Genomic DNA, 115,343 nt, shown 5'->3' on the forward strand with positions numbered 1-115,343 from the left:
GGCAAGGTGAAGGTCAACCCGCTCGCGCGCTGGACACAGACGCAGCTGGAGGGCTACATCGAGGAGCACGGCATCCTGGTGAACCCGCTGCAGTACGACGGGTATCCCTCGATCGGCTGCGAGCCCTGCACCAAGCAGGTCGCACCCGGAGAGGACCCGCGCAGCGGACGCTGGGCCGGCACCGGAAAGACCGAATGCGGTATCAACATCTGAGCACCTGGGCGGTCCCCCTGGTCGCGGTGGCCCACGGAAGCCGGGATCCGCGTGCGGCGGCGACGGTCGAGGAACTTCTCGATCTTGTACGTCGTTCATCGGGGGTGCGTGTCGTGACCTCGTATCTCGACCACGCTCCCCCGGCACCGGGGCAGGCGCTCGGTGGTCTCGTCGGCGAGGGGGCCGACGAGGCCGTCGTGCTCCCTCTCCTACTCACCGCGGCATACCACAGCAAGACCGACATCCCCGGCGCGCTGCGGGAGGCCCGAGCGGCCCATCCGCTGCTGACCCTGCACTACGGCGCCACGCTGGGCCCCCACCCGCTGATGACGAGCGCCCTGGAGGGACGGCTCGCCGAGGTGGGCGTGCGGCCCGACCCGGACACGGCCGTGGTGCTGGCCGCCGCCGGTTCCAGCGATCCGGCCGCGAACGCCACGATCGGCCGGATGGCGCGCAGCTGGCGCGGCTGGCGCACCGTCGTCCCCGCGTACGCCTCCGCGGCGCGCCCCACGCCCGCCGAGGCCGTGCGCACGCTGTACGAGGCGGGCGCACCACGGGTCGTGGTGGCGTCCTACTTCCTGGCCCCGGGCTTCTTCGCGGACAAGGTCCGGGAGGAGTCCCTGGCGGCCGGGGCGGTGGCCGTCTCACCGGCTCTGGGCGCCGTCCCCGAGCTGGCGGCGATCGTCTCGGAGCGCTATCGCGAGGCCCTCGTTCGCGCTGACCGCGTCGCGGCGGCGGGCTGATCGACCTTCTCCGGATCCGCCGGAACGTCCTGTCCCGTAAGGCTTTTCGGTAGATCCTCACGATGCGATCTCTTTCTGCCGTTCATGATTGGTCGATCACGAGCGCTGAAATTGATCACGCGATGCGCTAATTCGATCTTTATTGGCGATCTTTATGGCGATCTTTGTTGCACCCCCCATGTAACCCATGTCCAAACCCTATATTTGGCATGTCGCTAATTGTCTGCTATGTTCCTCTAAGTCCGGCGACGCCCCCCATGCGCCGCTCCGACACCCGCCGGCAACGGCCGGCCCACCAGCGCAAACAGCGCAGCGCGAAGACTCGTGCGAGGGCCTCCGTACAGAGCCGAGACGGTTCATATCTCACATCGCGCCACTCCCGCGGAAACCCGTTGATCCATATGAAGCGGGAGCGGCAACGTCGAGTCCGTGAAGATCACGGAGCCGGGGACCCATCAGAAGTCCCGGGGTGAATCGGCACATCCCCTCGTGCCGTAGGGCGACTTCCACGCCCGAACCCGTCAGCTAACCCGGTAGGCGCCTGGAAGTAAGGAGCAGAACTTGTCCGCGAGTCTTCCCTGATCTGAATACCGGCCGTCATCCCCACCCCTAGGCGACGACGGCCAGACCCTGTCTTTTGTTCGAGCCGCCCGCATGAGCGGGCGACCCGCTGAATCCGCACCTCGCGGAACCGGGGACCCACCGCATCACTGGGGTGAATCGGCACATCGTGCCGTAGGGCAGCTTCCACGCCCGAACCCGTCAGCTAACCCGGTAAGCGGCATGGAAGCCGAAGGAGTACCCCCCAGTGTCCCCTCGTCACGCCAAACCCCGCCGTACCCCGAAGAGCAAGTACCTCGCCGGCCTCATCGCCGGCACCGCCACCGCGGGCGCGGCCGCGATCACCATGGTGTCCGCAGGGCCCGCCGTGTCCGCGCAGGTTCCCAGTACGTCCCGTCCGGCCGTTCAGCACGTGGGCCAGATACCTGCTCCCGGTACGGGTACGGCGATGAGCGCCGACGCCCTGAGGGACTACGCGCACGTCGACCTGCGCCCCCTCGCCGCGCCGAAGCAGGCTGTGAAGAAGCTTCCCGCCGCTGTGAAGAAGCTGCCCTCCGCCGGGGACGTTCTCAAGCTCGCCCAGTCCCAGGTCGGCACCACCGAGAACGCGGCCGGCGGCAGCAAGTTCAACCAGTGGTTCATGTCGACCCCGTACGCCAAGCACGGCGTCCAGGAGAACGGCGGGTCCATCAGCGACTACGCCAACGCCTCCTGGTGCGACATGTTCGTCTCCTGGGTCGGCGACCAGCTCGGCGTCAAGGGAATGGGCGCCGACGCGTTCACTCCCACCCACGCCAAGTGGTTCATCTCCCAGGGCCGCTGGGGCAACGTCCCCAAGCCCGGAGCCGTCGTGTTCTTCTCCTGGAGCGGCGGCGGCGTCGACGGCATCGATCACGTCGGCCTGGTCATCAAGGACAACCACGACGGCACCATCCAGACCGTCGAGGGCAACACGGACGACGCCGTGAGGGTCCGGACGCGGACCACCTCCAGCGTCGTGGGCTACGGCTACCCGCAGTACGCCCAGTAATCGCCTGTCCCGGCGCGTGCCCTGCCGCCGCCCAGACGACACGGCACGCGCCGGATCCTTCCCGGGCCCTCCCCTTCCCGGGCTCTCCCCTTCCCGGACTCTCCCTCGAGTCCCCCGTGCCCCCATCCCCCATGCCCCCGAGAGGAATGCCATGATCAAGTTCTCGACGAAGGCCATCACGACCGCCGCCGCCGGACTGACCCTGGCGGGCGTCGGCGTGACCACCGCTCTCGCCCACACGAGCACCCCCGAGGCGGCGTCGCAGAGCCAGAGTGCGCCCGCGCAGGCCGAGAAGCGCGCCGAGAGCACGAGCAAGGACCGGCTGTTCATAGCGGTCAAGAAGGACAAAGACCCCAAGGCGGAAAAGAAGGCCGCCCTTCCGGGCGGCGTCTCCACCGCGACCTCCTTCTGGGACGCGTCGACGGCGTCCGGCAAGCCGATGTCGTACCACACGCTCGCCAGCCCGTACTGGCCGCTCGGCACGAAGGTGAAGATCACCTACAACGGCAAGAGCGAGATCGGCATCGTGGAGGACTTCGGCCCGGCGGAGTGGGCGGTCGCCCAGCACAACCCGCCGGCGCTGGTCGACCTGTCCGAGAAGATGATGCAGCACCTCACCGGCACCGCGTCGAACTCGGTGACGATCAGCTTCCAGGTGCTCCAGCTGGGCACCGGTGGCGTGTACCGCCACTCGGGCACCGGCTACGGGACGGCCACCGGCAAGGCGTAACCCGCTCCCCCCCTCGCCTGCCGGCCCGGGACGGCGCGGGATCCCCATGGGATCCCGCGCCGTTTTTTCGTTGCCCGCGTTCCGTCCGCCCCGTCACGGGCTTGCCGGGAAGAAGTGAACTACGGTTCAATCCTTGTGTGCCCTACCGCCGTACACCCGGGGTGGAGGCTCGGCTGAGCGCCTCACGGGACCGCATCCGCGCCGCCGCGCTGGCGGTCGTGGCCGAGCGGGGCTACGCCGGTTGCTCGATCACGGCCGTCGCCCAGCGGGCGGGCGTGGCGACCGGCAGTGTCTACCGCCACTTCCCGGCAAAGGCCGATCTGGTCGCCGAGGTGTTCCGGGCGGCCTCGCAGCGCGAGGTCGACGCGTTCGCGCGGGCGGCAGCGCTCGAGCGCTCGGCGGCCGAGGGCGTCGCGGCGGTGATCGAGACGTTCGCGGGCCGGGCCCTGCGAGCCCCGCGCATGGCGTACGCGCTGCTCGCCGAGCCGGCGGACCCCGCCGTCGACGCCGAGCGCCTGGTGTTCCGCCGGGCGTACGCCGCGGTCCTCGCCGAACTCATCCGCCGCGGCATCGCCGCCGGCGAGCTGCCCGACCAGGATGTCGAGGTCGGCGCCGCCGCACTCGTCGGGGCCATCGGCGAGGCCCTCGTCGGCCCGCTCGCGGTGGGCGCGGCGGGCTCGGACAATATCCGGGATGACTTGATCACCAATCTCATCTCCTTCGCCCAGCGCAGCATCGGAGCGGTCAGTGACGACGCATGAGGTCTTCAACCAGGTCCCCCCGCTCGTCGGCCATGACGTGGCCGACGACCCGGCCCTCCTGGACGGGCTCTTCCGCGAAGGCGGCGGCTGGGCGGCCGAGGCCGTCCATGAGCTCGGCCGGCTCGCGGGCACGGAGCAGGCCCGCGAATGGGGCCGCCTCGCCAACGAGCACCCACCCGCGCTGCGGACCCACGACCGGTACGGCCATCGCGTCGACGAGGTGGAGTTCCATCCCGCCTGGCACGAGCTCATGCGCGTCGCGGTGGGCCACGGGCTGCACGCGCGCGCCTGGACCGAACGATCCGGGGCGCACGTCGCCCGTGCCGCGAAGTTCTACGTCTGGCGGGTCGACGCCGGGCACAGCTGTCCCATCTCGATGACCTATGCCGCCGTGCCGGCGCTGCGTCACGCGCCCGACCTCGCCCGGCGGTACGAGCCCCTGCTGACGTCCGATACTTACGACTTCGGCCTGCGCGTTCCCACGGAGAAGCGCGGCATCCTCGCCGGCATGTCGATGACGGAGAAGCAGGGCGGATCGGACGTCCGGGCCAACACGACGCGTGCGGTGCCCCAGTCCGACGGCACGTACCTGCTGACCGGCCACAAGTGGTTCACGAGCGCGCCGATGTGCGACGTGTTCCTCGTCCTCGCGCAGGCGCCGGAGGGCCTGACCTGCTTCCTGCTGCCCCGCGTGCTGCCGGACGGCACGCGCAACGCCGTCCGCCTGCAACGGCTGAAGGACAAGCTGGGCAACCGGTCGAACGCGTCCGCCGAGGTGGAGTACGAGGACGCGGTCGCCTGGCGTGTCGGTGACGAGGGGCGTGGCGTCCGTACGATCATCGAGATGGTCAACATGACCCGGCTCGACTGCGTCATCGGCGCCGCCTCCGGGATGCGCGAGGGCCTGGTGCAGGCGACCCACCACGCCGCACACCGGCAGGCGTTCGGCCGGTACCTCATCGACCAGCCGCTGATGCGGAACGTCCTCGCCGACCTGGCCGTCGAGTCGGAGGCGGCGACCGTGCTGATGCTCCGCCTGGCCGGGGCGACCGACCGCGGCGAGACCGCTTTCAAGCGGCTCGGGCTCGCCGCCGGCAAGTACTGGGTCTGCAAGCGCTGGCCCGCCCACGCGGCGGAGGCACTGGAGTGCCTCGGCGGGAACGGCTATGTCGAGGACTCCGGCATGCCGCGGCTGTTCCGCGAGTCGCCGCTCAACTCGATCTGGGAGGGCTCGGGCAACGTCTCGGCGCTCGACGTGCTGCGGGCCATGGTGAAGGAGCCGGAGACCGTCGAGGCGTTCTTCGACGAGGTGGCCCTGGCCGCGGGCGCGGACGCCCGGTTGGACACCGCCGTCCAGGAGGTCAAGGACTCGCTCGCCGAGGTGGCGACGATCGAGCTGCGCGCCCGGCGGGTCGTGGAGCGTCTCGCCCTGGTGCTGCAGGGATCGCTGCTGGTCAAGCACGGTCACCCGGCCGTCGCCGACGCCTTCTGCGCCTCCCGCCTGAGCGGTGACGGGGGGCGGGCGTTCGGCACGCTCCCGGCCGGCGTCGACTTCGCCGCCATCGTCGAGCGGGCCCGGTCGAAGACCGGCTGAGAGCCGGCGCCGGGCCCGTCAGATCTTGACCCTCCTGCGGCATCTGGGTGGAATGCTGCGACAAGTGGCAGAGCGTCTCTGAGCGGCTGGAGCAGCGCGGACCACGCCGTCGCGAAGGCGTCGATGGCCGCCGAGGCCACGCGGCTCCGCGACCACCCGAGCGTCATCTCCTTCCTCATCGGCAGCGATGAGGCGCCGACCAAGCAGGTCGAGCAGGAGTACGTCGACGCGCTCAAGGCCGCGGACTGGCCGAACCCGATCGTCCCGGCCGCGTCGGACGCCTCCGCGCCGATCACGGGCTCGTCCGGCATGAAGATGACCGGGCCGTACGACTGGGTTCCGCCGAACTACTGGTACACCAAGCGGGAGGGCGGCGCGTACGGCTTCAGCTCCGAGACCAGCGCCGGCCCGGACGTGCCGACGCTCGACACGCTCCGCCGGATGATGAGCTCCAGTGAGCTCGCCACGCTGTGGCAGGACCCCTCCGCCAAGCAGTACCACCGCTCGCCGTCCAGCACGTTCGGCACCCTGAAGATCTTCGACAACGCGCTCATCGGCCGCTACGGCAAGCCGACGAGCCTCGAGGACTACGTACGAAAGGCGCAGCTCGCCCAGTACGAGGCGGTGCGCGCGCAGTTCGAGGCGTACGGCCGGAACTTCACCAACTCCTCCAAGCCGTCCACCGGCGTCGTCTACTGGATGCTGAACAGCGGGTGGACCTCGCTGCACTGGCAGCTGTTCGACTACTACCTCGACCAGGGCGGCTCCTACTTCGGCGCCAAGGAGGCGAACCGGCCGCTGCACGCGCAGTACTCCTATGACGACAAGTCGGTCGTCGTGGTGAACTCCGGTCACGGCACGGCATCGGACCTCACGGTGAAGGCCGACGTGTACAACCTCGACGGCACCGCCAAGTACTCCAAGACGGCGACCGTGAGCGTTCCCGGCGACGGTGGCCGGAAGACGGCGGTGAACCTGCCGTCGATCAGCGGGTTGTCCACGACCTACCTGGTGCGCCTGACGCTCGCCGACAAGGACGGCCGCGAGATCGACCGCAACGTGTACTGGCTGTCCACCAAGAACGACGTCATCGACTGGTCCAAGAACGACTGGTACTACGTGCCGACGTCGAGCTACGCCGACCTCAGCGGGCTGTCGGGCATGGCGGCGGCGACGGTGAGCGCGACGGCCTCCTCGAAGGCGGCCGCGGACGGCACCACCACGACCACGGTGACGCTGAAGAACACGGGCACCGGCAAGACGCCGGCGTTCTTCCTGGACGCCCACGTCGTCGACGCGTCCGGGCGGCCCGTGCTCCCGGTCCGGTGGTCGGACAACGTGGTCAGCGTCTCTGATTAGCTAAGCGATCCTTGGTCCGGTTGTGGTTTCGGGTTGGGGATCTGCCCACCGGGGTGGGGTGGCGTGGGCGTGCAGGTGGAAGCCTGCGCCCAGTGCCGTTCCCCTGGGCCGGTGTGGTGGCCGGTCCGGTCGGGTGGTGGGTGTGCTTGAGCTGATCGTATGCACAGGTGTGCGCACGCCCTGGTACCGGCAGGCCGCACGGGGCGGTCTGTGGTCCGTGTGAGCGTGTCCCTCCGGACGCTGACCCGCCGGCCTTTGGGGGCCGGGGGTGGAGGGTGCCCCGCGTCGCCTGGGCGCGGGGCGTGGAGATCGGCGCGGGGTGGGACCGGTCTTGGACCGGTCCCCCCGGCTGGCCTGAGGAGCTGGAGTCGGGATGATGACCGCGCCGGTCTCGAGCTTGTCGATGACGCGGGGGATGGTCATCTGGCCGGTGCCGCGGTCGAGGATGGTGTTGTTTTGGTGGGTCAGGCCGCGGGCGGCGATACGCCGCCACGCGCCGTGGTCACGGTCGCCCTGCCAGCCACAGCCAGGGTCGGGGCAGTACGCCCATTTCCACCCGGGGATGGTGGGCAGGTCGGGTGCCTTGCAGTGCCGCAACGGGACCAGGCAGTGCGGGCAGTGCTTGGAGGTGTTGCGTGCGGGGACGGTGACGACGGCGATGCCGACCTCGGCGGCCAGATGCCGCATATTGCCGACGATCCGTCCACGCACCGCTTGGGACAGGCGGGTGCCCAGGGTGCGGCCCATGCCCTTGGCCTCCAGCGACCGCAGATCCTCCACATAAATCACGCTCGCGCCCGCGGCGATCGCCTGATCCACCGCCCACCGCGCCGCCGACCAAGCCAATGCGTCGTTCAGGCCCGACCGGCGATCAGCCACATGCTGCCGTTCGGCCGTCAGCACGGCGTGCTTGGTGACCAGCGGGTGGTCTTCGTCGGCGCCGATGAGGCGGGTCTAGGTGTCGGTCTTGGCGTGCAGGTGTTCGCCGTGGCGGCGCAGCCGATGCTGACGGGCCATCACCCCAGCCGCCCTGAACATCGCCCCAGCCCCCAGCGCCCTGATCGTGCCGTCGGCATGCAACCGGCAGGGCCCCGCACTGAGCAAGGTGTTCAAGCCCCAATCGACCCCCAGCGCCGTCGTGTGACCCTTCCGTTCGACTTTGGGGACGGCATGGGAGAACGCCAGGTCGGCGTGCACCCTGCCACCACCCGGCCCGGTCGCGGGGCGCAGAGTGGGCAGATGCAGCACCGCGTCGGCCGGCACGGTGGGCGGCAGGGTGAGCGGGCAGGCCACCCAGGTCCAGTCGGCATACGAACGCGGATCCGGGCGGGTCGGCAGCTGCAGCCGCAGCAGCACCCTGGCCGACTCGTCGTCGGCGCGTTCCAGGGTGGCCTGCTGCCGGTCCACTGCGGCCAGCACCAGCATCCGCGCCACGCGCGGCGCCTCCTCCAGCTCGAACACATCAACTGGAAGCCGTCCGCGCTCATCGCAGAACGCGGCGATCTGCCGTGTGCGCGCCTTGATCACGCTGCCGGGCAGACACCGACCATCAGGCACCGCCTCACGGACGGCATCCCACTCGGCCTCCGTCCGCTCGGCCGGGTCGGCAGGCCAGGTCGCCAGGATCCCTGCGGCCATCTCGGCGCGGTGCCGGGCACCGCGCAGGGTCCGCCCGGCCTGCTCTTGAGCCATCCGCACGATCCGGTCATTGACCTTGATCCCGTCGCCGGCGGTCACGTCCCAGCCCAAGCGGCGCAACGCCATCCACGCGTTCGACGGTAAGACACGGCCCGCCTCGTCCACCCCGGCGGCCAGCCGAGCCACATCACCGGCGTTCCAATGCTCGGCCAGCAGATCGGCGGCCATCCCCGCGACCAGATCAGCGGCCCAGCCCACCCGCTCAGCCACCGTCCGAGCCGTGAGAGCCTCACCGGTCTTCTCATCCACCCCGCCACGCAAAAGCACACGGGCGGTCGCGGTCCGGGCGGCCTGCCCCTCGGCCAACGGAAGCTTGCGGCTCATGCAACACGACCCGGCGGGCACTGCCCAGTCCGGGCCGGCAACCGCCTGCGCGCCTGGCCCGACCGCATCCCGTACAGCCGCCCCGCGAACATCGCCGCCACGGACGCGAAATCCACCAGCGCACCCCAGCCACAGGACCTGCCGGGGCGCAGCACCTCCAGCTCAACACCATCCGCCGCGAACAGGCACTTGAGCCAGCCCACCCCGAACCGGGCCAAACGGTCCTCACACCTCACCCGCACCACCCTCACGATCGCGCCGGCATCGGCCAGCACGTCGGCGACGGTGTCCGCCAACCGATCCTCCGCGAGCAGCGCCGCGGTGATCTCACACTTGATGTCGGCGAGCACGCCCAGAGAACCGTCCGGGCGGGAGCCGCTCACCCCTCTTGCCGATACGTGACGGGACACGAACGCACAGTAGCGACCCGCATCGACGTTCCGCTCGATGATTCGAAAACTCGAGCGAGATCAACCCGCCAGGACGTCGACCACCCACCGGCGAAGCGTCATCGGATGCACCCCGAACGCTCCACCGCCTTCGACAAACACAGCAACTCCACGCCCCCGAGAGCACCGAAGTAACATAGGGATCCCTAAGCAAACCTGTGGGCCTCTGGCCGGGCGAGTCGACGACGCTGACCGCCACCTTCCGCACGGCCGACCTGCACGGCGGGGCGGCCGGCGTCCGTGTCGCCGGCTGGAACGTGGCGACCCGGACGGTGACCGGATGACGGGCGCCACACCGGGAACCCGCCGTCCGCTCGCGCGTCGCCGGTCGCCGCTGATCCCGAACCGTTCCCGCGTGCCCGGGAAGCACCCCCGGTAACGGCGGCCGCCGGTCGGTTCAGTCGGTGACTCCCGGTGTTAGAACGTGCGCGATTCCACGGCGAGCCCCGCAACGGTCAGAAGGACCCGGATCGACGCTCACGTTGCTTCGGCGCTGAGGGTTTGTGCGACGGATTTGCGGGCTGCGATGCGGGCGGGTACGGCGGTGAGTGCGGCTGTTGCCGGTAGGGCGGCGAGTGCGGCGGTGAACAGCAACCACGCGGGGGGCCAGGTCACATCTCCGGCGCTGAAGATCAGGCACAGGGTGATGCCCATGGGGATGCCGGCGAGGGCACCGGGCAGCGTCGGAAGTAGTTGCGCGACGGATAGTCCGGCGGTGATCTGTCCGGGGGTGGCGCCGAGGGTGCGTGCGATGGCCATGGTGGGTCGGGCTTCTTGTGCTGTGGTCCAGGTGATGGTGATGGTGTTGATGACGGCGAGGATGATCAGCGCGGCCGTGACGGCCAGCATCATGTGTCGTCCTTGGTCGACCTTCAGATTGGTCAGGCTGGAAGAGCCTCCCAGGCCGTAGCCCCTGGCGGGCTGGGCGTTGAGCATCAGCAGGGCGATGATCGCGGTCAGCGTGGCCGTCATGTTGCATGCGTGCAGGATGGCGCGGCCGGGTCGCCGGGCGATCAGTCGTAGCCCGAGCAGGAGTGGGGCCGGCAGCATCGCGGAGATTCTGGTCAGGTGGGCCCGGTGCTGGGGCTGGTGGGCGGTGTCGGCGAGTGCGGCGACGGTTTCGGTGCGCAGGGCCCGTACGGTCGGGCCGAGGGTGGTGAGGGCCGCCACGGCCAGGGCGATGATGGTCGTGACGGCGATGGTGGTGCCGGTCGGTCCGGCGGCAGCGGTGATCAAGCTGGCAGTGGGATTGATGAGGGCGGGCTCGGCCAGCCGAGCGGCCGTCAGCCCCAGGGCGTCGGCGAGTAGCGCGAGGGTCAGGTATTCGGCGAGCAGGACGGCGGCGATGAAGCCGGGTGTGGCGCCGACGGCCTTGAGCAAGCCGACCCGGCGGGTTTGCTTGGCGGCACGTCCCGCGGCCAGCGTGGCCACGCCGGCGATGGCCAGGAAGCAGAGCAGCCAGCTGCCGATGACCAGGATCGGCTGGCTGTCCTTGAGCATGACCGAGTCCTGGACGACCATGAACTGCCAGGTGACGAAATGCGTGGTGGTCTGGTTGGGATCCACGGACGCCCTGTGTGAGTCCAAGAACGCTTGGGTTGCGGCGGGGTCGCGCAGCTTCAGGTAGATGGCGGAGGTCACCGACAGGTTCGCGGAGACCAGCGCCCGAGTGTCCGGCTCGTTCAGCCAGACCAGACCGCTGTTGTCACCCGGCCCTTCGGCCCCCATCTCCGCCCACGGGTAGACGGTGTAAGCCGCGGTCACGGCGATTCCGACGATCGGAAGCGAGCGGCCGGCGACGGTGACGTGGTCGCCGACGTGGACACCCAGAGCGTTGGCGAAGCCGCGTTCGACCACGACGCCTCCGGGGCGTACCCAGCTGCCCGAGGTCACCAACGGGCGGTCGACCGGGCCCGGTGTCGCACCGGCGCCTTGCACCACCACGTTCGCCGTGGCGCCGCGCGCCGTGAGGGTCGTAGAGAACTGGCGGTACGGTCCGCTGTGGGCGACGACTTCGGGAGCGTGTTCCAACGAGGTCAGGGCCGAGGTCGCGGTCCGGTCGCTGCCGGGGGAAAACGCCACGAAGTCCGGACCGGCGGTGGCTGCACGGGTCTGCCGGTACAGCGTTTCGGTCGCGCCGTGCAGTGACATGCCCAGGCTCAGCATGGCGGTGGCGGCGGTTATCGAGACCAGGAGCATCACCGCCTGGGCGGGATGGCGGCGTACGTCGGCCAGAACGAGGCGGAAGATGAGCAGGGTGCGGCCCACGGCGTTCAGTCCTCCAGTCCGATCAGGCCGTCGAGCCGCCCGGTGCGGCCTGCCAGTTGGGTGTCGTCGACGAACATTCCGTCGCGCATCGTGACCAGCCGGTCCGCGGTGGCCGCGACCCGCTCGTCATGCGTGACGACCACGAGGGTCTGCCCTGCGGCACGCAGGTCCGCGAAGATCCGCAGCACATCGAGCGTCGCCGCGGTGTCCAGGTTCCCGGTCGGCTCATCGGCCAGCAGGACCAGTGGCTCGTTGGCCATGGCCCGGGCGATGGCCACCCGCTGACGCTGCCCTCCCGACAGTTGCCAGGGCAGATGCCGGGTGCGGTCGGCGAGCCCGAACCGCTCCAGCAGGAAGGCCGCGCGACGCCTGGCCGCGCGCGCCGAGCGCCCGGCCAAGAGCACGGGCAGCTCCACGTTCTCCGCCGCCGACAGCTCCTCGATCAGATGGAAGGCCTGGAAGACGAATCCCACCGACCGGCGCCGCAGCCGGGCCAAACCCCGTTCGTTCACGGTGTCGATGCGCTGGCCGGCCAGCCACACCTGCCCATCGGAGGGCCGCTCCAGGCCACCCAACAGGTGCAGCAGTGTCGACTTCCCACAACCGCTGGGCCCCATCACCGCCAACATCTGTCCCGCCGGCACCTCCAGGTCGACCCCATCGACCGCACGAACCAGACCCTGCCCCTGACCATGCTCCTTGAACAGGCCACGGACCCGCACCACACCACCGAACTCGTTCATCCACCCTCAGATTCGTATCCGGCCCTCGACCAGACTCGCTCGCAGGCTTCCAACCAGCGCAGGTCCGCCTGCAGCCGCAACGCGACCCCTTCCAGCAGCAAGCCGGCGGTCGAGCCATCCGGCTCGGCCAGCAGCGCGCGCTGCGCTTCACCCAAGCGCCGCAGCAACTCACGGCGCTGCGCGTCCACCAGCTCCACCGGATCGGCGAGCCGGGCCGCGGCCGCCGCGGCGAGTTTGAGGTGGAACTCCGCCAGATCCGGTTTCGGCCAGCCCACCTCGGTCAGCCAGGCGGCCACCCGCTGCTGTCCAGCCGACGTGAGCGCATACACCTTGCGGTCCGGCCGATCCGGCAGCCCGTCCACCCGTTCGCAGACGACCAGTCCCGCTCTTTCCAGCCGGGCCAGCGTCACATAGACCTGACCCGCGTTCATCGACTCCCCCAGCGGGCCGAGAACCCGCCGCAGCCGCGCGCGCAGCTGGTAGCCGTGCGACGGTTCCTTCGCGAGCATCGCCAGCACCGCGTCTTGCATGCATCCCCCTAACAGCTAACCAATAGATAGCGGTTAGCTGATATGGGCGTCAAACGGGGTCGCGTGCCCGAGGAGCACCCCCGGTAGCGGAAGGCCGCCGGTCGGCCGATCTTTACCTGGGCCGAACCAGGACCGTGATCTCCTCGTGTCCGACAGGGTGTCGCGCGGCCTGGCTCAGGAGTGATCGGGTGGCTGACCGGTACGTGTCGCCGAAGCTCGTGTCGGTGGTGGTGCTCGTGCTCGCCGCGGTGGCGGCCGGCTGCGGATCGCGCGCGCCGTCGAAGGCCGCGACGCCACCCACGTTCACGCCGAGCACGGCGGGCACGGTCCCGGGGACACCGGGGCGCGCGTCCGCGCTCGCGATGCCGACCGGTCCCCGGGCGCACTTCACCGTCGCGCGCCGCACCTCGGCCGGCCCGATCCTGCTGACGCGGCTGACGGGGGCCAGGTCCGGGGTGACCGGGAAGGTCTGGGTCTGGCTGCCGCCGCAGTACGACGAGCCAGGGTACGCCCGGACCGGTTTTCCCGTGATCATTCTCCACACGGGCGGCACCGGCGCCGGGTACAACTACTGGGCCGACCCGAGCGTGCTGCCGACCCAGGCGGACGACGTGAACCTGGCCAGGGCGGGCAGGGCCCATCCGTTCATCATGGTGATGCCCGTCCTGCAACTGTGGGCACGCCAGGACACCGAGTGCAGCGACATCCCCGGCCGGGCGAAGATGGGCACCTGGCTCGGCCAGGACGTGCCCGCGTTCGTCCGGGCCAACTTCCGCACGCTGAGAAGCCGCGACGGCTGGGGAGCGGCCGGGGCGTCCTCCGGGGCGTTCTGCGCCGTGAAGCTGGCCGTCGAGCACCCGGACGAGTTCAAGGCCGCCGTCTCGTGGGGCGGCTACTTCTCCCCCGAGACCGACCTGCGCTGGTCGGTGAAGGGCCGGCGGGCCAACAGCCCGGACCTGATCCTCAAGAGGACCCGGCCGGACATCCGGCTGTTGCTCCTCGCGGGCGGCGCTCCCCGCTTCCGCGCGGACGTCGACCGGATGACCGCGCTCACGAGACTGATCAGGCGACCCACCCTGGCCACGACCTACGTCCAGCCGGGCGGCGGGCACTACACCGAGGACCTGAAGAAACTCGTCCCGCGGATCCTGGAGTTCCTGACCGCGAACCTGCGGGGTCCCGTGACCGGCTGACACCGTGCCCGTTCTCCCGGTGGCTTCAACGAAGGTTTGAAGGTCGCCCTCCGGCACCCAGGGAATAGATCGCCGATCGCGGTGAAAAGTCTCAAAGGGGACTTCAATGGAACACTTGAAGGGAGGTCAGACCGAGATCCGACACCGAGAAGGGCCATCGTGACCGAGGACGAGATCATCCAGCTCGTGGCAGCCATGTCCGGAACCGTCGTCTTCACCGCCGGGGAGGGCGACGGGTCTCCGGAGGTGGCCTGGGGGGACACCTTCTTCCACTACGACCCCCACGGGAAGGCGCTCGCCGATCGCGGCCTCCCCTTCGCGACGATCGTCATCAAGGACTACCCCGGCTACGACACCGCCTCCGCCCTCGACCGCGACGGTGTGTTCCGGTTGAACGTCGCCGTCGGCCGCAGGAGGTTCGAGGAGTTGCTCGGCTTCCCGCCGGCGGCGCACGCCGACCACGACGCCGGCATCGACTACACGGTGACCGACCGGGTCCTCCCGCATCCGGTGTACGCCGCCCAGGGGTGGATCTGCGTCCTCAACCCCGGTGACGCGACCGGCGACCTCGCGCGTTCTCTCCTGGAGGAGAGTCACGCCCGGACGGCCGAACGGCTCGACCGCACCCGGCCGAACGCCGGCTGAGCCCGCGGCATGCTCGGCCGCCTCCGCGATCAGCTTGAGGGCGGCCGGCGCCAGACCGCGCGGGCTCGCTCCTCGAACGAGGGGTGGGCCGGCGCGAGCCGGTCAGACTTTGTCCGGGACCGCCTCCGCGGCGCGGCCGAACTCCACGCTGTGCGCCTCACGGCCGAATGCGGTCAGCAGGATCATCACCAGGAGAGTCGGCGCGACCACGACGGCGAACGCGAACGAGTAACTGCGCCCCTCCGCCAAGTGCTCCTGCAACGGCAGGTTGATCGCGGCGAGCAGATTGCCGAGCTGGTAGGTCACGCCGGGATAGAAGCCGCGGATGGCGTCGGGTGACATCTCGGTGAGGTGCGCGGGGATGACGCCCCAGGCGCCCTGGACGAAGAACTGCATCAGGAACGCGCTGATCGCCAGCAACGCCGTGCTCTTGGAGTAGGCGAAGAGCGGCACGACAAGGAGCGCGAGCAGGCCGGCGCCGACGATGGCCCGGCGGCGCCCGAAGCGCTGGGACAGCGTGCCCACCGTGATTCCGCCGAGGATGGCACCGATGTTGTAGATGACCGCGATGCCGACCGCGTAGTGCGGCGAGTGGTGCAGGCCCTTCTTCAGGAACGTCGGGTAGACGTCCTGCGTGCCGTGGGACATCAGGTTGAAGGTGGTCATCAGCAGCACAAGGTAGATGAACCGGATCAGCACCTTCCGGTCGAAGAAGACCTTGCGCAGCGGCGTGCGCGTGAGCTTAAGGCGTTCATTGGTGCGCTCCCAGGCCTCGGATTCGCCCACGCGGTAGCGGACGTACAGCGCGACGAGCGCCGGCGCCGCGCCGAAGACGAACAGGCCGCGCCAGCCGAACAGCGGCGTGATCGCGAAGTATGCGAGCGCCGCCACCAGGTAGCCCACGGGGTAGCCGACCTGGAGAAGTCCGGAGTAGAAGCCGCGCTTGCTGACCGGGATCTTTTCCATGGCCAGCGAGGCGCCCAGTCCCCATTCGCCTCCCATGCCGATGCCGTACAGGAACCGAAGGACGAGCAGCATCGTCAGCGAGGTCGAGAAGCCGGAGATCAGCTCGATGATCGAGTAGAACAGCACGTCGACCATGAGGGGCAGCCGCCGGCCGACCTTGTCCGCCCAGACGCCGAACAGGTACGCGCCGAGCGGCCGGGCGATCAGCGTCAGCGTCGTCGCGACGGTGACCTTCTCCGCCGACGTACCGAAGTCCTTGGCCACCTCCGTGATGACGAACACGAGCAGGAAGTAGTCGAACGCATCCATCGCCCAGCCGAGAAACGCGGCGAGGAAGGCGTTGCGCTGGTCGCGGGTGAGCCCGCCAGCCTGGTCACGGATATCGCCGAGCAAAGACATGCCCATCTGCGGTCCTTCGTCCGATCCGACGCTTCCAGCCGCTCTTTACCCTCCCTTGGGCCGGCTGACTCGCCGCAAGGTCCGCCTGTGGCGATCACTGTTTCTCCGATTCGATGACTCAGCGGCGTCGTCAGTCGTGCAGGGTCGTGGTCCGCAGGTACGGGTCGGCCTTGATCTCGGCGTCGGCGAACCGTTCGATGACCCACCGTTTGTGGGAGAACAGGACCGTCTGTTCGGTGTGATGGGGTGAGCCGGGGTCGGCGGACTCGGAGTAGGTGAGGACGGTGCGGCTGCGAGGGCCGCGCCGTGTCAGCTCGACGGCCATGATGAAGGTCGAGCCGTGGTCGTTGTCGGGGTACCCGTTCGTGGTCGGCGGGCCGACCGGATCGACGATGTTGAAGCAGCCCTCGTCGTCCGGGCAGCCGTGCAGCGGGATCGATTGGTAGTGCTGGGCGCTGCCCAGCGCGATGCTCAGCGGGATACGCCCGTTCTGGAAGGTCTGGACCGCATCGGCCAGGGCGCGCCGGACACCTGGGGCGTCTCCATTGATCTCGCGTGGGGTGGTCAGCGGGTGGGCGGGGTCGAAGGGCACCCGCCATCTGTCCGCCGTGTCCTCCGCCCGTACCCAGAACTCCCGCCACAGGACGGCGCCGCGGCTGTCGAGGTTCGTGTGGGCGTCCCAGGCGGCGAGGGTGGTGCAGGCCTGCCGCACGTCGACCCGCCTGCCGTCGGTGGCGGTCAGGGTGGGATGCGCGCGGCACATCTTCACCACGTCGGTACGGCCGAGTTCGGCGCTGTAGTCGCGGTCGCCGAGCATCGTGGCCTGCAGTGTGGGCAGCGTGAAGCCGCGTGGGCCGAGGCCATCGGTACCCTCCAGCCGCTGACTGATCATCTTGAGGCTGAGCCGGGTGCGCAGCTCCCGCGTGGTACCGCTGTCGCCGAAGACGGCCGGGTAGCCGTTGATCGGCGCCTTCGGATTGGTCAACCAGGGACTCATGTTCGAGTTGGTCACGTAGTCGGTGCGGCTCAGCGTCGGGTCGTGTCCGGGTCCGAAGATCCCGGGCTCGATCGCGTCCGGGTCGCTGCCCCAGCCGCACGTCGACGTCGAACCATCGAGGACGAAGGTGCCGGGATAGGCCGTCCTGCCCTGAGGGGTGTCGATGCAGCGCTTGGCTTCTTCGTCCGTGACGTGCGGGACGACCGAGGCGTCGGCGAAGTAGGTCTTACCGCTGGTGTCCGTGGCCATCGTGTAGAGGAACGGCAGGCCCTGGTGGGTGCGCTGGGCGGTGCGGAGCTGGGCGATGTCCTGCGAGGAGTCCATCGCGAGCCATTCATTCAACGACCGCAGGTTTTCGGCGTTGGCGTCGCGGACGGCGAACGCGGTGGTGGCCGTCCAGCCGGTGGCGATCACCGGCCCGTAGCGCGAGCTGTAGAGGGTCCGGGTGACGGTCGATGGTCTGCCGTCGGAACCGCGAACGGTGACCTTCACGGTTCGTCGGCTCATCGATTCGGTCCGGCCGTTCACTCGATAACTGGTCGGCCTACCGGGCACGAGAGCCAGCTGGTACAGCGTGAATCGCTGGGCGTGAGAGACGGTGTGCGTCCAGGCCAGCCGGTCGGTGTGGCCGAGCATGACCGCCGGAACGCCGTACCAGCTGACGCCCGACACGTTCAGTGTTCCGGGAATGGTGAGCTGGACCTGGTAGAGGCGGGCGTCGCCGTTCCAAGGGAGATGCGGGTTGGCCAGCAGCATCCCGTCGTGATCGCGTGTCGCGTCGCGGCCCAGCGCCCAGCCGTTGCTGCCGAGAGTGTCGGCGCGCGCGGCCGATGCCGGCCTGAGCGGCGTGGCCGACGGGGACGTCGTGGCGGCGCCCTTGGCCGTCGGCGGGGTCGCGGTGGCGATGGCCTGCCTGAGATGCGTGGCGCCGTTGAGCTGGTCGATGTCGTAAATGCCGCTCCAGACGTCCAGCGCGGTGATCGGAGTGACCCAGGCCTTGCCCCGGCAGGTCGGATCCGGCAGCCGCGCCGCCGTGGTGCCACGCAAATAGCGGTTGTAGCCGGCGACGTATCCGTCGACCATCCGGCGCGCCTGCGTGGTCGGCCCGAGAGGCGCCGGGCGTGCGAGCAGCCGCCGCACGACGTCTGATCTTCGGATGCCCTGGTAGTAGACGTCGCTCGCCAGGTTGGTGGTCGGAGGCACCAGAGTGTCGCTGGTCTCCGCCGTCGGGCCGAAGTACTGCGAGCGCTCGCCTCGCAGCGTGAGCACCCGGTCGGCCATGACGCACAGGTCGTCTTGGGCGAACGCGTACCCATACCCGTAGCCGAGACCTCCGTAGTCGGCCGCCTGGATGTGCGGGATGCCGTACTCGGTCCGCCGGATCGTCACGGCATACCGGCCGGTTGTCGTCGTCCCTCCGGCCAGCCGCGCCTCCGGCGAGGGCGGCTGGGACGTCAGCGCCCACGTGGTGGCCGCCGCAGCGGCCATGCCCAGCGCGATCAGGGCGGACGTCATCCGGCGCTGTGCTGCCTTGCCGGTCGTCTTGCCCGGGAGTCCAGCGAAACGCTGGCGTGCGGGGGTGTTTTCCGGATTCATGAAATCCGCCTTTTTGAATCGCTTATCCGGTGAATTACTCGGTGCGGAGCGCCGTGACCGTCCGGGCACGCGCGGCCCAGCCGGCGGGCATGAGCGCTCCGAGGACGGAGATGACCAGGCCGCCGAGACCGAGCGCGACAAGTTCTGGCGCGTGATACACGTCGATGGCCGCGGCGGGGAAGTTGAGCCGGGCGCTGTGGCCCATTGCCGGCACGGTCACCGCATGGATCGCCAGGCCGGCCGATGCCGAGCGCGTCGAGCAGCTCCGCCGCGCGCCTGCGCGCCTTGGCGCGCGCCATCCCGGCCAGTTCCGCCGGGAGCACCACGTTGTCGGTGACCGTCAGGTCGTCGAGCAGATTGAAGAACTGGAAGACCATGCCGATCTTGGCGCGCCGGTAGCGTGCCGAACGCGCCTCGCCCAACCTGTCCACCCGCACGCCGTCCACCGTGACGGTCCCGGCGCTCGGCCGGTCCAGGCCGGCGATGAGGTTGAGCATGGTGGACTTACCGCTACCGGACCGTCCGAGGATCGCAACGGACTCGCCACCCCTGACGGTCAGCGACACGTCGTTCAGCGCTGCCGGCCCTTCGTCGTATCGGCGGCTGACAGCCGCTCAGCTCGATCACAGGCGTTGTCATCATCGTTTCCCTCCATCGCCCGACTGGCCGGTGCGACGCTAGGGGCGCACGCCGGGCCGCCACGTCGCTCGGCAGAGGCATTTCGGGTACCGCATCGGGCTGAGGCCGCCCGGCGTCATCCTTGCGATGTAGGCGTGAGATGTACGGGGGATGGTCGCGCCGAGGGATGTACCGTGCCGGGCCGGCGGGCAGAATGATCCAGTGCCGAACGTGCTGATAGCGGACCAAATGCGCGGTCTGACCGGCCAGATGACGCGTCAGACCGGGCGTCTTCCGCGCCTCACGCGGCGCAGCCGGGCATTCGACGCGACGCTGGCACTGGCCCTGGCTCTCATCGGCGCCCGCTATGTCACCATCATCAACGGGGTGGACTGGACCGGCTCGGTGCTCCTCGTACCGCTCGCCTCGGCGCCCCTGGCGCTCCGCCGCCGGGTCCCGTTGACGGTGCTGTGGACGGTGATGGTCGTGACGCCGTTGATCAGGCACAGCTCCCAGGACATCGCCTTGTACGGCGGCGTGGTCTGCGTCGTCGCCGCCTACAGCGCCGTCGCCCACTGCCGTCGCCCGGTGCCGACGCTGCTGAGCCTGCCGGTGACCGCCGCGGTCCTGGTGATCCTGTTCACGAACGCGAAAATGCCCCACTTCCCCAACGGCGTGATCGCAGTCCTGATCCTGGTGCCGGTCTTGGCGGCGGCCTACGAGATCCGCATGTGGAGACGCCGGGTCGACGAGGGCCGCGCACGGCTGTCCACCATGGAACGCCAGCAGGTCGAGGCATTGAACCGTGCGATCGAGCACGAACGCGCCCGCATCGCCCGCGAACTTCACGACGTGGTGACGCACAACGTCGGAGTGATGGTCATCCAGGCCGGTGCCGCCCGAAAGATCATGGACACCGCCCCCGACCAGGCCCGCGAAGCGCTCCTCGCGGTCGAGGCCGGCGGCCGGGACGCGATGACCGAGCTGGGCCACGTCATGGGACTCTTGACGATGGACGAAGCACCGGCGGACCTCACGCCGCAGCCCGGCCTGAACCGGCTGGACGCCCTGATCGGAGGCGTACGACATGCCGGGATGACCGTCGAGTTGACGGTGACCGGCCACCAGCGCCCCGTACCGCCCGGCGTCGAACTCGCCGCCTACCGGGTGGTCCAGGAGGCCTTGACGAACACGGTGAAACACGCGAGCGGCGCGACCGCGGGCGTGGTCGTCGACTACGCGGCCGATCACCTGCGGGTGGAGGTCACCGACACCGGCGGCCGTCCGAGCACCGCCCTGTCCCCCGGCAGAGGACGCGGATTGATCGGCCTGCGTGAGCGCCTCGCGCTCTACGGCGGGACAATCGACGCCGGACCGCGCCCCAGCGGCGGATACCGTGTCAAAGCACTGATGCCCCTGGAGACGCCGTGACCGAGCCACTGCGTGTCGTGGTCGCCGACGACCAGGCGCTGGTACGCACCGGCTTCAGAATGATCTTGACGTCGGAGGGCATCGAGGTGGTCGCCGAGGCCACCAACGGCGCCGAGGCCATCGACGCGGTCCGCCGCACCCGCCCCGACGTGGTCCTGATGGACATCCGCATGCCGGAGATGGACGGCCTGGAAGCCACGCGACGCATACTCGCCGGCGACGCGGACGGTCCACGCGTGATCATCCTGACCACCTTCGACCTCGACCAGTACGTCTACGCCGCGCTGTCCGCCGGGGCCAGCGGCTTCCTCCTCAAGAACGTCAGCCCCGAACACCTCGCCGCCGCCATCCGCATGGTACGCACGGGCGACGCGCTGCTCGCCCCGACCATCACCCGCCGCCTCGTCGAACGATTCGCCCGCCGCGACTCCACGACCGCCGCGCTCCACCGCGACCTCGCCGCCCTGACCCCACGCGAACTGGAGGTCATGGGCCTGCTCGCCCGCGGACTGAGCAACGCCGAACTCGCCGACCGGCTTCATCTGTCCGAGGCGACCGTCAAGACACACGTCGCCCGCATCCTCGCCAAGCTCAGACTCCGCGACCGCGCCCAAGCGGTCATCGTCGCGTACGAGACCGGACTGGTCACCGCCGGCGGAAGCACAGCACAGTCCTCGTAAGCAGAGACCGTCTTCGTAAGCAGAGACCGTCGCGTTCGAGGGCGCGAAGCGTGCGCCCCGTGGCACGTCGGCGGGCGCTTCACCGCCGCCGCCGTCTGATCACGCCCCGCGCGGCCGGCCCGGAAACGCGCCGCCGCCTGCCGTGCGGCACGGTTTCGGCGTCCTGGCACTGAGCGTTCACATCTGCACATAGAGTGCATGCTCGGCATCGATTCCCCGTTGCTCCCGGCCGCGCCGTTCGCGTATCCGCCCGGGTACCGCGACAATCGATGGGTCTTGCCCATGGACACCGAGGAGAGCGATGCAGGAGGTCTGGCCCGGCACCCCTTACCCCCTGGGTGCCACCTGGGACGGCACCGGCACGAACTTCGCCCTGTTCTCGGAGGTGGCACGGCGGGTCGAGCTGTGCCTGTTCGACGAGGACGGCACCGAGACGCGCCACGCCCTGCCCGAGGTGGACGGCTTCGTCTGGCACGGCTATCTCCCCGGAGTCGGCCCCGGCCAGAGGTACGGCTACCGCGTCCATGGACCGTACGACCCGGCGCAGGGTGACCGGTGCAACCCCGCCAAGCTGCTGCTGGATCCGTACGGCAAGGCCGTCGACGGCGACGTGCGATGGCATGAGTCACTGTTCTCCTACCGGTTCGCGGCTCCCGCGGAGCTCAACACCGAGGACAGCGCCCCGTACATGCCGAAGAACGTGGTGATCAACCCGTTCTTCGACTGGGGCGACGACCGCCCGCCGCGGACGCCGTACCACGAGACGGTGATCTACGAAGCGCACGTGAAGGGCCTCACGCGGCTGCATCCGGCGATCCCGGAGGGTCAGCGCGGCACCTACGCCGGGCTGGCCCACCCGGCGATGATCGATCACCTCATCGAGCTCGGCGTCACGGCGATCGAGCTGATGCCGGTGCACCAGTTCGTCTCCGAGCACGGCCTGGTGGCGCGCGGCCTGACGAACTACTGGGGCTACAACACGATCGGGTTCCTCGCTCCGCACAACACCTATTCCTCGGCCGGCCAGCTCGGCGAGCAGGTCCTGGAGTTCAAGGCGATGGTGCGGGCCCTGCACGAGGCGGGCATCGAGGTGATCCTCGACGTGGTCTACAACCACACCGCCGAGGGCGACCATCTGGGTCCGACGCTCAGCTTCCGCGGGATCGACAACGCGGCCTACTACCGGCTCCGGGACACCGACAAGCGGTACAACCTCGACTACACCGGCTGCGGGAACAGCCTCAACGCCCGGCACCCGCACGCGCTTCAGCTGATGATGGACTCGCTGCGGTACTGGGTGACCGAGATGCACGTCGACGGGTTCCGGTTCGACCTCGCCTCGGCGCTGGCTCGGGAGTTCCACGACGTCGACCGGCTGTCGGCCTTCTTCGACCTGGTCCAGCAGGACCCGATCGTGTCCCAGGTCAAGCTCATCGCCGAGCCCTGGGACGTCGGCGAGGGCGGCTACCAGGTCGGCAACTTCCCGCCGCTGTGGACGGAGTGGAACGGCAAGTACCGCGACTCGGTGCGTGACTTCTGGCGCGGTGAGCCGGCGCTGCAGGAGTTCGCCTCGCGCCTGACCGGATCGAGCGACCTGTACGCCGACGACGGCCGCCGCCCGCTCGCCTCGATCAACTTCGTCACCTGTCACGACGGGTTCACGCTGCACGACCTCGTCTCATGCGACCGCAAGCACAACGAGGCCAACGGCGAGAACAACCGCGACGGCACCGACGACAACCGCTCCTGGAACCACGGCGTGGAGGGTGAGACGGACGACCCGGCGATCCGGTCGTTGCGCGCCCGCCAGCAGCGCAACCTCATCGCCACGCTGTTCCTGTCCCAGGGCGTGCCCATGCTGTCGCACGGTGACGAGCTGAACCGCACGCAGCACGGCAACAACAACGCCTACTGCCAGGACGACGAGCTCGCCTGGGTGTCCTGGGACACGGACGAGGACCTCGTCGACTTCGTCCGTACGGTCTCGGCGCTGCGCCGGGAGCACCCGGTCTTCCGGCGGCGGCGGTTCTTCCAGGGGCGTACGCACGGCGGCGAGCTGGACGGCCAGCGCGACATCGGCTGGCTGACGCCGTCGGGGACGGAGATGACCGAGGCGGACTGGAACATCGGTTACGCGAAGGCGGTCGCGGTGTACCTCAACGGGGACGCGATCACCGAGCCGGATCCGCGAGGACAGCGGGTCCGCGACGATACGTTCCTGCTGCTGCTCAACGCGCACTCCGACAGCATCGTGTTCCGCGTTCCCGACGAGCGCTTCGGCGAGCGATGGGACGTCGTCCTCGACACGGCGACCGCGAAACCCGCCGAACGCGAACCGGTCAAGGCGAACGACCGGCTGGAGGTCGCCGACCGGGCCCTGGTGCTGCTGCGCCGGGTCGTCCCGGCCTGACCGCGGGCGGCCGGGCCCGGGCGGCCGGGCGGGACCGGCTCGGCCATCAGGGTCAGCCGCGGCTGACCCTGATGGCGGTGAACAGGACCAGGACGAACGTCAGGATGGCGACCGTTCCGTGGGCGAGCACGCCGATCAGCGGGAACTCCTGCTCGGCGCCGCGCGCGTGCTTGCCGCCGCGGCCGGTGAGCCACCGCGTGAGCAGGATGAAGCCCAGCAGTGCCACGACCGCGAGCACGCCGAACGAGCTCCACGCGTAGGCGGTCTGCGCGGTCAGCAGGAACTCCACCCACGTCGCCAGCGCCACCAGGGCGAGGGCGGGATGGCCGAGGACGACGGTCACGGGGAACCGGGTGATCTTCGTGCCCTGCCGCCGCAACCCTCCATTGACGATGAAGAGGTAGGAGCCTGCGACGGCGGCCAGTATCCACATCACCAATGCGGCGATTCCCACGCCCTTCACCCCTCTTAACCGTCGTCTCACGATAAATGTCGCTCAACAACGATGCGAGAAGAACGCGATCCCATCACGAACCGACCGCTGTGCCACCCTGGGTGTCATGCGACGACTAGAACCATCCGGCCTCGCGGAGCTGGCGGAGGCGTACGCCTATCCGGAGACCACGCCCTGGCTGCGGGGGAACATGGTCGCCAGCGCGGACGGCGCCGCGACCTTCGAGGGCAAGGCCGGGGGCCTGGGCAGTGAGGCCGACCGGCGGCTGCTCTCCCTGCTCCGCGGGCTGGCCGACGTGGTCGTCGTGGGCGCGGCGACCGTCCGCGTCGAGGGATACGGCCCCGTCCACCCTCGCGAATGGTGGGGAGAGATCCGTACGGGCCGTGCGCCGGCGCCGCCGCTGGCCATCGTGTCGCGTTCGCTGGAGCTCGACTTCGACGCCCCGGTCTTCACCGAGGCGATCAGCCCCACGATCGTCATCACCTGCTCGTCGGTTCCGGACGATCGCCGCAGCGGCTGCGAGAAGCATGCCGACGTGATCGTCGCCGGCGAGGAGGCGGTCGACGTGGCCGCCGCGCTCGACGCGCTGGCCGAGCGCGGGTTCACCCGCCAGCTGACCGAGGGCGGCCCGCGGCTGCTCGCCCAGTTCGTCGCCGCCGGCCGGCTCGACGAGCTGTGCCTCACCGTGAGCCCGCAGATCATCGCGGGTGACGCGGCGCGTGTCGTCAACGGCCCGGGGCCGGCCTCGACCCCGTTGCGTCTCGGGCATGTCCTGGAAGAGGAGGACTTCCTGTTCCTCCGCTACACACGGAGACGCGAGGAGTGACAGGTCACGGCCACGGCGGAAGACCGTCGTAGCCGTGGTCTATAACGGGGGGATCGTCATCCGTCACCTGAGGGGGTGCAGGTCATGGAACTGCCCGTGAGCCCGCCGCTGGCGCCCATGCTGGCCAAGGCCGTCAAGGAGCTGCCGCGGGGAGATGTGCTCTACGAGCCGAAGTGGGACGGGTTCCGGGCGGTCGTGTTCCGGGACCGCGACGAGGTCGCGGTCCACGGCCGCAACGGCAAGCCGCTGGATCGCTACTTCCCCGAGCTGGTCGAGGGCTTCGGCCGCGAGCTGCCGGAGCGCTGCGTCATCGACGGGGAGATCGTCCTGCGGAAGGGGCACGTCCTCGACTTCGACGCGCTGCAGCAGCGCATCCACCCGGCCGCCTCGCGGATCAAGCTGCTGGCCGCCGAGACACCGGCGAGCTTCGTCGCCTTCGACCTGCTCGCGCTCGGCGACGAGTCCCTGATGGAGACGCCCTTCGGCGACCGGCGTGCCCGCCTCACCGAGGCGCTCGCCGGCGCGAAGGCACCCGTTCACGTGACGCCCGCCACCGACGCGTACGACGTGGCCCTGCGGTGGTTCGAGGAGTTCGAGGGCGCCGGCCTGGACGGTGTCGTCGTCAAGCCCCTGGCCGGCCCGTACGAACCGGACCGGCGGGCGATGTTCAAGGTCAAGCACGACCGCACCGCCGACTGCGTCGTCGCCGGGTTCCGCTGGCACAAGTCCGGCCCGATCGTGGGTTCCCTGCTGCTCGGGCTGTACGACGGAGACCGGCTCCAGCACGTGGGCGTCGCCGCGTCGTTCCCGATGACGCGCCGCAAGGAGCTGGTGGAGGAGCTGGAGCCCTACCGGGTCGCGGATCTCACCGGTCACCCGTGGGCCGGGTGGGCCGAGCAGACCGAGGCCACGGTGGACCGCATGCCCGGCGCGATCAGCCGGTGGACCGGCAAGAAGGACCTGTCGTGGGTGGCCCTGCGGCCGGAGCTGGTGTGCGAGGTGGCCTACGACCAGATGGAGGGCCGCCGGTTCCGGCATACCGCGCGGTTCCGGCGCTGGCGGACGGACCGCACGCCGGAGTCCTGCGGGTACGACCAGCTCGAGGTTCCGGTCGCGTACGACCTCGACGACATCCTCGGCGGCTGATCGGGTCCGGCGGGCGACGCACTTCTCTCCGCACCCCAACCAAGCGTACGCTTGGCGGGACGCAGGGTCGGTGGCCACGCGCGGAGGAGCACCTACCGCGCGCGGGGAGAAGGGATCACGATGCGGGAATTCTCGAACCTGATCGGCGGCGAACTGCGCGGGACCGATCGCATGCTCGACTCGGTCGACCCCGCGACCGGGAAGGTGTGGGCGAGGATTCCGCGCAGCACGGCCGATGACGCGGACGCGGCGGTCGCCGCCGCCCGCGCGGCGTTCCCCGCCTGGTCGGCGATGCCGGCGGCCGGCCGGGCGCACCTGCTCCGCAAGGTGGCCGGCGTCTTCGCCGCCAACGCGCGGGAGCTGGCCGAGATCGAGACCCGCGACAACGGCCGCATCATCACCGAGACCGCCAAGCGCGACGTGCCCGGCATGACGTACCTGTGGCACATGGCCGCCGCCGAGTGCGGCGCCGCCGTCGAGGGCAAGACCGTGATCCTCGGGCCGGGCAGCATGGGATTCACCCGGCGCGTCCCCTACGGCGTGGTCCTCGGGATCATCCCGTGGAACTCCCCCATCTCCACCTTCTCGGCGAAGGCGGCGTTCGCACTGGCCGCCGGCAACACCGTCGTCATCAAGCCCGCCGAACAGGCGACCGCGTCGACGCTGCGCCTGGGCGAGCTGCTGCGCGAGGTGCTCCCGCCCGGCGTGCTGAACATCGTCTCCGGGCTGGGCGAGGAGGCCGGCGACGCCCTGGTCCGCCATCCCGGCGTGAACCGGATCAGCCTCACCGGCTCCACCGAGACGGCCAGGATCATCACCCGGGCCAGCACGGACGCGCTCAAACCGCTGGCGTTCGAGCTCGGCGGCAAGTCCCCGAACATCGTGTTCGCCGACGCCGACCCGGACCGCGCCGCCCTCGGCGTGTCGACGCAGAGCGTCTTCACCGCCAACGCGGGCCAGGTGTGCGTGGCCGGCTCACGGATCCTCATCGAGCGACCGATCTTCGCCGAGATGATCGACCGGATCACCGCCATCGCCCGGGGCATCCGGCTCGGCGACCCGCTGTCCGAAGAGACGACGATGGGGCCGATCGTCTCCCAGGAGCAGTTCCAGCGCGTCACGGGCTACCTGGAGATCGGCGCCAAGGAGGGCGCGGAGCTGGTGTTCGGCGGGCGCTCCGGCGGCGAGATCGTGGATGAGGCGTACGCCGGCGGCTACTGGGTCGAGCCGACGCTGTTCACGGCCGAGGACAACGCGCTGCGCGTCTGCCAGGAGGAGATCTTCGGCCCGGTCGCCGTGGCGATTCCCTTCGACACCGAGGAGGAGGCGGTCGCGATCGCCAACGACTCGGCGTACGGCCTGGCGGCGGGCGTGTGGACGCGGGACCTGGGCCGCGCGCACCGCATGTGCCGAGACGTCGAGGCGGGCACGGTCTGGGTGAACACCTACCGGAAGATGCCGCCGGGCCTGCCGTTCGAGGGCCTCAAGGACAGCGGCTACGGCCACGACTCCGTGCTGGCCAACACCCGCGAAAAATCCTGCCTGATCGAGACCTGAGCCGACCGGCGTCCGGCCCCATGGCATATCGCCGCATTCGGGCTCACCGTCGACCTCAGGATGGCTGCGGCCGCTGTAGTCCCTGAAGGAGCAGTTCGACCAATCGGCGGGGGTCATAGCGGGGGTCGCTGTCACGTCCGACGCAGAGGTTGCCGATGCCGCGCATCAGTTCGTAGGCGTGCGTACCGGGCCTGATTTCGCCGGCGTTGACCGCGGCGTCGAGCAACTGCGCGCAGACGGGCACCAAGCGGTCGAGGAAGTAGGTGTGCAGCGCGTCGAAGCCGCTGCTGTCCGATTGCAGTGCGTTGGCGAGTCCGTGCTTCGTGACCAGGAAATCGACGAAGAGGTCGACCCACTGACGGAGCGCTGCCAGCGGAGAGTCGGCGCCGGCCAGCAAAGTCGGGCCCGCCTCGGCGCACGCCTCGACCTGGTGGCGGTAGACGGCGACGACGAGATCCGCCCGAGTCGGGAAGTGGCGGTAGATCGTTCCCATCCCGACGCCCGCTCTGGCCGCGATCTCACGGATCGGCGCATCGACGCCGGAGGTGACGAACACCGCAGCGGCGGCGGCGAGCAGCGTCTGCTGGTTGCGCAGCGCGTCGGCCCGCTTTCTTCGGGCCGGCACCTCCCCGGAGTGGCTTGTAGTGGGCACCACGCTCTCCTTCCGACGGCCGTTGACAAAGCGGAACGCTGCTCCGTACAGTAAGCGGAACAACGCTCCGCTCTGCCCTCAGCGTAGCCGCTACCCCGGGGATTCCGCTTGGCAGGCGGCGCGTGACGCGCTGACGGCCGGACCCGACCCGCTCGGACGGGTCGAATCCAAGTAGGCCCGAAGAGGCACCGCCTCTGTGGCGGACCAACAGCACGAGGTGGTCGCCCTCGTCGATGAGATCGTCGCCGCACGCAGCAGCCGCCGGGGACCACGGTCAGTCGTGGCGGGCCTTGCTGGGCTGGACGCGCTTGGGCTCGCCCTCCATTTTCGGGTAGTTGGGCGGGTAGGGCATGTCGCCGAGACCCCGCTCCCGCTCGTCGCGGTCGGCCCACTCCAGCAGCGTCTCCAGGGAGAACGCCCGCTCGTCGATCGACGCGTGGAGGTCGCCGACCTTGGCGAAGCGCTCCGGCATCGTCGCGATCGTGAAGTCCTCCGGCTCCACGTCGGGCATCTCCTCCCAGGTCAGCGGCGCCGACACCGGGGCGTGCGGCTTCGGGCGGACGCTGTAGGCGGAGGCGATGGTGCGGTCGCGGGCGTTCTGGTTGAAGTCGATGAAGACCTTCTCGCCGCGCTCCTCCTTCCACCAGTTGGTCGTCACGAGGTCGGGCATCCGGCGCTCGACCTCACGGCCGAAGGCCAGGGCGCAGCGGCGGACCTCGGTGAAGGTCCAGCGAGGCTCGATCCGCACGTAGACGTGGACGCCGCGGCCGCCGGAGGTCTTCGGGAAGCCGACGAAGCCCAGCTCGTCGAGGATCTCCCGGACGCCCTCCAGCGCGATCTTCTTCGCGTCGGTGAAGTCGGTGCCAGGCTGCGGGTCGATGTCGATGCGCAGCTCGTCGGGATGGTCGACGTCGTGGCGGCGGACCGGCCACGGATGGAACGTGACGGTGCCGAGGTTGGCGCACCAGGCCACGGTCGCGAGCTCGGTGGGGCAGATCTCGTCGGCGTAACGCCCGCTCGGGAAGGCGATCCGCGCCGTCTCGATCCACTCCGGAGCGTTCTTCGGAACGCGCTTCTGGTAGAAGGCGTCGCCCCGGTTGTCGGCGCGAGTGGCGATCTTCGCTCCCTCGAACACTCCGCCCGGCCAGCGCTCCAGCGTCGTCGGCCGGTCGCGCAGCGCGCGCAGGATGCCGTCGCCGACGGACAGGTAGTAGTTGACCAGGTCAAGCTTGGTCTCCCCGCGGGCCGGGAAGTAGACCTTGTCCGGGTTGGTGACCTTGACGACGCGATCCCCGACCTGGATCTCCACGAAAGGCGATGCCATAATCGCACCGTACAACCGCCCGGTGACAGATCACCGGTGACGTGCCACGCGCCCGTCCCCGTACGAACCGGGCGACGGCGGAGGTCGCGGTCGGCTCCAGGGCGCCCTCCCCGGCCGTCTGGAATGGTCATCTCCCCTCCCCGGTTATGCAGGACATGACGGTCATTCGCAAGAGCGACGAAGAGTGGAAGATTCAGCTGTCGCCCGAGGAGTTCCACGTCCTGCGGGAGGCGGGCACCGAGGCACCGTGGTCCGGGGAGTACGTCTCGACCAAGACGGAGGGCGTGTACCGCTGCCGCGCCTGCGGCACGGAGCTGTTCCGCTCGGACACGAAGTTCGACTCGCACTGCGGCTGGCCGAGCTTCTACCAGCCGACGGAGTCGGACGCGGTCACGCTGCTGCGCGACACCTCCCTCGGCATGGTGCGCATCGAGGTCCGCTGCGCCCGGTGCGACTCCCACCTCGGCCACGTGTTCGAGGGCGAGGGCTACCCCACCCCGACCGACCAGAGATTCTGTATCAACAGCGTCTCACTGAGCCTCGAACCGGCCGAGTGACCCAGGGGCCGGCCGGGCATCCGGGCTCCGTCGCACGCTACGGAACCCTGCCCAGGCGGCAGTCGTCCGCGGAGTCCATCTTGTTGGCGAGAACGGGATATCCGTCGCGCTCGCGGGCGTGCACGAAGACGACCGGGGCCCGGCTGCGGCTCTCCAGGTAGGCGGCACCGGTCCGGCACAGGGCGATGGCGGCCGGCGCGTTCGCGTCGGAGCCGGGCAGGTCCGTATAGACGCGGAGGATCGGCGCCGTCCAGATCGCCTCCCGGACGTGCGCGGCGGCCGGCCGCCCCCTGCTCCGGTAGTACGCCACGGCTGCCTCGTCACGGGCGTCGTTCCCGAGGTCCGGTACTCCGGGCGCCACGCTCGGGGCCGGGCTCGGGGCGACCGTGGCGGGCCGCACGACCTGGACCACCGCCCGGCCCGGCCGCCGGGGCGGGGAGTCAGGCGTGAGCGCCACCACGGCGACCAGGGCGATACCGCCCACCCCGCCGAGGACGATGCACACCGGGCGCGCGGCCGAGCCCGGCAGCAGCCGGACGATCGTGCCGGGCCCATGGGCGGACGGCCGCGCATGCCGGCCCCTCCGACGCCGCGATCGACTCACGCGTCGAATACTCCGCCGCGGCAAGGCACCGCACCCACCCGATGGGCAAGTCTTCGACCCCGCTTGACCCAGGGATGAGGGAGACCTCGAGCGGGGGGATCCCGCCGCTCACGCGGCGGCCGGCCCGGCCGACGGCGGAGGCACGCCCCCGCGCGTGGCCTCCATCGGCGCGGGCCTCACGGCACGCGGATCAGGGCAGGGCGGCGACGAGCTCGGAGACCGGCTTGCGGGCGCCGGTGTAGAACGGCACCTCCTCGCGAACGTGGCGCCGGGCCTCCGACCCGCGCAGGTGGCGCATGAGGTCGACGATGCGGTGCAGTTCGTCCCCCTCGAAGGCCAGAATCCACTCGTAGTCGCCGAGCGCGAACGAGGAGACCGTGTTGGCCCGTACGTCGGGGAAGCCGCGCGCCATCTTCCCGTGCTCGGCGAGCATCGCCCGCCGCTCCTCGTCGGGCAGCAGATACCAGTCGTACGACCGGACGAACGGATAGACGCAGACGTAGCCGCGTGCCTCCTCCTCGGCGAGGAAGGCCGGGACGTGGCTCTTGTTGAACTCCGCCGGCCGGTGCAGGGCCATCACCGACCACACCGGCTCGGAGGCGCGGCCGAGCGCCGTGCGGCGGAAGCGGTGGTAGATCTCCTGCAGGTCGTCGGAGGTCGGCGCGTGCCACCAGAACATGTAGTCGGCGTCGGCGCGCAGGCCGGCGACGTCGTACAGGCCGCGCGTCGTGACGTCCTTGGCCGCCGCCTGTTCGAGCAGGTCCTCGACCTCACGGGCGACCGCCGCGCGGTCGGCCTCGGCCAGGTCACGGGCCCGGAAGACCGACCACATGGTGTACCGGATCACCTCGTTGAGCTCGCGTGCCTTCGGTCGGCCCGTCTCTGCGCCACTCACGGTCGCACTCCTCTTCGCTGTTCCGGAGACGCTTGGGTTCACCCGGCCCGGCCACCCCGCTCGCCGACCGGCTCGTCGCTCCGATCCGATTCTCCCCGACCGTTCAGGTGTTCGAGCACCCGGGCCGCCGCCGTGCGGGCGGACAGGACGCACGCCGGAATGCCGACGCCGTCGTAGGCCGCACCGCACACCGCCACCCCGGGCAGCCCGGCGACCGCCGCGCGGATCCGCGCCACCCGCTCGAGGTGCCCGACGGTGTACTGCGGCAGACCGCCGCCCCACCGGCTGATCCGCGCGTCGATCGGAAGCTCGGTGACGCCGCTGGTGCGGGCCAGCTCCGTCATGGCCGCCGCCTTCAGCTCCTCGTCGGAACGCTGGAGCGCGTGCTCGTCGCCGTACCGGCCGATGGAACAGCGGGCGACCACCAGGCCGGGTGAGCCGTCGGTGAGGTGCGGCCACTTGGTGCTGCTGAACGTGACGGCCTTGACGTCCCGGGTCTCGACGGCGGGGACCAGGTATCCGCTGCGGCGCGGCCGTTCGGGGAACGCCGTGACCGCGTAGGCGAGCGTGACGATCGCCATGCTCGCGTACTCGACGCGGCCGAGCTCGGCGGCGGCCGCCGGTGACTCCTCCCTGAGGAGGCGTGCCGTGGGCCGGGCGGGCACCGCGATGACGACGGCGTCGACCTCGAGGGACTCCGGGTCGCGGGCGGGGCCGATGGTGAGCCGCCAGCCGCCGGGTGTACGGCTCAGCTCGCGGACCATCGCCTCGGTGCGGACGATGCCGCCGAGTTCGGTGACCTTCGCGGCCAGCGCGCCGGGCAGCGCGCCCATCCCGTCGGCGAGCGTGGTGAACACCGGTCCGGGGTTCGCGGGCGCCGCCTCGATCACGGAGCGGGCCGCGGCGATCAGGGACCGGTGGCTCCGGGAGGCGACGGCCAGCCCGCCCATCGTGGCCTCGAAGGACAGCTCTTCGACACGACCGGCGTACACCCCGCCGAGCAGCGGCTCCACCAGGCGGTCCACCACCTCCCGGCCGACGCGCGCACCGACGAAGTCGGCCACCGAGAGGTCCTCACCCCGCGGCGTCTCGGGGCGGACCAGGTCGAGCGGCACCCTGGCCAGGCCGCCGGGCGAGAGCACCTGGGAGCGGGCGAGGGCGACCAGGTCGGCGGGGACGCCCATGACCTGGCCGGCGGGCATCGGGTGAAGGGCTCCGCGGCTCCAGATGGCCGCCGACGTGGTGCCGGGGAACGCCAGCCGGTCGCCCAGCCCGAGCTCGCGCACGAGCTCCAGGCCCTCCGGGCGCCGGGCCAGCATCGCCTCGGCCCCCTCGTCCACGGAGACACCGGCGATCTCGCTCACCCTGAGCTTGCCCCCGACGTCCGCGGTGCCCTCCAGGAGGGTGACGCGGGCTCCGTTCTTCGCCAGCTCATGCGCCGCGGTCAGCCCGGCGACACCGCCACCGATGACGGCGACGTGCCCGCGATGTGACTGATCGGTCATGCCTCAACGATGGCAGACGTTCCGGGCGACCCGCGTTCGGGGTGACGGCACGTTTCGTGATCGCGGCGCGTCGGCATCGTGACGGGATCGCGACGACGCGCGGCGAACGGTTACGTGGGTCACAACATCCCTCTTACATGAGGGCTGGGCGTCGCCGCGCTGATCGGCCTGCCTACGGCCTGTGGCGGCGCCGGCGCCCGCGAGGGCCGGGACCGAGCGCCCAGGGTCGGTCTGGCCCCGGGCCGGAGGTCAGCGGGCCGAGGACTCCTCGTGCACGAGTTCGGTGAGACGGGCCAGGTTGTCGGGATCGGTGGTGGGCAGCACGCCGTGGCCGAGGTTGAAGACGTGCCCTTCGGCGGTACGGCCGCGAGCGAGTACGTCGCGGGTGCGCGCGGCGACGACGTCCCAAGGGGCGAACAGGATCGCCGGGTCGAGGTTGCCCTGCAGCGCCTTGCCGGGCCCGACGCGCAGGGCCGCCTCGTCGAGCGGCACGCGCCAGTCGACGCCGACGACGTCGGCACCGGCCTCGCCCATGAGTCCGAGGAGCTCGCCGGTCCCGACGCCGAAGTGGATGCGCGGCACGTCGTACGGCTCCAGCGCGGTGAAGATCTTGCGGCTGTGCGGCAGCACCGACGTCTGATAGTCCTCCGGGCCGACGCCACCCACCCACGAGTCGAACAGCTGGATGGCGCGCGCGCCCGCCTCGACCTGGATCTTCAGGTAGGTCGCGGCGATGTCGGCCAGCCGGTCGAGCAGCCGGGCCCACAGCTCGGGCTCGCCGTACATCATCGCCTTGGTCTTGTCGTGGGTCTTGGACGGGCCGCCCTCGATGAGGTACGACGCGAGCGTGAACGGGCCACCGGCGAACCCGATCAGCGGCGTGCCGCCGAGCTCGCCTGTGAGCGCGCCGACGGCCTCGGTCACGAAGGGAACGTCGCCGGGCTCCAGCGGACGCAGCCGGTCGACGTCGGCGGCGTCGCGGATCGGGTCGGCGATGACCGGGCCCACTCCGGGCTTGATGTCGAGGTCGATCCCGATCGCCTTGAGCGGCACGACGATGTCGCTGAAGAAGATCGCCGCGTCGACCGCGTAGCGGCGCACGGGCTGCATCGTGATCTCGACGATGAGGTCGGGCCGGGCGCACGCCTCGAGCATCGGGATGCCCGCCCGCGCCTCGCGGTACTCCGGCAGCGAGCGGCCCGCCTGGCGCATGAACCACACCGGGGTGTGCGGCACCGGCCGGCGGCGGCAGGCGAGCAGGAAGGCGCTCTCCTCGCGCGGCTCCGGCTCGGCCGTCGGCGGCACGCTGTCTTGCGGCATGACAGTGCTCTCCTGTCTGGCTTCCCGCGAAGCGTTCTGGGCTTGAGGCACGCTCTGGATCGTCCCACGAAACCACGCGACGCCACGCACCACCCCGCAGAGCCGCGCCCCGCCCCGTTGGAACGGTCCCGGAGCGGGTCTCCGGTCCCGTACCATGAGGTCCCGACGCGGTCTGGCGACACAGACCGCGCGGGGGCCGGGCCCTACGTCCGTTATGAGAATCTTCGGGACACGCCGAGCGATGTCCCGCGATGGCGCCGGGGCGCATGCGAACGTGTGAACGCTCCCCTTGCCGAATCGAGGGAGGTCACCGAGATGGCCCTCACACGTCATTGTTCCGCCTGTGGCGGCGAACGCCGCTTCGAGCAGCCGCCGTGCGCGGACGGCCACGGCGCGGACTGCCCCGAGTGGGCGTGCGTGGAATGCGGCATGGCGATCGTGATCGGCGACGCGCCCGAGACCCCTGTCACCGTCCGGTCCGAGGCAGCCTGAGGCTCTCTGTGCATATGCTTCCGTCAATTCCTTCCGAGGCGTGCCCGGTGAATCGGCCGTACGTCCGATGACCGCCCCGAGCGACCCCGCGCCCGGACCGTTCCAACGTGCGCTCGAGACGTTGCGCGCCGTGGTCGACGCCGAGCCCGCGCGGCCGGAGCTCCTGATCGAGGACATGCCCGCCCCGCAACGGCTGGCGCCGTACGCCGCGGCGATCATGGCGACGGTGTACCGGGAGGACGACACGGAGCTCGCCGTCGGCCGCCTGATCGTCCTGTACGACCCCGACGGGCAGCGCGGATGGGAGGGGGACTTCCGGCTGGTCGCCTACGTACGGGCCGAGCTGGAGCCGGAGATCGCGGCGGACCCGCTGATCGGCCCGGTCGGATGGAGCTGGCTGACCGAGGCGCTGGACGGGCACCGGGCGGGTTACAAGGCCGCGTCGGGCACGATCACCCGCGCGGTGTCGGAGAGCTTCGGCGACAAGGACGCCGATCCGGCGACGACCGAGCTGGAGCTTCGCGCCTCATGGTCACCGACAAGTGATGATATTGCTGGGCATATCACTGCATGGTGCGATGTTCTATGTCAGGCGGCCGGCTTGCCGCCCGCGGGAGTGACCTCACTGCCGAGTCCAGGAGCTTGAACACATACGGTAGGCGCGTGGAAGTGTCGGAAGCAGAAGTCGTACCCCTCCTCGAACCACGGGAGGGCATCCCTCCGGTCCTCGAGACGCCGGCGGCGCTCCAGGACGCCGTCGAACGCCTGGCCGCCGGGGAGGGCCCCGTGGCGGTGGACGCCGAGCGCGCGTCCGGTTACCGCTATGGCCAGCGGGCCTACCTGGTGCAGCTGCGCCGCCGGGGCGCCGGCACGTTCCTGATCGACCCGGTGCCGTGCTCCGACCTGTCCGCGCTGGACGCCGCCCTGGCCGACACCGAGATGGTGCTGCACGCCGCCAGCCAGGACCTGCCGTGCCTGGCCGAGCTCGGGCTGGTGCCGCGACGCCTGTTCGACACCGAGCTGGCCGGCCGGCTGCTCGGCTACCCCCGCGTCGGCCTGGGCACCATGGTCGAGACCGTTCTCGGCTTCACGCTGGAGAAGGGCCATTCCGCGGCCGACTGGTCCAGCCGGCCGCTGCCCGCCGACTGGCTCCGCTACGCCGCGCTCGACGTCGAGCTCCTGGTGGAGCTGCGCGACGCGCTGCACCGCGAGCTCGAGGAGGCGGGCAAGCTCGGGTGGGCGGACGAGGAGTTCGCCGCGATCCTCGCCACGCCCCCGAAGGAGCCCCGCCAGGACCCCTGGCGCCGCACCTCCGGCATCCACCGCCTGCGCAGCCGCCGCAGTCTCGCCGTCGTCCGCGAGCTGTGGACCGCCCGCGACCGGATCGCCCGTGACCGCGACCTGTCGCCCGGCCGCGTTCTGCCGGACGCCGCGATCGTCGAGGCGGCGCTCGAGCTCCCCCGCACTCCGGACGACCTGGCCGCGCTGTCGACGTTCCGCGGGCGCAACACCCGACGGCACGCTCCGGCCTGGTTCCGGGCCGTGCAGCGGGGCCGCACCCTCCCGGACACCTCCCTGCCTGAGCACAGCGTCCCCGGGGACGGGCCTCCGCCGGCCCACCGCTGGGCCGAACGCGACCCGGCGGCCGCCGAACGACTCAGCGCCCTGCGGGCCGTGGTCGCCGCCCTCGCCGACGAGCACACCCTGCCCACGGAGAACCTCCTTCAGCCCGACACCGTCCGGCGGCTCGCCTGGGACCCGCCGGAGCAGGTGACGCCCGAGTCGATCGGTGTCGTGATCACCGCCCTCGGCGCGCGGTCCTGGCAGGTCGAACTGACGGCCACGCCCATCGCCAAGGCGCTGTGCCGGCTGGCCGCCAAGCGCGAGGTCTGATCGGCGGGCCTTGAACTCCGATCAGATCGTCACCCGCCGTCTCGTCCTGCGGCGGCTGGAGCGCGGCCCCGCAGACGCCCTCGCCCGGGGCGACTTCTCCGGAATGGTCCTCGCCAATGGGTGGCCGACGGACGAGACCGCGATGTTCGCCCACCGGGCGGCCGCCGACCCCGAGGCCCTCACCTGGCTGGTCGAGCATCAGGGCTCGGTGATCGGGGAATGCGGGATCAAGTACGGGCCGGGTGCCGACGGGGCGGTCGAGATCGGCTATGGACTCGGTGGTCCCTGGCGGTCGCGGGGGTACGGCACGGAGGCGATCCGCGGGCTCCTCGAATGGCTCGGAGGGCCGGCGGCCTACCGGCGGGTGATCGCCGAGGTCCACGAGGGCAACGTCCCGTCCCGGCGGCTCCTGGAGCGGCTCGGGTTCTCCGTCGACGTTCTCGCGCCGCCTTACGTCTGGTACGCCCGCGTTCTTCGATAGACGCGCCCGCCGACCCGGACGAGCGGCGCACGGCGGCCTGAGTTCCCCTGGGGGTCGGAGCCGGCCGCCATGCCCGTCCGACATGCCCGTCCGACATGCCCGGCCTGTGCCGTCCGCGCGGCGACGGCGCGTCCGGCGGAACCGTTCGGCGCCGGTCAGAGCAGGACGAACGACAGCCCGCGGGCCTTGAGCTTCGGGAGGACCTGTCCCAGGGCCTTGATGGTCTCGGAGCGGTCGCCTCCGCCGTCATGGCACAGGAGGATGTCCCCGCCTTTGGCGGCCAGCATGCTTTTCTTGATGTGGCGGGTGCCCGGCCGGGACCAGTCACGCGGGTCGATGTCCCAGTCGATCGGCAGCATGCCGTGCCGGGCCGCCGAGCCGAACACCGCGCGCGACCACGCCCCGCCGGGCGAGCGGAAGAACTTCGGCACGACCCCGGTGGCGTCGCAGATGCGGTCGTGCGCCTCGGTGATCTCCCTGTCGACCTGCCGGGACGACATCGAGGCGATTCCCAGCGGGTGGTTCATCGTGTGGTTGCAGAGCTGGTGGCCCTCCGCGACGATCCGCTGCGCCAGCTTGGGGTACTGCTTCACCTGGATCCCGATGAGCGAGAACGTCGCCTTCACGTCGTGCTCGGCCAGCAGGTCGAGCATCTTCGGCGTCCACTCCGGCTGCGGCCCGTCGTCGATGGTCAGCGAGATCGCGTTGGGCGGCGCGTCCGGAAGGACGTCGTGGACCCTGTGGACGGCCTCCTTGCGGCGCGGCAGTGGCGTCGGCGACGGAGGAGCGGGCGTAGGGGTGGGTGTGGGCGACGGGGAGGTGTTCTGGGTCGGGATGACGGCACGGCCCCGCGCGAGAGGGTGCGGGGCCCCGGCCGACGCCCCCTTCACCCTGTCTCCGGCGAGGAGGAGGGCGGCGCTCGCGGCACCGAGGGCGAGCATCCGACGGCGAGTCATCACGTCCCGAAACTCCACGTGTCAAACGGTATGCCCTTACCGCGCTTCCGACGGACGTACGTGATCGGATCGAAACAGAGGAGCCGGTACCGGAAACGTGACTCATCCGACACGGTAAACGGGCTTTGAGTGACATTCCGGTCTTGCGTTCCCAGCCTCCCTCCCCCACACTCGGGTTAGGTTAGGTTAGGTTAGGTTGCCCTAACACCCCCGTTCGTTCGAAGGAGCGCGTCCCCTTGTTGCTCGGCAACTTCCTCATCGGCCTGCGCGAAGGGCTGGAAGCATCGCTGGTAGTCAGCATCCTTATCGCGTACCTGGTGAAGTCGGGCAACCGGCGGGCGCTCACTCCGGTCTGGGCCGGCATCGGCACGGCGATCGGAATCAGCGTGACGTTCTGCGTCCTGCTGAGCGTCGCCTCGGGCGAGATGCAGTTCAAGACCCAGGAGACCTTCGGCGGAACACTGTCGATCGTCGCGGTCGGCCTGGTGACGTGGATGGTCTTCTGGATGCGCCGGGCCGCACGGTTCATGAAGGCCGAGCTCGAGGGCAAGATCGAGGGGGCGCTGTCCCTGGGCACCGGCGCGCTGTTCGCCGTGGCGCTGCTGGCGGTCGGCCGGGAGGGCCTGGAGACGGCCCTCTTCCTGTGGACCAACATCAACGCCGCCCAGAGCAGCACCGAGCCGATCATCGGCGCGGTGCTCGGCCTGATCACCGCCGCCCTGCTGGGCTATCTCCTCTACCGCGGCGGACTGAAGCTCAACCTGAAGCGCTTCTTCACGATCACCGGCGTCGCGCTCATCGTCGTGGCCGCCGGCGTCTTCGGTTACGGCTTCCACGACCTGCAGGAGGCGGGAATCCTGCCCGGGCTGAAGTCGTACGCGTTCCAGCCGCACTCCTGGTTCCAGGGCATGGGCACCCCTGGTCAGTGGCTGCAGACCGCGCTTCAGGGCGTCTTCAACCTGACACCTCAGGTGACCACGGTCCAGGCGGTCATGTGGGTGCTCTACCTCGTGCCGGTCATGATCCTCTTCCTGCGCCCGGCCAAGCCGGCCGCTCCCAAGCCGCAGCGGCAGCCGGCGCCCGCCCGCGGCTGACCGCCCTCCGTCGATGGTCGCGCTTCTCTGACTCGGCCCCCTCTCCTGCACGCCCCCGGCCGTCCGGCCGGGGGCTTTCGCGCATCCGGGCGAAGATATCTCTTGACGCGAGAGATGCTCTAGGATCAAGATGCTCTCAAAGAGAGATAATGGTCTCGAACGGACGGGGGTCTCGTGATGCGTGTACTGATCGTGGGCGGTGGCGTGGCGGGCGCGGTGGCCGGAATCGCCGCGAAGAAGGCGGGCCTGGACCCGGTGATCTACGAGGCCTACGAGCACAGCTCCGGCCTGGCGCACGGCGTCTACCTGACCGTGGCGGTGAACGGCCTGGACGCGCTCCGGGCGGTCGACGCCGACAAGGTCGTCACCTCGGCCGGATTCCCGTCCAGCCACATGTGCTTCCTCAGCGGCACGGGCAAGCGGCTCGGCGCGATGCCCATCGGACCCGCCCTGGCCGACGGCACGGTCACCCACACCATCCGGCGCGCAGATCTGTACGACGGCCTGTACGAGGAGGCCGCACGCCGGGGAGTGCCGATCGAGCACGGCAAGCGCCTGGTCGGGGCCGAGACGGTCGGCGGGCGCGTGGTGGCGCACTTCGCCGACGGCGGCACCGCCGAGGGGGACCTCCTGGTCGGCGCCGACGGCGTGCACTCGGCCACCCGCTCCATCATCGATCCGGCCAACCCGGCCCCCCGCTACACCGGCCTGGGCAACACCGGCGCCTTCACCCGCGGCGCCGGCATCGACGCCGGCATCGACGCCGACCCGGGCGACTACATGATGATCTGGGGAAGGAACTGCTTCTTCGGCTACACCGTGAGCCCCGACGGCGAGATCTGGTGGTTCGCCAATCCGCCCCGGGCGACCGAGCGGTCGCGCGAGGAGCTGCGCGATCTGACGACCGAACGCCTCCGCGAGGAGCTCGTCGGCCTCCTGTCGGCGGACCGGACGCCGGGGGCGCGCATCGTCCGCGCCACGTCCGGGGACTTCCCGCTGACCAACCAGTACGACCTGCCGAACGTGCCCACGTGGCACGGCGACCGGATGGTCGTCATCGGCGACGCCGCCCACGCCGTCTCCCCCGCCTCGGGACAGGGCGCCTCCCTGGCGGCCGAGGACGCCGTCACGCTCGCCCGGTGCCTGCGCGACGTCCCGGACGTCCCCCGCGCGCTGGCGGCCTATGAGGCACTGCGACGCGAGCGCGTGGAGCGGGTGGTGGCCTGGGGATCCGGGATGAACAACACCAAGAAGCAGGGTCTGACCGGCCGCGTCCTCCGGGACGTGGCCCTCCCGCTCATCCTCCGGAACGCCGGCGGCCCCAAGGCGATGGCGAAGATGGCCTGGCTGTTCGAGCACCACATCGACTGGGAGGGACCGGTCTCGTTCTGACCTTCCCAAGGCCGGGGCGACCCCGGGTTACCCGCCAGTCGTTACTGACGAGTAACCTAAGGGTAGGAGTACCCAGGAGTGCTCCGCAGGCTCTGTCAGAAGGAGAACCGACCGTGCCCCGTACCGCACGTGACGTGGTCTTCGTCGACGGCGTTCGCACGCCGTTCGGCAAGGCGGGCCCCAAGGGGCTCTACGCCGAGACCCGCGCCGATGATCTCATCGTCAGGGTGATCCGCGAGTTGCGGAGGCGCAACCCCTCCCTACCTGCCGACCGCGTCGACGAGGTCGCGATCGCCGCGACCACCCAGACCGGCGACCAGGGCCTCACCATCGGCCGCTCGGCCGCCGTGCTCGCCGGGCTGCCCAAGAGCGTCCCCGGATACGCCATCGACCGGATGTGCGCCGGCGCGATGACCGCCGTCACGACCGTGGCCGGCGGCATCGCGTTCGGCGCGTACGACGTCGCCATCGCCGGTGGCGTCGAGCACATGGGCCGCCACCCGATGGGCGAGGGCGTCGACCCGAACCCGCGGTTCCTCGCCGAGAAGCTCGTCGACCCCTCGGCCCTGGTCATGGGGTCGACCGCGGAGAACCTGCACGACCGGTTCCCGCACATCACCCGCGAGCGCGCCGACGCGTACGCCCTGCGCAGCCAGCAGAAGGTCGCCGCCGCCTACGAGGCCGGCAGGATCCAGCCCGACCTCGTGCCGATGGCGATCCGCTCGCAGGAGAAGGGCTACGGCCTGGCGACCCGTGACGAGCCGCCGCGCCCCGAGACGACCCTGGAGGGGCTGGCCGGCCTGAAAACGCCGTTCCGGCCGCACGGCCACGTGACCGCGGGCAACGCCGCGGGCCTCAACGACGGCGCCACCGGCTGCATCGTCGCGGCCGAGGACGTCGCCGCCGAGTTGGGCCTGCCGGTCCGGATGCGGCTGGTCGACTACGCCTTCGCGGGCGTCGAGCCGGAGGTCATGGGCGTCGGCCCGGTGCCGGCCACCGAGAAGCTCCTGGCCCGCAACTCCCTGACGATGGACGGCATCGGCCTGATCGAGATCAACGAGGCGTTCGCCGTGCAGGTGATCGCCTTCCTCGACCACTTCAAGATCGCCGATGACGACGCGCGGGTGAACCCCTGGGGCGGCGCCATCGCGCTGGGCCACCCCCTCGCCTCGTCCGGCGTCCGGCTGATGATGCAGCTGGCCCGCCAGTTCGCCGAGCGGCCCGACGTCCGCTTCGGCCTGACGACCATGTGCGTCGGCATGGGCATGGGCGGGACGGTCCTGTGGGAGAACCCGAGCTTCGAGGGGGGCAAGTGAGCACTGTCGAGACCTGGCGTTCGCTGCTGGACGGCGACGGCCCGAGCCACGACGAGGTCGTGACGCACGCGCACGTACGCGACGTCGAGCTGCCGTACGGCGCGGGCACCATGGCGCTGATCACGCTCAACAACGGCTTCGACCACACCAAGCCGAACACCTTCGGCCCGCGCGGCCTGCTGGAGCTGAACGACGCCCTCGACCAGGTGGCGGCGCGCGACGACGTCGCGGCGGTCGGCGTCACCGGCAAGCCGTTCATCTTCGCGGTCGGCGCGGACCTGAAGGGCGTGTCGGCGCTGGCCGGCTCCGAGCAGGCCGCGCTCGTCGCGCGGCTGGGACACGACGTGTTCCGGCGGCTCGGCGAGCTGCCGGTGCCGTCGTTCGGGTTCGTCAACGGCGCCGCGATGGGGGGCGGCGTCGAGGTGGCGCTGCACTGCGCGTACCGGACGATCTCCTCCGGCGTGCCCGCGCTGGCCCTTCCCGAGTGCTTCCTGGGCCTGGTGCCCGGCTGGGGCGGGACATACCTGCTGCCCCGCCTGATCGGCGCGGAGAAGGCCCTCAAGGTCATCATCGAGAACCCCCTCAACCAGAACAAGATGCTGCGCGGGCCGCAGGCGTTCGAGCTGGGCATCGCGGACGCGATGTTCGAGCCGGCGGACTTCCTGGAAGAGTCGCTGCGCTGGGCCGCCCGCGTGCTGACCGGCGAGGTGACGGTCGAGCGCGCCGAGGTCGACACCGGCAAGGCCTGGGACGACGCCGTCGCGCAGGCCCGGTGGTTCGCCGAGGGCAAGCTGCACGGCGCCGCCCCGGCGCCGCTGCGGGCGCTGGACCTCGTGGCGGCGGCCAAGGACCGCACCCGCGACGAGGGCTTCGCCGCCGAGGACGACGCCCTCGCCGACCTGATCATGAGCCCGGAGCTGCAGGCCGGCCTGTACTCCTTCGACCTGGTGCAGAAGCGCGCCAAGCGGCCCGCCGGCGCGCCCGACAAGGCCCTCGCACGGCCGGTGACGAAGGTCGGCGTGGTCGGCGCCGGGCTGATGGCCGCACAGCTCGCCCTGCTGTTCGCGCGGCGGCTGAACGTCCCGGTCGTCCTGACCGACCTCGACCAGGAGCGCCTCGACAAGGGCGTGGGCCACGTCCACGGTGAGATCGACAAGCTGCTCGGCAAGGGCCGCGTCTCGGCTGACGAGGCGTCGCGGCTCAAGGGCCTGGTCTCGGGCTCGCTGACCAAGGACGCCTTCGCCGACGCCGACTTCGTGATCGAGGCCGTCTTCGAGGAGATGGGCGTCAAGCAGAAGGTCTTCGCCGAGGTCGAGGCGGTCGTCTCCCCCGAGTGCGTGCTGGCCACCAACACCTCGTCGCTGTCGGTGACCGAGATGGCGGCGAAGCTGAAGCACCCCGAGCGGGTCGTCGGCTTCCACTTCTTCAACCCGGTCGCGGTGCTGCCCCTCCTGGAGATCGTCCGGGGCGAGCGGACCGACGACGCCTCGCTGGCCACGGCGTTCGCCACCGGCAAGGCGCTGAAGAAGTCGTGCGTGCTGGTCAAGGACGCGCCGGCGTTCGTGGTCAACCGCATCCTGCTCCGGCTGCAGGCGGAGATCCTCAAGGCGGTGGAGGAGGGCACACCCATCGAGGCCGTCGAACGGTCGACCGGGCCGCTCGGCCTGCCGATGCCGCCGTTCGTGCTGATGGGCCTGGTCGGTCCGGCCATCGCGCTGCACGTCGGAGAGACGCTGCACGCGGCGTTCCCCGACCGGTTCCCGCTCTCGGAGGGCCTGGCCAAGCTCGTCGCGGCGGGCAAGCCCGGCGTCTACCGGCCCGACTTCACCCTCGACCCCGAGGCGGTCGCGCTGTTCGAGGGCGGCACGTCGCCGTCCAGCGAGGAACAGGTCCTGGCCCGGGCGCTCGACGCGCTCGCCCAGGAGATCAGGATCATGCTGGACGAGGGCGTCGTCGCGGCGCCCGAGGACATCGACCTGTGCCTGATCCTCGGTGCCGGCTGGCCGTTCCATCTCGGCGGGATCACGCCGTACCTCGACCGCACCGGCATCGCCGAGAAGGTCGGCGGAGCGCGCTTCCACTCCTGAGGTCCGATCGGCACAAGGGCGCCCCGGCACACCGTGCCAGGGCGCCCTTGGTTCTGCTCAGGCCTTGTACATCTTGATCCAGTCGACCTGCATGGTGGCGCCGGTGTGGGCCTTGCTGTCACCGGGGAACCAGTCGAGCTGGATCGTCGGCGCGAGCGTCCCGCGCGGGATCGCGGTGCTCTTGGTGCTGTGGAACCACCGCTTGCCGTCGAGGTACCCGTTCACCTGCGTGGACGTGACCTCCACCGCGAAGGTGTGCCACTTGGTCAGGTCGACCCTGACGTTCGACTGCAGCTGCTGGTTGTTCCCGTAGTGCAGGAAGAAGTTGGCGTTGTTGCGCGCGGGGGCCTTGATGACCTCCATGTAGTCGACCTCCGCGGGCTTGCTCTCCCCCCACAGCAGCAGGACGGGGTGGTAGCAGCCGCAGCCGCGGGTCGAGCGGACGCGGGTCTCCCAGCGGCCGTACTTCCGGATGCCCTTGTGCCAGGCGATGCCCTCGGACCAGCCGTTGGCCAGGCCGGTGATCGTGAGGACGCCGTTCTTGACCTTGGCCTGCTGCGGGCGCCGCTTGGTCTTCTCGCCGCCCGGCTTGTTCTTACCCGGGTCCTCGTACAGCTCCCAGTCCTTCTTGTTGACGGCCTTGCCGGAGAAGTTCTCCGTGCGGAGCGGCTTGCCCCACTTGTAGCCGGCGGCGGCGGTGCCGGCCTGCCCGGTGACGGTCGCGTCCGCGGCGGCTCCCGGTGCGCCGGCGGTGCTCGCATTACCGACCCGGGCGGCATTCGGGGACGAACCGCCGGTGACCGCGATACCGGTGACGACCGCTCCGACGGCGACGGCGGTCCCGGCCGCGCAGACGGCGAGACGACGAGAATGGCGCATGGGCAGACTCCTTCGGGGGGCGTACAGGACACGGCGAGGGCCGTACAGCCGCTCCCCCCGAAGCCGACGCAGATCTTACGGGCGGCCCCGGCGCGTGTCGGGGGTTTCGTGGAGAGTCGAACCCCTCGCGGACCAGGTTGGGGCCCCGGTCCCCATGCGGGGAGGGCCCGGAGTCCCGGTGCGCGGTGGAGTCAGGAGGGGCGGGAGCGGCAGGCCCGGCGGAGGGCGTCCCAGTCGGCGAGCTTGACCCGCTCGCCGCGGGCGAGCGTACGGGCCAGCGTGATCTCCTCGGCGTCGATACCGAGCCAGTCGTCGTACGTCACCGCGCGGACGTTCCGCGCCTCCAGCAGCGTCTCGATCGACGGATGATCGCGGACCCTGCCGTCCAGGTCGGCGAGCAGCGCGCGTACGGTCTCGGCGGCGTCGGCCTTGTTGGTGCCGATCACCCCGGTGGGACCCCGCTTGAGCCAGCCGGCGACGTACTCCCCCGGCCGCGGCCGGCCGTCCTCGCCGAGCACCCGCCCCGCGTCGTTCGGCACGACGGAGGCCCGCCGGTCGAACGGCACGCCCGGCAGGGGCACGCTCTGGTAGCCGACCGAACGCAGCACCATTCCGACCGGCAGGGTCACGTACGCGCCGGTGCCGACGACCCGGCCCTCGGCGTTCAGCGTCGTGTGCTCCAGGCGCAGGCCCTCGACGCGCTCGGTGCCGAGGATCTCCACAGGCCGCAGCCAGAACCGCAGGTCCAGCCGGCGCGGGCGGCCCTCGACCGGGCGCCCGGTCCACTCGCGCATCACCGCGACGTTGCCGCGCACGTGCCGGTCGGACTCCGCGAGCGCGGCGCTCGCCGGGTCGAGGTCCATGTCCGCGGGCAGGACGTGCACCTCGGTGTGCGGCAGCGCGCCCAGCTCGCGCAGCTCCTTGGTGGTGAACTTGGCCTGGGCGGGCCCCCGCCTGCCGATCATGTGGATGTGGCGCACCCCGCTGCCGCCGAGCAGGTCGAGCACCGCCTCGGGCACGTCCGTGGCGCGCAGCTCGTCGGCGGTCTTGGCGAGGATCCGGGCGACGTCCACGGCGACGTTGCCGACCCCGATCACCGCGACCTCCTCGGCGGACAGGTCGACGTCGAGCCCGGAGGCGTCGGGGTGGCCGCAGTACCAGTTGACGAAGTCGGTGGCGGCGACGCTGCCGGGCAGCTCCTCCCCCGGCACGCCGAGGTGCCGGTCGACCATGGCACCGGTGGCGTAGATCACCGCGTCGTAGCAGGCGAGCAGGTCGTCCCGCGTGACGTCGCCGCCGAACTCCACGCCACCGAGGAAGCGCACTCCGGGGTGCTCCAGCACCCGCTGGAGGTAGCGGCCGATGGATTTGATCGACGTGTGGTCCGGGGCGACGCCGTACCGTACGAGGCCGTACGGCGTCGGCAGCCGGTCGAAGACGTCGACCAGTACGTTCCCGTCCGCCTGCTTCATCAGGGCCTCGGCGGCGTAGATGCCCGCCGGCCCGGACCCGATGACCGCGACGCGGAGGGGATGTGTGTCCGCCACACCGTCATTGTGCGCACAAAGGGCGCGGGGACGTCAGGATCGGCGGGGCCACATCACCGGGATTCGACCGACGATTTACCCGCCCGGCTGTGGCGGTGGCCGTACGTGAAGTAGATGACGAAGCCGATGAGCATCCAGACCACGAACCGGATCCACGTCTCGGCCGGCAGGTTCAGCATGAGGTACACGCAGGCCAGGACGGAGAGGACCGGCACCACGGGCGACCACGGGACGCGGAACGTCCGCGGCAGGTCCGGCCGGGTCCGGCGCAGGATCACCACGCCGATCGAGACGACCACGAACGCGAAGAGGGTGCCGATGTTGACCAGGTCGGCCAGGGCCGACAGCGGGATGAGACCGGCGATGACCGCGACGATGACGCCGATGATGATCGTCATCCGGGCGGGCGTGCCGAACCGCGGGTGGACCTCGGCCAGCCACTGCGGCAGGAGCCCGTCGCGGCTCATCGCGAAGAACACCCGGCTCTGGCCGAGCAGGAGGATCAGCACGACGGTGGTCAGCCCGGCGAGCGCGCCGATGCTGATGAGCGTCGCGTATCCGGAGTGGCCGACCGCCTCGAACGCGTCGGCCAGCGGGGCGTCGATGCTCAGCTGCCGGTAGTTCTGCATTCCGACGACGACGAGGGAGACGGCGACGTACAGCGTGGTGCAGATGGCGAGCGAGGCGATGATCCCGACGGGCAGGTCGCGCTGCGGCTTTTTGGTCTCCTCGGCGGCGGTGGCGACGATGTCGAAGCCGATGAAGGCGAAGAAGACGATCGCGGCGCCCGCGAAGATGCCGGCCCAGCCGTACGTGGACGGGAGGTAGCCGAACAGGACCTGGACGAGCGGCTGCTTCGCGCCGTGCAACTCCGGCGTGGAGACGGCCTTCGGGACGAACGGGTGGTAGTTCGCGCCCTTGATGAAGAACAGTCCGGCGACGATCACGAACAGCACCACCACGAGCTTGATCGACACGATGACGGCGTTCACCCGGGAGGAGATCTTCACGCCGAGGATCAGGATCCCGGTCACGATGAGCACGATCAGCGCCGCCGGGATGTTGAAGGTCGCGTGCTCACCCGCGACGGACGAGGGCAGATCCCAGCCGAGGTCGCCGAGCAGCGTCCTGCCATAGCCGGACCAGCCCACCGCCACGGTCGCCGCCGCGAGGGCCAGCTCCAGGACGAGGTCCCAGCCGATGATCCAGGCGGGCAGCTCGCCGAGCGTCGCGAACGAGAAGGTGTACGCGGAGCCCGCCACCGGCACGGTGGAGGCGAACTCCGCGTAGCACAGCGCGGCGAGCGCGCAGGCGATGCCCGCGGCGACGAAGGACAGCGCGACCGCGGGTCCGGCCTTCTCCTTGGCGACCTCGCCGGTGAGCACGAAGATGCCCGTGCCGATGATCACGCCGACGCCGAAGACGGTCAGATCGAGTGCGCTGAGCTCCCGCCGTAGTCGGTGACCGGGCTCGTCCGTGTCCTGAATGGACTGCTCGACCGATTTAGTGCGGAAGACACTCATCCGACTCCCCCTACAACGTATGGGCCTCCTCTACCCAGCGCTCACAAAAATAACGGGCTCTGAAATCTCAGGACTCAGTGGGTTCGAGCACTTCGTCCCTGGCGGTGGCCGCCGTGATGTCCCGGGCCAGCCCCTGCGGGGTCAGCCCGATGTCGGTGAGGATCTGCGCGCGCTTGGCGTGGTCCAGGAAGCGGTCCGGGATGCCGAACGTACGGACCGGCACGTCGACGTCGGCGTCGCGCAGCGCCCGCGCCACCGCGTCGCCCACGCCGCCGACCCGGCTGTTGTCCTCGACCACCGCGACGAGCCGGTGACCGGCCGCCAGCTTGGGCAGCTCCGGGTCCAGCGGCCTGACCCAGCGGGGGTCCACGACCGTGACGCCGATCCCGTGCGCGTCGATGATCCGGGCCGCCTCGACGGCCACGCCCGCCATCGGGCCCGCCGCGACGATCAGCACGTCACGCTCGCCCGACCGAACGAGGACGTCCATCCCGCCGACCCGGTCGATCGCCGCGACGTCCTCGGCGACCGGTCCCTTCGGGTACCGGACGGCCGTCGGCCCGTCGCCGACGTCGACGGCCTCGCGCAGCAGCTCCGCCAGCCGGGTCTCGTCGCGGGGCGCGGCGACCCGCAGCCCCGGCACCACCTGCAGGATCGACATGTCCCACATGCCGTTGTGGCTCGGCCCGTCGTCGCCCGTGACGCCGGCCCGGTCGAGGACCACGGTGACCGGCAGCCGGTGCAGCGCGACGTCCATGAGCAGCTGGTCGAACGCGCGGTTCAGGAACGTGGCGTACACCGCGACCACCGGGTGCATCCCGCCCAGGGCCAGGCCCGCCGCCGACGTCACCGCGTGCTGCTCGGCGATCCCGACGTCGTACGTGCGGTCCGGGTACGCCTCGGCGAACGCGGCCAGGCCGGTGGGGTGCAGCATCGCCGCCGTGATGGCCACCACGTCGGGGCGCTCGGCGCCCACGGCCACCAGCTCCTCGCTGAACACCTTGGTCCAGGTACGCGAGCTCTTGGCCAGCTTCCGCCCGGTGGCCGCGTCGAAAAGGCCGGGGGCGTGGAAGGCCTCCTCCTCGTCGTTCTCGGCGGGCGCGTAGCCGAAGCCCTTGCGGGTCATGCAGTGCACGATCACCGGCTCGCCGAAGTCCTTGGCCTTGCGCAGCGCGTGCTCCACGGCCTCCTCGTCGTGGCCGTCGATCGGCCCGAGGTACTTCAGGCCCAGATCCTCGAACATGGCCTGCGGCTGCAGGATGTCCTTGATCCCCTTCTTGATGCCGTGCAGCGCCTCGTACGCCATCGGCCCCACCACCGGGGTGCGGGGCACGGTGCGCTTGATGAGGTCCAGGGCGTGCTCGTACCCCCGCGTCATCCGCAGGTCCGCGAGGTGGCTGGCCAGCCCGCCGATCGTCGGGGAGTACGACCGGCCGTTGTCGTTGACCACGATCACGACCTTGCGGTCCCGCCCGGCCGCGATGTTGTTCAGCGCCTCCCAGGCCATGCCGCCGGTCAGCGCGCCGTCGCCGATGAAGGCCACCACGAACCGGTCGCCCTCGCCGCGCAGCTGGTACGCCTTGGCCAGCCCGTCGGCGTACGACAGGGCGGTGGAGGCATGGGAGTTCTCGATCACGTCGTGCTCGGACTCGGCCTGGCTCGGATAGCCGGACAGGCCGCCCGCCTGCCGCAGCGTGCCGAAGTCCTGCCGCCCGGTCAGCAGCTTGTGCACGTACGCCTGGTGGCCCGTGTCGAACAGGACGCGGTCGTGCGGCGAGTCGAAGACGCGGTGCAGGGCGATGGTGAGCTCGACCACTCCGAGGTTGGGGCCGAGGTGACCGCCGTTCTTCGACGTCGACACCGCGGTGACGAGGAAATCTCGTATCTCGCCGGCGAGCTGCGGAAGCTGCTCCGGAGCCAGGCGCTTGAGGTCCTCGGGCCCTCGGATCGACTCAAGAAGGGTCACGCGGGTCATCTCCTCATTTTTTCTGCGGATGCTGATTTTAGTGGCCGCTCGACCATGAGACGCCGAGCCCCTGTGCCGAGTTCACGTGGCGCAGCGTAGCGATCGGATATAAAGGCAGTGATGGATGATGAACGAATCGTGCTGCTGGGCGCCGACGGCCATGCCATCGGCACAGCCCCGAAGGCGTCGAGCCACCACCGCGCCACGCCCCTGCATCTGGCGTTCTCGTGTTACCTCGCGGATTCGGCGGGGCGCATCCTGATCACTCAACGAGCGCACGCGAAGCGAACGTTCCCGTCGGTGTGGACCAACAGCTGCTGCGGCCACCCCGCCCCCGGCGAGGGCCTGCGCGACGCCGTCCGCCGCCGGGTCCGCCTGGAGCTCGGCCTGGAGATCGAGAGCATGACGCTCATCCTCCCGGAGTTCCGCTACCGCGCGACCGCCGCCGACGGCATCGTGGAGAACGAACTGTGCCCGGTGGTCCGCGCCGTCGCCGTCGGCGACGTGCACCCCCACCCGGACGAGACCGCCGCGGCCGGCTGGCGGGACTGGGACACCTGCGTCGCCCTGGTGGACGACCCGTCCGCCTCTCCCTGGTACCGCGAGCAGATGGCCCAGCTCACGCCGCTGGGCAAGCCGGCCGACTGGCCCGCCGCACCCACCTCCCTCCTGCCACCCGCCATCGCCTGGTAGCCGCATCTCGCCATCCCCCGGTGGCCCTGGGAGCGGTGGGCCCGCGAGATCCTCCACAGCGCGTGATCGCCGAGGCTCTTCGTTGTCAGAGCACCGGAAACTCTCGATGGAAGCGCTCGCCCTCATGCCTCCCGCACCCTCCGGAACTCCTCCGCCAGGGCGGCCGGGGTGTAGTGCGCGTTGAGGCCCGACGGGTTCGGCAGGATCCACAGCGCCGCACCGGCGAACCTCTCCTCCTGCGGGCCGATCGCGACCTTCGGCCGTCCGAACGCCGTACGGAACGCGGTCACGCCGAGCACCGCGACGACCAGCGGGCGGTGCTCCGCCACGAACTTCTCCAGCAGCGCACCACCTTCCCGCAGTTCCTCGGCGGTCAGCTCGGCCGCCTGGGCGGTCGCGCGGGCGGCGAGGTTCGTGATCCCGGCGCCGAACGACGGCAGGAGGTGCTGCTCGCTCGGGTGCAGGAGCCGGTCGGTGAAGCCGGAGCGGTGCAGCGCGGGCCAGAACCGGTTGCCCGGCCGCGCGAAGTGCCATCCGGTCGCGGCGGAGTAGAGCCCTGGGTTGATCCCGCAGAACAGCACCCCGCCCGGCGGTGGCACGACGTCCGGGATCGTCCGATCCCGCGCGGCCTCCATATCGGCGGCGGTCGGTCGGCTCGTCACGATGGGACGATATCGCCCCCGCCGGCCCGGTCAGCGGACGACCTCGGCGAGGAACGAGCCGACCTGGTCGGCGAGCTCTTCCGGTGCCTCCTCCGCCATGTGGTGACCGCAGTCGAGGCCGCCGCCGCGCAGGTCGGTCGTCCACGGACGCCAGACGGCCAGCGGGTCGCCGTACAGCTCCTCCATGTCGTCCTTCGTCCCCCACAGCACCAGCGTCGGGCACGAGACCCGGCGGCCCCGGCCCGATCGGCGTCATCGTGGGCCCGGTCGACGCCCAGCCCGGCGCGGTAGTCCTCCATCACCGCGTGCACGGTCGCCGGGTCGTGGATGGCGTTCTGGTAGTCCGCCCACGCCTCGGGCTCCATGTGCTCATCGGTCGACGGCACCCTGCGTCCCCAGGCCCGCCGCTCGTCAAGTCCCGCCGACGGCACGACAGCACGACAGCACGACAGCACGACGGGACGTGACCCGTGGCCGCCGCAGAGGGACAAATGCCGTGTCTCGGCGGCGATTCTGTCGGCTGGGCGGGCGGAATGCTCGGTAAAGGACGTCAGCGGGACCTACGAAAAACGCCGGCGCCCCGCTCCCTAGCTCTGCTCATGGCCGAGGTCGGACAGGATCTCGGGGACGGCGCGAGGTGCCGACCCCCAGAAGGCGCTCGACGTCGGCCCTCTGCCTCCTCGACGCGGTCGGTGTTGTCGACTGCGGCGGACATCCGTTTCTCCCGATGAAATACAGGACGGGCCGCCCCGTGCACGCAAGACGGCCGACGGCGACGGCGACGGCGATCAGAAGTAGCGAGCGCTTGAGCGATATCAACTGTCGGTTGCCGCACGTTTACCCTCTGTATAGCATCACCACTGTGTCGTCGAGTGTCTACAGCGTCCGTCGACACATCCGTACACTACGAGCATGGGGACGGTGACCGTGAGAGTCAGCACAGACACGCGTGACCGCATCGCCGAGCTGGCGCGAGAGGCCGGCAGGCCTATGTCCGCCGTCATCGACGAAGCGATTCGCGACTACGAGCACAAAAAGTTCTTCGAAGACTTCAACCGGCAGGTTGCGGCGACCAGAGCGGACCCCCAGGCGTGGGCTGACTACCAAGCGGAGACGGCCGTCTTCGAGAAGGCCGCTGGCGACGGACTGGAAGCTCAGCAGGATGAACCCGCCGCCCAATGCGACTGAAGTGATCCGTTCAAAGAGCATGATCCGCACCTGAACACAGGGCGACTGCGCCATGCCGATCAGGTGATCGATCTGATCTACCATCACCTTGGCGCTCCCGACCGATCGCCGAAGCACGGACTCGTCGAGGACGAACATCGACATCGGCGGCTTCTCACGGGTGAGGATCGCTTGGCGTTCCATCCGTCCCGCGACACGGGCCTCTTGGATCTCCAGCAGCTCGTTGGGATCCATGACTGCCCGCGCATAGTCCTCAGTCTGCAAGAGACCTGGCACGACTTGAGTCGCGAAGCACCGGATACTGATGGCCTTCGCCTCCTATTGGACGAAACTCTCAAAACTCGGTCGCACAACACGGTGCTGCCCCGCACGGCGTATGGCACCGTAGATGCGATGGAAGAGGCCGTCGTCGCTCTCCCAGCCTTCGGTCTTGAAGTAGGTGTCCAGGTCGAAGGCCATCTGCTCGGGGACGGTCTTGTCGGTCTTCTCCAGCTTGTAGAGCCACTGAGGGGTGCAGCCGAGCGCCGCCGCGAGCTGATTCCTGGAGAGGCCCGCTCGCTGGCGCAGGCGGCACATCTCCCGGCCGAAGTGGTCGCGAAGAGCATCGAGGTCGGTTCCGTCCTGGCTGCTCGACATTTCCTACCCTCCGGCACCGGCCATCTGAGATGGACCGGATTGGTGAACAAGACCTATTTCAGAGGGTAATCGCAAAGTAACAATCTGTCAGGAACTTCGAGGTGATGGCCAGTGCGTTTCGACCGCGCATGTGGCATACCAGGCCGGGGCCAGCGACGCCCCCGGGACGCGAAAAGGGCCGCCCCGCTCCCTAGCTCTGCTCATGGCCGAGGTCGGACAGGACCTCGGGGACGGGGCGGAGGCGCCAGTCCCCTAGAAGGCGTCCGATATCGGCTCGTTCGAGCCGCTGGTCCCCAGCGAGATCGTCGGTGAATCCGTCCCTGCCGGTGGACAGGGCGATTCGAGTGAACGTTTCGGGGCCGGCTGGGTCGTGGTAGCTGAAGTCGCCGAAGTGGGCGATCCAGACGATGCGCTGGAGGTCGGCCGGAAAGATCTCTCGAAGAACGGGCAGGATCGCGTCGGCGACCTTGCCGAAGTCGGCGGTGATGCCCCTGTCGTCGGGATTGCTTTCGAGCTCCGACACCAGGACGGTCGCCTGCCGCACCTCAGAGAGGTACGCCGCGCGCACCAGGCAGTGGGCCGGGCCTAGACGGTGCCGCCAATGGACGATGCCGGTGAATCTCGGGGTGCTGTCGGGGGCGGTGGACATTCGTTCCTTCCGGGCGGCTCATGCAAACGGGCTGCCTCCCCTGGCGGGAGACGGCCCGTCGTCTCGTCGGACTTTGGCGCGTCCCCAACCTCACCGAGACACAACAGCTACCCGAGGGCCATTCAGCCCGAAGACTTCAGCTTCTCTGCGACGACATCGAGATCGGCGGCCATCTTCTTCCACCCGGAAAGTTCACTGACCGGACCGTGACGGTCCAGCCGCTGGAGCAACTGTCGTCGATGCTCGGTGAACCGCTTGGCAACACGTTCGCGACGCCGTCCGGTCGCCCCGGTGGCATTCAGGAGACTCAGCAAGAGCACCTGCTTAGGATCGGGACAGGTCTCTACCTTGCCTCGGGCAGGTAGGCCGAGACCTTCCCGACCTCGCGGATTGCCAGCGACCTGCCGGATCGCCATCTCATCGAGGAGTAGCCAAGCCTCCGTCATCCGTATCGGAATGACCAGGACGGCATGCGCCTGGACACCAGCGGCGTGCATCGCACCGAAGACCTCGGCTCTTCGAGCGTCATAGCCGTCCCTGTCAGCATCGCGATGAACGACGATCACGTCGACAGGGCTACCGAGCAACTCCATACCCGCCCGAAGCCGTGACTCCACGTCCTTGGGAACTTTCCGCAGGAGCGTAAAGTCCGGCTTGCTGAGCCGCACCGGTACACCGCGATCTACAAAGAGCGTTTCGACGATGTCCGCCAGCGGCAGATCAGACGTGCCCTCGGAGACGAAGAGACCGGTGTACAGACGGTTACTCATCCCGCGATCCCCAGAGGTAGCTGAAGCTGGGCTCCTGAAGGAGCCACCAAGTACGCGACCACATCCGCTTCAGAGAATGTCGGCCCTTCCGATGTCGCACGCCAGGAGCCTCTGAAGGGGACCAATGACAGGGCGGCGGTCACCGTTCCGTCCGACGCGCGGTAGGGCCGCGTTTCGGCCAGCAGTAGGTCAGCGGGAGAGCAGAGCTGGACCACACCAGGCGCGTGAGTGTTCACGAGAACCTGCCGAAACGGGTTCTCCGGCCCGGGAGCGTCGGAGGGGTCCACGGCCAGATCTTGTACGAGTTGGACCATGGCCCCCAGGTTGGCGGGATGTATACCATTTTCCGGTTCTTCCATACATATAAGGCCGGTGAACGTCGGATCTTCCAACAATACACAAAGAGCCAGGAAGCGCAGCGTTCCTTCCGACAAAGCCCGAGCAGGCAGGCGCAACCCGCTTCGCTCTTGCAAGAAAACCGTGAAAACCTCTCGAACCTGATCAGGTTCGACATTTAGGCTATCCACCCCGAGTCCGATCAGATCCGACAGCCGATCGGCCACCTGCGCATAGACCGCTTCGGGATCGGTAGGCCGCTCCCCGAACTCGCTTTCGTTCGCGATGCGATAAAGAGTCGAAGCAAGGTGTCGCCCATTCGTAGCCAACGACCGGGGGTCTCCAAAATTGTCCGGCGCCCGCAACGCGGACGGCTCCAGAGCCAGGCGCCGCCAACTTTGCATCTCCCGGCGGGCCGCCAAAATCGTCGGATAGTCATTCGTGGTCACCGTGCTGAGGACCGTACGACCGGCACGCGCCGCCGCCCGGGGTTGCGGGCGACCGAAACTCCCCCCGTCACCATGGACATTGATGACAGTCCCACTGTCCCGCAGCTCGGTCGAGAGGAACGCCCCACCTCGTCGTTGCCCCTGAACAACCGACGTACGGAATTTCTTGGCGCTGTGCGGGAATCTGAGATGCTTGGGCGCGTCACCACGAATGATATGACGTAGTTCTTCACGCTCCAGAGTCAGCCTGCCAACACTGTTCTCGCTTTCTGGCGCGGCATATCCAAGTTCTAGTTCATAGCGCAGGAACGTAGTCGTCGGATTAGCTGGAGCACCCAAATCGTCTTCGACCTCGGCGGGAACGATCATCTCAGCAGCAAGAGATATCTGCCGTTGATGATCCCTATATCCATCCCAGAACAGATCGCGCGGATCACCGCCGCGAAGACCGGATGCCCCACGCACTCGCTGGGATGCCTCGACCAGGGTGTCACTCGCCAGGTAGGAGAGAAACTCGATCGCGTCGAATACGTTCGATTTACCGACGCCGTTGGCGCCAGCTATGCACGTGAACGGCCCAAAATCAACCCGAACATCCAGCAGGTTCTTGAACCCGCTGATCTCCAACCTGGTCAACATGATGCCAGGTTACCGGCCGCGCACCTCTCAAGGCCGGATGGATTGCTCCAACACGGAAATGAACCCCCGGCCCCTCGACAGGTCCCACAATGCGTCCGGCACACCGATCCACCGTGGCGATGTTCGAGGGCCAGGTAGGAGATCGGCTCAATGTCGACGGGCCGCCTCCCCTGTCGGGAAGCGGCCCGTCGTCTCGCCGGGACCTATTTCTTCAGGAGGGAGCGCAGGACGTACTGCATGATGCCGCCGTGGCGGTAGTAGTCCGCCTCGCCCGGCGTGTCGATGCGGACGACCGCCTGGAACTCCTTGTCGCCGGCCTTGACCGTGACCTCGCGCGGCGTGTCGCCGCCGTTCAGCGCCTCGACACCGACGATGTCGAAGGTCTCCTGGCCGGTCAGACCGAGTGACCCGACCGACTCGCCGTCCCTGAACTGCAGCGGCAGGACGCCCATGCCGATCAGGTTGGAGCGGTGGATCCGCTCGAACGACTCGGCGATCACGGCGCGGACGCCGAGGAGGCTGGTCCCCTTGGCCGCCCAGTCACGTGAGGAGCCGGAGCCGTACTCCTTGCCGCCCAGCACGATCAGCGGGGTGTCCTCGGCGGCGTACGCCTGCGCGGCGTCGTAGATGGACAGCTGCTCGCCGTCCTTGACGGTGACGCCGCCCTCGGTGCCGGGGGCCAGGAGGTTGCGCAGCCGGATGTTGGCGAACGTGCCGCGGATCATCACCTCGTGGTTGCCGCGGCGGGAGCCGTACGAGTTGAAGTCCCGTCGCTCGACGCCGTGCTCGGTGAGGTACCTGCCCGCCGGGCTGTCCGGCTTGATGGCGCCGGCCGGGGAGATGTGGTCGGTGGTGACCGAGTCGCCGAGCAGCGCGAGCACCTTGGCGCCGCGGATGTCCGTCACCGGCTCCGGCTTGTCCGCCATGCCGTCGAAGTACGGGGCCTTGCGGGCATAAGTGGAGTCGGGGTCCCACTCGAAGGTGTTGCCGGTCGGGACCGGCAGGGCCTGCCAGCGCTGCTCGCCGGCGAACACGTCGGCGTAGTCGCGGCTGAACATCTCCTGCGCGATGGCCGATTCGACGACCTCCTCGACCTCCTGCGGCGACGGCCAGATGTCCCGGAGGTACACCGGCTGCCCGTCGGAGCCCGTGCCGATCGGGCCGTTCGCGATGTCCACGTCCATGGAGCCGGCGAGGGCGTACGCGACGACGAGCGGCGGCGAGGCCAGGTAGTTCATCTTGACGTCGGGGTTGATCCGGCCCTCGAAGTTACGGTTGCCGGACAGCACCGAGGTGACGGCCAGGTCGTTGTCGTTGACCGCCTTGCTGATCTCCTCCGGCAGCGGGCCGGAGTTGCCGATGCAGGTCGTGCAGCCGTAGCCGACGAGGTTGAAGCCGAGCTTCTCGAGGTACGGGGTGAGGCCCGCGCGGTCGTAGTAGTCCATGACGACCTTGGAACCGGGGGCGAGGGAGGTCTTCACCCACGGCTTGCGGGACAGGCCCTTCTCGACGGCCTTCTTGGCGAGCAGCGCCGCGCCGATCATGACCGACGGGTTCGAGGTGTTGGTGCAGGAGGTGATCGCGGCGATCACGACCGCGCCGTGGTCGAGCTCGAACTCGGCGCCGTCCAGGCTGACGGTGACCGGGTTGCTCGGGCGGCCGGCGGCCGGGTCCGCGGTGCCCTCGTGGGGCTTGTCACCGTTGGAGCCGTGGGAGATCGCCGGCGAGTCCGAGGCCGGGAACGACTCGGCGGACGCCTCGTCGGTCGGGCCCTCCAAGCCGTCCGGCACGTAGTCGCGGACCGCGGTGCGCCAGCTCTGCTTGGCGTCCGACAGCGCGATGCGGTCCTGAGGGCGCTTCGGGCCGGCGATGGACGGGACGACGGTGGACAGGTCCAGCTCGAGGTACTCGGAGTACTCCGCCTCGCGGGACGGGTCGTGCCAGAGGCCCTGCTCCTTGGCGTACGCCTCGACCAGCGCGACCTGCTCGGCCGGGCGGCCGGTGAGCCGCAGGTACTTCACGGTCTCGTCGTCGATCGGGAAGATGGCGCAGGTGGAGCCGAACTCCGGGCTCATGTTGCCGATGGTGGCGCGGTTGGCCAGCGGCACCGCCGGGACGCCCTCGCCGTAGAACTCGACGAACTTGCCGACCACGCCGTGCTTGCGCAGCATCTCGGTGATCGTGAGCACGAGGTCGGTGGCGGTGGTGCCCGCCGGGAGCTCGCCGGTCAGCCTGAACCCGACGACGCGCGGGATGAGCATCGAGATCGGCTGGCCGAGCATGGCGGCCTCGGCCTCGATGCCGCCGACGCCCCAGCCCAGGACGCCCAGGCCGTTCTGCATCGTGGTGTGGGAGTCGGTGCCGACGCAGGTGTCGGGGTAGGCGACGCCCTGGCTGCCGAAGACGACCCTGGCCAGGTGCTCGATGTTCACCTGGTGCACGATGCCGGTGCCCGGCGGGACGACCTTGAAGTTGTCGAAGGCGTTCTGGCCCCACTTGAGGAACTGGTAGCGCTCCTTGTTGCGGCCGTACTCGAACTCGACGTTGCGCTCGAAGGCGTCCTCGCGGCCGAAGACGTCCACCTGGACCGAGTGGTCGATGACCATCTCGGCCGGGTTCAGCGGGTTGATCTTCGCCGCGTCGCCGCCGAGGTCGCGGACGGCCTCCCGCATCGTCGCCAGGTCCACCACGCAGGGAACGCCGGTGAAGTCCTGCATGATCACCCGGGCCGGCGTGAACTGGATCTCCTGGTTGGGCTGGGCGTTCGGGTCCCAGGCCGCAAGCGCGCGGATGTGCTCGCCGGTGACGTTGGCGCCGTCCTCAGTGCGCAGCAGGTTCTCCAGCAGGACCTTCAGGCTGTACGGGAGGCGCGCCGAACCCTCGACGGCATCCAGCCGGAAAATCTCATAGGACGCCTCGCCGACGCGCAGCGTCTGGCGGCTGCCGAAGCTGTTCAAGTCCTCTCCTCCTCTACGCGCTCCCCGAGCGCGGCTACCGCTCGTATGGCGTGCGCGGGGGTTCGTTGGTGGATACGTCAGGATCCTCCCCCAGCCGCCCACGTCCGTGCGCACTGAGGGTCGCCTAACTTCTCCAAAATTTCTCTCGACATCAAGGTATCACGTTTATCTCGACATCAAGGTATCGGCCGGCGCCTTGACAACGAACGCTTCCGATATATCGTTTGAGTATCGCGAACGATCTGAGAGAGATCTCAGAAGGGAGTACCGAACATGCACAACGCGACATTCGACGCCCCGTGGCAGGCATGGGCATCCGACCGGCTTGGTGGCCGGGGCCGGGGCCGTGGCAGGCGCGGAGGCCCCTGGGGTCCCCCCTTCGGTCCGTGGGGCGGCCCGCCGCCCTGGACCGAGGGCCGGTCGAAGGCCCGGCGCGGCGACGTCCGGGCGGCACTGCTGGCGCTGCTCGCCGAGGAGCCGCGCAACGGCTACCAGCTCATCCAGACGATCGAGGAGCGCAGCGGCGGCGAGTGGCGGCCGAGCCCCGGCGCGGTCTACCCGGCGCTGCAGCAGCTCACCGACGAGGGGCTGATCGAGGGCACCGAGGACGACGGCCGGAAGGCCTTCCACCTCACCGAGGCCGGCCGCACCTACGTCGAGCAGCACCCGGACGAGGTCAACGCGCCCTGGGAGGCCATGACCTCCGACGTCCGGGACGACGTGCGGGATCTGTTCAAGACCGCCGCCGGAACCGGCGGGGCCATGATGCAGATCGTCCGAACGGGGTCGGAGGAGCAGGTCGCCCAGGCCAAGGAGATCCTGGCCGAGACCCGGCGCCGCCTCTACCACCTCCTCGCCGAGGACGAGTGACCCGACCGCGGAGCGAGTGAGGAGGGTGAGCGAGTGATGAGCACAGATCAGCTGCGGGTGGGGGACGCGGAGCGGGACGAGGTGGCGTCGGCCCTGCACGAGCACTTCGCGCGGGGCCGGCTGGACCGCGAGGAGCTCGACGGACGGCTGTCGGCGGCACTGTCGGCGAAGACCGTCGGTGACCTCCGGGAGATCACCCGGGACCTGCCGGCCGTACCGGATGCGCCCCTGCCCTCGCTCGCCGTGACGCGAGGTGGGCACCCGTCCGCCGCGCATCGCCCGCACTGGGCCGGGCCGCACGGGACGGGACCGTACGGGGGAGGACCGCCCTGGGCCCGTCATCCGGGGGCGCGGCGGATGGCGTTCCGGGGCCGGCATCCGCGGTTCGGCCCGCCCGCCGGGGTCTTCCTCCTCCTGCTCTTCCTGATCGCGGCCTTCGGCGGCGGATGGCCCGTCTTCCCCCTGTTCGCCGTCGTGTGGGGCGCGATGGCGTTCACCGGGATCCGGCACGCACGCCGGTGGCACCGTTCCACCGGATGAGCCCGCGGCCCGCCGACGGCCGGGGAGCGCTCAAGGGTGGCAGGGCCCGGTCCGGGGCCCTGCCACCCTCGTCTCAGCGGGCCGTGACGGCGAAGTCGTCGAACTGGGCGTTCACGTAGGAGTCGAGCGCCAGGCCGGACAGACCGTGGTCGAAGGTCGCGTCGGTGACGGCGGCGACCTGCCGTCCGTCGATGAACGCGCCGACGGCCGTCCCCTCGAACCGCAGCGCCAGGCGATGCCATCGCCCGGTGCCGAGGGCGTCGGCCGTACCGGTGGCCAGGGTCCGCGTGGTCCCGTCGTTCTGAATGACGTACAGCGACCACACGCCGGTGTCGGCGACCTTCAGGTGGTACCCCTTCCACAGGGTGAGGTTGGGCTTCTTCCGCGGGTCGAGCTGGCCGACCACGCGGCCGAGCAGTTCGGCCGAGCCCGCATGCTCGAGCAGAACGTCGGTCCGCGCCTCATAGTCGGTCCAGGTCGCGTCGCCGACCAGGGTGAGCGGCGCGGGCACCTTCGTCCACTTGATGGGCTGGGTGGTGATGACCTGGCGCAGGCACTTGCCCCGGTGGGAGCCGCGCGAGCACTTCGCCACCTCGAAGGCGCCCTCCATGTCCGAGAAGTACCGGGCGGTGGTCCCCCGCCGGTACCCGTCGAACGACTCCTTGAAGGGCAGCGGCAGGTTCGCCGCCGCCGGGGAGGCGGCGGATCCCTTGGTGCCCCCGCGGAGAGTCGTCAGCGTGTAGACGCGGCCGGGCTCGAGGGTGATCTGGTAGGAGCCGTCCGTGTCCGCCCTCAGGTCGTCGCCGCGGACGAACCACCGGGCCGGATCGGCCGACGAGAGCTCGGTGGACCAGACATGCAGCCGTCCCCGCGAGAGCCCGCCGGTCGGGCTGACCGTGATCGTCTGCGGTGCGGTGGCGGAGGTGGTCTCGACCACCGTCGTGTAGTCGGGCCGCGCGGCCGGCGAACGCAGTGTCACGTACGTGCCGCCGCCGCCGAGGTAGCCGCTGGCGGAGTCGATGTAGCGCCAGCCGGGACGCGCGAACTGCCCGGTCTGGGCGACGGTCCACAGCGTCGGGCCGAGCTCGTAGTGGCCCGACCAGGGCTCGTTGGCGCGCAGGAACCCGCTGCCCGCGTACTGCACCGTCGGATACCAGCCGTACGCGGCCGGCCAGTTGATGAACGCCGTCATGCGCCCGTCGACGTACTCGTGGTTGATCTCGGCCGCGAGCCGTGGGGCGCCGGTCAGGTAGTCGTTCCAGCCCGACTCGCTGGCGAAGATCGGTTTGCCCAGGCCGAGGGCGTCGGCGGAGCTGGAACAGTGGATGGCGGTGCACGGGTAGTGGACGCCGACGACGTCGACGGCCGCGTTGAAGGCCGCGTCGTTCTTCAGGTCGGTGGCGACCTGCCAGCCCGCGTTATCCGCGGCGACCAGCTTGACCCCGCCGTACCCCTCGCGCCCGAGCGCGGCCTTCAGGTCGACGTACCACTGCTTGTCCCAGCCCTTCTCGTTCCAGCCGCCCAGGTAGTCGACGGCCAGGTGGTGCCGCCGGGCGCAGCCGAGCCAGTCGGTCAGATAGGCGATGTTGTCCTGGGACCAGAAGCCGCCCTGGAACCATCCCGGCGCTCCCCATTCGAGGCCGTACAGCTTGATGGCGGGGTTGCGCTTCTTCGCCTCGGTCATCAGCCACCACTCGTACCCGCGGTCGCAGTTCACGTCGCCGGGGGCGCGTGAGTGGCTGGGCTCGGCCCCGTTGCTGGAGTTGGTGTCACTGCCGATCTCGACCTTGAGGATGTCGAGTGAGGCGCCGTACCCGGGTTTGAACAGGTAGTCGAGGATCTGGCGGCGCTGTGGTTCGGGATAGTCGACGATCAGGCGCGACGTCCCGCCGCCACCACTGATGGCGCCGACCCCCTCGTAGACGCGGCCCGGTCCGGCGGCGTCCACGGTGATCTTCTGCGGTTCCGCCTCGGCGGTCGCGGGGACGGTCAGGCCGGTGACCAGCGCCGCCGCGAGGGCGAGCGCCGCCGACGGCCCTCGCCACCTTTTCCAGCGTCTCATCGGACTCCTCTCACTGTCGGCCCCCGAGACTCTGCGTATGGCGACGGCCGGACGCGCCGGCCAAGCGTTCGAGATTTCGAACCGCGTCCGAACAGTGCCGGGACAATGGAAGCCGCACTACGGCGATCACGTCAAGATCGCGACAGTGGGAAGTCCAGGCGGCGAGACGGGAGAGCCCGGGCGGCGAGGCGCGTGAAGACGTAGACGCTCAGGCCGCGAAGCGAGAGGACGCAGAGACTCAGGCGGCGAGGCGGGTGAGGACGCCGATCGGGTCCTCCAGGAGAGGCGCGAAGGCGAGTTCGGCGGCGCCGATGACCTGGGCGTCCGGGCCCAGGGCGGAGACCGCCAGACGTACCTGCTCACGCGGGGCGACCAGGGACGACCGCCTGACGGTGTCCCGTACGACGTCCTCGGTGACGGTGAACAGCTCGCCGAGCGGCCCGCCGAGCACGACCATGTCCGGGTTGAAGGTGTTGACGAGCATGCCGGCGCCGATCCCGAGCCATCGGGCGACCCGTGCGGCCGCCGTCACGGCCTTCGGCTCCCCTGCGGTGACCTGGGCGAGCACCGCGCGGTAGGCCTCCATCCCGCCGTCCTCCGGCCGTCCGGCGGCGCTCAGTAGTGCCTCGACGCCGGCCTCGGTCTCCAGGCAGCCGACGGACCCGCACCGGCACGGCCGTCCCTCCGGGTTCACGCGCAGGTGCCCGATCTCTCCCGCGTACCCGCCGCGACCGCGCAGCGGCCGGCCGCCGACGAGAATGCCGCCGCCGATGCCGATCTCACCGGAGATCACCACGACGTGGTCGTACCCGGCGGCGGCGCCGCGGGAGTGCTCGGCGAGCGCGCCCAGGTCGGCGTCGTTCGCGAGGAAGGCGGGCAGGTCGAGCCGCTCCCCCAGCCGCGCCCCCAGCGGCAGGTCGATCCAGCCGAGGTTCGGGGCGAACCGCAGGAGTCCGTCCTCCTGACGGACCACGCCGGGCACGGACAGGCCGACGCCCACACAGCGGGCGTCGGCCGGTGCTTCGTCACGCAGGCGGCGGCAGGTGTCGACGATGGCGTCGACCGTCGCGTCCAGCTCGCTCCAGTCCCGCCCGGAGTCGGCCTCGACCCGGTCGAGTACGCGGCCGCCGAGTCCGACCCGCGCCACCACCAGGTGCTTCACACCGAGGTCGACGGCGAGGACGTAGGCCGCGTCGGGACACGGCATGACCTCCAGCGAGGGACGGCCGGCCCGCCCCCGAGCGCTCGCGGAGCGCTCGAGGACGAGACCGGCCTCGGCCAGCTCGGCGACCAGGTCGCCGATGGTGCTGCGGTTGAGTCCCATCTCCGCCGTCAGCTCGGCCCGGGACCGGCAGCCGTGCCGGTGCACCTCGGCGAGGATCGTGCCCAGGTTGTGACGGCGTACGTCGTCCTGGGTCGACCCGCGGATGCGCCGGCGCGTCACCGGACCGCCCCGGCGTTCAGCGGCCGGTGGCGGAGCGCCGGCGCCTGGCCAGAGCGTCGATGCTCGCGGCGAGGAGCAGGAATCCACCGGTGATGAGGTAGTTCGCGTACGCCTTGGCACCCAGCAGCCCGAGCCCGTTGTCGATGATCGAGATGACGAGCCCGCCGAGGATGGCGTCGCGCGCCTTGCCCTTGCCGCCGAAGAGGCTGGTGCCGCCGATCACGGCGGCGCCCACCGCGTACAGCAGGGTGTTCCCGGCACCGGCGTCCGGGGTCACCGAGTTCAGTCGGGAGGCGGCCACGATGCCGCTGATCGCCGCCAGCACCGAACCGATCATGAAGACCGACATCCGGATGCTGGTGACGTTGATGCCCGCCCGGCGCGCCGCCTCGGCGTTGCCGCCGACCGCGTACACGTGCCGTCCGTACGGCGTACGGCTGAGGACGAAGGTGCAGATGATCAGCAGGACCGCGACCAGGGGAACACCCCACGGCACGCCGCCGAAGAACGGGGCGAGCGGGGTACGGGCCCGGTTCAGGTTGAGCACGTAGGCGCCGCCGAGCAACGCGATGGCGACGAGGGCGACCTGGACGAGGATGAGGGCGAGAGGCCGTCGCGACAGACCCTTGGCGTTCTGCCGCTGCCAGCGCAGCAGCTGGATCGCGGCGTACCCGAGGGCGCAGACGAGCGCGAGCGTCCAGCCCAGCCAGACCGGCATGTACTTGTTGGCCAGGGCGTAGATGACCTTGTCGTGGACGGGAACGGTCCCGCCCTCGCCGATCAGTTTCAGCGCGATGCCCTGCAGTCCCAGGAACAGCGCGAGGGTCACGACGAACGACGGAATGCGCACGATGGCGACCAGCGCGCCGATGACCGCGCCGATGACCACTCCGGTCACGGCGGCGGCGAGCACGGCCACGACCCAGTTCTGGCCCGCGTCGACGAGGAGCTTGGCCATGACCGCGGCGCACGCGCCGCTGGCCACACCCGCGGACAGGTCGATCTCGCCCAGGAGCAGGATGAACACGAGGCCCATCGCGAGGATCGTCACCGGGAGGGCCTGCACCATGAGGTTGGCGATGTTCCCCTTGCTGAGGAACGTCTCCGGGCGCAGTGCCCAGAACAGGGCGATCAGGACGACCAGGCCGAGGATCGCGGGCAGCGCGCCGAGATCGCCGGACCGCAGCTTGACGACGTAGTTGTTGATCGACGTCGACACCGTCTGCTCGCGGGTGTCGGCGGAGAAGTCCGCGTCGGCGAGGGTCGGTCCCGCCGACTTCGCCGCGTCCCGCGCGGGCTCGACCACGTTGGGTTCGGGGGTTTCGGTGGACATCGTGAACCTCAGATGCTTTCTGCGGCGGTCGAGGGCGCCAGGCCGAGGTCGCCGGACCGCCCGGTGGTGATGAGCTCGACCACCTGGCTGTGCGTGACGTCGGACCGTTTGACGTCGGCGGCGACGCGGCCCAGGTACAGGGCGGTGATCCGGTCGGCCACCTCGAACACGTCGTTCATGTTGTGCGAGATCAGCACGACGCCGTGGCCGGTCTCCGCGAGACGCCGGACGAGGTCGAGGACCTGCCGGGTCTGCGCGACGCCGAGCGCGGCGGTCGGCTCGTCCAGGATCACGACCTTGGACTCCCACAGCACGGCCTTGGCGATCGCCACGGTCTGGCGCTGGCCGCCGGACAGGCTGGCGACCTGCTGGCGGACCGACTTGACGGTGCGCACGGACAGTTTCGCCAGCGTCTCGCGGGCGGCCTGCTCCATGGACGCCTCGTCCAGGACGATGCCCTTCTTGCGCTCGCGGCCGAGGAACATGTTCTGGGCGATGTCCAGGTTGTCGGCCAGCGCGAGGTCCTGGTAAACGATCTCGATGCCGAGCGCGGCGGCGTCACGCGGGCTGCCGATGTTCACCGGCCGGCCATCGAACAGCACCCGGCCGGAATCGGTCGGATGGATGCCGGCGATGCACTTGATCAGCGTGGACTTGCCGGCGCCGTTGTCGCCGACGAGCGCGGACACCTGTCCGGGGTAGACCGCGAAGTCGATGTCGTGGAGCACATGGACGGCCCCGAAGCTCTTGTTGATCCCCACGAGCTCCAGCGTGGGGGTTCCGTTCTCAGACAACGCTCGTACTCCCTCGAAGAGCGAGACGGGGCGCCCGGTGTCCCGGGCGCCCCTCCGCCTTACTGGATTCCAGCCGCCTTGCACTTGGCGGCGTAGCCGCCCTTGCAGACGTCCGCGGCCGTGATCCCGCTGCCGCCGTCGGTGATGACCTGCTTGACGTTGTCCTTGGTGATGCCGATCGGGTTGAGCAGGATCGACGCCACCTGCCGGTGCCCCTGGGGGTCGTTGGCGGTCGCGGTGGTCTTGGGCTTCTGTCCCTGGGCCAGCGCGGTGACGACCTGGACGAGGCTGTCGGCCTCAAGCTTGTTCGGCTTGTAGACCGTCATGCACTGCGTGCCGTCCAGGACGTTCTGCAGACCCTGCACGGTCGCGTCCTGGCCGGTCACGGGCACCTTGCCCGCGACGCTGTTCTTCTTCAGGATCGACACGGCGGCGTTGCCGAGGCCGTCGTTGGCGGCCAGCACGCCGTCGATCTTCCCCTTCTGCTGGGTGTACATCTGCTCGAAGATCGTGGCGGCCTTCTGGTTGTCCCAGTCGGGCACGTCCTGCTCGGCGACCTTCTTGTAGTTGGACACCTTGTCGAGGACCTCGTGCGCGCCCTGCTTGAAGAGGGTCGCGTTGTTGTCCGTGGGCGAGCCGTTGAGGTAGACGATGTTCGAGGCCTTGTCACCGAGGCACTTCTGCAGGCCCTCGCCCTGGACGCGGCCGACCTGGACGCCGTCGAACGACACGTAGTAGTCGGCGGAGCCGCCGAGCGTGAGGCGGTCGTAGTCGACCGTCTGGACGCCCTGCGCCTTCGCCTTGCTCTCGATCGCCGCGCCCGAGTTGGAGTCCAGGTTGACGATCGCCAGGATGGTGACGCCACTGGTGATCATCTGGTCGGCGATGGTCTGCATCCGCTGCTTGTCGCCCTCGGCGTTCTGAATGTCGGCGGGGATTCCGGCCGCCTGGAACGCCTTCTTGAGCACGGGGAGGTCGAAGTTCTCCCATCGGACGGAGGACTTCGTGTCGGGCAGGATGATCCCGACCTTCGCCTTGGCCTTGGCGCCGGACTTGCCGCCGCTCTTGTCGTCGCTGCTGCCGCAGCCGACGAGTCCGGCCGTGGCCATGGCCGCGATGGCAGCGATGGCTGCCGTGCGCTTAATGATCACGTAGACACCTTCTTCGGGGGTCCCCAGGAACGGTTTGTTTGGGCGCACAACGTATTCCGCGCCAACCAGTTCGTATAGAGGGAGAAAGCCGGAGAAACCCGACGGTTACGGCATCGAAATCTGCCCGTCACATAACACTAAGCAGCCATAAAGCTACCCATTGACACCAACGACGTTGGAAGTGCCTGTAGGCGCACCAAAATACACGAAAATGATCATGGCGGGCGGGCAAGCCCGCCAAAGCCCGGCCCTCGCGCGGATCGGTCGCGGCCCGACGGTTAGTGTCGGATCCATGGGTAGCCAGATCGGTGTCACCGGGCTCGCCGTCATGGGCCAGAACCTCGCGCGCAACATCGCGCGCCACGGCTTCCCGGTGGCCGTGCACAATCGGACCGAGAGCCGCACCAAGCAGCTCATCGAGCATCACGGAGACGAGGGCGACTTCACTCCCGCGTACTCCCTGGAGGAGTTCGTCGCCGCGCTGGACCGGCCGCGCCGGATCATCATCATGGTCAAGGCGGGCGCGCCCGTCGACGCCGTGATCAAGGACCTCATCCCGCTGCTCGACGCCGGCGACATCATCATCGACGGCGGCAACTCCCACTACGAGGACACCCGGCGGCGCGTCGCCGAGCTCACCGAGCACGACCTCCACTTCGTCGGCGCCGGGATCTCCGGCGGCGAGGAGGGCGCCCTGAACGGGCCGAGCATCATGCCGGGCGGGCCCCGCGAGGCGTACGACCCCGTCGAGCCGATCCTCACCGCGATCGCGGCGCAGGTGGACGACACGCCGTGCTGCGCCTACATCGGCCCGGACGGCGCCGGACACTACGTCAAGATGGCGCACAACGGCATCGAATACGCCGACATGCAGCTGATCGCAGAGGCGTACGACCTGCTCACGCACGCCGCGGGGCTGAGCGCGCCGGAGATCGCGCGGGTCTTCGAGCAGTGGAACGAGGGCGACCTGGAGTCGTTCCTCATCGAGATCACCGCCAAGGTGCTCGCGCACACCGACGCGGCGACCGGCAAGCCGCTCGTGGACGTGATCCTCGACCAGGCGGAGCAGAAGGGCACCGGCCGCTGGACCGCACAGTCCGCGCTGGAGCTCGGCGTTCCCGTCACCGCGATCACCGAGGCGGTGTTCGCGCGTGCGCTGTCCGCCCGCAAGGACGAGCGGACCAAGGCGTCGAAGATCCTGCCGGGCCCGGCGGCCGGGGAGGCCGAGGCCGGCTTCGTCGACGCGGTGCGCGACGCGCTGTACGCCTCGAAGGTCGTCGCCTACGCCCAGGGGTTCGAGCAGATCCGCGCCGCGTCCAACGAGTACGGCTGGAACGTCGAGCCGGGCACGCTCGCGACCATCTGGCGCGGCGGCTGCATCATCCGCGCCCGGTTCCTCAACCGGATCAAGGACGCCTACGACCGGGACCCGGAGCTGTCCAATCTCCTGTTGGACGACTACTTCCGGGACGCCGTCGCGGGCGCCCAGGACGCCTGGCGCAAGGTCGTGCGCACGGCGGTCGAGCTGGGCGTTCCCACGCCCGCGTTCTCCTCGGCGCTGGCCTACTACGACGGCTTCCGCCGGGAGCAGGGCCCGGCCTCGCTGATCCAGGGTCTGCGCGACTACTTCGGCGCGCACACCTACCGCCGCCTCGACCGGGAGGGCGTCTTCCACACCCTCTGGTCCGAGGACGGGCGCGAGGTGTCGGCGGACTGAGTCGCCGTCGGCCGGCCGCCGCCACCGGGGCCCGGGCGGGCCGGTGGTGCGCCGGCACTCGGCGCCCGCACGGCCTGGGCCGGTGGTGCGCCATGGCTCGGCCTGCCCGAGCGAGCGATCGCGCGTCAGGGCTCGGCGGTGCCCGCGCGGCCGGGCCGGTGGTTCGCCGGGTCTCGACGTGCCCCAGCGAGCGATCGCGCGTCTGGGCGCGGCGTTGCCCGCGCGGGCGGTCGTGGGTCGGGGCTCGGGCGGTGCCTGCGCGGGCGGTCGTGCGTCAGCGGGTGAACGGGCCGCCGTCGGCGAAGGCGAACGCGGCGAAACGCTCCCCCATCCGCCGGTAGCCGGCGGCGTTGGGGTGCAGGGCGTCGGGCAGGTCGGAGAGGTCCGACTCACCGAACAGCTCGCGTCCGTCCAGGTAGTGCAGGTTCGGGTCCGTGGCCGCGCGCTCGGCCACGATCCGCGCAAGGACGTCCCGGATCACCGAGAGGCTCAGGGCGCCCTCGGCCAGCTGCGCCGGGTCGCCGACCGAGAAGAAGCGCAGGACCCCGTCGTCGGCCGCGAAGGTCGGGCCCGGCCGGTCCTCGACGATCGGGCACAGGATCGGCGAGATCACCAGCAGCGGGGTGGCGGGGTGACCCTCCCGTACGGTGTCGAGGAAGCCGTGGACCGCCGGTTCGAAGGCCCGCAGCCGCATCACGTCGCCGTTGACCACGTTGATGCCGAGCTTGAGGCTGATCCAGTCGGCGGGCAGGTCACGGATCGTCCGGGCGGTGAACGGGTCGAGCATGGCGTTCCCGCTGAACCCGAGATTCAGGACGTTCACGTCGGCGGTGCGCGCGGCCACGACGGGCCACGTGCCCAGCGGACTGTCCGCCTCCCCGCAGTGGCTGATCGAGCTTCCGTGGTGGACCCAGCGCGGCCGGGCGTCCGGCTCCGGCGGACGCACCGGCCCGTCCGCGCGCAACGCGATCAGCTCCACCTGGGCGCTCTGCGGAAGCCAGATCTCCACCTGCTTGCGCCCCGGCGGCAGCGGCCCGAACCGTACGGTGGCCGGCTCGCCGGGAGTGATCTCCGGCGGCTTCACCCCGGCCGGGTCCAGCGCCAGCACGTTGCCGTCCGGCGTGGCGACCCGCTCGGTCGGCGCCCCGTCCACCACGAGCTCGAACACGCCGCCGGGATTCACGTCCCCGGTGGGGGCGTACAGGGTCTTGGTGGTCAGCACGTCGAGCTCCAGCACCGTCGCCTCGGTGCCGAAGGCCATGCGTACGCCGGACGGCTGGGCCACCACCATCGCGCAGAACGGGCTCGGGATCTGTGGCCTCGTCCAGCTCGGCAGCCGCCAGGGCCGCAGCCCGGCGTTGGTACGTTCCAGATCCAGCGCGCCCCGGATGTCCACGGGGCCGTCGAGCAGGGGGACATCGGCAGGTGGCATCGATCGACCTTTCGTCTCCTGGGTCGCGGGCAGCGACCGTTCCGAACGTACGGCCACCGGGGCACCGCGCGGAAGATCACAGGTCTGTCTTCCACACGGCACGTCGGAAGGGTCGCTGCCACGCGACGCGTCGCCGGCACGGCCGCGTGACGCGGGATCACAGGCGCGGGTCGACCGGCTCGGACTCCAGGGCGAGCACGCCGAACACCGCCTGGTGCACCCGCCACAGCGGCTCTCCGGTCGCCAGCCGGTCGAGGGCCTCCAGCCCGAGGGCGTGCTCCCGCATGGCGAGGGACCGCTTGCGCCCCAGCGACCGCTGCCGCAGCCGCTCCAGGTGCTCCGGCTCGGTGTAGTCCGGCCCGTAGATGATCCGCAGGTACTCCCTGCCCCGGCACTTCAGGCCGGGCTGTACGAGGCGGCGCTCCCCGTCCGGTCCGTCGGGCACCGGGCCGCCGTCGCCGTCCGGCGGCAACGGCTTGACGACCATGCCCTCGCCACCGGCCGCGGTGAGGTCCGTCCACCAGGCGATCGCGGCGGACGCGTCACCGTTCAGGTCGACGACGTGCGACCGTGTCGGGGCGAAGAGCTCCCCATCGGCGGCGGCCAGCCGATCGGCGACGGTCAGGTGCCACAGGTGGTCCCGCTCGGCGTACGAGCGGCCCTCCCCGGCCAGCACCTGGAACGGCGCCAGGCGCAGTCCCTTCAGCCCCTCCGTCGGCCAGCAGTAGCGCGCGTACGCGTCCCGGAACAGGTCCGCGTTGGCGGAGCGGCGCGCGACGCGGTCGCGCAGCGCCTCCACGTCCAGGCCGCGCGCTGCGGCGCGGTCCAGGACGTCGGCGGCCATCGGCAGGGCGGCGCGGGCGGCCGCACCGGTCGCGGCGTACTGCGTGCGCAGCAGCTCGACCGCCTTGGCCGACCACGGCATGAGCTCGCAGTCGAGCACGAGCCACCCGGTTCCCAGGTCCTCGAACAGGCCGGCGGCGGCCGTCCGGACCCGCGCCAGGAACTCCTCCGTCGTCGCCGGGTCGGGGAAGAACGCCCGGCCGGTCCGGGTGTAGACCGCCCCGGTGGTGCCGTCCTCGACGCCGAAGCGGCCGGCGGCGGTCGCGGCGTCACGCGCGACGACCACGACGGCCCGCGAGCCCATGTGCTTCTCCTCGCACACGACCCGTGCGACGTCCTGCCGCCGGTACGCGTCGAACGCCTCGGCCGGGTGCTCCAGGTATCCCTCGAGCGCGGACGTCGGCGCGGGCGCCATCGTCGGTGGAAGGTAGACCAGCCAGCGGGGGTCGACTCCGAACCGGCTCATGACCTCCAGGGCCGGCCAGACGTTCTCGTCGCGGACGTTGACGCGCCCCATCAGCCGCGTCTCGACCGCCTCCCGTACGTCGGTGAGACGCAGCACGCCCGACTCCCGGTGCGCCCCGGGCACCGTGGCGGTGTCGGGGACGAGCGGGCGGACCGGCTCGTACCAGACCTGGCGGGCGGGGACCGAGACGAGCTCCCTCTGCGGGTAGCGCAGCGCGGTCAGCCTGCCGCCGAAGACGCAGCCGGTGTCGACGCAGAGGGTGTTGTTGATCCATTCCGGCTCGGGCACCGGGGTGTGCCCGTACACGACCATGGCCTCGCCCCGGTAGTCGTTCGCCCACGGGTACCGGACCGGCAGGCCGTACTCGTCGGTCTCCCCCGTGGTCTCCCCGTACAGCGCGAAGGAGCGCACCCGGCCGGACGCCCGCCCGTGGTAGTCCTCCTTCAGGCCCGCGTGCGCGACGACGAGGCGCCCTCCGTCGAGGACCAGGTGGCTGACCAGGCCGTCCATGAACGCCAGCGCGGCCGCGCGGAACTCCTCCGGCTCGTTCGCGAGCTGGTCGAGCGACTGCGCGAGGCCGTGGCCGATCGTGACCCGCCGCCCCTTCAGCGCGCGCACGAGCTTGTTCTCGTGGTTTCCGGGGACGCACAGCGCGGTCCCGGCCTCGACCATGCCCATGGCGAGACGGAGCACCCCGGGAGAGTCCGGCCCCCGGTCGACGAGGTCGCCGAGGAACACCGCCGTACGGCCCTCGGGGTGCGCGGCGCCGACCGGACGGCCGAGCGGGTCGCGTTCGATGATGTAGCCGAGCGCGGTGAGGAGGTCCTCCAGCTCGGCCCGGCAGCCGTGCACGTCACCGATCAGGTCGAACGGGCCGGTCAGGTGCCGTTTGTCCGGCCAGGGCTTCTCGTAGGCGATGACCGCCTGGTCGATCTCCTCGTCTCCCAGCACGTACGAGCGCTTGAACTCCCGGCCCAGGGCGCGCAGGCCGCGCCGCAGCTCACGGCGCTGCCGGGGCACGACGTGATCCGGCAGGTCCCGGTCGGGCCGGGCGGCGTTGCGCTCCATCGCGACGGACTCCGGGACGTCCAGCACGATCGCGACGGCGAGCACGTCGTGCTCCTTGGCGATCCGCACCAGCTGTTCCCGGGACCGCGGCTGGACGTTCGTGGCGTCCACGACGGTCAGCAGGCCCCGGCGCAGGCGCTTGCGCACGATGTAGTGCAGCAGGTCGAAGGCGTCGGCGGTGGCCGACTGGTCGTTCTCGTCGTCTGAGACGACGCCCCGGCAGTAGTCCGATGAGACGACCTGCGTCGGGGCGAAGTGACGTCGGGCGAAGTGCGACTTGCCGGAGCCCGACACGCCGACCAGCACGACGAGCGCCATCTCCGGGATCTTGAGCTCCATCATCTTGTGAACACCCCCATCTGGGTCGGCGGGCCGACCTCCGCGTCGTCGTCGCCGACCGCGACGTACCGGACCTGGTAGCCGTACGCCCCGGCGACCCTTTCAGCCCACTGCCGGAACTCGGCGCGGGTCCACTCGAACCGGTGGTCCGGGTGCCGGAACCCGGTGAGGCCCTCGTAGCGCACGTTGTGCTCGGCGTTCGGCGTCGTGACGACCACCACGCGGGGCCGCGCGTCGCCGAACACGACGCGTTCGACGGCGGGCAGCCGTGGCACGTCCACGTGCTCGACGACCTCCATCAGCACCGCCGCGTCGTACCCGTGGAACCGGTCGTCGGCGTACGTCAGCGCGCCGGTGAACAGGTTGAGGCGCTCCTCCTGCGCGCGCGGGAGGCGGGCCGGTTTGAGCCGCCACTGGGCGGCCATGATCGCCCGGGGCGAGACGTCGGTTCCGGCCACCGAGGTGAAGTACGGGTCCTGCAGCAGGCGGGACAGCAGTTTTCCGGAGCCGCAGCCGAGGTCGATGACCGTGTGCGCCTCCTCCGCCCGCAGCACCTCCAGGACCGTCTGGATCCGGCGTTCGGCGAGCGGCACCGGCGGGACGGCCGCCTCGGTCTCCGGCTCCGCGTCACCCGGCTCGGCGGCCGTCGGGTCGGTCGCGGGCGGCTCCTCGTCGATCGGGTCGCGGTCGAGCGCGTCGTCCGGGCGGTCGTCGGCGTCGGCGAGGCGGGCCAGCGCCGTACGGACCAGGCCGCGCCGGTTGGCCAGGTAGCGGCGGGTGATGCGGCCGCGCTCCGGATGGGCCGCCAGCCAGCCCTCCCCCGCCCGGATGAGCTTGTCGACCTCGTCCGGCGCGACCCAGTAGTGCTTTGAATCATCGAGGACGGGCAGCAGGACGTACACCTGGTTGAGCGCCTCGGAGAGCCTGAGCTCGCCCTCGAGTGTCAGCGTGACGTACCGGGAGTCACCCCACTGCGGGAACTCCGGGTCGAGCGGGATGGGCCGGGCCGTCACCTGCCAGCCGAGGGGCTCGAACAACCGGCGGGCCGCGTCGGGGCCGCCCCGGCACGGCAGCGCGGGCAGGGTGATCGTCAGCGGGATCGGTGCGGCCGCCAGCTCGCCGCGGTCCCGGCTCGCGCCGCGCATCGCGGTGCGGAAGACGTTCGCCATCGCCGAGGCCAGCAGGGAGGACGCGGCGTACGGCCGGTCGTTGACGTACTGCCCGAGGGACAGGTCGGGCGTCTTGCGGGCCTTGGCGAGTTTGATCGGATCGACGTCCAGGAGCAGCGCCGCCGTGCACCGGTCGGGTGACGCGTCGGGGTAGAACACGTGCGCCGTGCCGAAGGACTGCTCGAACGTCTGCACCCGCTCAGGGTGTTTGACCAGCAGGTACCCGAGGTCCGTGGCCGGGCGCGCGGTCGTGGTGATCGTCAGCAGCACACGGCACAGTGTCCCGGATGTCTGCCCTGTCCCCCCAACGGTTTTCTCTGGCTCTCGCCTCCGTACTCAGCGCCAGGACGCCTTGGCGAGTACGTCGGGGAGGTCCGGAGTGGAACCCACGTCGATGACGAGGATCTGCCGGTCGGCGACGTACCACTCACGTTCGGTGTAGCCGCTGACCGTCTTGTGCGGGTTCGCCTGATCGACGCAGTCGACCGCGTACTCGCTGTAGGTCGCGGGGCGGCCGCCGATCTGACGCTGCTCGGTGAGCACCGGCTTCTGCGGCTCGACGATGAAGTCCTCGGGAAGGCCCGGGCACGGCTCGACGTCGGACGCCGGATAGTACATCCGGCGTCCCGCCCGGTAACTGCCGTCGCCGTTCATCGCCGTGCCGATCTGGTTCGGTCCCATGACCCAGAATCCGGCGCACTGGGTCTCGAAGAAGAGCATCTTCGGATCGGTGCACCGCTCGGTCAGCACGTGCCTTCCGTCCTCGGTGTCGGCGACGGTCCAGCCGGTTCGCAGCGGCAGGCCGAGCGTGTCGAACCACGTGAGGTTCGGCGGGGTCGCCGTCGCCCCCCGGTGACGGGGCCGGGATCCCGGGGGCAGGAGGGCCGCCGTCACGGCCGCCAGCACCGCCACGGCCGCCACGCCGGCGCCGATGGCGAGCGGCACCCGGGCCCTCGCCCGCCTCCCCGCTCCGGCGCTCTCCGGCTCGGTCCAGGCGGTTCCGGCGTCGGCCGGCAGCACCCGATCGGTCCCCGCGCCGTCCGGACCCGGCCTCGGCGCGGTGACCGAGACCGTGCTCCCCGGGTCGGCCGGCCCTGGGGGACCACCAGGGGCCGGATCGGCCGGGGTGCCCTCCGCCGTACGGCCCTCGCCGAACGACCGCCGGCCCTCCTCGCCGAGCAGCCAGGACAGGGCCTGCCGCGCCGACGGCCGCCGGGCGGGATCCTTGTCCAGGCAGGCCGCCGCGAGATCTCGCAGCGGCCCGTCGAGGCCGCCCAGGTCCGGCGCCACGTGCTGGATCCGGCTGACCACCGCACCCAGATTGTCCTCTCCGAACGGCGCCCGGCCCGTCGCGGCGTACACGATCGTCCCGCCCCAGGCGAACATGTCCGCCGCCCGCCCCGGCGGCTCGTTCTGCAACTGCTCCGGCGCCATGAAGGCCGGGGTTCCGGTGACGTGACCGCTGAGCGTGGCGTCGGCGACGTGCGCCACCCCGAAGTCGATCACCCGGGGTCCGTCGGGCCCCAGCAGGACGTTGGCGGGTTTGAAATCACGGTGGACGACGCCCGCCTGGTGGATCGCGACGAGGGCGGTCGCCGTGCCGATCGCCAGGCGATGGAGCGGCGACCCGCGCAGCGGTCCGTCCTCCCGGACCACCTGGCGCAGCGACGGACCGTCGATGAACTCGCTGACGATGTACGGGACGTCGCCCTCGACGTCGGCCGCGAGGATCCGCGCGGTGCAGAACGGGTCGACCTTCCGCGCGGCGGCCAGTTCCTTGGCGAAGTAGCGCCGCTCGCGCGCGTCACCGCCGAACCGCAGGAGCTTGACCGCCACGCGCTCGTCCGACGGCGACGCGCCGAGGTACACCACTCCCTGGCCTCCCGCGCCCAGGCGGCCGAGCAGACGGTGGCCACCGACGACGTCGGGATCCCGGGAGTTCAACGGCTGGACGGAGGGCATCCCGGGATTCTCCCGCAGGACCGCATTGATCGTCCGGCATCCGCGGATGCCGGACGATCAATGCGGCAGGGTTCACACCTGCGGAAGAACCTCGCTCGCGATGAGCTCGAGATGGTCCAGGTCGTCGAGGTCCAGCACCTGGAGGTACATCCGCTCGGCGCCGATCTCCCGGAACTTCCCGATCTTGTCGACCAGCTCGGCCGGGGTGCCGGCCAGACTGTTCTCGCGCAGTTCGTCGACCTTCCGGCCGATCGCGCCGGCCCGGCGTTCGAGCTCCGCCTCGTCCCGTCCGCAGCACACGATCTGCGCGGCGGAGAAGGTCATCGACTGGCAGGAACGGCCGCCCTGCTCACACGCCGCCCGCACGCGCTCGTACGCCGAGCCGGTCTCTTCCAGCCCGTGGAACGGCACGTTGTACTCGTCGGCGTACCGCGCGGCCAGCCGAGGCGTCCGCTTGACGCCCGCACCACCGATGATCAGCGGCGGGCGCGGCTGCTGCGCCGGCTTCGGGAGCGCGGGAGACTCCACCAGCCGGTAGTGCTCGCCCTCGAACGAGAACGTCTTTCCGGTCGGCGTCTCCCACAGCCCCGTCACGATCCGCAGCTGCTCCTCGAGCCGGTCGAAACGCTCACCCAGACTCGGGAACGGGATGCCGTACGCGGTGTGCTCCTCCTCGAACCACCCGGTGCCGAGGCCGAGCTCGACGCGTCCTCCGCTCATCTCATCCACGTTCGCCACCGAGATGGCCAGCGGACCGGGCAGCCGGAAGGTCGCGGCGGTCACCAGCGTGCCGAGACGGATCCGCCGGGTCTCCCGGGCCAGCCCGGCCAGCGTGATCCAGGCGTCCGACGGGCCCGGCAGGCCGCTGACGTCCCAGATCTTCACGTAGTGGTCCGAACGGAAGAACGCGTCGAAGCCGTACTCCTCCGTGGCCTTGGCGACGCGGAGCAGGGTGTCATAGCTCGCCCCTTGCTGGGGCTCTGTGAAGATCCGCAGAAGCATGCCATCCATCCTGCTACCCCGACGCCGTCGAATGCACTACCGGGTCTGACCTTCTTCGCTCCGCCGCACGCGGCCGATCCGCAGCAGGACGATCCCGGCGGCGCCCAGTCCCAGCCCGCCCAGCGCGAACATCCCGAACGGGAAGCCGGTGTGCGGCAGGTGGTGGGCGGTCGGGTTCTGCCGCGCCGGGATCGGCCGGGCGTTGCGGGTGTGGCACGCCACGCTGTCGTTGGCCGGGTTCTCGTCCGGCGTCCCGGACGCCACCGTGCTGATGCAGCGGAGCCTGCCGGGATGGGTGCGCGGCCCCCGTACGGCCAGATGGAGCCTCCGGGTCTTGCCCGGCGGGATCGAACCGAGCGGGCAGACGAATCCCGGACCCTGCGCGACGCAGTGATGGCGACCCTTGCCGATCACGACGGGCGTGTCGACGCCCGGCGCCTCCGCCTTCACCGGAATTTGCGACTTACCCGGGGTTTCCGCCTTGCCCGGCACCTCCGCCTTGCCCGGTGCCTCCGCCTTACCCGGCATCCCCGCCTTGCCCGGTGCACCCGCCTTGCCCGGTGCCTCCGCCTTGCCCGGTGCACCCGCCTTGCCTGGTGCCTCCGCCTTGACGGGCCGTTCCGGCACCATGCCGGGTCCGATCGGCGACGCCGGCGGACCGCTCAGATGGATTCCGCTCTCCGCCCCGACCGGGTCGCTCTTGCCGGGTGTGTCCGGCACGGTCTGCTGCGCCGCGCACGCGCCGCACGCGGGTGCGACCTGCTGCGCACCGCACGCGGAGCACGGGGGTGCGACCTGCTGTGCCGCACAGGCACCGCACGCGGGTGCGACCTGTTGCGTACCGCACGCGGAGCACGCCTGCCCGGCCGCCGGCTGATCCGCCGCCGGCCGTTGCCCCGCGCACGCACCACATGCCTGCTGCGTCGCGGCTCCGCAGGGAGGCGCGGCCAGTGGTGCCTGGGCCGCGCACAGCGAGCCGGCGGGCGCGTCTCCCGTCGCCCTGACGGGCTTGTCCTGGGCGGCCGCGCACGGTGGAACCACAGGCCGGTCCGCTTCGCCGTTCTTCGCCGCCGCCGCGCCACAGGCCGGGACGGCCCCCTTGCCCTCAGCCGCGGTGTCGCCCTGGACGGCCGAGCACGGCGGAACGGCGGGCTTGAGCGGCGCGTTCTTCCCGCCGAGCGCCGTCGCCGGCGCGGAGCCGCAGGGCCACCCGCCCGCGTCGTTCGCCACGGAGCTGCGGACGACGACGGCCTCCGCGGTGACCGGACCCTTGTTGGTCACCGAGATCTCGTACGGGACCTCTCCCCCCGGCCGTACGGTCTCTGGCAGCGAAGTGCCGGAGACCGCCAGATCGGTGGGCTGGGACGCCGTGACCGGCGGGAACGCCATCTCCCGCGTCGTGGACCCCGGCCGGCCGTCCCACGACACCTTGGCCGGGCTGGACAGCGCCTGGCCGGTCGGCGTCTTCCGGTCCACCGTCGCGGTCAGGGCGCCGTGCTTCGTCTGCCCGCCGGGCAGGATGCCGATCTTGCAGACGAGATCACGCGCGCCTCGCCACGTGCACTTCGGCGGCGTGGCGGCCACCTTGAGGTTGCGGTTCGGCCTCGTCGCGAAGGTCACGTCCTTCACGGGCGCGGAGCCGGTGTTGGTGACGGAGTACGGCCAGGAGTAGGTCTTCCCCGGCACGACGGGCCCCTGCGGAGCCTGCGTGTCGAGGATGACCCGCGCGCGCGGCGGGAGGTGCCTCGCGGCGCCCTTCCGGTCGTGGCCCGCCCCCGCCGACTGGTGATCCTCCTCCCGCCGCGTGGACTCGTGGCCTCGCTCCGGCCCGGCGGCCCGCGCGTCGTGCTCCCGCCCGGCCGTCCGCGCGTCGTGCTCCCGCCTGGCCGTCCGCGCGTCGTGTTCTCCGTCGGCGGGCCGGTGGTCGTGCGGGCGCGACGCCGAGCCGACCGGACCATCGGCGTGCGCGAGTTCATGAGACGTGAGTTGCGGCATGACCGTGAAGCACGAAACGGCCGCCGCCGCCGCGATGCCCCGGGTTCCGGCACGCGTGGCGCGGCCAGAGAAGTCGATCATCGTTGTCCCCCGTGACGTGCTCGAATGCTTTCGACAACGACCCGTTGTAACCGACCACCGGATGACGGCCTAGCAGCCTGTCGGCGTGTCGTCACAAAGCGTGATGGTAAAAACGTGGGCGATCATGCAGAGATGCTGCTCGGCCCGGACACACGGCGATAGTTTCGATCCCCCCCACCACTTCATGGAGCCGACCGTGCTTGAAAAGAAGGTGACCGCGGCCGCGATCGCGGGTGCCCTGGTGACGATCGTCGTCTGGATCCTGCGCCTCTCGAAGATCGATGTTCCCCCCGAGGTCGCGGCGGCGGCGACCACGCTGCTGGCCGCCGTGGCCGGCTACCTCGCCCCGCACACCCATCGTCCGGATCTGGCGCCCCCGGCGACGACCGGCAATCCGCCGACGGCGCCCTGAGAGGCCGGGGCACCGCCCGCAGCGCGCCACCGGCCCGGCTCACCGCGGCGGCGCCGTCCTCACAGATGTCGGCACCGCCATCCGCGGGCGCTCGTCACGGGGCACGCGGGTCACGAGCGGACACGGGTCACAGACCCATGCGGTCCTCACAGGCCGGACAGGAAGCCTCGAGGTAGCGCACAGGAATCTGGTCCTCGTTCCATTCGATCGACGCGAGGACTCCGCATCCGAAGCACACCGGGCACAGGCCGACGCCCGTGAGAGCCTGACGGATCGCGGTCAGGAGACGGCTGGGCGGCAGGCTGCGGATGACCTCGTCCACCTCGTCGCGTGTGCAACGGATGCGGATGTGCCCCGTGCCGTCGCACTGCGGGCAGTCGCCCCTGCGCAACAATGCGGGATCCTTCTGCAGCGTGACCAGTTCCCCGCTGCCGATGCACATCTGACAGGGCATCACGATTCCCTGGAACGCCCCGTCGCCGATGGTCTCGTCGCTCACACGTCCCCCTTCACGACCACCCGGTTCACCGGTCGCCGCCCGGTCCGGGACACGGGGTCGACCGGCCGGGCCCTCCACCTGCCAGCTTCCTCCTTCGAGAGCTCTCGCACCGCTCTTTCTCCGAGCTCACCCCCCGCGGAACTGGGAGAACTTCGCCATAAACGAAAGAATCGGCTCGGGAATTTCATGATCCCCCGCGTTTGCGGCGTCCAGAGAACAGCGATCGCCGGGATCCGCCGGTGGACGGGTGGCGCTCACCGCCGGAGCGCCGCCGAATTCGGTGACCGCGTGGCACGCGCCTCAGCCGAGCAGGGCATAGACGGTGGTGGCATGGGCCGCGACGGCTCCGTCCGCGGTCATCTCGATGTCCGCGAAGGCGAGTGTGCGGCCGATCTTGGTGATCCGTGCGGTGACGAGCACGTCGGCGTCCACCACCGGGCGCTGGAAGGTACTGGACTGCTGCACCGTGGTCATCGGAACGTACGCGCCCCGGGCCGCCGCGACGGCGATCACGGTCGCCGTGTCGGCGGCGGCCATCAGCGCCTGCCCGGACAGCGCCCCGCCCTCGCGGGCCAGCCTCCGCGACCAGGGCAGGCGCAGTACCGCCCGCCGGTCGCCGACATCCTCGACGACGAGACCGAGGTCCTGCACCCAGGGGGCGAAGTTGTCCTTGAGGATCGCGTCGCCGTCAGCGGCACTCAGCGTCATGGCGCCATCATCCCCGGACGAAACGCTCGACGCAGCCCTCGACCGAGCGGGATCTCCCGGGCCTCCGCAGCCAGCGGTGCGTCCGAGGACGCGGTGTCTTGCGCGAAACGCTCGGTGAAAGCGTTCGTCAAGGCGGACGTCCGGGGCATCCCGGCGGCCGCGACGCGCCTTCACCGAGCACTCGGCGCGGCCCGCGTGGCCGCGGCGCCGCCCCTCCGACGCGCCGCCATCAGCACGTCGTCCTGAACGAAACGCTCGGTGAAGGCGCTCGTCGAGGCGGATGTCCAGGACAAACCGGCGGTCACTACGAGCCTTCACCGAGCACTCGGCGCGGCCCCGCGTCCTCGCGGGGCCGCGGGCGCCGTTCCGGGCGTCCCCGTTCGGAGCCGGCGTCCCGCCTCTCGGGCGCCGGGGCGCCCGGGATCAGCCCTTGACCAGCGTCGCGATGCACTCCACGTGCTGGGTCATCGGGAACGCGTCAAAGGCGCGCAGTGCGGACAGGGTCCAGCCGTGCTCGGAGAAGAAGGCCAGGTCGCGGGCCAGGGTGGCCGGGTCGCAGGAGACGTAGGCGATGCGACGGCCGGCGAGCTCGGCGACGCGCTTGACGACGTCCCGGCCCGCGCCGGTGCGCGGGGGGTCGAGGACGACGAGGTCGGCGCGGTTCAGAGTGGACCTGCCGTGGCCGAGCTTGATCTGGTCCAGGACGGCCTCGACCTCGCCCCGCTCCACGGAGACGTGCGGAAGGTCGCGGAGGTTGAAGCGGGCGTCCCGGACGGCCTGGCCGTCCGACTCGATCCCGACGACGAGGCCGTCGGAGCCGACGGCCTCGCCGAGCACGCCCGCGAACAGGCCCGCCCCGCAGTACAGGTCGACGGCGGTGTCGCCCTTCCGGGGCTCCAGAGCCTCCACGACGGCCTCGGCGAACGTCTCGGCGGCGGCGGGGTGGACCTGCCAGAAGCCGCTTCCGCTGACCTGCCACAGCCGCCCGGCGACGTCCTCCCGGACGAACGGCGGCTTGTCCGACTTGCCGCTGACGAGCCGCACGGGCGCGTCCATGCGGGGCACCCGGACCCGGCCCCGGCTGGACAGGACGGCGAGGCGGTCGCCGGTGCCCGCGGAGGCGATGGCCTCGACGCCGGCCGCGCCCGGCCAGCGCTTGCGCTCGATGCCGAGCACCTCGACCTGCGGATGAGCGATCAGGCACTCGTCGATCGGCTCGATCTGGTGCGAACGGTGTTTGCGCAGGCCGACGGCGCCGTCCCGGCGTACCGAGAACTGCACCCTGGTCCGCCAGCCGAGGCCGTCGGGGGTGCCGGGCAGCTCCTCGACGACGACGTCACGCTCGATGCCGGCGAGCCGGCTGAGCTGTTCCTTGATGACGTCGGCCTTGAGCCGCCGCTGGGCGGGCAGGGAGGCGTGCTGCCAGTCGCAGCCGCCGCAGCGGCCGGGACCGGCGAACGGGCAGGGAGCCTGCACCCGGTCGGGTGAGGCCTCCAGGATCTCCACGGCGTCGGCGCGCAGGAAGTTCTTGGTCTCCTGGGTGACGCGGGCCCGTACGCGCTCGCCCGGCAGAGTGTGCCGGACGAACACGACACGCCCTTCGTGACGGGCAACGCACCAGCCGCCGTTGGCGACCGCTCCTATCTGGAGTTCGATCAGCTCAGACGATTCCACCGGGGGCACGGGTCCCCTCCGATTCTGCTTCTTGCTCTGGGCCGTACGGGCGGCGTACGGAACCGGGGGCCGGCGGCTCATGCCGGCCCTTGAGTCGGTCGGACGAGGCGAGCTGCCAGGGCACGCTCGTGACCATCACTCCGGGCTGGAACAGCAGGCGCGTCTTGAGCCGCAGCGCGCTCTGGTTGTGCAGCAGGTGCTCCCACCAGCGGCCGACGACGTACTCCGGCAGGAAGACGGTCACGACGTCGCGCGGGCTGCGCCGCCGGACGCTCTTGACGTACTCCAGGATCGGCCGGGTGATCTCGCGGTACGGCGAGTCGAGGATCTTCAGGGGAACGGGCAGCTCGCGGGCGTCCCACTCCTCCTGGAGTCTCTGGGTCGCCTCGGCGTCCACCGCGACGCTGATCGCCTCTAGCGTCGACGGCCGGGTGGCCCGCGCGTACGCCAGTGCCCGCATCGTGGGCCGGTGGATCTGGGAGACGAGGACGATGGCGTGGTTGCGAGGGGGCAGCGCGACGTCCTCGCCGGTGACCACCAGTTCGGCCGCGACCCGGTCGTAGTGCCGGCGGATGCCCCGCATCATGACGAACAGGACGCCCATCGCGACGCACGCGATCCACGCGCCGAGGAGGAACTTCGTGATCAGCACGACGACGAGGACGATGCCGGTGACCACGCCGCCGAAGGCGTTGATGGCCCGGGAGGTCATCATCCGCCGGCGCGCCGCGGGGTCGGTCTCGGTCTTCAGCAGGCGGTTCCAGTGGCGCACCATGCCGGTCTGGCTGATCGTGAAGGACACGAACACGCCGACGATGTACAGCTGGATCAGGGACGTCACCGAGGCGTCGTAGGCGTAGATCAGCAGACCCGCCATCGTGCCGAGGATGATGATGCCGTTGCTGAAGGCGAGCCGGTCGCCGCGGGTGTGCAGCTGACGCGGCAGGTAGCGGTTCTGGGCGAGCACCGAGCCGAGCACCGGGAAGCCGTTGAACGCGGTGTTGGCCGCCAGAACGAGGATCAGCGCGGTCATCACGGTGACGTAGGCGAACCCGGGCGTGAAGTTGCTGAACACCGTGTGGGCGACCTGGGCGATCACCGGGTCCTGGTCGGAGACGTCCTTGCCGGCCGCGTTGACGAGGTGGGTGCCCAGGGCCGGATCCGCGAACTTGGCCTTGGTGATGTAGGCCAGCGCCACGATGCCGCCGAACATCGAGGCGGCGACGGTTCCGAGCAGCAGCAGGGTGGTCGCGGCGTTCTTCCCCTTGGGCGGCCGGAACGCCGGCACGCCGTTGCTGATCGCCTCGACACCGGTCAGCGCGGCGCACCCGGAGGAGAACGCGCGCAGCAGCAGGAAGACGAGCGCGAGGCCGCTGACGCCGAGCTCGGGGCCCTTGACCGTCACGTGGGCCGTCTCGGCCTGCAGGTCCGCCCCGAGCGCCAGCCGCGTGAAGCCCCACAGGAGCATGGCGAACACGCCGAACATGAACAGGTACGTCGGGATCGCGAAGGCGACGCCGGACTCTCGGATGCCCCGCAGGTTCATGACCGTCAAGATGGCGACGACGACGATGGCCGCGAGGACCTGGTGCGGCTGGAGGAAGTGGAGCAGCGCGCCGAGGTTCTCGATGCCCGAGGACACCGAGACCGCGACGGTCAGCACGTAGTCGACCAGCAGCGCGCTGGCCACGACGATGCCGGAGTTGCTGCCCAGGTTGGTGGTGGCGACCTCGAAGTCGCCGCCGCCGCTGGTGTACGCCCGGACGTTCTGCCGGTACGAGGCCACGACGGTGAGCAGGATCACGACGACCGCTCCCGCCACCCAGGGCGTGAAGTGGTACGTCGCGAGGCCTGCGAGGCCGAGGGCGATCAGGATCTCCTGCGGTGCGTACGCCACCGACGACAGCGCGTCACTGGCGAAGACCGGGAGGGCGATCGTCTTGGGGAGGGTTTGCTCATGGGCCTGGGCGCTGCGCAGCGCCCGGCCGAGCAGGAGCCTCTTGACGAGGTCGGGAGCCTTCGACACGACAGGTAAGGCTAGTCGCTCCCACGGCCGTGAGATCCACCTCGCCCGGGGGATGAATGCAAGTGCCGCCCTTAAGACGGGTCAGGAAGTGCTCTGCACACCCCTGCCTGTGTAGGTTTCATCAGGTCAAGCGGAGCCAAGCGGACGGCACCGGCGCCGGGAAGGACGACCGTGCATATCGTGATCATGGGCTGCGGGCGAGTGGGGTCCACCCTCGCCCACATCCTGGAGGACAAAGGCCATACCGTGGCCATCATCGATCAGAGCCCCGAAGCCTTCCGCCGCCTGCGCGGTGGCTTCAAGGGGCGCCGGATCACCGGATTCGGGTTCGACCGCGACGTGCTCGTCGAGGCCGGGATCGAGCAGGCCTCCGCTTTCGTCGCCGTCAGCAGCGGCGACAACTCGAACATCATCTCGGCTCGCGTCGCCCGCGAGACCTTCGGCGTGGAGAACGTCGTCGCGCGCATCTACGACCCGCGGCGGGCAGAGGTCTACCAGCGGCTCGGCATCCCGACCGTGGCGACCGTCCGCTGGACCGCCGACCAGATGATCCGGCGACTGCTGCCCGAGGGCGTGTCGTCGCTGTGGCGCGATCCGACCGGCGAGGTCGTGCTGGCCGAGGTGCAGACGGATCCCAAGTGGATCGGCGCCAAGGTCTCGGCGCTGGAGGAGGCCGCCAAGACGCGCGTCGCCTACCTGTCCCGCATGGGCGAGGCGCTGGTGCCCACCGGCGACACCGTCATCCAGGACGGCGACGTCGTCCACGTGATGGCGCCCTCCGGCGACCTCGCACGTATCAACGACGCCGTGTCCCAGCGGCCCGATCAGAAGGTGGAGTAATGCGGGTCGCCATCGCCGGAGCGGGCGCCGTCGGCCGCTCGATCGCCCAGGAGCTCCTGGAGAACGGCCACGAGGTCCTGCTCATCGACAAGAACCCCCGGTCGATCAAGGTGGAGGCGGTGCCGCGCGCCGAGTGGCTGCTCGCCGACGCGTGCGAGATCGCCTCGCTCGACGACGCCGGGCTGGAGCGCTGCCACGTCGTCGTGGCGGCGACCGGCGACGACAAGGTCAACCTCGTCGTCTCCCTGCTGGCCAAGACCGAGTACGGCGTGCCCCGCGTCGTCGCCCGGATCAACCACCCGAAGAACGAATGGCTCTTCAACGAGTCCTGGGGCGTCGACGTCGCGGTCTCGACGCCGCGCCTGCTGTCCGCGCTGGTCGAGGAGGCGGTCAGCGTCGGCGACCTGGTCCGGCTGATGACCTTCCGGCAGGGCGAGGCGAACCTCGTCGAGCTGACCCTGCCCGAGGACGCCCCCCTGGCCGGTCAGCTGGTCGGCTCGGTGGCCTGGCCGCGCGACACCGCGCTGGTGGCGATCCTGAGGGAGGGCCGGGTGCTGGTGCCGAGCCCGGACGACACCCTCGAGGCCGGTGACGAGCTGATGTTCGTCGCCAGCCAGGACGTCGAGGACGAGCTCGGCGACCTGCTGTCGGCGCACTGATCGAGTGCACCACCGGAGGCTCCCTGGCGGCGGACGGGCCGCCCGCCAGGCGGCTCCGGAGAGAACCCCGCCGGGTCAGGACTCCGGCGCGCCCGTGGCCGTCTCCATCGGCGTACGGCCACGGGCCAGCAGCCAGGCCATGGCGGCCAGCGCCGCGACCTGCAGCGGCCAGCCCATCACGACCTTGGCCGCGCCGAGCCAGCCGACGTGCCCGGCCAGGTAGAGGGGATATTGCACCGCCACCCGCACCAGGCACGGGAGCAGCAGCAGCCAGGTGAGCCGGGAGCAGAGCCGGACGATCTCGCGGTCGCGGTGCCAGGCGGTGGGATCGCCGGTGACCGAGCCGATGAGAAAACCGACGACCGGCCAGCGCACGATGATCGACAGGAGCATCGCGGCGGCGTAGGCCGCGTTGTAGAGGATGCCGGGCAGGAAGGCGTCGGCGGCCTTGCCGGAGCGCAGCGCGAAGAACGCCGCGATGGCGATGCCGAAGATGCTGTTGAGCACGAACTGGACGGTCGAGCGCTGCGCGAGCCGCACGACCAGCAGCACGACGGCGAGGCCGCCCCCGATGCCGAGGGACAGCTGAAGCTTGTGGGTGACGATCCAGGAGACGGTGAAGCCGATCGTCGGGATCGCGGCCTCGACCACGCCGCGCGGGCCGCCGAGCGCCTTGGTGAGCTGTTTGCGCACCGCTTCCTCGACGGTGTCGTACGCGGCCCGCTGGGTCTCGGCCGAGGTCTCGGCGGCGGGCCCGTCCTCGACCTGCGCGGAGTCCTCGGCCTGCCGGACCTCGGAGTCCGTGGTCTCCGGGCGACGCCGCTCGGTCATGATCCTCCCCGCAGTTCGTACCGGGGGTTGAACATCACCTTGCGGCCGTCCTGGACGCTCACCAGGCCCTCCGCCCGCACCAGCCGACCGGGCTCGATCCCGGCGATGCGCCGCCGGCCGAGCCAGACCAGGCTGATCACGTCGGAGCCGTCGTAGAGCTCGGCCTCCAGGGAGGGCGCCCCACCGCGCGGTCGCAGAGTCACGGTACGTAGCGTACCCGCTACACAGGCGCGGCGGCGTGCGGCGCACGCCTTGATCGGGGTGGCCCCCTCCTCGCCGGTGGTCTTCTGCAGCTCTTCCGCCTCGAGCTCCGCCTTGCTCGACGTCAGGCGGCGCAGGAAGCCGCGCAGACCCCGAGCGCCTTGTGCGCTCTCCTGCGCCGTTCCGGCCGGCACTTCGTCCATGATTCGCAAGCGTAAGCCATCGCCTGACGAAACAAACCACCACGTAAGGGTTAAATCATGCCGCACCGGGGCGAACCCTCGTACGGCCCGCGAATTCGGCGCCTTCCCCTTGCCGTGCGAGCGCCGCCTCGGCCGAGCCCAGCTGCCACGGGACGCTCGTCACCATCACGCCGGTCCGGAACAGCAGGCGCGCCTTCAGCCGGAAGGCGCTCTGGTTGTGCAGGAGGTGCTCCCACCAGCGACCGACGACGTACTCGGGGATGAAGACGCAGACGACGTCGCGAGGGCTCCTGAGGCGGATCCGGGTCACGTAGTCGAGCACCGGCCCGGTGATGTCACGGTAGGGCGAGTCGAGGATCGTCAGCGGCACGGGGATGTCACGCTCGGCCCACGCGCGCTCGAGCCGGTCGGCCTCCTCCTGGCTCGTCGCCACGCTCAGCGCGGTCAGCGTGTTCGGCCTCGTCGCGCGGGCGAAGGCCACCGCCCGCAGGGTCGGCGTGTGCACCTTGGAGACGAGCACCACGGCGTGGATGCGGCTGGGCAGCGGCACGCCGTCATCCCCCGGCTCGAGTTCGGCCGCGACCCGCCGGTAGTGCCGTTGGATCCCCTTCATCATCAGGAACACCAGCGGCATCGTCACCACGACGATCCACGCTCCGTGCATGAACTTCGTCAGCAGCACGATCACGAGGACCAGGCCCGTGAGGAGCGCCCCCACGAGGTTGATGGCCCGGGACCGGTGGATGGAACGCCGGGCCGCCGGGTCGGTGAGCCGGCGCAGCTCGTCGCCCCAGTGTCTGACCATGCCGCTCTGACTAAGGGTGAAGGAGACGAACACGCCGATGATGTAGAGCTGGATGAGCCTCGTGGTGCTGGCGTCGAACGCCCAGACCAGCGCGCCGGCCAGCAGGGACAGGATCACGATGCCGTTGCTGAACACCAGCCGGTCGCCGCGCCGCGCGAACTGCCGGGGCAGATACCCGTCGCCGCCCAGAATGGAGGCCAGGATCGGGAAGCCGTTGAACGCGGTGTTGGCGGCCAGGACGAGGATCGCCGCGGTGAACGCCTGCGCCAGGAAGAAGAACACCGAGCCGTGCCCGAACACCGCCGCGCCGAGCTGGGCGATGACCGTCTTCTGCTCATACCCCTGCGGCGCGCCCACGAGCTGGGCCGGATTGTCGGCGATGTGCACGTGCGCGGCGAGCGCGAGGACCGTGATGCCGCCGAACATGGTGACGGCCAGGAGACCCATGATCGTCAAAGTGGTGGCGGCGTTCCGGCTCTTCGGCGGCTTGAAGTTCGGCACGCCGTTGCTCACCGCCTCGACTCCGGTCAGCGCCGTGCATCCCTGGGCGAAGGCGCGCAGGGCCAGCAGGACCGCCGCCGCCCCCATCGTGCTGTGCGTCGCGTGCACGCCGAAGGCCGCCGACTCGGCGGTCGGCCCGTGACCGGCCAGGACGCGCACGAGGCCGACGGCGAGCATGAGGAAGACGCTCGCCACGAAGCCGTACGTCGGGATCGCGAACGCCGTGCCCGACTCCCTCACCCCGCGCAGGTTCATCACGGCGAGCACCGCGATCAGCACCAGAGAGATCAGGACGGCGTGCCGGCCGAGCGCCGGGAACGCCGAGACGATGTTGGCGACGCCCGCCGCGACGGACACCGCCACGGTCAGCACGTAGTCGATCAGCAGCGCGCTCGCCGCCACCAGGGAGGCGTTCTCCCCGAGGTTGGCCCGGCTGACCGTGTACGCGCCGCCGCCGTTGGGATAGGCGTGACAGGTCTGCCGGTACGACGCGGTGACCACGAGAAGCAGGAACACGACGCCCGCCCCCACCCACCAGGACAGGTAGAACATCGCCAGGCCGCCGAGGCTGAGCGCGAGGAGGATCTCCTCCGTCGCGTACGCGACGGAGGAGAGGGGGTCGCTGCAGAAGACGGGGAGGGCCAGCTTCTTGGGCAGCAGCGTCTCCCCCATCTGCCCGGTCCGGAGCGGCCGGCCGACGAGGAAACGCTTGGGCATCTGCAAAACGGCTTGCTTCACGATTGCCAGCAAACCGCCCGGGGTCCGGTGAATCCGCCTTTCCTAACGCCGCCCTAACGCCGCCACTCTGCTTCTTAACGCGTCCTTAACGCCGGTCGCACCAGATTCACCCCGGACGGGGCGACCCGCCTCGACCACAACGAGGTCAGCAGCAGCGCGTCGCCGTCGCCCGCGCGCTGGTGACGGCGATCGGCGTGGCCGAACTACGCCTGACAAACCCCCGGCTGGGCGAGGTAGACGCGCAGGTAGCCGGTCTCGTTCTCGTACGCCGGATGGATGTTCGGCCGGTCAGAAGCCGAAATGGCTTAGTTCCGGATGGTCATCGGGCCGGCGCCCGAGCGACCAATGATATTTGCGGTCCGATTCCTTGATGGGAAGGTCATTGATGCTTGCGTGCCTCGCGATCATCAGTCCTTGCTCATCGAATTCCCAATTCTCATTGCCGTAGGAGCGGAACCAGTTTCCGGAGTCATCGCGAGACTCGTAGGCGAAGCGCACGGCGATGCGGTTGCCGTCAAAGGACCAAAGCTCCTTGATGAGCCGATACTCGAGTTCCCTCGTCCATTTGCGCGCGAGAAACGCGATGATCTCGTCGCGTCCGTCGATGAACTCCGAACGGTTCCTCCAATGGCAGTCCGGCGTGTAAGCCAAAGCCACTCTTTCGGGGTCCCGAGTGTTCCAGGCGTCTTCCGCCAGGCGAACCTTCTGGATGGCGGTGTCGCGAGTGAACGGAGGGAGTGGAGGACGTTCCATAAGGTTCTCTCCTGGGGCGCGTTTTATGCGCACGAACATACCACGCGCGTTGGCAGTTCGGCTGCCAATGCGACCCTGCGACTCCGGTGTTCGGATTGAATTTACCATCTCTTTCCTACGCTATGATGTTCACTGAATTCTGGACACTTCGTTAACGTAAACGCTCAGGCGATCTTTGGGGTGGCGCATCCCGCACGTCGTGCCAGCTCGCGCGCCGGAGCTCCGCCACGCAGGACGTCGATGCGCGCCCAAGGGCAGGTCCTGCGCCCAGGACGAGGACGTGAAGCCGGCCTCGGCCGCAGTGGTGAAACAGCCCTCGGCCAAAGCCTGGCCCGTCAGGCGGAGAACGCCTCGGCCACCTTGAGCGTGTCCTCGTATAGATACATCTTGACGATCTTGTCGCCGGCCACTTGAAGATGCATGGCCACGGGCATGGAGAACGCCCGGCCGTTGCTCTTCACGACACGTGAGAACCGCCCCAGCATGACCGCATGATCACCGTCAACGAGAAGCGCCTCGACTTCGTCGATGTTCTTCTCGAGCACGAACTGCGACCCCAGCGTTCGCAGGTAGTCGGATACCTCACCACGCTTGGAACGCCGTCCGGTCCAGGGCAGTGATGCCGACCCGGGAACGTACCAGTCGATCTCGTCTGCGAAGACCTCTGCGACCTTGTCCGGGTCCCCGCCCGCCAGCAGACCGAAGAATTTTTCGGCAATGTCACGCGTAGCCATGATCAAAAAACCTTCCAATATAGGAACCCGCGGATGTTATTCCCGGTCGACAGCCCAAACCACACGACCCGCCGGGTGGTACAGCCCGGGCCAACACGGGTCGGCGGAGGGACACTCCGACAGCTCTGGGAAAATATGCCCGCTTCGGCCGGGCCACGCCGCTTCGACTGATGGCGGGTCGTTGGATACGTCGCCGGTGCCTGTCGGCCGCGGTGTGTCCGCCTCGGGACGGGCACACCGGGGCGATGGTGTTCAGATCTGGTTCATGCCGCCGTCGACGTGCAGGTCGGTGCCGGTGATGAAGCTGCTCTGGTCGGAGGCGAGGAACAGCACCGCGTCGGCGACCTCGTCCGGGCGGCCCATCCGTCCCAGCGGCACCTGACCGGCCAGGAACTGCTTCAGCTGCCCGGCCTGCTGCTCGTCGGGCGCCAGCCCTGCGATGCCGGGAGTGTCGATCGGGCCGGGCGTGACAGCGTTGACGCGTACGCCGCGCCCCTTGAGTTCATTGGCCCAGGTGCGGGCGAAGGAACGTACGGCTGCCTTGGACGCGGCGTAGACACCGAACGCCTCAGTGCCGGTGGTGGAGGTGGTGGAGGCGGTCAGGATGACCGACGCACCGTCATTGAGCAGCGGCAGCACCTTCTGCACGGTGAACAGCATGCCTTTGACGTTGATGTCGAAGGTCTGATCGAAGTGCTCCTCGGTGACCTGCTCCAGCGTCGCGAACGAGCCCCCGCCGGCGTTGGCGAACAGCACGTCCACCCGCCGCCCCTGCCCGCGCACCGTCTCGTAGAGGCGATCCAGATCCGCCGGTGCCGACACGTCGCCCTGGATGCCGGTCACATTGGCGCCGATGGCCTCGACTGCCTCATCCAGTTCCGGCTTGCGCCGGCCGGTGATGAACACGTGCGCGCCTTCCGCCGCCAGGCGCTTGGCGGCGGCCAGGCCGATACCGGTGGTTCCGCCGGTCACCACCGCAGTCCTGCCTTCGAGCTGTCCCATGTGACTTCCTCTCCTCATCCCGGACCTCCATGGCCGCGCATTGAGTGATTCCGGGGCTACCTGCCGAAATTTCAGTACCTATCGGTACCGAAACGAACACTAGCACGTCGCGAGTCGCTTATGTACCGGGCGATACACATTTGGCTATACTGGGGGCATGGACCGCGCGCAGCGATCGGGGATGGGCAGGCCACGTGGCTTCGATGCCGACGAGGCACTGGAGCGCGCGCTGCAGGTCTTCTGGCGGCAGGGCTATGAGGGCGCCACGCTGACCGACCTGACCAACGCCATGGGCATCACCCGCACCAGCATGTACGCGGCTTACGGCAACAAGGAGGCCCTGTTCCGTAAGGCACTGGAGCGCTACACCGAGGGACCGGCGAGCTACATGGCCAGGGCTCTGGAGAAGCCGACCGCGCGAGCCGTGGCCGAGTACCTCCTCAACGGCGCGGTCCAGGCCACGACCAGGCCGGACTGCCCTGCGGGCTGCCTGGGAGTACAGGGCGCACTGGCCACCGGCGAGCCAGGACAGGCAGCCCATGACGCGCTCGTGACCTGGCGCAGGAGCGGCGAGGACGCCATCTGCGAACGCTTCGCCCGCGCTCGGGACGAGGGCGACCTCCCCGCCGACAGCGACCCCGCGCGCCTTGCCCGCTATATCGCCACCCTCGCCTACGGAATCTCCGTCCAGGCCGCCACCGGCGTCCCCCGCGAGGGCCTTCGCCAGATCATCGACACCGCCCTGCAGACCTGGCCCAAGAGCCGACCGGAGCCTTCGTAAGCGGTCCGAGCCGGCGCCGGTGGCAGGCCCGCGACCAGGAGCAAGCCCGGCCTCAAGCGCTTCTGTTGATCGCCGTCTCACGACTGTCTGCTGCGGTCGACACCGGCACGTACTCCGTCATGCGGCGAAAGGTCAGACGGGTCTGCTCTCCTCCCCGCGTGGACCGCAATGCCTCATGCTTCGCGCGTGATCCCTGGCGGTCGCTGCGCTCTCTCTATGCGCAACGGTCACCATTGATCATGGAAACAGGCACCTCTGGATGTGTCAGCGTTCGAAGCGGTAGCCCATGCCGGGCTCGGTGATGAGGTGGCGGGGGCGGGAGGGGTCCTTCTCCAGTTTGCGGCGCAGCTGGGCGAGGTAGACGCGCAGGTAGCCGGTCTCGTTCTCGTACGACGGGCCCCAGACCTCGCGCAGCAGCTGCTGCTGACTGACCAGGCGTCCCGTGTTGCGCACGAGCACCTCCAGGACGTGCCACTCGGTCGGGGTGAGGCGGACGTCGGCGCCGTCGCGGCCGACCTTCTTGGCGGCCAGGTCGACGGTGAAGTCGTCGGTGACGATGACGGCGTCCTCTTCGGGCGGGGCGGCGCGGCGTACGGCGGCGCGCAGCCGGGCCAGCAGCTCGTCCATGCCGAACGGCTTGGTCACGTAGTCGTCGGCGCCCACGTCGAGCGTCTCGACCTTCTCCTCGGAGGCGTGCCGCGCGGACAGCACGATGATCGGCACGCTCGTCCAGCCGCGCAGGCCCTTGATCACCTCGGCGCCCTCCATGTCGGGCAGGCCTAGGTCGAGGATGATGACGTCGGGGTGGCGGCGGGCGGCCAGGTCGAGGGCGGTGCGCCCGTCGGGCGCGGCGTCGACGTCGTAGCCGCGGGCCCGCAGGTTGATGCGGAGCGCGCGGACGATCTGCGGCTCATCGTCGACGACGAGTACTCGTGTCACGTCTCCCCCTTTCCTGCCCGTACCGTACGGCCCGTCCCGGTCGGCAGTGAGAACACCATGGTCAGTCCGCCGCCGGGAGTGTCCTCGGCGCGGAGGTCGCCGCCGATGGCCTCGGCAAAGCCGCGCGCGACCGCGAGGCCCAGGCCGACCCCGCTGCCGCGCGGCCGGTCGCCGAGCCGCTGGAACGGTTCGAACATCCGGAGTTTGGCGGAGTCGGGGACGCCCGGCCCCCGGTCGGCGATCCGCAGCTCCACCATGCCGCCGTGCTCGCTCGCGGTGACCCGGACCGGCTCGGGGCCCCCGTGCCGCACCGCATTCTCGATGACATTGGCCAGGGACCGTTCCAGGAGGCCTGGGTCGGCGACGACCGGCGGCAGGTCCTCCGGAACCTCCACCTTGACCTGATCGCCCGGTACGTTCACGAGCGCCGGCTGGATCACCTCGTCGAGCGAGACGGTACGGGCAAGCGGGTTGACGACGCCGGTCTGCAGGCGGCTCATATCGAGCAGGTTGGCGACCAGGCCGTCGAGGCGGTCCGCGGATTCATCGATCGTGGCCAGCAGCTCGGCCTCGTCCTCAGGGTCCCAGCGCACGTCCGGGGAGCGGAGACTGCTCACGCCGGCCTTGATCGACGCGAGGGGCGTCCGCAGGTCGTGGGAGACGGCGGCGAGCAGCGCCGTACGGATCCGGTTACCCTCGGCGAGCCGCCGGGCCTCCTTGGCCTCCTCGGCCAGCCGCTGGCGGTCGAGGGCGGCCGCCGCCTGGTAGGCGAAGGCGGCCAGGACGCGACGGTCGGCGGCCGGCAGCACCCGGCCGTCCAGCGCGAGTGTCAGGGTGTCGCTGACCTGCACGGTGACGTCCGCGTCACCGGGCCGCGCGCAGGTCCCCGGGCCGACCGACGCAACGGGCGCCCAGTCGTCGCCGGTGCGTTCGAGCAGCGTCACCGAGGACAGCCCGAACGTCTCCCTGACGCGCTCGAGCAGCTCGGGCAGGGCGTCCTCGCCGCGCAGCACGCTCGTCGCGAGCATGCTGAGCGTGGTCGCCTCCGCGCGCGCCTGCGCCGCCTGGGAACTGCGCCGCGCCGCGAGGTCCACGACGGTGGAGACGGCGACGGCCACGGTCACGAACACCACGAGGGCCATGGCGTTCTCCAGCTCGGCCACGGTGAGGGTGTGCAGCGGGGGCGTGAAGAACCAGTTGACGAGCAGGAACCCGGCGACGGCGGCGACGATCGCGGGCCACAGCCCGCCGACGAGCGCCACGCCGACGGTCAGCGCGAGGAAGAACAGCAGCTCCGTGGGGAGCCCGAAGTGCCGCCCGCCCGCCGACAGCAGCGCGGTCATCGCCGGCGGGCCGAGCAGCGCGAGCAGCCAGCCGGCCGTCCGCCGTCCGCGGCCCAGCGACGTGGGCGGGACGGCCGCCCGTCCCCTGCCCTTGCCGGCGTAGTCGTGGGTGACGATGTGCACGTCCACGTCGCCGGACAGGCGGGCGACGGTCGCGCCGACGCCCGGCCCGAAGACGTACTGCGAGCGGCTCCGCCGGCTCGACCCGAGGACGATCTGCGTGGCGTTCACGGCGCGGGCGAACTCGATGAGGGCCTTGGGCACGTCGCCGCCGGTGACCTGGTGGTAGGAGCCGCCGAGGCTCTCCACGAGGGCGCGCTGGCGGGCGAGTGCCTCCGGTGACCCGTCGGCGAGGCCCTCTCCCCGGGCGACGTGCACGGCCACGAGGTCGGCCCGGCCGGCACGGGCGGCGATGCGGGCGGCGCGGCGGATCAGCGTGTCGCCCTCCGGGCCGCCGGTGAGCGCGACGACGATCCGTTCCCGCGCCTCCCAGGTGTCGGTGATGCCCTTCTCGTCGCGGTAGCGGGCGAGCGCGTCGTCAACGCGGTCGGCGACCCAGAGCAGGGCCAGCTCGCGCAGCGCGGTGAGGTTGCCGACGCGGAAGTAGTTGGACAGCGCCGCGTCGATCTTCTCCGGCTCGTAGACGTTGCCGTGGGCGAGGCGGCGGCGCAGCGACTCCGGTGCCATGTCGACCAGCTCGATCTGGTCGGCGCGCCGGACGACCTCATCGGGCACGGTCTCGCGGGGCCGTACCCCCGTGATGCGCTCGACGACGTCGGCGAGCGACTCGAGGTGCTGGACGTTGACGGTGGTGACGACGTCGATGCCCGCGTCGAGGAGCTCCTCGACGTCCCGCCACCGCTTGTCGTTGCGGGACCCGGGAATGTTGGTGTGCGCGAGCTCGTCGACCAGCGCCACCTCTGGGTGGCGGGCGAGGATCGCGTCGACGTCCATCTCGGTGAAGACCCGGTCGCGGTGGGCGAACTCGCGGACCGGCACCGTCTCCAGGCCGTCGAGCAGCGCCGTGGTGCGCGCCCGGCCGTACGTCTCGACGTAGCCCACGACGAGATCGACGCCGCGCTCGACCCGCCGGTGGGCCTCGTCGAGCATGGCGTACGTCTTGCCGACCCCCGGCGCGGCACCGAAGTAGATCTTGAGTCTGCCTCGCGTTGTTATCTGATTCACCCCCTTCCTGAATTGTGTCCCCGTTGACGGTATTCGAGACGGACGGCCCGGTCCGCAGGCAGTCAACACCCGAAAATGCCCATTTCCGGCGTCCTTGACGACCTCGTGGCAACGCCCGGCACCGCCTTAACGCGGTTCTAACGCCCGCCAGGGCACGGCTCACGAGCGGGCGACGCGCAGGAGGTGGAGGGCGGGCTCGGGAAGTTCGCGGCCGCGCGGCCACACCGCCCGCAGCACCCGGTCGAGCCGCAGCTCGCTGGGTACCTCGACGAGCCGCCCCGCCGCGATCTCATCCGCGACGACGAGGGCGCTGAGCACGGCCGGTGCCGTGCCCGCGACGGCGGCGGCGCGCAGCGGGGCGGTCGCGCCGAGTTCGAGGGCGGGCTCGGCCGGTCCCCCGTACGACGCCAGCGCGGCCTCGAACGTCTCGCGGGTGCCCGACCCGGCCTCCCGCACGAGCAGCGGTGTGTTCGCCAGCTCGACGGGGCGCAGCGGCCGGCGCTTGCGCGCCCACGGGTGCCCCGGCACGACGACGACCACGAGACGGTCCCGGCCGACGGCGCGGCTGTGCAGGTCGCGCGGTGCGCCACGCCCCTCGATGAAGCCCAGGTCCGCCTCGTCCGCCCGCAGCCGCTCGATGACGTGGGTGCTGTTGGCGACGTTCAACTCGACGTGGACGCCGGGCGCCGCCTCGCGCAGCGCCACGAGCCAGCCGGGGACGAGGTGCTCGGCGATGGTGAGGCTGGCCGACACCCGGAGGCGATCCTCCTGGCGGGAGCGCAGCGCGGCGACGCCCTCGATGAGCGCGTTCGCCTGGACGAGGACGGCACGCGCCCAGTCGGTGACCACCGCCCCGGCCGAGGTCAACCGGGAGCCGCTGGTCGAGCGCACGAGGAGCCGCACGCCCAGTCGCCGCTCCAGCGTGCTCATCCGGGCGCTGGCCGAGGGCTGGCTGATGCCCTGCCGGGCCGCGGCCTGGCCCAGGCTGCCGGTCTCGGCGACGGCCACCAGCAGCTCCAGCGCCTCCAGGTCGGGCAGCCGTGTGCTCATAGATGAACCCTATGACCTGACAGGGAAATGCCTGCTACTGAGAGGGCCGCGCGGGGCCGATGCTGGAATTCATGTCGATCTCCACGCCGCACCGCCCCGCAGCCGGCGCGGGGGACGCTCCGCTCGACCACCTCGGGCGCCGTTCCCCCGACGGGCGGGCCGAGCCGGTCGGCGGCGCGGTGTCACCGCACGCGCCGGCCGCCGGACCGCCCCCGCTCCGGCGTGGGCGGGCGCTGGCGCCGGGCATCACCGCCAGTGCCCTCGCCGTGGCGGCGGCGTACGCCGTGCACCAGGTGGCCGGCGCGGTGCCGATGCTCACCGCGGCGCTCATCCTCGGCGTGCTCGCCGCCAACCTCGGGCTGCTGCCCGCGGCGACGCGACCGGGCCTGCGCTTCGCCGCGACCAGGTTCATGCGCTTGGGAGTGGTGCTGCTGGGGCTGCAGGTGTCGTTCGGCGACATCCTCGCCCTGGGCGCGCGGACGATCGTCATGGTGGTGACGGTGCTCATGGTGACGTTCGCCGGCACGCGGTGGCTGGGCCGCCGGCTGGGCCTGTCCGACCGCCTCTCCCTCCTCGTGGCGGCCGGCTTCTCGATCTGCGGCGCGTCGGCCGTCGCGGCGGTGGACGGCGCGCTCGGCACCCGTCCCGGCGATCCCGAGACGGAACGCGAGACCGCCACCGCCGTCGGCCTCGTCACGCTGTGCGGCAGCCTGGCCATCGCCGTGCTGCCGCCCGTCGCCCGCCTGCTGGGCCTGTCGCCGTACGACGCGGGCCGCTGGATCGGGGCCAGCGTGCACGACGTCGGCCAGGTCGTCGCCACGGCCGCCATCGCGGGTTCGGCGGCACTCGTCCCGGCGGTCGCGGTGAAGCTGGTCCGGGTGGTCATGCTCGCGCCGATCACGGCCGGGGTCGCGCTGCGCACCCGCCGGGGCGCCCGCGCCGGCGGGCGAGGCCGGCCCGCGGTGCTGCCGCTGTTCGTGGTCGGATTCCTGGCGACGATGGCGCTCCGCTCGGCGGTGACGGTCCCGCCGGGCGCCCTGTCCGCGGCGACCGCCGTACGCGACGTGCTGTTCGCGGCCGCCCTGTTCGGCCTCGGCGGCGCTGTACGCCTGCGGGAGCTCGCCCGTACCGGCCACCGCGCCCTCCTGCTCGGGCTGAGCTCCTGGGTGCTGATCGCCGGCATCTCGTACGCGGGCGTCCTGCTCACCTCCAGGTAAAGGGACCTCGACCACGCTCTCTCGAAGTCCCGGGAACACCGGAACCGGATGCGACCGCGGACCGGTGCGCTAAGGGAGCGTTAAGAAATCGGTCGCCGACGGCACCGGCGCGTTAAGACGAGACCGGCAGGAAACGCCCGGCACGAAGATCGCTTCGTATTCGCATGACAGGCATGACGGGCGATGAGGCGATGAGCGTGGTGATCTCCGGCGGCTCGGCCGTGCGCCGCCGGTCCCGGGCGACGACACCGCAGCGGATCTGGGCGCTGACCATCGCGGTGGCGGTCCTCGCCGTGGTCCTGGCCGCCGTGGTCGCGCAGGGGGTCACGGGGGTACGCGGGGGCCTGCGGGACATCGGGCATCGCTCCGGTCCGCAGGTGGTCGCGACGTCGGACGCCTACTTCGCGCTGAACGACATGGACGCCCAGGTCGCCAACGTGCTGCTGGTCGGCGACCAGCGGAATCTCGGCGTCGGCCGGGACAAGGCGCTGGGCATCTACGAGCAGCGTCGCCGGCAGGCCGACGCGGACCTGCAGCAGGCCGCTGCCGTCGGCGCCGGAGATCCCGCGGCGCAGCGGGCGATCCGCACGGTGCTGGACGCCCTCGGCAGGTACGAGGCCCTGACCGCCCAGGCCATCCTCGTGGACGGCGACTCCCACCACGCGGCGGGCCGGCCGTCGCCGACCGCGGTGGGGCTGTACCGGCAGGCCACCGATCTGCTCAAGAATCGGCTGCTGCCCGCCGCGGCCGGCCTGACAGAGGCGAACTCCGGCGCACTGGAACACGCCTACGAGGCGAAGCACGCGCAAGCGGTGCGGACCGCGGTCTTTGCCGCGCTGACCGGCGCCGCCTTGATCGGCGTGCTGATCGGGCTGCAGATCATGCTCACCCGTCGCTTCCGGCGGCGATTCAATCCGTTCCTGCTGCTCGCCACCCTGGTCACCGGAATGATGCTGGTCGCGGGGGCGAGCACGCTCACTGGCGGGGCCGGACATCTACGGACCGCGAAGAAGGACGCCTTCGACTCTGTTCTGGCACTCTCGCAGGCCCGCGCGGTCGGGTATGACGCCAATGCCGACGAGAGCCGTTACCTGGTCGACCCCTCGCGCCGGCCGGAATACGAACGGGCGTTCCTGGCCAAGACACAGCAACTCGCGGCGCTGCCCTCGGCGACCGCGCTGGCCGGCTACCCGACCGCGCTGCGCCAGGGGTGGAACGCCTACGACGCCGATCACACGGACATCCGATGGGGCGGGTACCTGGGGACCGAGTTCCACAACATCACCTTTCCCGGTGAACGGAACCTCGCCGAGCGGACGCTGCAAGCGTTCCTCACCTATCAGCAGGACGATCCGACGATGCGGGTGCTGGCCCGCCAGGGCAGACTCCACGACGCGGTCCGGTTCGACACGGCCTACACGCCCGGCAACTCCAACTACGACTTCGACCAGTACGACAAGAACCTGACCGCACTGATCGACCTCAACCGGTCCCACTTCACCACGTCGATCCAGGCCGGAGAGAAAGACCTGAGCAACTGGAGCCTCATCCCCTGGGCGGCCGCGCTCGGCGTGGTGTTCCTCGCGTTCGCCGGCGTACGCCCGCGCCTGGCCGAATACCGGTGATGCATTAATTTCACGGATTCTTAGCGCCACACGCCGCACTCCGGGACACACAATTGCAATATTATTTACCTCGTCTCATTTCGAGGTGAATCAGGGGGTTGCACCGTGAGTCCGGATCCGAATTCGGGGAGTGGGTACGACGTGGTCGCCGGGCCGGAACGGCTTTGTCGGCTCGGCCGGGACCTGGAACGCAACGCCGGCCCCTATTTCGAGCATGCGTCGGGCGATATCCCTGCGGTTCGGGGCACCGAACAGGGCCTGTTCACCTCGACCTGCTACGAGTTCGCGGTGGCCTATGTCGAGGCGGTCGAGTTCATGGCGGAGGAGCTCAGGACGAAACGGAGGCACCTGGCAAAGATCAACCAGAGGCTCTGCCTGTCGGGGGCCGCCTGGGCGACCGCCGAGGACAAGAGCACCATCAGGTCGATATGACAGGGAACGGGGGGAGTCGCCGGTGAGTACGAGTTCACTGGCCGCCGGGAGCGCGCTGAGCGCCGTCACGGTCGCGGCCTTCGTCATTCCCGCGGCATGGCCGCTGGTGGCCGAGATGTTCGAGGACCAGTGCGATCCGGAGGCGATTCTCGATACCGCGAAGAAGTGGTGGGGCATACGCGATGACCTCAGCGATGCGAGGAACACCGTGCGCAGCACGGTCGCCGGGCTCACGCCCGAGGAATGGACGGGCGAAGACCGAGCCGCCTTCGAGCGCAAGATGGGAGACTACGAGGCGCAGATCGTATTCGAGATGACCATGGCGACGGTCGTCGCAGTGGCCATGTTCATCCTCGCGGCGATGCTCTTGATCCTCATCGCGCTCATGGTGATCATCGCTGCCGTCATGGTCTGGAACATGGCGTACGTTCTCTTGGCGATGGCCGGCCTGTTCACCGTCGCCGCCGCCGAGGCGGCGGCGTCTCAGACCGCCGTGACGTGCTTCACCTACCTGGACCGGCTCGACACCGTCGAAGAGCGGATCGCCAAGGGGCTCGCCGGCCTCGTCGGCGCGGTCATGGCCGTGGATGTCGGCGGACAGCTGTTCAAGGGCAACGACAAGGTGCTGGGCGACCTCCTGCACGGCGCTCTCGACAGTGCCGACAACATTCTGTCCGGGACCCTCTCCCGCCTGGAACGCGATCTCGACAAAGCGCTCATGAACGGCGGCACGTGGCCCTTCAAGAAGCTCGGCTTCACGCCCCGCGCGTTCCCGCGAACGGCGGGAGCATGGGGTAATGCGACGACGTGGGCCGGAGACCTGTCCTCGACCGGCGGGAATATCAGTGGCAATCTCCGCAGTCGAGTCGGCGACTACGACGACGGTCAATGGAATCGATGACTCGATGTCGGGCGGCTCAGCGCTCGACGCCGCGGCGTAGCCGGTCCACGAGGGTCAGCATCTCCTGTCCGGTGGACTCGACGACCTCGGACATTCCCCGCAGCGCGCGCCGCATCGCCTCTGGATCCGGCTTGGCCGCCTCAGACTCGAAGCCGGCGCCGAACAGCTCACGGGCCGCGTCCTGCTTTCGCCCTGCGAGGTCGCGCATGGCCTGCCGCGTGAGCTCCCGGATGGTCGCGGCCAGTTCTTCCGAACCGATCCTCATCGCGCGCGGGTCGATATGCAGCTCCGACAGCCCTTCGTCGGGAGAGAACGAAAGTCGTATCCTGCCGTCGGCGGTCTCGGCGTGTCCGACCAGACCGGAAACCCGGCGCTGCAGTTCAGCCGCTTTCGACGCCTGCTCCTGAGCCTGGTCGGCCAGGCCGGCGATGTCCAGGCCGAACACTTTGCCCACGTCGGGCAGTTCCACAACGCCTCCCGTTCATTTCATGTGGTCATGTGATGTGCGCCGTCGACGCCCTGTCGGCCGGCGCCTCACTCTCAGCCGACGTCGCGGAGAAGGAGGTCCGTCTCGGTCTCGCGGCGAATCAGCAGGCGGCTCTCTCCGGCCCGCACGCAGACAACGGGTGGCCTGGGGACCAGGTTGTAGTTGGAGGCCATGGAGTGGTGGTAGGCGCCGGTGGAGGCGCTGGCGAGCAGGTCTCCCGGGCGCAGGTCCGCCGGTAGCTCCGCGTCCTCGACGAGCACGTCGCCCGCCTCGCAGTGCCGTCCGGCGACGGTGACGGATCGGTACCCTGGAGCGGCGTGCCGGCCGACCAGCCGTATCGAGTAGCGGGCGCCGTACAGGCTCGGCCGCGGATTGTCGCTCATGCCGCCGTTGACGGTGACGAAGACACGGCCGGTCGCCGTGTGCTTGATCCCGAGGACCCGGTAGAGCGTGACGCCGGCGCGGGCGCTGATGGCACGGCCCGGTTCGAGGGTGACCCGTGGCATGGGGAGCCGGTGGGAGTCGCAGGCCGACCGGAGCGCGGCGATCAGGGGTTCGGCCAGGGTGCGCGGGTCGAGGCCGTGTTCGCCCTGCAGGTACGGTACGGCGAAGCCGCCGCCCAGATCGAGGTGGGGCAGTGCCAGGCCGTGTTCGTCCCGTACGGCCGCGAGCAGGTCCACCATCGTGCGGGCGGCCTGCTGGTACGCGGTGATGCCGGTGATCTGTGATCCGATGTGGCAGTGCAGGCCGGTCAGGACGAGTGCGGGCTGGGCGAGGACCCGGCGCACGGCTTCGGCGGCAGCGCCGGACGCCAGGGAGAAGCCGAATTTCTGCTCCTCGCCGCCGGTCGCCACTGCCGGGTGGGTGTTCCCGTCCACACCGGGGGTCACACGGATCAGCACCCGCTGGGCGGGCCCGTCCCTGTCGGCGAGGGCGGCCAGCCGGGTGATCTCGGAGGGACAGTCGACGACGATGCGGCTCACGCCGTAGGACAGGGCGGCTCGCAGGTCCTCAGGGGTCTTGCCGTTGCCGTGCATGAGGATCCGCTCCGCCGGGAACCGCACCGATCGCGCCACGGCGAGTTCACCGGCCGAGCAGACGTCGAGGGCGAGTCCTTCCTCGGCGATCCACCGCGCCATGGCGCGGCACAGGAATGCCTTGCCGGCGTAGGCGATCTCGGCGTCGGGGAACGCGCGGCGGAAGTCCCGGCAGCGCTGCCGTACGTCGAGTTCGTCCATGACATGGACCGGGCTGCCGTATCGCTCGGCGAGGTCGCTCAGCCGCACGCCGCCGACCATGACGTCGCCGTCCGGGGTGGCCCGTGCCGTCGCCGGCCAGATCGCGTGGTCGAGCGTGTTCCGTTCCCGGGTCAGAACCATGGGAGTCCCCTCCTAAAGAATTTCGCGCAGCAGCAGGCAGGTGTTGGTCTGCTCGGCGCCCTGGTGGCGCAGGGCGCGCAGTTCGGTGTTGAGCTCGTCGAGACTCGCGGTGGTGAGGCGGATCTCGTAGTCGCAGTCGCCGCTGAGCGACCAGACCCCGCGTACGGCCGGCCGGTCGCGCAGCCATGTCTCGAATGATTCCGGCGGCACCTGATCCGCCATGCGGACCCGGACGATGGCGATCATCGCTACGGCCTGCAGCCGGGCGGTCATCGTTCCACCGCCTGCGCCGTCGCCGGCCTGGGGACGTTCCGCACCGGCGTCGGCCGGTTGACGTCGGCGGCGACCAGCACCGGGTCGATCTGGATCCGGTCGACCCCCAGTGGGACCAGGAGACCGCGCAGAGCATGCTCGCTCAGCCGGATCCATTCCTGCGCCGGCCCCGAAGCGGCTCGCAGGGCCGCCAGGCCGGTGAAGGCCACCCCGACACGTGGGCCGACGGGAAGCCGCGCGGTCAACGGCGTCAGCGTGCCCGCCGAGGAACGGCGGACCGGAACGAACAGCGGACCAGGGGGCTCATCGAGCTCTTCCATGACCTTGTGCTTCCTTTCACAAGCGACCGACGAACTCACGGTAAGCCCAGGGAGAGGGGATATGAGGTCCCGCTACGGGATCCGCACATGGCGAATGTCATCCCTAACATCGCCTTAATGTCCGAATCCCAAGACAGGCCCGCTGCGAGGCGCGCATCAGGAGCGGGCCGGACGGCGGGGCGAGACGTCCAGGACGCGCGCGGGCCGGTGCGCAGATCTGCCGATCCGTCACTCGGCTCCCACGAAAACGATGCGCACCACGTGTCCGCCGGCCTGGGGCGATGCCGGTGGCCGCGGCCCGCCCCACCCCCGTGGGGAGTCACTCGCCCACCAGGCGAGGATCAACCAACACGGTCGAACACGACTAACGTTGGTTGACACGGCACTACACAGGAAAAGGGGGGTGTGACCGATGCCTCGTTACCTGACAAGCCCGGGTTGGGCGGTGGCCGCCGGATTGATCGCCCCGTTGCTCATCTCGGCGGCGCTACTGCCCGCCCGGTCGGGCCTGGCCAACACCGACGTGGCCCTCATCCTGGTCGTGGTCGTCGTCGCGGTGGCCGTGAGCGGAAACCGCGTGGCGGGCGCGGTGGCGGCGCTGTCTGCCGCCGTGTGGTTCGACTTCTTCTTCACCCGGCCGTACGAGCGCTTCACCATCGACAAGGCCGCCGACGTGAAGACGGCCGTGTTGCTGCTCGTGGTGGGGCTGGTGGTGTCGCAGCTGGCCGCCCGGGCCCGCCGCCTGCAGGTGATCGCCGTGACCGACGCCGACTACCTGTCCCGGATCCACGACGCCGCCGAGCTGACGCAGTCGGCCAGGTCGGCCGGTGCCGTGGTCGATCTCGTGAAGAAGCAGCTCACCGACCTGCTGAGCCTGCGTGACTGCCGGTTCGAGTACGGGTCTCTGCTCGGCCATCCACCGCGCCTGGAACAGGACGGCACGGTGACCGTCGGCCGCAGACACTGGGACGTCGAACGGCGGGGCCTCCCGGACGAGGAGATCGAGCTGCGGACCTTCGGCAATGGTCACTTCTACGGCCGGTTCATGCTCCGGCCCGCGCCCGGGGCCGCGCCGTCGTTGCAGGCCCGCCTCGTCGCGGTGACCCTCGCCGACCAGGCCGGGCGCGCGCTGGACACCGCCGAGCCGACCAGGGAATGACCGCCGCGGCGGCCGGCGCCGGGCATCGTTCAGGTCAACACGATGATCGAGGCGATCGCCCCGGCGTACAGGCCGGTCCAGCAGCCGATGAGCGGCCCGGAGAACCGGCCCGTGTGTGCGCCGGTGATGTTGCCCAGGGAGGCGAGTCGCGATCGCCGGTCAGGGCACGGCGTGTCGAGGATCGCCGATCGGAGTGAGGCGGAAGCGCAGCCGGCAGACGACCGCGTCGGTGTCGCGGCGCAGCGCGTGCGCGAGCACGGCCCCGCGCTGGTTCTGCAGGATCCGCTGCCAGGCGTGCGCCGGTTCGACCTCAGGGATCAGGACGAACACGTGCGATTCATCGACGCCGCGGACGTAGTCGACGATCGGTTCGACCAGGCGGCGGTGGGTGTCGTTGACCAGGGTCAGATTGACGTCCGGGGCCCAGCGTTCCCACGCCTCGATGAAGTTCTTGGTCTCTTCGGGCTCGTCAGGGTGGGTGACGCGCACGGCGACGACCCGGTCGCCGATGGACAGCGCGGCCGACATCGCCTCTTGGGTGAGCCGGTTGACCGCCCCGATGGGGACGATCACGAGGGCCCGACGGGGGCGCGGACGCGCGGGGACTCGGTTCATCTCGAGCCGCTCCCCGATGCGGTCGTAGGCGCGATGGATGGCCGCCATGAGCACGACCATCAGCGGCATCGTGGCGACGATCAGCCAGCCGCCCTCGCTGAACTTGGTGGCGGTCACGATGACCGCGGCGAGCGCGGTGAGCAGGGCGCCGAAGCCGTTCAGCACGGCACGCGGGCGCCACCCGGCGGGCCGCCCGGTCCACCAGTGCCGGACCATGCCCGCCTGCGACAAGGTGAAGCCGACGAAGACACCGATGGCGAACAACGGCACCAGCGTGTTCATGTTGCCGCCGGTGCCGATGAGCAGCAGGGCGGCGGTGGCGGTCAGGAAGGCGATGCCGTAGCGATGGACCTGCCGCTCGGCGCGCAGGGCGAACAGATGCGGCAGGTTGTTGTCCTTGGCCAGGAGCTGGGCGAGGACGGGCATACCACCGAATGAGGTGTTGGCGGCGAGGGCGAGGAGCAGCACCGTGGAGAACTGGACGACGTAGTACCCGATGCCGTGCCCGAGGGAGCCGGCGGTGACCTGGGACAGGATCGTGACGCCGTGGACCGGGTGGATGTGGAACCTCACGATGAGCGCGGCGATGCCGATCAGCATCAGGCCGAGGATCGCGCCGAGCGCGACCTCGGCGCGCTGGGCCCGTTTGACCCGGGGGCTGCGGAAGGTGGGCACCGCGTTGGCGATGGCCTCGACGCCCGTCAGCGCCGCGCATCCGTTGGCGAAGGCCCGCAGCAGCAACAGCACCCCGACGGTCTGCAGGGTGTGCGCCTGCGCGGTGGCGTGCTCGACCGACACGGGGTGGTCCCGGAACATCCCGACGACGATCACCGCGACGATGGAGAGGACGAAGACCGCGGTGGGCGCGATGAACAGACGGGCGCTGTGCGCGATGCCCCGCAGGTTCACCGCGGTGACCAGGGCGAGAGTCGCCAGGCACAGCCACACCGTGTACGGCAGCAGCGCGGGCACCGCCGAGGTGAGGGCCGCGACGCCCGCCGCGATCGACACCGCCACGTTCAGCACGTAGTCGACGACCAGGGAGGCGGCCGCCACCAGCGATGACCTGCGGCCGAGGTAGGTCTTTGCCACCCCGTACGCCCCGCCGCCCTCCGGGAAGGCCGCGATCACCTGCCGGTAGGACAGGGTGAGCACGCCCAGCAGCCCGGCGATGGCCAGGGTGACGGGGACGGTGTACCCGAGGCCGGCTCCACCCGCGACGGCCAGGACGATGACGATGGCCTCGGGGCCGTACGCGACGGACGCCATGGCGTCCAGCGACAGCGCGGCGAGCCCGCCGACGACCGACAACCGATGCCGGTCGTCCTCTCCCGAAGACCTGGGCCGGGGGCCGCGTGTGCGCTCGGACAGCAATGACATGGGAGAACCCTCTAGGGCTGGAAGCGGTAGCCCATTCCGGGCTCGGTGAGCAGGTGCTGCGGATGCGCCGGATCGGGCTCCAGCTTCCGACGCAACTGGGCCATGTACTGGCGCAGGTAGTTCGTCTTGCGCTCGTACGAGGGCCCCCAGACCTGAGTGAGGAGCCAGCGCTGGCTGATCAGCTTGCCCGGGTTGCGCAGCAGGATCTCGACCAGCCGCCACTGGGTGGGCGTGAGATGGACGTCGGGCGTGATCGTCTTGGCGGCCAGATCGACGAGGTGGTCGCCGATCCGGACGGTCGGCACCAGGTCCGCAGTACCGGTACGGCGGCTGACGGCGCGGATGCGGGCGAGCAGCTCGTCCACTCCGAAGGGTTTGGTGACGTAGTCGTCGGCGCCGGCGTCCAGCGCAGTGATCTTGTCCTCCGCGCTGCTGCGCCCGGACAGCACGATGATCGGCACCTGGCTCCAGCCGCGCAGCCCGTGAATGACCTCGACGCCGTCCAGGTCCGGCAGTCCCAGGTCCAGTACCACGACGTCGGGATGCCAGTCGGTGGCACGCCGCAGCGCCTCGCTGCCGTCGGCGGCGGTCGCCACCTCGTACTGGCGGGCACGCAGGTTGAGCGTGAGCGCGCGGGCGATCTGCGGTTCGTCGTCGACGACGAGGACACGTGTCACGGGCTCCGCCTTTCCCGTAGCGCGTCGACGTGCGAGGTGAGTACCGGATCGGCCAGGTCGGGAGGGGCGACGGGGAGTGTGACGATCATGGTGAGGCCTCCTCCGGGCGTCTCTTCGGGGGTCACGGTGCCGTCCATCGCCTCCACCAGCCCACGGGCCAGGGCCAGGCCGAGTCCGACGCCGGTGTCGTTGTCGCGGTCGCCGAGCCGCTGGAAGGGTTGGAAGACGCGGTCGCGGTCGGCCGGCGGGATCCCGGGTCCTCGGTCGATGACCCGGAGTTCGAGGTGGCCGGCATGGGCGCTGGCCGTGATGAGCACGGGGTCGCCGGGTGGGCTGTGGTGCACCGCGTTGGAGATGAGGTTGACCAGGACCCGCTCCAGCAGGACCGGATCGGCCAGCGCCTCGGTCAGGTCGTCGGGGATCTGGAGCCGCACGTCGGGGGCCTCGAGCTCGTCGATGGCGTACGGGACGATCTCCTGGATGGCGACGGGTTGCAGGGACACGCCGAGTGCTCCGGCCTGGAGGCGGCTCATGTCGAGCAGGTTGGCGACGAGGCGGTCCAGCCGTACGAGGGACTCATCGGCCGTGGCGAGTAGTTCGTCGCGTTCGTCTTCGGCCCAGTCGACGTCGGCGGCGCGCAGGCTCTCCACGGCGGCCTTGGCCGAGGCGAGGGGGGATCGCAGGTCGTGGCTGACCGCGGTCAGCAGGGCGGTGCGCAGCTTGTCGGCTTCAGCGAGGGGGCGGGCTTGTTCGGCCTCTTCGGCGAGGCGTTGCTGGCGCAGTGCGACGGCGGCCTGGGCGGCGAAGGCCTCGAGCACGCGCCGGTCGGCGGCTGACGGCGTGCGGCCGCGCAGGACGAGCGCGAGGTCATCGTCGACCGGGATGTCGGCGTCGCCCTCGTCGGGGGTGCAGGTCGGCTCGCCGCCGACGGTGGCGACGATGCGCCAGCAGTCCGGGTCGCTTTGGCGGCTTGGGGTCAGCGGCGTGTCCGGGCGTCGTTCCAGCAGGGTGACCGAGGTGAGGGCGAAGGTCACGCGGAGGCGTTCGAGTAGGTCGCCGAGCGCGCCGTGTTGCCTGCCGTCCGCGTTCCAGCCGCGTAGCACGGTGCCGGCGAGGTTGGACAGCAGTTCGGCGTCGGCGCCGGCGCGGGCGGCCTGACGGGTGCGTCTGGCGGCGATCTCCACCACCACGCTGACGGCGATCGCCACCAGGACGTAGGAGATGAGCGCGAGGAGATTCTCGTGCTGGTTGATGGTGAACTTGTGAATCGGTGGGGTGAAGTAGTAGTTGAGCAGCAGGGAGCCGGCGATGGCGGCGAACAGCGCGGGGTAGATCCCGCCGACCAGCGCCACTCCGACCACGGCGACGAGGAACAGCAGGATGTCGCTGGGCAGTGACAGATGGCCGCGCAGGTTGGCCAGCAGGAGGTTGAGGAGCGGTAGTCCGGCCACCGCGAGCGCGAATCCGGCGCCCTGCCGGCGGCGGGTCAGGCCGCCGGGCCGGCGGGTGCGGAGCCGGCTCTTGCTGACTTCTTCGTGGGTTACCAGGTGGACGTCGATGGGTCCGGACAGCGCGGTGGTGGTGACGCCGACGCCGCGGGAGAACAGTTGGGCGATGCGGCCGTGGCGGGAGGCGCCGAGGACGAGTTGGGTGGCGTTGACGCCGCGGGCGAAGTCGAGCAGCGCGACCGGGATGTCGTCGCCGACGACCTGGTGGTAGGTGCCCCCCAGACTCTCCACGAGCGCGCGCTGGCGGGCCAGGTTGGCGGGGCTCGCGCCGGTCAGCCCGTCACCGGTGGTGACGTGCACGGCGAACAGGTCGGCGCCTTTGGCGCGGTCGGCGATGCGGGCCGCCCGCCGGATGAGGGTGTCGCCCTCGGGGCCGCCGGTGAGGGCGACGACGACGCGTTCTCGTGCCTCCCACGTCTTGTGGATGTCGTGGTCGGCGCGGTAGCGGTCGAGCTGGTCGTCGACCTTGTCGGCCAGCCAGAGCAGGGCGAGCTCGCGCAGTGCGGTGAGGTTGCCGACGCGGAAGTAGTTCGACAGCGCCGCGTCGATCTTCTCGGGCTGGTAGACGTTGCCGTGCGCCATCCGGCGGCGCAGCGCCTCCGGCGCCATGTCGACGAGTTCGACCTGGTCGGCGCGGCGGACGACCTCGTCGGGCACGGTCTCCCGCTGTGGGACGCCGGTGATCTGCTCGACCACGTCGTTGACCGAGTCGAGGTGCTGGATGTTGACGGTCGTGATCACGTCGATGCCGGCCTCGAGGATCTCCTCGATGTCCTGCCAGCGCTTCTCGTTGCGAGATCCCGGGATGTTCGTGTGCGCGAGCTCGTCGATCAGCGCCACCCTGGGAGCACGGGCGATGACGGCGTCGCTGTCGAGCTCGGTGAAGGTCGTCTCCCGGTACTCCATGGTCTTGCGGGGAACGGTCTCCATTCCTTCCAGCAGCTCGATGGTGCGGGGCCGGCCGTGGCACTCGACGTAGCCGACGACCACGTCGGTGCCCCGGTCGCGGCGCCGATGCGCCTCGGCCAGCATGGCGTAGGTCTTACCGACACCCGGCGCGGCGCCGAGATAGACGCGCAGGCGCCCCCGGGTCATGTCGTTTCACCTCCTCGTCTGGGGGAGCGGCGTGCCGCGCGCTCCCACGCGCGGCACGCCGGGCATTCACGGTCATCCACGGAGCGGGTATTTCTTGTCGAGTTCGATGTTGAGTTGCAGGTCGTTGACGCGGGGCTCGCCGATGAAGCCGAGCACCCGACCGTCCTCGTTGTCCTTGATCGCGGCCAGGACCTGCGCCACGCTGATGCCGCGGGCCTTCGCGACCCGGGGGGCCTGCAGCCGTGCGTACGCCGGGGAGATGTGCGGGTCCAGACCGCTGGCGCTGCCGGTCACCGCGTCCGCGGGAACCTGCGGCGAGGCGGGGGCGGTGCCGCGGATCGGCGTGATCTCGCCCGCGGCGTAGTCCTCTCCGGCCTTGGCGCACTCGACGGCGACGCCCTTGTAGGTGGCGATGAACGGCTTGGTCACCACGCCGCACTGTTCGTTGACGCTGACGACGCGGGTGGGCCGGGTCACGTGGCCCGAGCGGTCGCGGGGGCCGATGACCGACAGGACCGCGCCGACGCCGCCGGGGGTGCAGAACGGCCGGGCGCCGCTGACGCCCTCCAGGTCACCGACCGCCTTGCTGCGGGAGCAGACCTGGGTGAGCAGGCTGTCCCGGGCCGTCTTCGCGGTGATCTCGTCCGCCTTCTTGGCCGGGTTCTTCGGGAGGGTGTCGACGATGTCCTCCGGGCCGAGGTTGCTCGCGGCCGTGGAGGTCGGGTCGTAGCCGGTCCCGGCGTTGGAGGGCCGGCTCTGGACGTACTGCTTGAGCGGGTTGCCGCCGGAGTCGGTGAAGGACTGACCGATGAGGCGGCTACCGACGACCTTGCCGTCCGCACCCTTGATCATCGAGCCTTGGGCCCGGTCGTGCAGGCCGGGGATCAGGGCGACGACCCAGACGGCGAGCGGATAGATCACCCCGGTGATCACCGTCAGGACGAGCAGGGCGCGGACCGCGGCGAGATGCTGGCGGATCCAGGTGGGCAGGCGCATGTCAGGACATCCCCGGAAGGAACTGGATAAATAGATCGATGATCTTGATTCCGATGAACGGCGCGATGATCCCGCCGAGCCCGTACACGTACAGGTTGCGCGACAGCAGCTTGGACGCGCTGCTCGGGCGGTACTTCACCCCCCGCAACGCGAGGGGGATCAGCGCGATGATGATGATCGCGTTGAAGATGACGGCCGACAGGATCGCCGACTGCGGGCTGTGCAGCCGCATGATGTTGAGCTTGTCCAGGCCCGGGTACACCGCCGCGAACATCGCGGGGATGATCGCGAAGTACTTGGCGATGTCGTTGGCGATCGAGAAGGTCGTCAGCGCGCCACGAGTGATGAGCAGCTGCTTGCCGATCTCGACGATCTCGATGAGCTTGGTCGGGTTGGAGTCCAGGTCGACCATGTTGCCGGCCTCTTTGGCGGCCGACGTGCCGGTGTTCATCGCCACGCCGACGTCGGCCTGGGCGAGCGCGGGCGCGTCGTTGGTGCCGTCACCGGTCATCGCGACGAGCTTGCCGCCCTCCTGCTCCTTCTTGATCAGGGCCATCTTGTCCTCGGGCTTGGCCTCGGCGAGGAAGTCGTCCACGCCGGCCTCGTCCGCGATGGCCTTGGCCGTCAGCGGGTTGTCACCCGTGATCATGACGGTGCGGATGCCCATGCGGCGCATCTCGTCGAAGCGCTCGCGCATCCCCTCCTTGACCACGTCCTTCAGATGGATGACGCCGAGAACGTGAGCCGTCGCACTGCCGTTCTCCTGGACGACCTCGCCGACCACCAGCGGCGTGCCGCCGCTGGCCGAGATCCCGTCCACGATGTGCCCGACCTCGTCGGTCGGGTGACCGCCGTTGTCACGGACCCACTTCATCACCGCGGTCGCCGCGCCCTTGCGCAACATCCGCGCCCGCTCGGGGGTTCCGTCGCCGTCGAGGTCGACGCCGGACATGCGGGTCTGGGCGGTGAACTCGATCCAGGTCGCATGACTGAGCTCGCCGGGGGTGCGCTCGCGCAGGCCGTAGGTGGTCTTGGCGAACACCACGATCGAGCGCCCCTCGGGGGTCTCATCCGCGAGGCTCGACAGCTGGGCCGCGTCCGCCAGCGTTTGTTCGGTCACGCCGTCGACCGGGGTGAATGCGGCCGCCTGCCGGTTGCCCAGCGTGATCGTGCCGGTCTTGTCGAGCAGCAGGGTGTTGACATCACCGGCCGCCTCCACGGCGCGGCCGCTCATGGCCAGCACGTTGCGCTGCACGAGCCGGTCCATGCCGGCGATGCCGATCGCACTCAGCAGCGCCCCGATCGTCGTCGGGATCAGGCAGACCAGCAGCGAGACCATCACGATGCCGGTGACGCCGTGCGCGTTCAGCGCGAGCGAATCCGGCACGCCGGGCTCGTTGGCCTTGGAGAAGATAGCCAGCGGCTGCAGGGTCGCGACCGCCATCACGAAGATGATCGTCAGCGACGCGAGCAGGATGTTGAGCGCGATCTCGTTCGGCGTCTTCTGCCGGTTGGCGCCCTCGACCAGCGCGATCATCTTGTCGATGAAGCTTTCACCCGGCTTCTGGGTGATCTTCACGATGATCTGGTCCGACAGCACCTTGGTGCCGCCGGTGACCGCGGACCGGTCACCGCCGGACTCGCGGATGACCGGAGCCGATTCACCGGTGATCGCCGACTCGTCCACGCTGGCGATGCCCTCGACGACGTCACCGTCACCGGGGATGATCTGCCCCGCCTCGACGATGACGTGGTCGCCCTGCTGGAGCTGCGGCGCGGGCACCGACTCCTCCCGCACCGGGGCGCCGGGCGCCCAGCCGACCAGGCGGCGGGCCATGGTGTCGGTCTTGGCCTTGCGCAGCGCGTCGGCCTGGGCCTTGCCCCGCCCCTCGGCCACCGCTTCGGCCAGGTTCGCGAAGATGACGGTCAGCCACAGCCAGGCCACGATCAGCCAGGCGAACCAGCTGCCCTTGGCCACGGCGAGGACCGTCGACCACACGGCGCCGATCTCGACGATGAACATGACCGGGTTACGCCACATCGTGCGCGGATCCAGCTTCTTGGCCGCGTCCGGCAGTGACGTGAGCAGCTGTTTCGGATCGAGCAGACCGCCCTGGACGCGGCCGCCCGAAGGCTTGGGCGCCTCCGGAGCCGTGTCCGGTGCTTCGGTGACTTGGATGGACATCTAGTGGATTCCTTCGGCCAACGGCCCGAGCGCGAGCGCCGGGAGGAACGTCAGGGCGACGAGGATCACCGTCACACCGGCGACCATGCCGACGAACTGCGGACGGTGGGTGGGCAGCGTGCCCTCTGAGGCGGGGGTGTGGCCCTGGCGGGCGAGAGAGCCGGCCAGGCCCAAAACGAAGATCATGGGCAGGAAACGCCCGAAGACCATCGCCAGGCCGAGTGCCGTGTCGTACCAGGTCGTGTTGACGGTGATGCCCGCGAACGCCGACCCGTTGTTGTTCGACGCCGAGGTGAACGCGTACAGCACCTCACCCAGGCCGTGCGGCCCGCTGTTGGCCATGCCCGCACGCTCGCCGGGCAGCGCCATCGCGAACGCGGTGCCCACCAGCGCGCAGATCGGCGTGATCAGGAAGTAGCTCGCCGCGAACTTGACCTCGCGGCTGCCGATCTTCTTACCGAGGTACTCCGGCGTGCGGCCGACCATCAGACCGGCCACGAACACCGTGATCACCGCGAGGATCAGCATGCCGTACAGGCCCGAGCCCGTCCCGCCGGGCGCGACCTCACCCAGCATCATGTTGAACATCGTCATCATGCCGCCGAGGCTGGTGTAGGAGTCGTGGAAAGAGTTCACGGCCCCGGTCGAGGTCAGCGTGGTGGCGTCCGCGAAGGTCGCGGAGTTCGCCACCCCGAACCTGGTGTCGACGCCCTCCATGGCCGAGCCGATCGCGGTCGGCACCGTGCCGTGGTGGGAGAGCTGGAAGTACGACATGAGCGTGACGCTGATGATCGCCAGGGTGGCCATCACCGCGACGATCGCATAACCCTGCTTGTTGTTGCCGACCATCCGGCCGAACGTACGGGGCAGGCTGAAGGAGATGACCAGGAGCAGGAAGATCTCGAACCAGTTGGTCCAGGTCGTCGGGTTCTCGAACGGGTGGGCGGAGTTGACGTTGTAGAAGCCGCCGCCGTTGGTGCCGAACTCCTTGATGACCTCCTGGCTGGCGACCGGTCCACCGGTGATGGCCTGCTTGGCACCGGCAAGGGTCTGGATCGTGTGCGGGTCGTGGAAGTTCTGCACCACCCCGCCGATCACCAGGATGATCGCGCCGATGAAGGCGAAGGGCAGCAGGATCCGCAGGGTGCCGCGGACCAGGTCCACCCAGAAGTTGCCGAGATGCTCGGTCCTCTTGCGGGCGAAGCCGCGTACGAGGGCGATCGCGACGGCGATGCCGACGGCGGCGGACACGAAGTTCTGCACCGCCAGGCCGGCCATCTGCACCAGGTGGCCCATGGTCGACTCACCCGAGTACGACTGCCAGTTGGTGTTCGTCGTGAAGCTGATCGCGGTGTTCCACGCCTGGTGCGTCATCACCGGCTTGAACCCCAGGCTCAGCAGCAGGTGGTTCTGCAGCCGCTGGAACCCGTACAGGAACAGCACGGACACCACTGAGAACGCCAGCACGCTCCGGGCGTAGGAAGCCCACGTCTGCTCGGCGTCCGGATGGGCTCCGATCAGCCGGTAGACCAGCCGTTCGACCCGCGAGTGCCTCGTGC

101 protein-coding genes, 2 pseudogenes and 2 riboswitches (2 of these 105 cut by a window edge) are annotated in these 115,343 nt (G+C 70.2%); of the genes and pseudogenes, 39 read left to right on the forward strand and 64 right to left on the reverse strand.

Annotation, left to right across the window (positions count from 1 at the left end; genetic code table 11):
- From NE236_RS32130 to NE236_RS32160, 7 genes are all read left to right on the forward strand, one after another.
- On the forward strand, positions 1-213 hold the 3' end of the coding sequence (locus tag NE236_RS32130) for a phosphoadenylyl-sulfate reductase (protein WP_252845968.1). The gene continues 501 nt to the left of window position 1, outside the view; the window shows 213 of its 714 coding nt (coding positions 502-714); its start codon lies beyond the left edge, outside the window; it ends in the stop codon at positions 211-213.
- Positions 195-956 (forward strand): sirohydrochlorin chelatase, encoded by a 762-nt coding sequence (locus tag NE236_RS32135; RefSeq protein WP_252845969.1) that lies wholly within the window; start codon positions 195-197, stop codon positions 954-956. Before NE236_RS32130 ends, NE236_RS32135 begins: the two co-directional genes overlap by 19 nt.
- Positions 957-1,365: 409 nt before the next feature.
- A riboswitch (cyclic di-AMP (ydaO/yuaA leader) is annotated at positions 1,366-1,511 on the forward strand.
- A 103-nt stretch (positions 1,512-1,614) separates the two neighbouring features.
- Positions 1,615-1,751, forward strand: a riboswitch (cyclic di-AMP (ydaO/yuaA leader).
- A 13-nt stretch (positions 1,752-1,764) separates the two neighbouring features.
- Positions 1,765-2,547, forward strand: a complete 783-nt coding sequence (locus tag NE236_RS32140; RefSeq protein ID WP_252845970.1) for a CHAP domain-containing protein — start codon at positions 1,765-1,767, stop codon at positions 2,545-2,547.
- Between the two features lie 151 nt (positions 2,548-2,698).
- On the forward strand, positions 2,699-3,277 hold the full coding sequence (locus NE236_RS32145; protein WP_252845971.1) for an RlpA-like double-psi beta-barrel domain-containing protein: 579 nt from the start codon (positions 2,699-2,701) through the stop codon (positions 3,275-3,277).
- Positions 3,278-3,414: 137 nt separating this feature from the next.
- A complete protein-coding gene (locus NE236_RS32150; RefSeq protein ID WP_252845972.1) occupies positions 3,415-4,038 on the forward strand; it encodes a TetR family transcriptional regulator in 624 nt (207 codons plus the stop codon).
- The gene (locus tag NE236_RS32155) at positions 4,025-5,632 is read left to right on the forward strand and encodes an isovaleryl-CoA dehydrogenase (protein ID WP_252845973.1); all 1,608 of its coding nucleotides are present in this window, start codon (positions 4,025-4,027) and stop codon (positions 5,630-5,632) included. The genes NE236_RS32150 and NE236_RS32155 overlap by 14 nt, the downstream gene beginning before the upstream one ends.
- Positions 5,633-5,755: 123 nt before the next feature.
- Positions 5,756-6,991: a hypothetical protein gene (locus NE236_RS32160; RefSeq protein ID WP_252845974.1), complete on the forward strand. Its 1,236-nt coding sequence runs from the start codon at positions 5,756-5,758 to the stop codon at positions 6,989-6,991.
- On the opposite strand, the gene NE236_RS32165 is transcribed toward NE236_RS32160, so the two are convergent.
- The 3 genes from NE236_RS32165 to NE236_RS32175 form a co-directional block, all read right to left on the reverse strand.
- Positions 6,992-7,810, reverse strand: a complete 819-nt coding sequence (locus tag NE236_RS32165; protein WP_252845975.1) for a zinc ribbon domain-containing protein — start codon at positions 7,808-7,810, stop codon at positions 6,992-6,994.
- A gap of 135 nt (positions 7,811-7,945) precedes the next feature.
- A complete protein-coding gene (locus NE236_RS32170; RefSeq protein ID WP_252845976.1) occupies positions 7,946-8,857 on the reverse strand; it encodes a hypothetical protein in 912 nt (303 codons plus the stop codon).
- Between the two features lie 152 nt (positions 8,858-9,009).
- Positions 9,010-9,363, reverse strand: coding sequence for a hypothetical protein (locus NE236_RS32175; protein WP_252845977.1), 354 nt, complete (start codon positions 9,361-9,363; stop codon positions 9,010-9,012).
- A 257-nt stretch (positions 9,364-9,620) separates the two neighbouring features.
- Here NE236_RS32175 and NE236_RS32180 point away from each other — a divergent pair, with 257 nt between their 5' ends.
- Positions 9,621-9,746 (forward strand): hypothetical protein, encoded by a 126-nt coding sequence (locus NE236_RS32180; protein WP_252845978.1) that lies wholly within the window; start codon positions 9,621-9,623, stop codon positions 9,744-9,746.
- Between the two features lie 193 nt (positions 9,747-9,939).
- On the opposite strand, the gene NE236_RS32185 is transcribed toward NE236_RS32180, so the two are convergent.
- From NE236_RS32185 to NE236_RS32195, 3 genes are read right to left on the reverse strand one after another with little or no spacing between them, the layout of a single operon-like run.
- On the reverse strand, positions 9,940-11,730 hold the full coding sequence (locus NE236_RS32185; protein ID WP_252845979.1) for an ABC transporter permease: 1,791 nt from the start codon (positions 11,728-11,730) through the stop codon (positions 9,940-9,942).
- Positions 11,731-11,735: 5 nt separating this feature from the next.
- Complete coding sequence (locus NE236_RS32190) at positions 11,736-12,473, reverse strand: ABC transporter ATP-binding protein (RefSeq protein ID WP_252845980.1); 738 nt, start codon at positions 12,471-12,473, stop codon at positions 11,736-11,738.
- Positions 12,470-13,003, reverse strand: coding sequence for a PadR family transcriptional regulator (locus NE236_RS32195; RefSeq protein WP_252845981.1), 534 nt, complete (start codon positions 13,001-13,003; stop codon positions 12,470-12,472). Before NE236_RS32195 ends, NE236_RS32190 begins: the two co-directional genes overlap by 4 nt.
- Before the next feature lie 188 nt (positions 13,004-13,191).
- Here NE236_RS32195 and NE236_RS32200 point away from each other — a divergent pair, with 188 nt between their 5' ends.
- Entirely contained in the window at positions 13,192-14,196 is a 1,005-nt protein-coding gene (locus NE236_RS32200) for an alpha/beta hydrolase (protein ID WP_252845982.1), read from the forward strand.
- A 159-nt stretch (positions 14,197-14,355) separates the two neighbouring features.
- On the forward strand, positions 14,356-14,841 hold the full coding sequence (locus NE236_RS32205; RefSeq protein ID WP_252845983.1) for a DUF6194 family protein: 486 nt from the start codon (positions 14,356-14,358) through the stop codon (positions 14,839-14,841).
- A 102-nt stretch (positions 14,842-14,943) separates the two neighbouring features.
- Here NE236_RS32205 and NE236_RS32210 read toward each other — a convergent pair whose 3' ends face one another.
- From NE236_RS32210 to NE236_RS45280, 4 genes and pseudogenes are all read right to left on the reverse strand, one after another.
- A complete protein-coding gene (locus NE236_RS32210; protein WP_252845984.1) occupies positions 14,944-16,212 on the reverse strand; it encodes an MFS transporter in 1,269 nt (422 codons plus the stop codon).
- A gap of 124 nt (positions 16,213-16,336) precedes the next feature.
- Positions 16,337-18,799, reverse strand: a complete 2,463-nt coding sequence (locus tag NE236_RS32215) for a penicillin acylase family protein (RefSeq protein WP_252845985.1) — start codon at positions 18,797-18,799, stop codon at positions 16,337-16,339.
- A 34-nt stretch (positions 18,800-18,833) separates the two neighbouring features.
- The gene (locus tag NE236_RS32220; RefSeq protein ID WP_252845986.1) at positions 18,834-19,004 is read right to left on the reverse strand and encodes a hypothetical protein; all 171 of its coding nucleotides are present in this window, start codon (positions 19,002-19,004) and stop codon (positions 18,834-18,836) included.
- 43 nt (positions 19,005-19,047) lie between these two features.
- Positions 19,048-19,365, reverse strand: a pseudogene (locus NE236_RS45280) (ATP-binding cassette domain-containing protein); the annotation flags it as partial.
- 322 nt (positions 19,366-19,687) lie between these two features.
- Between NE236_RS45280 and NE236_RS32225 the strand changes: the two are divergent.
- From NE236_RS32225 to glgX, 3 genes are all read left to right on the forward strand, one after another.
- Positions 19,688-20,848 (forward strand): sensor histidine kinase, encoded by a 1,161-nt coding sequence (locus tag NE236_RS32225; RefSeq protein ID WP_252845987.1) that lies wholly within the window; start codon positions 19,688-19,690, stop codon positions 20,846-20,848.
- Positions 20,845-21,528, forward strand: coding sequence for a response regulator (locus tag NE236_RS32230; RefSeq protein ID WP_252845988.1), 684 nt, complete (start codon positions 20,845-20,847; stop codon positions 21,526-21,528). Before NE236_RS32225 ends, NE236_RS32230 begins: the two co-directional genes overlap by 4 nt.
- 301 nt (positions 21,529-21,829) lie before the next feature.
- The gene (gene glgX / locus NE236_RS32235) at positions 21,830-23,938 is read left to right on the forward strand and encodes a glycogen debranching protein GlgX (RefSeq protein WP_252845989.1); all 2,109 of its coding nucleotides are present in this window, start codon (positions 21,830-21,832) and stop codon (positions 23,936-23,938) included.
- A 52-nt stretch (positions 23,939-23,990) separates the two neighbouring features.
- Here glgX and NE236_RS32240 read toward each other — a convergent pair whose 3' ends face one another.
- Positions 23,991-24,401 carry a hypothetical protein gene (locus tag NE236_RS32240; protein WP_252845990.1) on the reverse strand — a complete coding sequence of 137 codons (411 nt, stop codon included), beginning with the start codon at positions 24,399-24,401 and terminating at the stop codon, positions 23,991-23,993.
- 97 nt (positions 24,402-24,498) lie between these two features.
- On the opposite strand from NE236_RS32240, the gene NE236_RS32245 reads away from it, so the two are divergent.
- The 3 genes from NE236_RS32245 to NE236_RS32255 all read left to right on the forward strand — a co-directional run bounded on the left by NE236_RS32245 (position 24,499) and on the right by NE236_RS32255 (position 27,921).
- Positions 24,499-25,218, forward strand: a complete 720-nt coding sequence (locus tag NE236_RS32245) for a pyrimidine reductase family protein (RefSeq protein WP_252845991.1) — start codon at positions 24,499-24,501, stop codon at positions 25,216-25,218.
- 84 nt (positions 25,219-25,302) lie between these two features.
- Positions 25,303-26,364 (forward strand): ATP-dependent DNA ligase, encoded by a 1,062-nt coding sequence (locus NE236_RS32250; RefSeq protein ID WP_252845992.1) that lies wholly within the window; start codon positions 25,303-25,305, stop codon positions 26,362-26,364.
- A gap of 120 nt (positions 26,365-26,484) precedes the next feature.
- Positions 26,485-27,921 carry an aldehyde dehydrogenase family protein gene (locus NE236_RS32255; protein ID WP_252845993.1) on the forward strand — a complete coding sequence of 479 codons (1,437 nt, stop codon included), beginning with the start codon at positions 26,485-26,487 and terminating at the stop codon, positions 27,919-27,921.
- Positions 27,922-27,976: 55 nt separating this feature from the next.
- Here NE236_RS32255 and NE236_RS32260 read toward each other — a convergent pair whose 3' ends face one another.
- Together NE236_RS32260 and ligD are read right to left on the reverse strand one after the other, a co-directional pair.
- Entirely contained in the window at positions 27,977-28,573 is a 597-nt protein-coding gene (locus NE236_RS32260; RefSeq protein ID WP_252845994.1) for a TetR/AcrR family transcriptional regulator, read from the reverse strand.
- A 274-nt stretch (positions 28,574-28,847) separates the two neighbouring features.
- Entirely contained in the window at positions 28,848-29,897 is a 1,050-nt protein-coding gene (ligD, locus tag NE236_RS32265; RefSeq protein ID WP_252845995.1) for a non-homologous end-joining DNA ligase, read from the reverse strand.
- A 155-nt stretch (positions 29,898-30,052) separates the two neighbouring features.
- Between ligD and msrB the strand changes: the two genes are divergently transcribed.
- The gene (gene msrB / locus NE236_RS32270) at positions 30,053-30,454 is read left to right on the forward strand and encodes a peptide-methionine (R)-S-oxide reductase MsrB (protein ID WP_252845996.1); all 402 of its coding nucleotides are present in this window, start codon (positions 30,053-30,055) and stop codon (positions 30,452-30,454) included.
- A 37-nt stretch (positions 30,455-30,491) separates the two neighbouring features.
- On the opposite strand, the gene NE236_RS32275 is transcribed toward msrB, so the two are convergent.
- From NE236_RS32275 to hemE, 4 genes are all read right to left on the reverse strand, one after another.
- The gene (locus tag NE236_RS32275) at positions 30,492-31,058 is read right to left on the reverse strand and encodes a hypothetical protein (RefSeq protein WP_252845997.1); all 567 of its coding nucleotides are present in this window, start codon (positions 31,056-31,058) and stop codon (positions 30,492-30,494) included.
- 190 nt (positions 31,059-31,248) lie between these two features.
- Positions 31,249-31,890, reverse strand: a complete 642-nt coding sequence (gene hemQ / locus NE236_RS32280; protein ID WP_252846088.1) for a hydrogen peroxide-dependent heme synthase — start codon at positions 31,888-31,890, stop codon at positions 31,249-31,251.
- A 101-nt stretch (positions 31,891-31,991) separates the two neighbouring features.
- Positions 31,992-33,458 (reverse strand): protoporphyrinogen oxidase, encoded by a 1,467-nt coding sequence (hemG, locus tag NE236_RS32285; protein WP_252845998.1) that lies wholly within the window; start codon positions 33,456-33,458, stop codon positions 31,992-31,994.
- A 249-nt stretch (positions 33,459-33,707) separates the two neighbouring features.
- Positions 33,708-34,778 carry a uroporphyrinogen decarboxylase gene (gene hemE / locus NE236_RS32290; protein ID WP_252845999.1) on the reverse strand — a complete coding sequence of 357 codons (1,071 nt, stop codon included), beginning with the start codon at positions 34,776-34,778 and terminating at the stop codon, positions 33,708-33,710.
- A gap of 315 nt (positions 34,779-35,093) precedes the next feature.
- On the opposite strand from hemE, the gene NE236_RS32295 reads away from it, so the two are divergent.
- The 4 genes from NE236_RS32295 (at position 35,094) to NE236_RS32310 (ending at position 37,644) form a co-directional block, all read left to right on the forward strand.
- The gene (locus NE236_RS32295; protein WP_252846000.1) at positions 35,094-35,270 is read left to right on the forward strand and encodes a hypothetical protein; all 177 of its coding nucleotides are present in this window, start codon (positions 35,094-35,096) and stop codon (positions 35,268-35,270) included.
- A 67-nt stretch (positions 35,271-35,337) separates the two neighbouring features.
- Positions 35,338-35,916 carry a DUF3000 domain-containing protein gene (locus NE236_RS32300; RefSeq protein WP_252846001.1) on the forward strand — a complete coding sequence of 193 codons (579 nt, stop codon included), beginning with the start codon at positions 35,338-35,340 and terminating at the stop codon, positions 35,914-35,916.
- A gap of 23 nt (positions 35,917-35,939) precedes the next feature.
- On the forward strand, positions 35,940-37,163 hold the full coding sequence (locus tag NE236_RS32305; RefSeq protein ID WP_252846089.1) for an HRDC domain-containing protein: 1,224 nt from the start codon (positions 35,940-35,942) through the stop codon (positions 37,161-37,163).
- Positions 37,164-37,173: 10 nt separating this feature from the next.
- Positions 37,174-37,644, forward strand: a complete 471-nt coding sequence (locus NE236_RS32310) for a GNAT family N-acetyltransferase (RefSeq protein WP_252846002.1) — start codon at positions 37,174-37,176, stop codon at positions 37,642-37,644.
- Between the two features lie 155 nt (positions 37,645-37,799).
- On the opposite strand, the gene NE236_RS32315 is transcribed toward NE236_RS32310, so the two are convergent.
- Positions 37,800-38,618, reverse strand: a complete 819-nt coding sequence (locus NE236_RS32315; RefSeq protein WP_252846003.1) for a polysaccharide deacetylase family protein — start codon at positions 38,616-38,618, stop codon at positions 37,800-37,802.
- A gap of 218 nt (positions 38,619-38,836) precedes the next feature.
- Between NE236_RS32315 and efeU the strand changes: the two genes are divergently transcribed.
- The 4 genes from efeU to NE236_RS32335 all read left to right on the forward strand — a co-directional run bounded on the left by efeU (position 38,837) and on the right by NE236_RS32335 (position 44,489).
- Complete coding sequence (gene efeU, locus NE236_RS32320; protein WP_252846004.1) at positions 38,837-39,694, forward strand: iron uptake transporter permease EfeU; 858 nt, start codon at positions 38,837-38,839, stop codon at positions 39,692-39,694.
- Positions 39,695-39,871: 177 nt separating this feature from the next.
- Entirely contained in the window at positions 39,872-41,086 is a 1,215-nt protein-coding gene (locus tag NE236_RS32325; protein ID WP_252846090.1) for an FAD-dependent monooxygenase, read from the forward strand.
- A 113-nt stretch (positions 41,087-41,199) separates the two neighbouring features.
- On the forward strand, positions 41,200-42,402 hold the full coding sequence (locus tag NE236_RS32330) for a thiolase family protein (protein ID WP_252846005.1): 1,203 nt from the start codon (positions 41,200-41,202) through the stop codon (positions 42,400-42,402).
- A complete protein-coding gene (locus NE236_RS32335) occupies positions 42,399-44,489 on the forward strand; it encodes a 3-hydroxyacyl-CoA dehydrogenase NAD-binding domain-containing protein (protein ID WP_252846006.1) in 2,091 nt (696 codons plus the stop codon). Before NE236_RS32330 ends, NE236_RS32335 begins: the two co-directional genes overlap by 4 nt.
- Positions 44,490-44,546: 57 nt before the next feature.
- Here the strand turns inward: NE236_RS32335 and NE236_RS32340 are convergent, their stop codons facing one another.
- The 4 genes from NE236_RS32340 to dxs all read right to left on the reverse strand — a co-directional run bounded on the left by NE236_RS32340 (position 44,547) and on the right by dxs (position 50,404).
- The gene (locus NE236_RS32340; RefSeq protein WP_252846007.1) at positions 44,547-45,368 is read right to left on the reverse strand and encodes a glycoside hydrolase family 16 protein; all 822 of its coding nucleotides are present in this window, start codon (positions 45,366-45,368) and stop codon (positions 44,547-44,549) included.
- A gap of 191 nt (positions 45,369-45,559) precedes the next feature.
- Positions 45,560-46,915, reverse strand: coding sequence for an FAD-dependent oxidoreductase (locus tag NE236_RS32345; RefSeq protein ID WP_308209180.1), 1,356 nt, complete (start codon positions 46,913-46,915; stop codon positions 45,560-45,562).
- 53 nt (positions 46,916-46,968) lie between these two features.
- Positions 46,969-48,438, reverse strand: a complete 1,470-nt coding sequence (locus NE236_RS32350) for an amino acid permease (protein ID WP_252846008.1) — start codon at positions 48,436-48,438, stop codon at positions 46,969-46,971.
- 67 nt (positions 48,439-48,505) lie between these two features.
- Complete coding sequence (dxs, locus tag NE236_RS32355) at positions 48,506-50,404, reverse strand: 1-deoxy-D-xylulose-5-phosphate synthase (protein ID WP_252846009.1); 1,899 nt, start codon at positions 50,402-50,404, stop codon at positions 48,506-48,508.
- 120 nt (positions 50,405-50,524) lie between these two features.
- On the opposite strand from dxs, the gene idi reads away from it, so the two are divergent.
- Entirely contained in the window at positions 50,525-51,097 is a 573-nt protein-coding gene (idi, locus tag NE236_RS32360; RefSeq protein ID WP_252846010.1) for an isopentenyl-diphosphate Delta-isomerase, read from the forward strand.
- Between the two features lie 122 nt (positions 51,098-51,219).
- Here idi and mug read toward each other — a convergent pair whose 3' ends face one another.
- A complete protein-coding gene (gene mug / locus NE236_RS32365; RefSeq protein WP_252846092.1) occupies positions 51,220-51,732 on the reverse strand; it encodes a G/U mismatch-specific DNA glycosylase in 513 nt (170 codons plus the stop codon).
- Positions 51,733-51,789: 57 nt separating this feature from the next.
- Positions 51,790-51,945, reverse strand: a complete 156-nt coding sequence (locus tag NE236_RS32370) for a hypothetical protein (protein WP_252846011.1) — start codon at positions 51,943-51,945, stop codon at positions 51,790-51,792.
- Between the two features lie 726 nt (positions 51,946-52,671).
- Between NE236_RS32370 and NE236_RS45285 the strand changes: the two genes are divergently transcribed.
- Complete coding sequence (locus tag NE236_RS45285) at positions 52,672-52,947, forward strand: ribbon-helix-helix protein, CopG family (protein WP_372494466.1); 276 nt, start codon at positions 52,672-52,674, stop codon at positions 52,945-52,947.
- Here the strand turns inward: NE236_RS45285 and NE236_RS45290 are convergent.
- The 6 genes and pseudogenes from NE236_RS45290 to NE236_RS32405 all read right to left on the reverse strand — a co-directional run.
- A pseudogene (locus NE236_RS45290) lies at positions 52,915-53,253 on the reverse strand (DUF5753 domain-containing protein); the annotation flags it as partial. The gene NE236_RS45285 and the pseudogene NE236_RS45290 sit on opposite strands and share 33 nt — an antisense overlap.
- A 12-nt stretch (positions 53,254-53,265) precedes the next feature.
- Entirely contained in the window at positions 53,266-53,583 is a 318-nt protein-coding gene (locus NE236_RS32385) for a helix-turn-helix domain-containing protein (RefSeq protein WP_252846012.1), read from the reverse strand.
- Positions 53,584-53,773: 190 nt separating this feature from the next.
- Positions 53,774-54,232, reverse strand: coding sequence for a hypothetical protein (locus tag NE236_RS32390; RefSeq protein ID WP_252846013.1), 459 nt, complete (start codon positions 54,230-54,232; stop codon positions 53,774-53,776).
- A gap of 122 nt (positions 54,233-54,354) precedes the next feature.
- On the reverse strand, positions 54,355-55,002 hold the full coding sequence (locus NE236_RS32395) for a hypothetical protein (RefSeq protein WP_252846014.1): 648 nt from the start codon (positions 55,000-55,002) through the stop codon (positions 54,355-54,357).
- A complete protein-coding gene (locus tag NE236_RS32400) occupies positions 54,999-56,426 on the reverse strand; it encodes an AAA family ATPase (protein ID WP_252846015.1) in 1,428 nt (475 codons plus the stop codon). Before NE236_RS32400 ends, NE236_RS32395 begins: the two co-directional genes overlap by 4 nt.
- Before the next feature lie 203 nt (positions 56,427-56,629).
- Complete coding sequence (locus tag NE236_RS32405) at positions 56,630-59,383, reverse strand: aconitate hydratase (protein ID WP_252846016.1); 2,754 nt, start codon at positions 59,381-59,383, stop codon at positions 56,630-56,632.
- Between the two features lie 273 nt (positions 59,384-59,656).
- On the opposite strand from NE236_RS32405, the gene NE236_RS32410 reads away from it, so the two are divergent.
- A complete protein-coding gene (locus NE236_RS32410) occupies positions 59,657-60,253 on the forward strand; it encodes a PadR family transcriptional regulator (protein ID WP_252846017.1) in 597 nt (198 codons plus the stop codon).
- 36 nt (positions 60,254-60,289) lie between these two features.
- Positions 60,290-60,793 carry a DUF1707 SHOCT-like domain-containing protein gene (locus tag NE236_RS32415; protein ID WP_252846018.1) on the forward strand — a complete coding sequence of 168 codons (504 nt, stop codon included), beginning with the start codon at positions 60,290-60,292 and terminating at the stop codon, positions 60,791-60,793.
- Positions 60,794-60,866: 73 nt separating this feature from the next.
- Here NE236_RS32415 and NE236_RS32420 read toward each other — a convergent pair whose 3' ends face one another.
- From NE236_RS32420 to NE236_RS32440, 5 genes are all read right to left on the reverse strand, one after another.
- On the reverse strand, positions 60,867-62,855 hold the full coding sequence (locus NE236_RS32420) for a hypothetical protein (RefSeq protein ID WP_252846019.1): 1,989 nt from the start codon (positions 62,853-62,855) through the stop codon (positions 60,867-60,869).
- A gap of 238 nt (positions 62,856-63,093) precedes the next feature.
- On the reverse strand, positions 63,094-64,299 hold the full coding sequence (locus NE236_RS32425) for an ROK family transcriptional regulator (protein ID WP_252846020.1): 1,206 nt from the start codon (positions 64,297-64,299) through the stop codon (positions 63,094-63,096).
- Between the two features lie 16 nt (positions 64,300-64,315).
- Complete coding sequence (locus NE236_RS32430; protein ID WP_252846021.1) at positions 64,316-65,632, reverse strand: sugar ABC transporter permease; 1,317 nt, start codon at positions 65,630-65,632, stop codon at positions 64,316-64,318.
- 8 nt (positions 65,633-65,640) lie between these two features.
- Positions 65,641-66,426, reverse strand: coding sequence for an ATP-binding cassette domain-containing protein (locus tag NE236_RS32435; RefSeq protein ID WP_252846022.1), 786 nt, complete (start codon positions 66,424-66,426; stop codon positions 65,641-65,643).
- 59 nt (positions 66,427-66,485) lie between these two features.
- The gene (locus NE236_RS32440; RefSeq protein WP_252846023.1) at positions 66,486-67,577 is read right to left on the reverse strand and encodes a sugar ABC transporter substrate-binding protein; all 1,092 of its coding nucleotides are present in this window, start codon (positions 67,575-67,577) and stop codon (positions 66,486-66,488) included.
- A gap of 292 nt (positions 67,578-67,869) precedes the next feature.
- Here NE236_RS32440 and gnd point away from each other — a divergent pair, with 292 nt between their 5' ends.
- Positions 67,870-69,294: an NADP-dependent phosphogluconate dehydrogenase gene (gene gnd, locus NE236_RS32445; RefSeq protein WP_252846024.1), complete on the forward strand. Its 1,425-nt coding sequence runs from the start codon at positions 67,870-67,872 to the stop codon at positions 69,292-69,294.
- Positions 69,295-69,568: 274 nt separating this feature from the next.
- Here gnd and NE236_RS32450 read toward each other — a convergent pair whose 3' ends face one another.
- The 6 genes from NE236_RS32450 to NE236_RS43970 all read right to left on the reverse strand — a co-directional run bounded on the left by NE236_RS32450 (position 69,569) and on the right by NE236_RS43970 (position 79,651).
- Positions 69,569-70,726 (reverse strand): GDSL-type esterase/lipase family protein, encoded by a 1,158-nt coding sequence (locus tag NE236_RS32450; protein ID WP_252846025.1) that lies wholly within the window; start codon positions 70,724-70,726, stop codon positions 69,569-69,571.
- 157 nt (positions 70,727-70,883) lie between these two features.
- Entirely contained in the window at positions 70,884-73,445 is a 2,562-nt protein-coding gene (locus NE236_RS32455) for a polynucleotide kinase-phosphatase (protein WP_252846026.1), read from the reverse strand.
- Positions 73,442-74,881, reverse strand: a complete 1,440-nt coding sequence (locus tag NE236_RS32460; RefSeq protein WP_252846027.1) for a 3' terminal RNA ribose 2'-O-methyltransferase Hen1 — start codon at positions 74,879-74,881, stop codon at positions 73,442-73,444. Before NE236_RS32460 ends, NE236_RS32455 begins: the two co-directional genes overlap by 4 nt.
- Positions 74,882-74,947: 66 nt before the next feature.
- Positions 74,948-76,573: a serine/threonine-protein kinase gene (locus tag NE236_RS32465; RefSeq protein ID WP_252846028.1), complete on the reverse strand. Its 1,626-nt coding sequence runs from the start codon at positions 76,571-76,573 to the stop codon at positions 74,948-74,950.
- 72 nt (positions 76,574-76,645) lie between these two features.
- A complete protein-coding gene (locus NE236_RS32470) occupies positions 76,646-77,575 on the reverse strand; it encodes an LLM class F420-dependent oxidoreductase (protein WP_252846029.1) in 930 nt (309 codons plus the stop codon).
- Positions 77,576-77,611: 36 nt separating this feature from the next.
- Positions 77,612-79,651, reverse strand: a complete 2,040-nt coding sequence (locus tag NE236_RS43970) for a hypothetical protein (protein ID WP_289851155.1) — start codon at positions 79,649-79,651, stop codon at positions 77,612-77,614.
- Between the two features lie 196 nt (positions 79,652-79,847).
- Between NE236_RS43970 and NE236_RS32480 the strand changes: the two genes are divergently transcribed.
- On the forward strand, positions 79,848-80,063 hold the full coding sequence (locus tag NE236_RS32480) for a hypothetical protein (RefSeq protein ID WP_252846030.1): 216 nt from the start codon (positions 79,848-79,850) through the stop codon (positions 80,061-80,063).
- Positions 80,064-80,190: 127 nt separating this feature from the next.
- Here NE236_RS32480 and NE236_RS32485 read toward each other — a convergent pair whose 3' ends face one another.
- From NE236_RS32485 to NE236_RS32500, 4 genes are all read right to left on the reverse strand, one after another.
- Positions 80,191-80,562: a hypothetical protein gene (locus NE236_RS32485; protein WP_252846031.1), complete on the reverse strand. Its 372-nt coding sequence runs from the start codon at positions 80,560-80,562 to the stop codon at positions 80,191-80,193.
- Positions 80,563-80,862: 300 nt separating this feature from the next.
- Positions 80,863-81,270 carry a PaaI family thioesterase gene (locus NE236_RS32490; RefSeq protein ID WP_252846032.1) on the reverse strand — a complete coding sequence of 136 codons (408 nt, stop codon included), beginning with the start codon at positions 81,268-81,270 and terminating at the stop codon, positions 80,863-80,865.
- A gap of 423 nt (positions 81,271-81,693) precedes the next feature.
- Complete coding sequence (locus NE236_RS32495; protein ID WP_252846033.1) at positions 81,694-82,944, reverse strand: class I SAM-dependent RNA methyltransferase; 1,251 nt, start codon at positions 82,942-82,944, stop codon at positions 81,694-81,696.
- A complete protein-coding gene (locus NE236_RS32500; RefSeq protein WP_252846034.1) occupies positions 82,931-84,970 on the reverse strand; it encodes an APC family permease in 2,040 nt (679 codons plus the stop codon). The genes NE236_RS32495 and NE236_RS32500 overlap by 14 nt, the downstream gene beginning before the upstream one ends.
- A gap of 171 nt (positions 84,971-85,141) precedes the next feature.
- Between NE236_RS32500 and NE236_RS32505 the strand changes: the two genes are divergently transcribed.
- Together NE236_RS32505 and NE236_RS32510 are read left to right on the forward strand one after the other, a co-directional pair.
- Positions 85,142-85,810 (forward strand): potassium channel family protein, encoded by a 669-nt coding sequence (locus NE236_RS32505; RefSeq protein ID WP_252846035.1) that lies wholly within the window; start codon positions 85,142-85,144, stop codon positions 85,808-85,810.
- Entirely contained in the window at positions 85,810-86,469 is a 660-nt protein-coding gene (locus tag NE236_RS32510; RefSeq protein WP_252846036.1) for a potassium channel family protein, read from the forward strand. The genes NE236_RS32505 and NE236_RS32510 overlap by 1 nt, the downstream gene beginning before the upstream one ends.
- Positions 86,470-86,544: 75 nt before the next feature.
- Here the strand turns inward: NE236_RS32510 and NE236_RS32515 are convergent, their stop codons facing one another.
- The 6 genes from NE236_RS32515 to NE236_RS32540 form a co-directional block, all read right to left on the reverse strand.
- Positions 86,545-87,300 carry a DUF3159 domain-containing protein gene (locus NE236_RS32515; protein WP_252846037.1) on the reverse strand — a complete coding sequence of 252 codons (756 nt, stop codon included), beginning with the start codon at positions 87,298-87,300 and terminating at the stop codon, positions 86,545-86,547.
- Positions 87,297-87,704, reverse strand: coding sequence for an OB-fold nucleic acid binding domain-containing protein (locus tag NE236_RS32520; RefSeq protein ID WP_252846038.1), 408 nt, complete (start codon positions 87,702-87,704; stop codon positions 87,297-87,299). Before NE236_RS32520 ends, NE236_RS32515 begins: the two co-directional genes overlap by 4 nt.
- Positions 87,705-87,759: 55 nt before the next feature.
- Complete coding sequence (locus NE236_RS32525) at positions 87,760-89,748, reverse strand: APC family permease (protein ID WP_252846039.1); 1,989 nt, start codon at positions 89,746-89,748, stop codon at positions 87,760-87,762.
- A 288-nt stretch (positions 89,749-90,036) separates the two neighbouring features.
- Positions 90,037-90,501 carry a nuclear transport factor 2 family protein gene (locus NE236_RS32530; RefSeq protein ID WP_252846040.1) on the reverse strand — a complete coding sequence of 155 codons (465 nt, stop codon included), beginning with the start codon at positions 90,499-90,501 and terminating at the stop codon, positions 90,037-90,039.
- 335 nt (positions 90,502-90,836) lie between these two features.
- A complete protein-coding gene (locus tag NE236_RS32535) occupies positions 90,837-91,235 on the reverse strand; it encodes a nuclear transport factor 2 family protein (protein WP_252846041.1) in 399 nt (132 codons plus the stop codon).
- A 252-nt stretch (positions 91,236-91,487) separates the two neighbouring features.
- Positions 91,488-92,237 carry an SDR family NAD(P)-dependent oxidoreductase gene (locus NE236_RS32540; protein ID WP_252846042.1) on the reverse strand — a complete coding sequence of 250 codons (750 nt, stop codon included), beginning with the start codon at positions 92,235-92,237 and terminating at the stop codon, positions 91,488-91,490.
- 157 nt (positions 92,238-92,394) lie between these two features.
- On the opposite strand from NE236_RS32540, the gene NE236_RS32545 reads away from it, so the two are divergent.
- On the forward strand, positions 92,395-93,018 hold the full coding sequence (locus NE236_RS32545; RefSeq protein WP_252846043.1) for a TetR/AcrR family transcriptional regulator: 624 nt from the start codon (positions 92,395-92,397) through the stop codon (positions 93,016-93,018).
- 264 nt (positions 93,019-93,282) lie between these two features.
- Here NE236_RS32545 and NE236_RS32550 read toward each other — a convergent pair whose 3' ends face one another.
- The 3 genes from NE236_RS32550 to NE236_RS32560 form a co-directional block, all read right to left on the reverse strand.
- Positions 93,283-93,957: a response regulator gene (locus NE236_RS32550; protein ID WP_252846044.1), complete on the reverse strand. Its 675-nt coding sequence runs from the start codon at positions 93,955-93,957 to the stop codon at positions 93,283-93,285.
- Positions 93,954-96,485, reverse strand: a complete 2,532-nt coding sequence (locus NE236_RS32555) for a DUF4118 domain-containing protein (RefSeq protein ID WP_308209181.1) — start codon at positions 96,483-96,485, stop codon at positions 93,954-93,956. Before NE236_RS32555 ends, NE236_RS32550 begins: the two co-directional genes overlap by 4 nt.
- Before the next feature lie 159 nt (positions 96,486-96,644).
- Entirely contained in the window at positions 96,645-97,535 is an 891-nt protein-coding gene (locus tag NE236_RS32560) for a LysR substrate-binding domain-containing protein (RefSeq protein WP_252846045.1), read from the reverse strand.
- Between the two features lie 71 nt (positions 97,536-97,606).
- Between NE236_RS32560 and NE236_RS32565 the strand changes: the two genes are divergently transcribed.
- From NE236_RS32565 to NE236_RS32580, 4 genes are all read left to right on the forward strand, one after another.
- Positions 97,607-98,752 (forward strand): YeiH family protein, encoded by a 1,146-nt coding sequence (locus tag NE236_RS32565; protein ID WP_252846046.1) that lies wholly within the window; start codon positions 97,607-97,609, stop codon positions 98,750-98,752.
- Between the two features lie 173 nt (positions 98,753-98,925).
- Entirely contained in the window at positions 98,926-100,377 is a 1,452-nt protein-coding gene (locus NE236_RS32570) for a GlnX family signal transduction membrane protein (RefSeq protein ID WP_252846047.1), read from the forward strand.
- A gap of 141 nt (positions 100,378-100,518) precedes the next feature.
- A complete protein-coding gene (locus NE236_RS32575) occupies positions 100,519-100,809 on the forward strand; it encodes a hypothetical protein (RefSeq protein ID WP_252846048.1) in 291 nt (96 codons plus the stop codon).
- Between the two features lie 106 nt (positions 100,810-100,915).
- On the forward strand, positions 100,916-101,710 hold the full coding sequence (locus NE236_RS32580; RefSeq protein ID WP_252846049.1) for a hypothetical protein: 795 nt from the start codon (positions 100,916-100,918) through the stop codon (positions 101,708-101,710).
- A 16-nt stretch (positions 101,711-101,726) separates the two neighbouring features.
- Here NE236_RS32580 and NE236_RS32585 read toward each other — a convergent pair whose 3' ends face one another.
- The 4 genes from NE236_RS32585 to NE236_RS32600 all read right to left on the reverse strand — a co-directional run bounded on the left by NE236_RS32585 (position 101,727) and on the right by NE236_RS32600 (position 104,169).
- Positions 101,727-102,179, reverse strand: coding sequence for a YbaB/EbfC family nucleoid-associated protein (locus NE236_RS32585; protein ID WP_252846050.1), 453 nt, complete (start codon positions 102,177-102,179; stop codon positions 101,727-101,729).
- A gap of 71 nt (positions 102,180-102,250) precedes the next feature.
- Positions 102,251-103,576: a diaminopimelate decarboxylase gene (gene lysA / locus NE236_RS32590; RefSeq protein WP_252846051.1), complete on the reverse strand. Its 1,326-nt coding sequence runs from the start codon at positions 103,574-103,576 to the stop codon at positions 102,251-102,253.
- A gap of 12 nt (positions 103,577-103,588) precedes the next feature.
- Entirely contained in the window at positions 103,589-103,849 is a 261-nt protein-coding gene (locus NE236_RS32595) for an Lrp/AsnC ligand binding domain-containing protein (RefSeq protein WP_252846052.1), read from the reverse strand.
- Positions 103,846-104,169, reverse strand: coding sequence for an SAV_915 family protein (locus NE236_RS32600; RefSeq protein ID WP_252846053.1), 324 nt, complete (start codon positions 104,167-104,169; stop codon positions 103,846-103,848). The genes NE236_RS32595 and NE236_RS32600 overlap by 4 nt, the downstream gene beginning before the upstream one ends.
- A gap of 412 nt (positions 104,170-104,581) precedes the next feature.
- On the opposite strand from NE236_RS32600, the gene NE236_RS32605 reads away from it, so the two are divergent.
- Complete coding sequence (locus NE236_RS32605; protein WP_252846054.1) at positions 104,582-105,328, forward strand: DUF4118 domain-containing protein; 747 nt, start codon at positions 104,582-104,584, stop codon at positions 105,326-105,328.
- 159 nt (positions 105,329-105,487) lie between these two features.
- Here NE236_RS32605 and NE236_RS32610 read toward each other — a convergent pair whose 3' ends face one another.
- From NE236_RS32610 to kdpA, 6 genes are all read right to left on the reverse strand, one after another.
- On the reverse strand, positions 105,488-107,323 hold the full coding sequence (locus tag NE236_RS32610; RefSeq protein WP_252846055.1) for an APC family permease: 1,836 nt from the start codon (positions 107,321-107,323) through the stop codon (positions 105,488-105,490).
- Between the two features lie 11 nt (positions 107,324-107,334).
- Positions 107,335-108,000 carry a response regulator gene (locus NE236_RS32615; protein ID WP_252846056.1) on the reverse strand — a complete coding sequence of 222 codons (666 nt, stop codon included), beginning with the start codon at positions 107,998-108,000 and terminating at the stop codon, positions 107,335-107,337.
- Positions 107,997-110,603, reverse strand: a complete 2,607-nt coding sequence (locus NE236_RS32620) for a sensor histidine kinase (protein WP_252846057.1) — start codon at positions 110,601-110,603, stop codon at positions 107,997-107,999. The genes NE236_RS32615 and NE236_RS32620 overlap by 4 nt, the downstream gene beginning before the upstream one ends.
- 72 nt (positions 110,604-110,675) lie before the next feature.
- The gene (locus NE236_RS32625) at positions 110,676-111,599 is read right to left on the reverse strand and encodes a potassium-transporting ATPase subunit C (RefSeq protein ID WP_252846058.1); all 924 of its coding nucleotides are present in this window, start codon (positions 111,597-111,599) and stop codon (positions 110,676-110,678) included.
- 1 nt (position 111,600) lies between these two features.
- The gene (kdpB, locus tag NE236_RS32630) at positions 111,601-113,784 is read right to left on the reverse strand and encodes a potassium-transporting ATPase subunit KdpB (RefSeq protein WP_252846059.1); all 2,184 of its coding nucleotides are present in this window, start codon (positions 113,782-113,784) and stop codon (positions 111,601-111,603) included.
- Positions 113,785-115,343 carry the 3' portion of a potassium-transporting ATPase subunit KdpA gene (gene kdpA, locus NE236_RS32635; protein WP_252846060.1) on the reverse strand. Its footprint extends 103 nt past the window's final position, so the window shows 1,559 of its 1,662 coding nt (coding positions 104-1,662); the start codon falls outside the window, past its right edge; it ends in the stop codon at positions 113,785-113,787.

This window comes from Actinoallomurus purpureus, from assembly GCF_024055795.1.
GTDB classification, from domain to species: domain Bacteria; phylum Actinomycetota; class Actinomycetes; order Streptosporangiales; family Streptosporangiaceae; genus Actinoallomurus; species Actinoallomurus purpureus.

What these genes read in the sequence shown, in the direction of transcription:
- NE236_RS45285 (WP_372494466.1), top strand. Translation starts at nt 52,672, where the DNA reads ATGGGGACGGTGACCGTGAGAGTCAGCACAGACACGCGTGACCGCATC.
- NE236_RS32385 (WP_252846012.1), bottom strand. Translation starts at nt 53,583, where the DNA reads ATGTCGAGCAGCCAGGACGGAACCGACCTCGATGCTCTTCGCGACCAC.
- mug (WP_252846092.1), bottom strand. Translation starts at nt 51,732, where the DNA reads ATGGAGGCCGCGCGGGATCGGACGATCCCGGACGTCGTGCCACCGCCG.
- NE236_RS32515 (WP_252846037.1), bottom strand. Translation starts at nt 87,300, where the DNA reads ATGACCGAGCGGCGTCGCCCGGAGACCACGGACTCCGAGGTCCGGCAG.
- NE236_RS32340 (WP_252846007.1), bottom strand. Translation starts at nt 45,368, where the DNA reads ATGCGCCATTCTCGTCGTCTCGCCGTCTGCGCGGCCGGGACCGCCGTC.
- NE236_RS32215 (WP_252845985.1), bottom strand. Translation starts at nt 18,799, where the DNA reads ATGAATCCGGAAAACACCCCCGCACGCCAGCGTTTCGCTGGACTCCCG.
- NE236_RS32540 (WP_252846042.1), bottom strand. Translation starts at nt 92,237, where the DNA reads ATGGGACAGCTCGAAGGCAGGACTGCGGTGGTGACCGGCGGAACCACC.
- gnd (WP_252846024.1), top strand. Translation starts at nt 67,870, where the DNA reads ATGGGTAGCCAGATCGGTGTCACCGGGCTCGCCGTCATGGGCCAGAAC.
- NE236_RS32390 (WP_252846013.1), bottom strand. Translation starts at nt 54,232, where the DNA reads ATGTCCACCGCCCCCGACAGCACCCCGAGATTCACCGGCATCGTCCAT.
- NE236_RS32350 (WP_252846008.1), bottom strand. Translation starts at nt 48,438, where the DNA reads ATGAGTGTCTTCCGCACTAAATCGGTCGAGCAGTCCATTCAGGACACG.
- NE236_RS32195 (WP_252845981.1), bottom strand. Translation starts at nt 13,003, where the DNA reads ATGCAAGACGCGGTGCTGGCGATGCTCGCGAAGGAACCGTCGCACGGC.
- hemG (WP_252845998.1), bottom strand. Translation starts at nt 33,458, where the DNA reads ATGACCGATCAGTCACATCGCGGGCACGTCGCCGTCATCGGTGGCGGT.
- NE236_RS32610 (WP_252846055.1), bottom strand. Translation starts at nt 107,323, where the DNA reads ATGTCATTGCTGTCCGAGCGCACACGCGGCCCCCGGCCCAGGTCTTCG.
- NE236_RS32620 (WP_252846057.1), bottom strand. Translation starts at nt 110,603, where the DNA reads ATGACCCGGGGGCGCCTGCGCGTCTATCTCGGCGCCGCGCCGGGTGTC.
- NE236_RS32135 (WP_252845969.1), top strand. Translation starts at nt 195, where the DNA reads ATGCGGTATCAACATCTGAGCACCTGGGCGGTCCCCCTGGTCGCGGTG.
- ligD (WP_252845995.1), bottom strand. Translation starts at nt 29,897, where the DNA reads ATGGCATCGCCTTTCGTGGAGATCCAGGTCGGGGATCGCGTCGTCAAG.
- NE236_RS32520 (WP_252846038.1), bottom strand. Translation starts at nt 87,704, where the DNA reads ATGGACGAAGTGCCGGCCGGAACGGCGCAGGAGAGCGCACAAGGCGCT.
- NE236_RS32565 (WP_252846046.1), top strand. Translation starts at nt 97,607, where the DNA reads ATGTCGATCTCCACGCCGCACCGCCCCGCAGCCGGCGCGGGGGACGCT.
- NE236_RS32430 (WP_252846021.1), bottom strand. Translation starts at nt 65,632, where the DNA reads ATGTCCACCGAAACCCCCGAACCCAACGTGGTCGAGCCCGCGCGGGAC.
- lysA (WP_252846051.1), bottom strand. Translation starts at nt 103,576, where the DNA reads ATGGTTCTGACCCGGGAACGGAACACGCTCGACCACGCGATCTGGCCG.
- NE236_RS32370 (WP_252846011.1), bottom strand. Translation starts at nt 51,945, where the DNA reads ATGGAGGAGCTGTACGGCGACCCGCTGGCCGTCTGGCGTCCGTGGACG.
- NE236_RS32300 (WP_252846001.1), top strand. Translation starts at nt 35,338, where the DNA reads ATGACCGCCCCGAGCGACCCCGCGCCCGGACCGTTCCAACGTGCGCTC.
- msrB (WP_252845996.1), top strand. Translation starts at nt 30,053, where the DNA reads ATGACGGTCATTCGCAAGAGCGACGAAGAGTGGAAGATTCAGCTGTCG.
- NE236_RS32160 (WP_252845974.1), top strand. Translation starts at nt 5,756, where the DNA reads ATGGCCGCCGAGGCCACGCGGCTCCGCGACCACCCGAGCGTCATCTCC.
- NE236_RS32570 (WP_252846047.1), top strand. Translation starts at nt 98,926, where the DNA reads ATGACGGGCGATGAGGCGATGAGCGTGGTGATCTCCGGCGGCTCGGCC.
- NE236_RS32395 (WP_252846014.1), bottom strand. Translation starts at nt 55,002, where the DNA reads ATGAGTAACCGTCTGTACACCGGTCTCTTCGTCTCCGAGGGCACGTCT.
- NE236_RS32410 (WP_252846017.1), top strand. Translation starts at nt 59,657, where the DNA reads ATGCACAACGCGACATTCGACGCCCCGTGGCAGGCATGGGCATCCGAC.
- kdpB (WP_252846059.1), bottom strand. Translation starts at nt 113,784, where the DNA reads ATGTCCATCCAAGTCACCGAAGCACCGGACACGGCTCCGGAGGCGCCC.
- NE236_RS32325 (WP_252846090.1), top strand. Translation starts at nt 39,872, where the DNA reads ATGCGTGTACTGATCGTGGGCGGTGGCGTGGCGGGCGCGGTGGCCGGA.
- NE236_RS32510 (WP_252846036.1), top strand. Translation starts at nt 85,810, where the DNA reads ATGCGGGTCGCCATCGCCGGAGCGGGCGCCGTCGGCCGCTCGATCGCC.
- NE236_RS32600 (WP_252846053.1), bottom strand. Translation starts at nt 104,169, where the DNA reads ATGGAAGAGCTCGATGAGCCCCCTGGTCCGCTGTTCGTTCCGGTCCGC.
- NE236_RS32490 (WP_252846032.1), bottom strand. Translation starts at nt 81,270, where the DNA reads ATGACGCTGAGTGCCGCTGACGGCGACGCGATCCTCAAGGACAACTTC.
- NE236_RS32295 (WP_252846000.1), top strand. Translation starts at nt 35,094, where the DNA reads ATGGCCCTCACACGTCATTGTTCCGCCTGTGGCGGCGAACGCCGCTTC.
- NE236_RS32450 (WP_252846025.1), bottom strand. Translation starts at nt 70,726, where the DNA reads ATGCCACCTGCCGATGTCCCCCTGCTCGACGGCCCCGTGGACATCCGG.
- NE236_RS32250 (WP_252845992.1), top strand. Translation starts at nt 25,303, where the DNA reads ATGGAACTGCCCGTGAGCCCGCCGCTGGCGCCCATGCTGGCCAAGGCC.
- NE236_RS32530 (WP_252846040.1), bottom strand. Translation starts at nt 90,501, where the DNA reads ATGGAACGTCCTCCACTCCCTCCGTTCACTCGCGACACCGCCATCCAG.
- hemE (WP_252845999.1), bottom strand. Translation starts at nt 34,778, where the DNA reads ATGCCGCAAGACAGCGTGCCGCCGACGGCCGAGCCGGAGCCGCGCGAG.
- NE236_RS32535 (WP_252846041.1), bottom strand. Translation starts at nt 91,235, where the DNA reads ATGGCTACGCGTGACATTGCCGAAAAATTCTTCGGTCTGCTGGCGGGC.
- NE236_RS32415 (WP_252846018.1), top strand. Translation starts at nt 60,290, where the DNA reads ATGAGCACAGATCAGCTGCGGGTGGGGGACGCGGAGCGGGACGAGGTG.
- NE236_RS32170 (WP_252845976.1), bottom strand. Translation starts at nt 8,857, where the DNA reads ATGGCCGCCGATCTGCTGGCCGAGCATTGGAACGCCGGTGATGTGGCT.
- NE236_RS32625 (WP_252846058.1), bottom strand. Translation starts at nt 111,599, where the DNA reads ATGCGCCTGCCCACCTGGATCCGCCAGCATCTCGCCGCGGTCCGCGCC.
- NE236_RS32190 (WP_252845980.1), bottom strand. Translation starts at nt 12,473, where the DNA reads ATGAACGAGTTCGGTGGTGTGGTGCGGGTCCGTGGCCTGTTCAAGGAG.
- NE236_RS32465 (WP_252846028.1), bottom strand. Translation starts at nt 76,573, where the DNA reads ATGCCCTCCGTCCAGCCGTTGAACTCCCGGGATCCCGACGTCGTCGGT.
- NE236_RS32220 (WP_252845986.1), bottom strand. Translation starts at nt 19,004, where the DNA reads ATGGGCCACAGCGCCCGGCTCAACTTCCCCGCCGCGGCCATCGACGTG.
- NE236_RS32245 (WP_252845991.1), top strand. Translation starts at nt 24,499, where the DNA reads ATGCGACGACTAGAACCATCCGGCCTCGCGGAGCTGGCGGAGGCGTAC.
- hemQ (WP_252846088.1), bottom strand. Translation starts at nt 31,890, where the DNA reads ATGTGGTCGGTCTTCCGGGCCCGTGACCTGGCCGAGGCCGACCGCGCG.
- NE236_RS32595 (WP_252846052.1), bottom strand. Translation starts at nt 103,849, where the DNA reads ATGACCGCCCGGCTGCAGGCCGTAGCGATGATCGCCATCGTCCGGGTC.
- NE236_RS43970 (WP_289851155.1), bottom strand. Translation starts at nt 79,651, where the DNA reads ATGATCGACTTCTCTGGCCGCGCCACGCGTGCCGGAACCCGGGGCATC.
- NE236_RS32455 (WP_252846026.1), bottom strand. Translation starts at nt 73,445, where the DNA reads ATGATGGAGCTCAAGATCCCGGAGATGGCGCTCGTCGTGCTGGTCGGC.
- NE236_RS32210 (WP_252845984.1), bottom strand. Translation starts at nt 16,212, where the DNA reads ATGGGCATGTCTTTGCTCGGCGATATCCGTGACCAGGCTGGCGGGCTC.
- NE236_RS32470 (WP_252846029.1), bottom strand. Translation starts at nt 77,575, where the DNA reads ATGCTTCTGCGGATCTTCACAGAGCCCCAGCAAGGGGCGAGCTATGAC.
- idi (WP_252846010.1), top strand. Translation starts at nt 50,525, where the DNA reads ATGGATGATGAACGAATCGTGCTGCTGGGCGCCGACGGCCATGCCATC.
- NE236_RS32545 (WP_252846043.1), top strand. Translation starts at nt 92,395, where the DNA reads ATGGACCGCGCGCAGCGATCGGGGATGGGCAGGCCACGTGGCTTCGAT.
- NE236_RS32420 (WP_252846019.1), bottom strand. Translation starts at nt 62,855, where the DNA reads ATGAGACGCTGGAAAAGGTGGCGAGGGCCGTCGGCGGCGCTCGCCCTC.
- NE236_RS32225 (WP_252845987.1), top strand. Translation starts at nt 19,688, where the DNA reads ATGACGCGTCAGACCGGGCGTCTTCCGCGCCTCACGCGGCGCAGCCGG.
- NE236_RS32560 (WP_252846045.1), bottom strand. Translation starts at nt 97,535, where the DNA reads ATGAGCACACGGCTGCCCGACCTGGAGGCGCTGGAGCTGCTGGTGGCC.
- NE236_RS32145 (WP_252845971.1), top strand. Translation starts at nt 2,699, where the DNA reads ATGATCAAGTTCTCGACGAAGGCCATCACGACCGCCGCCGCCGGACTG.
- NE236_RS32400 (WP_252846015.1), bottom strand. Translation starts at nt 56,426, where the DNA reads ATGTTGACCAGGTTGGAGATCAGCGGGTTCAAGAACCTGCTGGATGTT.
- glgX (WP_252845989.1), top strand. Translation starts at nt 21,830, where the DNA reads ATGCAGGAGGTCTGGCCCGGCACCCCTTACCCCCTGGGTGCCACCTGG.
- NE236_RS32255 (WP_252845993.1), top strand. Translation starts at nt 26,485, where the DNA reads ATGCGGGAATTCTCGAACCTGATCGGCGGCGAACTGCGCGGGACCGAT.
- NE236_RS32605 (WP_252846054.1), top strand. Translation starts at nt 104,582, where the DNA reads ATGCCTCGTTACCTGACAAGCCCGGGTTGGGCGGTGGCCGCCGGATTG.